This window comes from Virgibacillus sp. MSJ-26 (assembly GCF_018918075.1).
Taxonomy (GTDB): Bacteria; Bacillota; Bacilli; order Bacillales; family Amphibacillaceae; genus MSJ-26.
Window position 1 is genome coordinate 1 of record NZ_JAHLPW010000008.1, and the last position, 115343, is coordinate 115343.

Here is a 115343-nt window from a genome sequence, read left to right on the forward strand (position 1 = left end):
CCCATCATTTTAAATGAGTAAGATCCCTCAGAGACGATGAGGTTGATAGGTCCGAGGTAGAAGCGTGGTGACACGTGAAGCTGACGGATACTAATTGATCGAGGACTTAACTAACTTTTATCTATGTGATGTCATTGACCTCTACTCTTATCTAGTTTTCAAGGTATAAATTAATAAGAAATAACTTTTTCATAAAATGACTTGCAATCCTGTAGAAATATAGATATAATAGTCATTGGTCTTGAAATTAGGTCTGGTAGCAATAGCGAAGAGGTCACACCTGTTCCCATACCGAACACAGAAGTTAAGCTCTTCAGCGCTGATGGTAGTTGAGACTTTGTCTCTGCAAGAGTAGGACGCCGCCAGACATATTATTTAATTTAACATTATCTAATAATTTTCACATCGCGGGGTGGAGCAGTCTGGTAGCTCGTCGGGCTCATAACCCGGAGGCCGTAGGTTCAAATCCTGCCCCCGCAACCAAAATTATTCAATTTACTACGTTGAATTAACTACTAGTTAATTGAATATCAGTCGTACTGTAAAGTGCAACCAAATATGGTCTGGTAGTTCAGTTGGTTAGAATGCCTGCCTGTCACGCAGGAGGTCGCGGGTTCGAGTCCCGTCCAGACCGCCACTAAATTTTAAATACATACAACACATGGTTTCTTTTGAAATCATGTGTTTTTTTAATGGCTTAGGAAATTATAACATTAAAACTTCTGTGGATAACTTCATACTGAAGTTGACCATGTCTAGACATTGACCGACCTCGCTTGGCGAGGTGCAGTCTATACGTTGCTAAACGAGCATTTTGTAATTCAGGGTTGAGTAAATTAATAGAAAGTATCAAGCTCCAAACAAAGCTAAAAGTGATCTTATTTAAAATCGGCAGTTATTTTTCAATTGAATTCTATTTTTGCTATGATTAACTTAGCATGTATGAGGCGTGGTGATATATCATGGACGAGTTTTCCTTTATTAACTCAATTAAACCGTCAACTTATCGTCAATCAAGTATGATTAAAGGAATTGGTGACGATGCGGCGGTCATTAGAGAAAGTGCAGAGGATATTGTAACCGCAGTTGATGTATTTGTGGAAAACGTGCATTTTTCCCGTGAAACGATGAATCCCTTTCATATAGGTTATCGAGCACTTGCAGCTAACTTGAGTGATATGGCGGCCATGGGGGCTACGCCAACTTATTATCTTGTGGGTGCTGTAGTTCCGAAGAACTGGTCGTCAGGTGAATTACATGAAATATTTAAGGGTATGAGACATTTAGCCGATAAGTATGCTGTTGATTTAATTGGTGGCGATACTGTTTCCGGTTCTGAGCTAACATTTTCTATTACTGTTTTTGGAAAGGTACGAAAAGATAAAGCGCGTTATAGGAGTGCAGCACGTCCCGGAGATATTGTGTTTGTTACGGGTACTTTAGGTGACTCTCAAGCTGGCTTTCATATTTTAACAAACAATCAACAATCTGAAAGTAATTCCTATTTTATAAAGAAACACCGGATGCCAACACCGCAAATAGAATTTGCAAACGCGCTTGGTGGAATTAACCGGTTATCTTTGAATGATATTAGTGACGGACTAGCGAATGAAGCGAGAGAAATCGCTGAAGCTTCAAAAGTAACGATTAATCTCTTGGATGAGGCCATTCCAACAAGTTCTAATTTAAACCAGTTTTCTTTGTCTTTACAACATCAATGGAAGTATTTTGGTGGGGAAGATTTTGAATTGATGGGAACGGTGGCTGAAGGAGAATGGGCAAGAGTGGAAGAAACTGCGGAGAAGACTAATACACTTATTACAAAAGTAGGTAATGTAACATTAAACGAGCATGATAAACATGGAGAAGTATACTTGTTTCAGGGAGTTAAGAAACAAGTTTTAAAAAAAGAAGGGTATACACACTTAAAGTAGGTGAAGATATGAGTGAAACATATAAAATTGAAACGCATACGGAACTTGAAACAAACACATTAGCAAAACGATTAGCACTTCTTTTGAAAGCTGGTGATGTGATTACGCTTGAAGGAGACCTAGGTGCTGGTAAAACGACCTTTACTAAAGGACTTGCTCAAGGACTTGGTATCAAACGAACAGTAAGCAGTCCAACTTTTACCATTGTAAAGGAGTACTCAGGTGAGTTGCCGTTATATCATATGGACGTGTACCGCCTAGAAAACTCAGATGAGGATATCGGCTTTGATGAATATTTTCACGGAAATGGCATCACAGTGATTGAATGGGCACAGTTTATTGAAGAATACTTACCGAAAAATTTTTTAAATATTAATATAACCTATGTTGATGAACATACTCGTGCATTTGAGTTTATGTCAGTCGGCTCTCATTATGCAGACGTAATAAATGAATTGAAAAGATTATAATCTGAATCTCATTAAGGAGTTATTATATATGTACAGTTTAACAATTGATACATCCAACCATGTGCTGGGTGTGGCTCTTATGAAGGGAAATAAAGTAATAGGAGAATTTGTTACTAATCTCGCTAAAAATCATTCGGTCAGACTGATGCCGGCAGTTGATCAGCTTATGAAAGAAGTTGATGCCTCTCCTGAGCAGTTAGATAAAATTATCGTCGCAAAAGGTCCTGGCTCATATACAGGCGTTCGTATTGGTCTAACAACAGCGAAAACACTTGCTTGGGCACTGGATATACCTGTTGTTGGTGTCTCAAGTTTAAAAGCTCTAGCTTATCAAGGTCGTTTTTATAATTCAGTGATCTGCCCGTTTTTTGATGCTCGGCGTGGGCTAGTTTATACAGGCCTTTACGAGTGGCAAACAAATGAGATGGTGGCAGTTCATAAAGAACAGAATATTTTAATGTATGATTGGCTTACTGAACTTAGCAAGCGAGAACAAGAAGTTTTGTTTTTAAGCCCTGATATTGAAGGGTTTAGCGACGCCATTCAAGAAAAATTAGGTGATCTGGCAATTATCCCTGAAGATATGTTTCATATTGCGAAGCCCTCTGATTTAGCCCTTGCAGGTAGTCACCAAGAATCAGAATCAACACACCATTTAACACCTAACTACTTGCGTTTAGCCGAGGCAGAGGCCAACTGGATTAAAACCCAAGGGGATTCGAAGTAAATGGCTGAGCTAACAATTCGAAAAATGGAAGTCGATGATATTAAAGACGTCATGAAAGTTGACGAAGTTTCCTTTTCTAAACCATGGACAGAAGATATATTTCATTTAGAAATTGAAAAGAATGACCAGGCTCATTATTTTATTATGAAGTTGGAAAATAAGATCATTGGCTATGTAGGCATGTGGGTTGTCATTGATGATGCCCAGATTACAAATATTGCCGTGATGCCAGAATTTCGTGGTCATAAGTTCGGGGAAAAATTATTTGGTTTTGCTTGTCAACAAGCAATTCACATGGGTGTTAAACGTTTATCATTGGAAGTCCGTGCATCAAATATTGTCGCACAAAAGATGTACCGGAAATTTGGCCTAGTACCTGGAGGCGTTCGGAAAAATTATTATACAGATAATCGCGAAGATGCGATTGTAATGTGGGTGAATTTATAATGAGTAGAGATATTTATATTTTAGGAATTGAAACAAGCTGTGATGAGACCGCTGTCGCTATTGTAAAAAATGGGCGGAACATTGTATCAAATACAGTCGCTTCGCAAATAGAAAGCCACAAGCGTTTTGGCGGGGTCGTACCTGAAATTGCATCACGTCATCATGTCGAGCAAATGACAATTGTGTTAGAAGAGGCTTTTAATGAAGCAAATGTTTCTTGGAACGATATTAATGCGATTGCCGTGACGGAAGGGCCAGGTCTCGTAGGAGCACTTCTAGTTGGGGTGAATGCTGCGAAGGCGCTCGCTTTTGCAAAACAAAAATCACTTGTAGGTGTCCATCATATTGCAGGACATATTTACGCGAATCGCTTGGAAAAAGAATTTGAGTTTCCTTTGCTCGCTCTCATCGTCTCTGGAGGACATACAGAGCTCGTTTTGATGAAAGAGCATGGTCATTATGAGTTAATTGGTGAAACGAGGGATGATGCAGCTGGAGAAGCTTTTGATAAGGTTGCACGCATGTTGGATCTACCTTATCCAGGTGGGCCTCAGATTGACCGGTTAGCTGCCGAAGGAGAAGAAACGATTGATTTCCCCAGAGCATGGCTTGAAGAAGGAAGTTATGATTTCAGTTTCAGTGGATTGAAATCAGCAGTTATCAACAAAATACACAACGCCAAGCAACGTGGGGAAGACTTGAAAAAAGCAGACATTGCCGCAAGCTTTCAGGCAAGTGTCATTGACGTGTTAACGAAAAAAACAAGTCGAGCAGCCAAAGAGTATGAAGTGAGGCAAGTAATTGTAGCTGGTGGTGTGGCTGCGAATAAAGGATTGCGATCTGCTTTAGAAAGTGAATTTGCGGACTTAAATATCCCTCTTCTCATCCCGCCATTAAGTTTATGCACAGATAATGCGGCAATGATTGCAGCTGCTGGAACGATAGCTTATGAACAGGGAAGACGATCCGGTCTAGATTTAAATGCCAATCCGTCCTTGATATTAAAATAAAAGTGTTATCTACAGGTATTATACACAGCAATGTGCATAACCCTGTTGAAAGGTATAAAACTAAGGTTAATCTTGTGGATATAAAATGTGAGTATCTTAATCTAAAGTTGTGGATAATGTGCATAACTTTGTTGATATCCCCGTATTACCACCCTTTTCAACAAAAAAGACTGTGGATAAGTACGGAAGCGAGAGGGACCGTCTAACGACGTATGAACTGGACTGAGCCGGAGGAGATAAAGGAAACACGGCGAACGGAGTGAGTCGATGTTGACTTATCGCACGGAGGTGAAGGAAGTTCACTAGTCGTTGGTCACTCGAGCTAGACGCCCCAAAAGCGCAAGCGACCGTTTAGCAACGTATAAGCTGGAATTCCAACGATTGAGATAAAGGAGACACGAAGAGCGCAGCGATTCGATGTCGACTTATCGTAATGAGGTGGGATGAAGCTTACTAGTTGCTGGTCGCTGTAGCTAGACGCCTCAAAAGCGCAAGCGACCGTTTAGCAACGCTAAAAAACTGCACTCTCGACGTTATCCGTCGTGGAGTGCAGTCCATTCCTCGAGTAATTGCTCAATTTTTTGTTTAATATCACTGGTTTTCTTCGTGTATTCAAGAGCGACCTCATGATCTTCGTAAACTTCTGGTTTGGCCATTTCTTCTTCAAGCTTGGCCTGCTCTAATTCCAATTCCTCAATCTCTTCTTCAAGTTGATTGATTCTACGTTCTATTTTTCTTCTTTCACTTTGCAGTCGTTTTTCTTGTTCAAAACTCAACCGACCTTCATCCACAGTTTCAATAATTTCACTTGTTTCCTGCAGACTTCGAATTTCCTCTTCTTCTTTCTTTTTATCGATATAGTAATCATAATCCCCTAAGTAAACAGTAAATTCGTCGCGCTCCATTTCAACAACATGATCCGCAATACTGTTGATAAAATAACGGTCGTGAGATACGAAAATGATCGTTCCTGGAAAATCTGCCAAAGCGGCTTCAAGGACTTCTTTGCTGTCGATATCAAGATGGTTTGTAGGCTCGTCAAGGATTAACAAATTTGAATTTTGCATTTTCAGTTTTGCCAGAGCCAGTCTTGCTTTTTCTCCACCGCTGAGTGAACTAACATGTTTAAGGACATCTTCTCCAGAAAATAGAAAGTTTCCAAGGACAGTACGGATATCTGCCTCGTTTATTTGTGGATAACCATCCCATAATTCATCTAAAACAGTTTTTTGTGAATTTAAATCAGCTTGTTCTTGATCATAATAGCCAATTTGTACATTAGTACCTTTTTGGATCACACCACTGGAAGCATCTAACCTCCCAAGAATAACTTTGAGTAATGTTGTTTTCCCAACTCCATTCGGACCAATTAACGCCATCCGGTCTCCGCGATTGATGTGCAGATTCAGACCATGGAATAGCTTGTCCGTATCATCTTTATATTGAAAGCTTAAATCCTCCAACTTGAGAACATCATTGCCGCTTCTGCGATTGATATCAAAGCTAAATGAAACGGAGCCTTCGCTTCCAAGCGGTTTTTCAATACGCTCCATTTTTTCTAATTTACGCCGCCTGCTCTGCGCACGTTTTGTTGTGGAGGCTCGGACTAGATTTCGTTGGATAAAGTCTTCCATTTTATTGATTTCAACTTGTTGCTTTTCATATTCTTTTAATTCCTTCTCATAATCTTGCGCTCTTTGTTCAAGAAATTTAGTATAACTACCATGATACTTTTTCATTTTATGGCGTGAAATTTCATAAACAATCGACACCGTTTTGTCTAAAAAGTAACGATCATGTGACACGATGACAATAGCACCGGGATAGCTAGCAAGATAGCCTTCAAGCCAGCTTAACGTGTCGATGTCGAGATGGTTTGTCGGCTCATCAAGAATGAGTAAATCGGGTTTCTTTAATAATAATTTACCTAAGGCGAGACGCGTTTTTTGCCCACCACTTAATGTATTGATATGTGTATCATAATCGAAACTATCAAAACTGAGGCCTGACAGTACTGACTTGATGTCTGCTTCGTAGGTATATCCACCATTTCTTTCAAAAGCCTGTTGTTTCCGGTCATATTCTTCAAGCAGCTGCGTGTATTCTGAAGAAGAGAGCGAGCTTGCTTCTCCCATTTTTTCTTCTAGATGTCTTAATTCTTTTTCTTGTTTTAATAAGTGGTGAAAGCAGGTCATCATCTCATTCCAGATGGTTTCATCTGAGTCAAGGTCAGTATGTTGTGATAAATAACCGGTATTGACACCTTTAGGTCTGATGATTTCGCCTGTGTCATGCGACAACTCACCAGCCATGATTTTAAGCAAAGTTGATTTTCCTGAACCATTCCGACCTACAATCGCAATCCGGTCTTTGCTTTTCACTTCTAATTTTATATTGCTCAAAATATCTTCAGCCCCGTAGGCCTTAGATAATCCATTGAGTTGCATGATAATCATCGTTCAGTTCACTCCAATAAGTTAAAAAACGTCATAGTATCAGTGTATACTTTCTAGTGAATCGAGGCAACTCAGGTAATGAATTGTGAAGTTAATCACGACATTTTACCTTTTTTCTGGTAATATAGTAGTAAGAATACATATTGGAGATGAGCAAATGTCGAACTTTACTCACTTTAATGAACAAGGGCGAGCGCGCATGGTAGATATTAGCGCCAAGAAAGATACAGAGCGTGTTGCTTTAGCAAGAACAAGTATCCTTGTGAACCAAGAAATATATGAAAAAATCGCTTCCAAAGAAATTGAAAAAGGCGATGTACTCGCAGTGGCCCAAGTGGCGGGCATTATGGCGGCAAAAAATACATCTGACTGGATACCTATGTGTCATCCACTTCAGTTAAAAGGTGTCGACATCAACTTTGAATGGCAGGTTGAAGATGACATTTATGAGCTAATCATCTATGCTTCTGTTAAAACAAAAGGTAGTACTGGCGTAGAAATGGAAGCGTTAACGGCAGCCAGCGCTACGGCCCTCACCGTATATGATATGTGCAAAGCTATCGATAAAGGCATGACCATCGGGCAAACTTACTTAATCGAGAAGAAAGGCGGTAAATCAGGAGATTATCACCGTCAAAAAGGAGAGAACAACTAGTGGAACCAAACAAAATTCCTCAGGCAACAGCCAAACGACTGCCATTATATTATCGTTTTTTAAATAATTTACAACATCAAGGAAAATCGCGCGTGTCTTCAAAAGAATTAAGCGAAGCGGTAAAAGTTGATTCAGCGACCATTCGCAGAGACTTTTCATACTTTGGTGCTTTAGGTAAAAAAGGATATGGCTATAATGTTGAGTATTTATTAGGTTTTTTTAGAAAAACGTTAGACCATGATGAATTAACGGATGTCGCGCTCATTGGTGTAGGCAATCTTGGGACAGCCTTTTTAAATTATAATTTTACGAAAAATAATAATACAAGAATCAAGATGGCGTTTGATGTGGATCAAGAGAAGGTCGGAACGGAAATTGCCGGAATACCGATCTATAATATTGATGAGATTGAGGAGAAATTAGGCGACACGAAAGTTGCTATTCTTACCATTCCAGGAGCTGAGACTGATAACGTAACGAATCGATTGGTCGAGCAAGGGATTACAGGTATTTTAAACTTCACCCCAGCACGAATCAGCGTACCGGACTATGTTCGTGTGCATCACATCGATTTAGCAGTTGAACTTCAAGCACTTGTATACTTTTTAAAACATTATCCATTGGTTGAGCAGAAATAATATATACTTTATAAATACATCCTAATATTGAAATCTCAAGGCCACTCTTTGATGGAGTGGCCTTATTTGTCTGAGGAGAAGGAGTCTTTATCGTCCCTGGAAATTAGAGTATCCGCTAATCCAGGAAGTGTGCTGCGTTTCTCCTTCCTAGAAAGTGGGTTGTCCAAAAAACCAGGTAGTGTATTGCGGTTATCCTCCCAGGAAATTAGAGTATCCGCTAATCCAGGTAGCCTGCCGCGTTTCTCGTCCCCGGAAAGTAGCCTGTTCTTAAATCCAGGTAGTATGTCGTGCTTCTCCTCCCTGGAAAGTAAAACCCCCTCTAATCCAGGTAGTGAATTTGCATTACCCTCCCAGAAAAAATAGTTTACACTCGATTCTAGGAACGATAAATGAGCATGATACGACTAGCTTCATGGATTGTTATTTTACCAATTGTACGATATGCTAGAATAGTTCGATACTCGAAATACATAGGGAGTTTGATGATAGATATGAGTAGAATACACTCAAAATGGCTAGTTGTGATATCTGTTCTATTTGGAACGTTTACGGTTATATTAAACAATAGTATGCTCAACCCGACACTTCCATACTTTATGGAAACATTTGACGCCGATGCGGTGGCGGTGAGTTGGTTGTTGACCATTTTCATGGTATCGATGGGGATGACCATGCCGGTGACAGGGTATTTAGGTGATCACTTTGGTAAGAAAAAGATTTATATGATTGGGCTTGCTGTATTTATTGTCGGTTCGGTATCGGGAGCTCTTTCATCGACACTCCCGTTAATCATCACATCACGCGCGATTCAGGGAATTGCTGGTGGTTTAATGATGCCGATAGCGATGGCGCTCATCTTTAATTCATTTCCGAAAAATGAACGTGGACTAGCCATGGGGCTCTACGGTATCGCTGCCATGGTCGCTCCGGCAATTGGCCCGACAGTTGGTGGCGTTGTCATTGAATTTTTTACGTGGCCATTTTTATTTTTATTTAATATACCATTTGCTTTAGCAGGGATTTTCTTTTGTGGTAAATTCTTGAAACCGACTGAAAAGGATACAGAGTTGAAATTTGATTTAGTTGGTTTTATTTTAATCACGATTGGAGTAGGTTCGATTCTTTATGCCCTCGGTCGTGGCTCAACGGTAGCTTTACTCCTATCTCCACTAAGTTTGTCACTGCTTGTTTTAGGAGTTGTTTTCATCGTTCTATTTGTAAAATATGAAAACAGGCAAGTGTCGCCACTACTTGATTTATCCATTTTTAAAATACCGACATATTCCGTGTCAATCATGGTGACAGCTACAGCGTCGATTGGGCTATTCTCGGGTATCTTCTTGCTACCTTTACTATTGCAAAATGTGTACGGATTTAGTGAGATAGAAACGGGTTTATTATTTTTGCCAGCGGCTTTAGTGAGCGGGGTATTTATGACGTTAGGTGGAAAACTTTTAGACAAAAAAGGCCCTAAATATGTCATACCAGTAGGTTTAGTCATTCTTGGGGGTTTCACGTTAGCTCTCGGATTTAATACGTTATCAACGTCATTTTGGACAATCCTAATTTTGAATTGTATCCGCAGTGCGGGTCTTGGAATGGGGAATATGCCTGCAACGACGACGGGGATGAATGCTATTCCTGATAAAGTAGTCACGCAAGGATCAGCGATGAATAACGTGATCAGGCAAATTTTTGCCTCGTTCGGTATCGTCTTTTTCTCCATTTATTATGAGGTGCGTAAAGCACAAGTGTTCACTCAAATTAACGACATGCAAGAAGCGACATTACAAGCTATAAATGAAGCTTTTATGGTAGCGGGTGTGTTTATCTTGCTCGTTGTTCCAGTGTCATTCATCATGAAGGGGACTGAAGAATTAAAAAGACGAAAAAAATCTGTATAAATATTAAACAAAAAAGTAACCCGTTAATTATAACTAGTTCAGTTTATAATTGTCCGTTACCGGAAAAAACGTTGAGGCGGTATGACTTTTTCTTTGTAGTATGAAAAGTCTTGAAAGGATGTAGCCAATTGTTTCTAAAGTAGGAGGCTGTTCTTATAGACAACCTCCTATTATTATTGAGAAATATACATTTAGTTATTAGTCTAAGTAGTAGCTTGATTTTCTTTTATTTTTAAATGTAATGTTGACGCATCCATTTGTTCAGCTTGAGGCAAGCGTCGTAGATCAGGATGAACTAACCAAACAAGCGCAATAAATATAAAACCCAGTGAAGTACTTGTGAAAATAATTCTACTATCAATCAATGTTGCTAAGGCGCCACCTGCTAAAGAACCAATGGGCATGGCAATTATGCTTACACTGTACATAACTGAGTTCAAGCGGCCGAGCAGTCTGTTTGGTATAACGGATTGATGGACAGCCGCAAACAATACATTGACTGCGCCGATTGGGATCCATGCGATGCCTAATAATAGAGGTGTTATAGCAGGGAGTGATAACCAACCCGATAGGAACAATGATACAGCCCCCAACACAAAACACAACCCAGCTAACCTTCCAACACGAAATTTACCAAGAACAGATCCCGAAAGAGCACCTATCAAAGCACCAGCAGACACCGAAGTTAATAGAAAGCCATACATTTTAACACCACCCAACTCATCTGCATAGACGGGTAAAATTGCCATAAGAATTCCGTTAGCGAAATTAAGAACAATTGGTCCTGTCAAAAACACCCACAGTAATGAATGAAAAACAACTAAGATACCTTCAGTTAGATCTTGTTTATAGGAAGAAAATTTTTGTTTTAAGCTGCTTTGTTTACCTTGTTCTTTCAAAGTTTTCTGAGGTATCGTGACAAATGAAAATAAAATCATTGCAATTGCAAATGTTGCTGAATTGACAAGGTAAATGACAATCGCACCGAATAAAGCAACTATAATACCTGATACAGCGTTAAATATAGTGTCTACACCTTGATAAGCAAATGAAAATAAAGAATTGCCCTTCACAAGTTCCGATTGTTTAAGAATTAACGGCAACGCTTTTGTTTGGGTTGGGTAGGCGAATTGTTGAATACAGGCGACACATGGAATAAGTACTAAAATTAATGTGACACTGAGAAAATTGAACACATAAGCTAGAGGTATAATTAGAATTAACACAGCCTGCAGCCATTGCGTTGTGATCAGTACCTTTTTTATTCTCCATTTATCCACAAATGGTCCTGTTAAAAACTGAAACGCTCCGGGTAGTAAAATTAAAAAACCCGCTAATCCAGTATAAAATGGATTACCACCTAATTCATGCACAAGCCACATTGATGCAACATAGTATAAACTGTCGCCAATATTCGCAACAATTCTTCCGAGGAATAACAATAAAAAATTGTCCTTTTTCAGTAGTTTTAACACTGTACCCACTCCTTGTTAAATAATTTTACCGGTTAAAATTATTTAACCACTGTGTAAAAAAGAAAAAGAAGTGACTACTTTTCTTCTTTTTTAATATTTTCTTCCATCATAAGTTCATCTATTTCGAAAGCCATTGTAGAAACGAGATAGTAATTGGCATCGGGATTATTTTTTGTTTTCCTGGAGATTTCTCGAAGTTCATCCATTAAGGTGAAATATTTTTTAATCCATTTTTGGAAATCTTCTTCCGTCAATTCTAATTGCCATATTGATCCGACAAAATTCCAATCAGATGGATCCTCACTAGCTGTCTGCCATTCAAATGACTTTTCAGGAGCGGAAAGAATAGCGCTTTTTGTACTTTCATTCATTTGTATGAGCATCTGACGTGCCGATTCGCTAACATCACTAAGATAGGGCAAGAGATCCGCAGACGGTGTAAATCCCCTGGCTACTGACTGGTAAAACTTCTGAATAACCCCACCTTTTTCCTCTTTTCGGACAAGTTCAATCAAATGGTTTTTTTCCAATTCTTTTAAATGATAATGAATGTTAGCGCGAGACATTTTTATCTTATCAGACAGCATTTTTCCCGTAAGTGGCCTTTCTATCAGCCGCATAAGAATTTCGGCCCTTATAGGGTCACTGATTGCTTTTAATTGACTGTAATCTGTTAGAGTTTTCATTTCTTTCATTGATTCGTCACCTCAAATTGTTTTACCGGTTAAATTTTATTAACTGTATAGTAACATGTTTTTTTCTCCCTTGCAAATACCTTCATAATTAAATGTCTACCTAAACAAATCTTCTTCAGCGGTAGATTCTGGAGAATTACAGATTGCCTAAAATAGACATTAGGCGATAATGGGAAACCTGATTATTAAAAGGAACTAATCCCCAATCCCCTTCGACTTTCAAGAAGTGCAACTTTCAGAGTGTGAATCTTAAATATCTCATGCATTATTAAGTTCACTAAGCATTATTTTTACAATAAAAATAGAGCATCAAATTGACATGCAATTCAATGCTCTAATTTCGTATAGGCTACTCTTTTTTATCCTTCTTTTTAAAAAACATTCTAATAAAACGAATACCGACACCGAAATCAAGGGCAGCAATAGCAGCTAAAGCAAGTGTTGCTGCATTCCAAATAGTCTCGTCCGCCGATTTGATAGCGAGGTTTGTAAAAAGGATACCCATGGCTATATAGATAATAGCCATTAGACCTGGAGATGTTTTCTGCATTGATTAACCTCCATTTATAATTAACTGTAAGTTTTCGAATTGTTCCTGCATCTTTTTAATGTCTTCCGGATCTGTATTGAACTGAACCAAGACTGTAATCGAGTTCATAGCCGCATGGACGATGATTGGGGTTAAAATACTCTTTGTTTTGACATAAAGAAACGCAAACACGAGTCCCATCGACGCGTAAATTAATATATGCTCAGGTTCCTGATGAATAATCCCGAAAATAAATGCAGATAAAATCGCTGCGATAAAGAAATTCATCCGTTTATAAAGTGAACCGAAAATAATTTTTCGAAAAATGATTTCTTCTAAAATAGGCGCGATAATCGCTGGGATGATCACAAAAAGCGGGACTAACCGAGCGATTTCCATAATACCTTGTGTGTTTTCAGATCCTGGAACGGTTTTGAATAAATTTAATTCGATGGTGACAGCGATGGATTGAGCAAAAAACGCCATAAACACACCGATGATTGACCAGATAATAATTTGTCCAGCTTTTGAATGATCACGTGTATCAGCTAGTTCCATATCGGGTTTCATTAAAAGTAAAGTTATTACTAAGGCCAGAGCGAAACTGGCTACCGTCATATACACATTCGTTTGTATATTAGTGATTGAAAACGCCACAACGATAATGGGTACAGAAATTTGCATAATAATATATGTAATGATGACCCACCAATATCTTTTTGTCAAAATTCACGACTCCTTTATTGAGACTTTCTATTTATATTTTCCTATATAATATCCACTCGGGAATATTTAAATATATTATGCATTTTATCATATTTCATGCCTGCATAATAACAGAAGGATATGTAGTTCAGTTAAAAATAAATTTTCTAAATACATTACTTGCATTTTTTTAAGAAATTATTTATTATATTAAGTGGTGTTAGCACTCAAAGCAATCGAGTGCTAAAATGCAAAAAATAATTGGATAAAGAATTAAGGAGGTTGTCTACATGATTAAACCATTAGGGGATCGTGTTGTAATCGAACTTGTAGAGCAAGAAGAAAAGACAGCAAGTGGTATTGTTCTTCCTGACTCGGCACAAGAAAAACCACAAGAAGGTAAAGTCGTTGCCGTGGGTACTGGCCGAGTAACTGATAGCGGTGAAAAACTTGCTTTGGAAGTGAAAGAAGAAGACCGCGTTATTTATTCAAAATTTGCTGGAACAGAAGTTAACTATGAAGGTAAAGAATACTTAATTCTTCGCGAAGATGACATTTTAGCTGTTATTGGCTAAAACTTACACAGATATTAATGAATTAAACTTAAGGAGGGCTTTATTCTATGGCTAAAGATATTAAATTTAGTGAAGACGCACGCGGCGCAATGCTTCGTGGTGTTGAAACTCTCGCAGATGCTGTAAAAGTAACACTTGGACCTAAAGGTCGTAATGTGGTTTTAGATAAACAATTCGGTTCACCATTAATTACAAATGATGGTGTGACTATCGCTAAAGAAATCGAACTCGAAGATCGTTTTGAAAATATGGGAGCACAGCTTGTATCTGAAGTGGCTTCTCAAACGAATGATGTTGCTGGTGATGGTACAACAACAGCTACAGTTCTAGCTCAAGCTATGATTAGTGAAGGCTTGAAAAACGTTACTTCTGGTGCAAACCCAGTTGGTGTGCGTCGCGGAATTGAACAAGCTGTTTCAACAGCAGTAGACGGCCTAAAAACAATTTCTAACTCAATTGAAAGCAAAGAATCTATTGCACAAGTTGCGTCTATTTCTTCAGGTGATGATGAAGTAGGAAACCTAATCGCAGAAGCAATGGAACGCGTTGGTAACGATGGCGTTATCACAGTTGAAGAATCAAAAGGATTCAACACTGAATTAGAAGTTGTTGAAGGAATGCAGTTTGATCGCGGTTACACTTCACCTCACATGGTGACAGACCAAGAGAAAATGGAAGCAGTTCTTGAAGATCCATACATTCTAATTACAGATAAGAAAATCGGTAACATCCAAGAAGTACTACCTGTACTTGAAGAAGTTGTTCAACAAGGTAAACCACTTCTTATGATTGCTGAAGATGTTGAAGGGGAAGCTCTTGCAACATTAGTTCTTAACAAGCTTCGCGGTACATTCAACGTTGTAGCTGTTAAAGCACCTGGATTCGGTGACCGTCGTAAAGCTATGTTAGAAGATATCGGTGTTCTAACAGGCGGAGAAGTTGTTACTGAAGATTTAGGCCTTGAGCTTAAAAACACAACAGTTGAGCAATTAGGTCGCGCAGCTAAAGTAATTGTTACAAAAGACCACACAACAATCGTTGAAGGTAGCGGAAATCCAGAAACAATTTCTTCACGCGTATCACAAATCCGTGCACAATCTGAAGAAACAACATCTGATTTCGATAAAGAAAAACTACAAGAGCGCCTAGCTAAACTAGCCGGTGGCGTAGCTGTCATCAAAGTAGGTGCAGCAACTGAAACAGAACTTAAAGAGAAGAAACTACGTATTGAAGATGCTTTAAACTCAACACGTGCAGCTGTTGAAGAAGGTATCGTTTCTGGTGGAGGTACAGCACTTATTAACATTTACAATAAAGTAGCTGAACTTAAACTAGAAGGCGACGAAGAAACAGGAGCTAACATCGTTCTTCGCGCACTAGAAGAGCCTGTACGTCGTATTGCAGAAAACGCTGGCCTTGAAGGTTCTATCGTTGTTGAACGTCTCAAAGGCGAAGACCAAGGTGTCGGCTTTGACGCAGCAACTGGCAAATGGGTAAACATGATTGAAGCAGGAATCGTTGACCCAACCAAAGTAACCCGTTCAGCATTACAAAACGCAGCATCTGTTGCAGCAATGTTCCTAACAACAGAAGCAGTCGTAGCCGACAAACCGGACGAAAACGGTGGCGGCGGAATGCCTGATATGGGCGGCATGGGCGGCGGAATGCCGGGCATGATGTAAGCCTAAGTAAATAAAGATTGGTATGACGGGGTTTGCCAGAGGGCAGACCTCGTTTTTTGATGAAAAGGTAACAAAAAGGTAACATTTATTTTATAAAGATAAATTTTCAAGTAAATCATTGTTCATTTTTGACAAATTCTCGATAGATTTAACCTTCATTTTTTCTGTTACATGGGTGTATACTTTTAATGTCGTATCAGGATCTTCATGTCCCACTCGCTGCATAATTGTTGGTAAATCAATTCCAGATTCTGTCATCATTGAAATATGAGAATGTCTAAATGAATGAGGAGTCAGTTTTTTCTTTATATCAGTATATTTCATTATCCTTCTCATTCTGTCACCTAGATTCTTAACTGCATATGGATATCCATTTGATCGTTGAAATAAAAAGTCCTCATCATGAAAATCCTCAATCATCGTCCGATATTTTAATTTATGTTGATCATTTTTTTGAATTAACTTTCTTAACATAGCCATAATTTTTTTATCCATATCGATTATACGTATTTTATTCGTTTTAGTTGGTCCAAGGGTATATTGTTTCATATTATTGTTTTCGTTATACAACGTTTTACTCACTCTAATTGTATTGTTTTTAAAATCAAGATCTGACTTCTTTAATGCCGTTAGTTCCCCAGGACGCATACCAGAAAAAGCAAGGGTATAGAACCTTTCCTTATCTAGATCTAATCCAATTTTTAGTACGGAATCTAAAAAGGTTAATAATTCATCTTTTTCAAAGTAGGTTTCTTCTATAGTTGTTTCTTCAAGTTGTTTTACAGTAACAGCTTTTTTAGGGATAAAGGCATCTTCTCTTGGATTTTCCGCAATCAATTTATTTTTCATAGCATATTTAAAAATCATATTTGCACAAGTGTTTACTCCACTGATTGTGTTATAGGCATAACCATCTTTATCTAACTCAATTAACATGCTTTGATACATATGATGGGTAATTTCTGTTACCAATAAATACTGAAAATGCCTATTTAGAATTTTAATTTCTTTTTCGCGTATTCTTATACTTCCTTTTTTTACACCTGTGGCAGCATATATATCTAACCACTTTTTACTCAATTGTCCAAATGTTATTTTTTCACTTAATAAATCGGGATACATTTGTTGGTTTAATTTGTTTATTGCTTTTTCTAATCGATCTTTTGCCTCCTTTTGGGTTTTAGCTCTTCTTTTGATTAATTTTCTTTTTCCTGTCCTAGGATCTCTAGGTGCATCTCCAAAACATTCCCACGCATAGCCTGACTTTGATTTTACCTTTCTGCAATGCATTTTTATGCCTCCCATTTAGTCATAACTGACATAAGATTCTGCTGCATGAATTAGTTCGTTTTTATACATGTCAAACCTCTTTGCAGCAAATTCAAATTCCACATTAAAGACTCGTACTACATCATGAATAGTCACCTCCTTTAATTGTTCTAACATAAAAGTAGGTATACAAAAATGGTATGCAAAATATTCTGCTTTTACTTCCTGATAATATATGAAAGAGTTAAATAAGTCATTTTGATTGCCTTGATCAAAACAATAATGCTTCATTTCATGTCCAAAATCTTGCCATTGTTGTTGTTCAGTTAACTGTTGGTTGATAAACAAATTATATTTACCATTACGTTCAGCAATAGCACTAGAAAAATCCCAAAAAACAATTTTAATACCTAACTTTTCAGTAATATGCTGCATGTTTAATTGTTGCGGACTTTTAATTAATAACGATTCAAAAAAATTCTTTACATAATATGCTGTTTCTTGCATTCATTCACCACCAATAAATAAACTTGTTCTTATATTAAATAATATAACAGAACACATGTTCGATAAACAGGTAAAAATATGGGTGTACAACTTAATGTACACCTAATGAATGTTTTAATCAGATTCCTCAAACGACTGGATCATCTTACGTAACATACGAAGCTTTAATTCTTTATCTTCAGGTTCATTTTTATACCACACATTCATTTCTGATAAAAGTTCTCTTAACTCTTCATCAATATCATCTTCTGTTTCACTGTTTCTATTACTTGTTCTTCCAAGTAAATAATCAGTAGAGACATCATATAGTTCAGCCAATTTTAAAATCATTTCTGGGTCAGGGGAACGAGTACCATTTTCATACCCTGAAAGAGTATTACTTCTTACGCCTATTTTATCAGCGACAAACTTTTGTAGATATCCTTTTTCTTCTCGAAGTTCTTTTAACTTTTTGGATATTAGCTTATCTCCCATAGACGTTCCCCCCCCTCTTTATATTATCTAGTATATCGCATTTCATGATTTTTTAGTTAAAAAATCGCGAAAAGTGATAAAAAACATTTACAATCGCGTTATGAGATGTTAAAGTGGATTTATAATTCACAAATTGCGATTTTAAAGAGGTGAGTAAATGAATGAAAATATTAAGATTAACAAGAACTTAAAGCAATTACGTGAAGATAAGGGGGTGATGCAAAAAATGATAGCAGAAGAATTAGGAATTAGTGCGAATTATTATTCGCAAATTGAGAACGGTCACAGGACATTGCGAATCGAACATCTATTACAATTAAGAGATATTTTTAATGTTAGTTTAGAAAAAATTATTGATTAATAAGATAAAGGTGGGATGTAGAATGTTAAATATTGAAATCAATGAAGAATTCAGTAAAGAACTAGTAAATGATGTGGTAGAGCAGTTGGTGCCTATTCTTTTACAGGAATTAAAACAAAATGAATTACCGCATTTATTAACTAGAAAGCAGTTTATGGAATTAGTAAATATTGGGGAAAGTAAATGTAATGAACTTTTTCACAGAAAAGATTTTCCAGTAAATAGAGAATTGGGCCATCCACGTGTTCCAACTAAAGAATTCTTTAAATGGTTGTCTGCAACAAATCAAAACGCAAATGAAATAAATAGGAAGTTTCCATACCAACTCGTTTAACAACCAACTCCTTTAATAGGTGAATTTTAAATAACACAGGAGGTAGGGAAATGAGCAATATAAAATGGATTAAGTTAAGTACAACCATGTTTGATGACGAAAAAATAAAATTAATTGAACAACTACCGGAAGCCGATACGATTTTAATTATCTGGATTAAACTACTCTCACAAGCCGGAAAAACGAATTCAAATGGATATATTTACTTAAATGAGAATGTCCCTTATTCAGAAGAAATGCTTTCTACCATTTTTGGTAGGTCACTAAATACCGTGAGATTAGCTTTAAATACACTAAAAGATTTCGGAATGATATTTATTGATGATGCTTCATTTATTAGAATCACAAATTGGGAGAAACATCAAAATGTGGAAGGGATGGACCGTGTAAGAAGATTAGCAGCAGAAAGAAACAAACGTTACCGTGAAAGGAAAAAAGAGAAACAATTAACAGAAGCAAAAACAAAAGACGTTAGCGTGACGTCACGTGACGGAACAGAAGAAGAATTAGATTTAGAAAAAGAAGAAGATACAGATGGAGATAAAGACAAAGAACAAGAAAGAAAAGTGGCTGAGATCACTCAGTTTTGGGATGAAAATGGATTTGGTATCAATAATATTCATGCTAAAAAGCAGTTGTTGTTGTGGTTGGATGATTCTTCTTTTAAAGAACCTAGTAAGGTCATCTTAAAAGCATTAAATATTGCTTGTGAAAATGATGCTAGAAGATTGAAGTATATAGAAGGAATTCTTAAAAATTGGGAAAATGAATCTTTATTAACCGTCGAAGAAATAGAAAGTAAGAATCAGAATCCGAAAAAACAACCCAAAGAACAATTAGAATATAATCCAAAGAGAGATAGATTTTAGGAGGTGTTATACGTGGAATTAATTAGTTCTATACTTGATACAAAATTTCCAATAAAAAAATATGACGAAAAAGAATGTGAAAAATGTGATCATATATATACATTGTATGAAACTCCTAGAGGTATTATAGGAGCATGCAAGCACTGTATAGACCAGCAACTAATAAATGAATTGAATGTAACGACGAAGGAAGAAAGAGAAAAAAGAAAGGAAAGAAAATTCATTGCTGCATTTGAACGTGTTACTGAAGATTTACAAGAAGCAACAATTGAATCTTATGAACCTATAGAAAAGTCACAAATAAAAGCCAAAAAAATAGCGACAGAATACGTAGCGTCTTTTGATGGTATTCACTCACTTATTTTTAGTGGTAATTGTGGATTGGGTAAAAGTCACTTGTCCTTTGCTATCACAAAAGCATTGCGCCAAAAAGGCTATAAAACACTCTATATTAAAGTTACGGATTTATTTGATCATATTAAAAATACTTACAAACCAGATTCGAAAATCAATGATCTGCAAATTTTTAAGATGATTAATGGCTTAGATTTATTAGTGCTGGATGATATTGGCTCTGAATATGTGAAAGCAAACGAATATGGACATGAGAGTTGGGCATCTGATGTGTTGTACAAAATATTTGATATGAGACTCAATAAATCTATCATCTGTTCAACAAACTATTCAGAATCAATGCTTACAGAAAAATACGGAAATAATGGTCAGCGAATTATTGATAGAATGATGGATCTTTCTACCGCAATTAGGATTGAAGGAGAAAGTTACCGAAGAAAGGAGCGATTTTAAATGTTTCGAGGAACGAAAAGCGTTATGGTATTTGATCCAAAAGATAGTCAAGAAGAAACGGAGCGTAAGTGGCTCGAATGGAATCACCATAAGCATAAGAGTCCGAAAACTGAAAAACACGTTCCAACAGTCAAAGAAATAAGAGAAAAGCTAATAAAATAAGAACGCCATAATAAAAAGTATGGTAAGTAGCTTAAATATAATATACAAGGAGGAATATAATGTTTCATTTACTTGAACAAAGACATGTATATGAGTTTTTAGGTAAAGAAAATGATCCACTTTATCATGAGATACTCTCTTTACAAGTTAATCAATCTGTAGGTGTTCAGGGAATAACGATATCAAGAACTGCATTTGAAATGTACGAAATTGAATCAAAGACATTCCATGAAGGTTTTACTTCTTCACAATCTATTTATAATCGAGTGAGTGCAATGTTAAATACCACGTCACCTATAGGAAAGGAATGATAGTAAATGAGTCTGACAGCTACAATTGAAGGTTACTATACCAAAGAAGAGTTAAAGGAAATATTAAAAGATGAACAGCAATTTTATATAGAATATGCGGAAGAAAACTGGTTGAATCGCTTTTTTAAAATAAAAGCCATGTCTCATAAGACACAGGTTCCAAGCATTACTTCTGTTATTACAGATGTACCAGGTGGAACAAATTCTAATCATAGCAAAACAGAACAATATGCGTTAAAATCTGTAGAAGCATGTGAGTGGCTAGAAACACTATATGCTGCAATGGAAGCATTAAATCCTGCTGAGAAGAAACTAGTTAAATTAAAATATATGCAAAAGCGAAATGATGGCTCTAGGTATAGTGATGAAGTTATTTATCCGCAATTGTATATCGGTAGAACAAGGTATTATGAATTGAAAAAAGATGCACTAGAAATGCTGGGTAGAAATCTATATGGCATGTTTAATGAGAGAGTGGGTTTATAATGATGAGTTTAGTTCATGCTGCAAAGAAAACAGTATTAGTCATGTTTTGGCTAATACTGTTTCTTCTATTGTTGGTATTTTGTGCAGTTATAATTTTGGCGGCACTTCAATGGTTTATGCATACCGACTTTTATTTAAACATAGTTGGTTCTGTTGTGTTTTGGAAATGGTCGTTAGGGATTCCAATTATTGTTATTGTACTTTTATTTTGCGCAAGCGTTAAATGAGAGGGATTTCAGTAGGCTATTGTACATTTATCCCTTATCAGATATAGTTTATTTAGAAACTTGATGTTGAGGTTTATGGTATTCGACAAACGGGCCAGATTGTGGAGCAGGATACTTGATAAAGTAAAGTATTATATTTGACCGTGTACTATAGTACACGGTTTATAATTGTTCTAGGGGTGACTTATGTGATTTATCGCATCAGTGAGTTTGCAGATAAATGCGGAGTTAATAAAGAAACAATTAGGTTTTACGAACGAAAAAAATTATTACAGGAACCTTCCCGAACGGAAGCTGGTTATCGGATATATTCAGACGATGACGTTAAGCGTGTAGGATTTATTAAACGAATTCAAGAGCTTGGTTTCTCTTTGAGTGAAATTTATAAATTACTTGGGGTTGTAGATAAAGATGAAGCTCGTTGCCAAAATATGTTTGAATTTGTTTCTAAAAAACAAGAGGAAGTTCAAAAGAAAATAGAGGATTTAAAACGAATTGAAACAATGTTAGATGACCTAAAACAACGTTGTCCAGATGAAAAACAATTACATTCGTGTCCAATAATAGAAACATTAATCTGAGATTACGAAAGGAGTTTTTTTATGAAGAAATATAAGGCAAACATTCAAGGAATGACTTGTAAGGGTTGTGAAAGGCACGTAGTATCAGCACTTGAAAATATAGGTGCTAAAAATATTGAAGTTAGTTTTCGTCGTGGTGAAGCAATATTTGAATTGTCAGACGGTGTTGGGGTTGAAAATGCAAAAATAGCGATTGATGAAACAAATTATCAACCTGGAGAAATTAAAAAAATACCATCAGAAGAAAATGTGGTTTTGTATAATGAAGAAGGTTATGACCTTCTTATTATTGGCTCTGGTAGTGCTGCTTTTTCTGCTGCTATTAAGTCGACTGAATATGGTGCAAAAGTTGGAATGATTGAACGTGAAATAGTTGGTGGGACTTGTGTAAATATTGGTTGCGTTCCATCAAAGACACTACTAAGGGCAGGGGAAATTAATCATTCAGCAAAGGAAAATCTGTTCACAGGCTTACAAACATCTGCTGGGGAAGTTAACTTAGCCTCTTTGGTAAATCAAAAGGATGATTTAGTTAACGAACTTCGAAAACAAAAATATATAGATTTAATAGATGAATATGACATCGATTTAATAAAGGGTGAAGCTAAGTTTGTTGATGAAAATATAGTTGAAGTAAATGGAGAGAAATTTTCAGCAAACCGCTTTTTAATTGCAACGGGTGCTTCTCCGTCACTACCGCCAATTTCAGGACTTGAAGTAGTAGATTATCTTACAAGTACAACACTACTTGAATTAAAAAAGGTGCCAAAGCAATTAACGATTATCGGTTCAGGATATATCGGAATGGAGCTTGGGCAACTGTTTCATAATTTAGGTTCAGAGGTTACGCTTATGCAAAGAAGTGAGCGACTTTTAAAAAAGTATGACCCAGAGATTTCAGAAACAGTAGAAAAAGTCTTAATTGAACAAGGTATAAACATTGTAAAAGGGGTAACTTTTGAGCGTGTAGAACAAGTTGGAGAACTAAAAAAGGTCCATATAGCAGTAGATGGTAAGAAAAAAGTGGTGGATTCAGAGCATTTACTTGTTGCAACAGGAAGTAAACCAAATACGGATTCGTTAAACTTAAGTGCCGCAGGGGTTGAAGTTGGAAAAGGAAAAGAAATTCTAATAAATGATTACGCTAGAACAAGTAATGAAAAGGTTTATGCAGCAGGAGATGTAACATTAGGACCGCAATTTGTGTATGTCGCAGCTTATGAAGGTGGAATTGTTGCTGATAATGCGATTGGTGGTTTAAATAAAAAAATAGATTTATCGGTTGTTCCTGGCGTGACATTTACAAATCCATCGATTGCTACAGTTGGTTTAACAGAGGAACAAGCAAAAGAAAAAGGATACGAAGTGAAAACATCTGTATTACCGTTAGATGCCGTTCCAAGAGCAATTGTAAACCGTGAAACAACAGGTGTATTCAAGCTTGTTGCAGACGCAAAGACATTAAAAGTACTTGGGGTACATATCGTATCTGAAAATGCAGGAGATGGAATTTATGCAGCGACATTAGCGGTTAAGTTTGGCTTAACTGTAGACGATTTAAAAGATACCCTTGCACCATATTTGACAATGGCAGAAGGTTTAAAATTAGCTGCACTTACTTTTGATAAAGATGTATCGAAGTTATCTTGTTGTGCAGGGTGAAATTCCAATTTAATAAGTGTCTTATGTGAAGGAATACACTTCAACAAAAGGGCGCGATTGTGGCATAATGGTATTTCAGAATTGGAACAGTTTGCTTAATAATATATGAAATGGAAAAGGGGTTTATGATGAAGAGTTATAAGGATGAATTGAATGATGACGACATGAATTTCTTTGAGAGAATGATTACTGTTCCAAGCTGGGGTGCACGAAGATCTTATTATAAAATACTTAAAGATCGGGAATCAGAACAATTTATACGTTTCATAGAGATTTACAAAACCGTACGTCCTCTGCTTCTCGACAGATTATCAAAAAGAGAATTGTTTATATTGGATGAGTTTTACGGTTTGATAAAAGCATCAACTCCTATTAATCAATTAGTTTCCACCTTATGCATATCCAGAAATCGTGTTAACCAAGTTCGTAACAATGCTGAAAGGAAAATTAGAAGAGTATTCTATGAAGAAAAACGAAAGAAGCTCCATCAAATATGATAACGGCCCATTTGAAACTTTTTTCTTCTTAGTATGTAATTTATTGAGAAAAGAAGAGAAATTCTTCTCCCGACTATTGCTACAACAGATACTCTGCAGCCATACGAGGTGTACTGGAAAATTAAAAACCAAGGAAAGGTCTCAAAACAAAAAGACTGTGTTAGAGGTGAGCAAACGGATAAACTTAGTCACTATGAAGAGACTTCTTTTAGAGGAAATCATTATGTAGAGTGCTACATTGTTAAAAGTGGGATATGTGTAGCAAGACGAAGAATTGATGTTCCAATCAGAGTATAAGATATTAGATCAATCTTTATTTTAATTAAATCATTTAGTGAACTTTTCCCGTACTTTCTCCGAACAAACAACGGACAAATTTCCATAAAAACAGTGTTAAATTATTAGTATCAGGAAGTTTTGGACTTCCGACAATGAACTCTTTTCTTTCACGAGAAAAGGGTTTTTATTTTGTTCAAATTTAGGAGGTGATACATATGTCTAATCAACCACATCGGGAAAACCAGCAAGTTAAAACGTTAGAAGGGAGAGAGAAACAATCAATGGCTGCATCAAAGAAGTCTGCGCGTTCCAAAAAGAAAAAGTCTGCAAAACCAACTGGCTTTAAGGAGTTTGAAACATTGGCTAAGGAAATATTAGAAGCAAATGATGGTTCCTATTATGAATGGCTTCATAAGCAGCATCAGGAAATCATATTGAATTTTAATGTGCAATATCAAAAGCAAATTACAGATGTAGCAAAACAATCTGAATGATAGTTATTTCGAATGAAAGGAGTTGAATATGTATGCAAGATGCAATCCAGACAATCACAAATATTACAGACGGGATTAAACCGATAGCACCAGTTCTAGCCGGACTGGTGCTTGTAATTATTGGTTTGCTTTGGACGTTTGCAAGAGATCCTCAAAAGAAAGAGATGTATACAGGATGGATGGTTAACGTGGCTATTGGTTTTGCGATTGTTTATTTAGCGGCAAGTCTTGTTAGTTGGCTTGGTGGACGTGTTGTAGGATTTTAATTTTGTTTATGTATGGAGGTATTAAATACGATGAAAGAGTACAAATATTTTGTTGTTTACATTTACGCAGAAGGGTGGGGGAATATCGATGTTACATTAACAGAACCAGTTCAAACAATTGAAGATATTCGTTCGTTGGAACAAGCAATTACCGAAAACCAACAATTAGAACAAACAGTATGTGTTCAAAATTTTATTGCATTATAAAAGAAGTGGATAAAGTTTTTGGATAAGAAAAGAACAAAACAGCTAAAGTTGAAATGTGAGGTGACATAAGTTGTTAAAAAAGCCATGTAATAAGACAAATAAAGCCCCAAATGGAAGGATAACTGCTCCCTTTGAGGCATTTGAAAGTCGAATTCGTAAAGTCCTTTGTGAACTATCCAAACAAGATATTGTAATAGAGTTTAACCCAGAACAATTAAAGATGCTTTACAATAAAGTGTTATCAGTTGTTGAAACAAGTATTTTTGCAGAAATGGAACAAATCATGAATGCCATACAGAATAGCTTACAAGTTGTTATTGCGATGAAGGGTGGGAGTGAATCACTAAATTCTATGATAAGTCATAAAGAAAATTTTAAGAGAATTACCACTCACGTTGTTGCGAATTATCAATCACTCGGAGAACAGCGCATTAATATATTGATGACGCACAACCCAAAGTATCAAGATATGGAAGATGAGTTGTTTGGGAAGAAATTCATTACTGAATATGGCTTTGAGAAAGCATTCGATATTCATCAACAGATGATTCAAGCATTCCATAATCGTTATCATGAATTGTTATTTGAAGGGGTGGTATTAGATAAGGATAGCAAAATAGAAACGAGTGTGATTGAACCTGTTATTCAGCGATATGAAAAGGAAATACAAGTAGATGATGAATTTGAGTAATCAAAGCTTGTATAAAAAGTTAGTCTACCAAAATATCGAAAATGCATTAGATGACTTAAATGCAGAAGATAAAGGGCGTTATTATATTTGTAATTGTCCGGAATGTAATGAACATGAAGCATTTATCTACAAGAACAATACAAACTTTATTCAATGTAACAGGGAAAACTATTGTGGTGAAAGAATGTTGCTGCAATTTCATGAAAAGAAAAAGACACATCCAACTACAGAAAAAGTAGATGAGAGTTACCTCAACCTTTCAGAAGACCAAAAGCGAGCATTAGCTTGGTCGATGAGGTTTTTTCCTTTTGCCAAAAAAGCACTGAAAAGTGAAGCGATGGACAAGGGTTATCGGGGATTATCAAAAGAAAATGTGAGACAGCATGTCATCGATTTACAGAATAAAGAGGTAGTTCAGTATTTCTTTAAAAAAACAAGTAGCTTGTTAGGTAAGGACTATTCAAAGAGTAGTTGGATGTGTGAACGAAATATAATGATCCCATTGTACGGAGTAGATAACACAATTGATCGACTGTTATTGCGTTCTAGTATAAATCCAAGTACAGAGCCAAAAGAAATACAATTAATCTTAAATCCTTCTAAAGAAACGAGGGATTTTTTTGTGGATATTCCAAAGAATACAGAATCGGTAGTCTTTTGTGAATCATTATTAGATGCTCTTTCTTTTCGGGAAATTGATAAAAATTGTGGTTTTGTTGCTTTAACTGGAGCAGCGAAGACAAGGCAAGTGGATTCGTATATTAATAAAAACAAACATATCTTTAAAGATAAACAGTTATGCATTGCAATGGATGATGATAAAGCTGGACGAGAGGCAACACGAAAACTTACCAATATTTTAAAGAAGCAACAATTAGAAGAAGGCACTTCTATATTTCGTTATGACGCTGCTTGTAAAGATCCAAATGAGTTTTTACAGACGAATAGAAAGCAATTTAAAAATAGGTATAAGGAAAATATGAAACAATTAGAATCAGTCAAAGAAGCCGAGAGATGATTCGATTCATATATCAAATCATGGAAAGGAGGAGAACATGCACACGAGTGATAAAAAGTCGTTCACAGAACGTTTAAGTAACCCTAAAATGCTGAGCTTATTTATCATAAGCATGATAATCATAGGCTTTTTCTTTGCTAATTTTTTATTGCATTTTTTACAACAAGTATTATTTCTAGTAGATGATTTTGCTACAAACCCTCAAGAAGTAAACTTTTATAATTTTTCAGTTGATTGGCATCACTTTTTTATCTTTCAGAAAAAATGGATAGTATTTTACCTAGGATTTTATATTGTAATAGGAATTAGTATTGTAAAACTTCTTTACAAGATGAAAATGAATTATCAATCTATAAATAAAGGACAACATGGAACCAATGAATTTGAAAAGGTTAAAAATATGAAAAAGCAATATTTAGTAATACCTTCTAAAACAGAAGAATATGAAGGGAAGGGAGGAACAATTATTGCAGGACTCTATACTGGAAATAAATATCAGTTATTAATCGATGACGCTCCCGTCCATACGATGGTGATTGGGATTACGCGAAGTGGTAAAGGTGAAACATTTGTTGTACCAATGATTGATGTGCAAAGCAGGGCTAGTGACAAGCCATCTATGATTGTCAACGATCCTAAAGGAGAGCTAGCAGCTGCCTCATATAAGACATTAATAGAACGTGGATATGAAGTGCATGTCTTCAATCTGATTCAGCATGACATGAGTATGGGATTTAATCCATTACAGTTAGTTATTGATTCATGGAAGCAAGGTCGTTACAGTGAAGCACAAAAATATGCGAATAGTGTTGCTTATAGTTTATATAATGACCCGAACGCAAAAGATCCTTTCTGGTCAAATAGTGCAAAGTCATTAGTAACAGCTATCATTCTAGCATTAACAGAAGATATGGTGAATCAAGGAAAAGAAGAACGTGTGACAATGTATTCTGTTGCTAACTTTCTTTCGACAAAAGGAAGTGACAATGACGATGATGGCGACAATGCTTTAGATTTATTTTTCCAGGCAAGAGATGAAAATAATCCAGCAAGAATGATGTATGCAACATCGAACTTTGCAACAGGGAATACGAGAGGAAGTATTTTCAGTGTTGCGATGGATAAGTTACAAATATTCACCCTCGAACCGAATGCTAAGGTAACCGGGTATAATAGTTTGGATTTAACTAATATTGGTTTTGGAGATAAACCAATTGCTTTATTTATTGCCACACCTGATTCAGATAAATCAAATGACGTGTTGGCGAGTATGTTAATTAGTCAGCTATATAGAGTGAATTCTGAAAAAGCAACGAAAAGTAAAAGTGGAAAAATGAATAGAAATGTTCATTTCTTACTAGATGAGTTTGGTAATATGCCAACTATTGAGGGAATGGCTAGTATGGTGACAGTTGGTGCAGGGCGAGGGTTTCGCTACCACTTAATCATTCAAGCTTATTCTCAAGTGAAATCTATGTATGGAGAAGAATCAGATACGATCATTGGAAACTGTTCCAACCAAATCTATATTTTAACCGAAGATAAAAGTACTGCCGAGCACTACTCGAGTATGTTGGGGAACAGAACGATCACGGATGTGAGTCGAAATGGTTCCTTGCATTCATTTGATAAATCACATAGTGAATCAACTAAAGAGAGAGCGTTGCTTACTCCAGACGAATTGATGAGACTACAAGAAGGTCAATCTGTAGTAATTCGTGTGAATAAACGACAAGACGTCAAACGTAGAAAAATTGAACCAAAGCCTATATTTAATAAGAATCAAACGAAACAAAAGTTTAGATTTGAGTATTTAGCCGATGAATTTGATACTGATAAGTCTATTCTCTCTTTACCAATTGATTCTGATAAATACAATGACATGAATCTCAATGAAATGGTCTACACAGCAAAAACGCAAGATGACTTGTACTTACGTATGGCAGAACTCATGGAGAAAGATCAATTTATGAGATTGAAACGAAATGTAATGCAAGTGGAGGGAATCGCAAATAAAAAGGTATTACAAAAATGGATGAAAGAAATGGATCAATGGTCTTTCTTACATCTATTAAGTTATCTTGTTTATCGCCCGAACATAGAAACATTGCATCTAAAATTAATCGAACCACTTCACCAATATTTACCTGAAGAAACCCTGGAGAGTTGGGAAGAGGTTATTCATGAGAAAATAGAACAACAACTGGAGGAAAGAAAAAAACAAATAATAAGTGAACAAGCAGATGAAGAAGAAATAGATGAAGAGGATGCATTAATTCAAAAAGCAACAAAGGCAAATTAAAAAACGGAGGAGATTGTTATGTATGATGGAAAAGAAATATCGAGTAGATTGGAAAGTAATTGAAGAAATCGTTGTGTTATATCGCAGTCAAGGTGGGTGGACAAAGGAACTTAATTTAGTCAGTTGGAATGGGGATCAACCTAAATATGATGTCAGATGGTGGAATGATGATAAAACAAGACTAGGCAAAGGATTTACTTTTACCAGGGATGAATTAAAGGTGATGTATAATACTTTAACGACGATGCTTTAAAAAACAGAAAAATATTTCAACCTTAATCCATTATTGTTATACTGAAAATAATGAACAAGAATGGAGTTGATGGGAGAATATGAAAAGGAACGGATTAATTGGGATTATGCTACTGTCCCTGGTCTTGATTATAACTGCATGTGGCAGTAAAGCAGAGATTGGAATGAATGAAATTGATATGAAAGAATTAGAGAAAAAACTAGAGAATGAAGAATCCTTTCTATTAGTAACATTTGCAGCAAGCGAAGACGAGGTTGAAGAATCCGAGTTAGTAGAAGCGTTTGATCAAGCGTTTAATGAAAAAGAAAAGACGGCATTTTACGTGAATGTTGATGGAGAAAGCCAAGAAGCACTTGATCAATTAGGGGAAGAACACAGCCCTCCAGAGTATGACGGTGATACATGGGAGCCGAAAGATGATGGTCTTGTTTTGATTCAAGATGGCGGTGTGATGAAAAATCCAAGAGAAACATTACTTGGCCAATCATTAATTAAAGGAACAGCAAATGACGAAGAAGGTTATGAAGGAAGCTTCTTTGAGTATATGGATGATATTGATGCAGGGATTGATAGTGCGTTAGATTTTGCTGACCGAAATGATATTGAATTAACTTATTAATCTAAGTAATTAGTTAATGCATGGTACTATGGCTAATTGAAGTATATTAAACTAATTGTGATCTGAATAAAAATTTCATTATAATAATTTGAAGAATGTATAAAATATAAATATTTTTAATTCAATTAAAGTTTAGGAGAATTAAAGCATTAGATTAGATGATTTTTATTCATAACGAAAGTAGAAAGGAGATATATTAAATTTCTATTGTTGTAAATATTATACTAGTGATTGTTACCCTATACGTTGCTGTGACACAATACAGGGCTAGTCATGCTCCTTTGTTAAGTGTCATTAAAGTTAACCACAGATTATCAAGAAGTGATGATTTTGGAACTCATTTTAAAGTCACAGTTAAAAATATGGGAAATGGTTTATGTTTAGATACATTTCTTCTTATTAAAGAGATTCCAAAAGAAAAATCATTTAGGACAAAAAATAAATCTAAATTTCACCTATCAAAACCAACTAGAGAAATAGAATCAGGTGATAAGTGTGAATTTATTATTCATCAGGAAAGTATTGATATAAGGAATATGGACGTAAAATATATGGTAGTATACATGGACTATTTTGGAAGAAAGTATTTAGCAAGTGACGTGTTCAATGGGGTGCTAAAGGATAGCGATGGACGTGACAATAAACACTTAGAAAGATTTTCAAAAAAGGCCAAGTTTTTATTATTTTGGAGTCCGACAAAATGGAAGTATATCTATTGGAAAAGGAAAGCAATAAAACAAAGAAATACTGCTCTTGGTAAAGCTGAAAAAAGACAGAAAAATAATTCACTATTTGTAAATAGTTTTTTTGATCTCCTAAAAGATAAAAAACTCAAATAATATATTTATAGGATTTGATTTAGTATTTGTTAGTAAAAACAAGAGATTAAATTCTTCCAGAAAAGGGCCAAATTGTGGAATAAGTGAAGGCTATATAATCATTTAATTAATGTAAATCTATAAGGACTATAGTGGAGTGAAATCAGGGGAGGATGATATTTAGTGGAATTTGGGCAAAAGGAAGTTAAAAGGTCAATAAGAGATTTTGAGAAAAGTATTGAATTATTACAGTTTGCAGGATTTAAAGTTTATCCAACTCGAGTAAGGGAACTTATGGAATTAATATCCCAAAACAAAGTATTGAATTTTATTATTGGTCCATATTTGTCAATGAAAGTTAACTTTGAGGATATCGAAAATGCTCCCGGCGGTGACTGGTTTGATTTACAATTACCAGTAGATAAAGATATACAGATTGCCTATGCTTTACAGATAATGAAACGTTCATCTGAGGGTGAATTTACAATTGAAGAGTATGCTTTTCAGATATTTATTAAGAAAAAGCTCAACGATAACATTAGATTATGGAATGAACAGATTCTTTTTCCGTGTTTAGATGTTTTGGTCGATAAATTAAATGATTTAGTAGAAGATGAGGTTGAGGGTAAAGATCATGTAGAAGCAGCATCTTTGCAAGTTGTTAATTATGGAAGTATTTCCGCTAATCATGGAAATGTTGCACTTGGTAAAGATATATCACAGACAATAGAAGTTGAGGAGTTGTCCCAAGAACTTATCAAAAAGGCTTTAGAAAAAGGTTTTATTGATCAATCTCAAACTGAAGAAGTAAAAGCAACAACCGATAAGATTCTGAGTGAATTACAAGAAGTTAATCCTTCTCAAAGTAAACTCCAAGAGTTTGCTTCATATATTTATAGTATGGGCTCAAAAGGTTTGTTAAGTTTATCAACCAATGTAATAACTAACCCAAAGTGGGGAGAAGCTGTAACCGCTTTTTTGTTTAATTTGATATAAAGAAATTAATGGTGCACTTCCACTAACTGGTGCAGTTGTTGAATAGAAGCTGCGCCTTAAACGGGCCAGATTGTCGCATAAAATTATTTGGTAAATTTGATTGGGAGGGATATTTTTGAAGAAAATTATTTTATCACTTACTTTGTCTTTTTGCGCTTTACTTTTATTTGCTTGTCAATCTCAAGACAAGCAAATGACGATGTTAGATGATATTTCATCGATTTCTATTTTTGAATCTGATGGCTATGGTGGAATAAATGAAAACTTTGTTACAACAATCGATAAGGATACAATCATATCAAGATTTGAAGAGGCTTTTAAAGATGCAGAGGGCAGGAAACAGAAAGTTGATGTCGATACTGAAAAGCCTGATTATGATATTTTAATTCGTTACGAAAATGGGGAAACCCACGGATTACATCTTGTACTTGGGAATACAGGAGAAAAAAGCAGAGTAATGTATGTTGGTCACGAAAACAATGGTTTTGACATATCACCTGAAGGTACAAAGGGATTAAGGGGTGTCTTGAATAATCATTAAATGTGTACCGCAATTGGGCGCGATTGTCGCATAAAGAAAACGTTTATAGTGAAAATAGTAGATAGCTCCACAACACACTAATTTTTATTATAAAAGAAATGTAAAGAATCCATTTTTATGGGTTCTTTTTTTATGCTCAAAAAAAGGTGGTGAAGATAGAAAATGGATGATGAAAAACTAAAGAAACTTTATGCAGATCTAGCCGATATCCTCGATATATCTAGTGGTTGGCTGTATGATGATCTACTCCGAAATATCGGCTGGGGAATCATACAGATTTTAGTTTGGATTAATGATTGGATTGAAGGTGTGGCAACGCAAATCATTTCACTAGGTGGACTATATGACAATAGTGATATGAATGGGTTTATTGATATATTACAGCCACTTGCTATTGGGTTGTTTGTTGTATCAATAACTGTTTTAGGTTTTATGTTTATGCTCAACAAGGTAGAGAAAAGAAATGAAGTCGTTTTGAATATACTAATCGCGGTAAGTGTCATTGTTATTCTACCTAGTTTAATGGGGATGATGGAAGACTTGCTGCATGAAGGATTAGACGTAGTTGAGGTAGATGGAAACATCTCTGACAATGTGTTGAAAAGAAATATTGCAGACGTTAAATACTATGTAGACAGTGATTTCACTTATACAGATGGACAGAGTAAAGACACTGTAATGGGAGATGAGAATACTTTGCCACATCCTCCACATTTAATAGATAAGGATATCGGTACAAGTAATTTCACTTACGCTAATAAACTAACGAACCCTGATTTAATTGATGTCACGGAAAAACTTGATATTTATGAAGATGAGGGATGGTTTAGCTGGACAACAGAAGATTGGGTCAAAGACTTAACAAATGATCAAAAAGAGTTTTTGAAAAACAGACTGGTTCAGAATGGAGATGGTACTTCTCGAATTGGAGAGCTTAATAAAAATGCTGTTCCTGCAACAAATTTAGGGCAGCAAAGCTATTATCGTTACCACGTCAATTGGAAAATAGCTATAGCTATTCTGGCAGTAACGGCATTTGCCTTAATCATTACGACATTAAAGATTGGTCGTGCGATGTTTGATTTGGCCTTTCATCAAATCTATGCAATGTTCACGGCATCGACAGATATTACAGGTGGGCAACGACTGAAAAAAGTATTAACGGAAATAGTGAGTACTTTTGCAGTTATCTTTGTCATGATCGTACTTTTGAAATTGTTCATTATATATGCACAATGGGCAAATGATTTAGAAGAAGAAATTGGAATGGTTGGTGTGATTATCTTGCTTATTGCTGGTGCATGGGCATTGATTGATGCACCTGATATTGTTCAAAGAACGTTGGGCATTGATGCTGGACTTCGTTCAGGATGGCAAGCAATGATGGGAGCTTATGCTGGTACGAAGGTAGCTGGTGCTGGCGCATCCATGGCAGGTAAAGGAGCAGGAAAAGTTGTTAAGACAGGAGGAAAAGCAGCTGGAAGTGCAGGTGCTGGAGGCGTTGGTATGTACAAAGGAATGAGAGATGGCAAGCGAAACGGAAGCGTGAAACCTGTTCCGCCACGTAGTCCAAACAAAGGTACCTCCGAAGATAAGCAACAGTTTTCAACAAATACGATAAATAATCCAAACGCTTCAAGAGCTAATAATACTCCAGTAAATGGATCAAGTACTATTCCAACAAAACCTAGCTCACATGGCTCAAGCACTCCAACTGAGCCACATGTAAATACAAAGTCTATCAGCGCGAGTAATGCTACAAATAGTAGTGTTGGGAAAACATCGACTACTCCAAATCAGTCCACTCCCGTTGTGAACACAGGTAAGCAAGGGCATATTCACCCACAACGGAAACATACCCTTTTAGGCGGTAATCGAACTGCGCAGCGTGCTGGACACTTTCTATCACGAGCACATAATACGGGATATGATATCGGACAAAAAATGAACCAATTTAAAGGGAAAATACAGCAGGCTAAACAAGTGAAAATCGAAAAAAGGGGGCTGAGATCTGATGAAATACGAGATACCGAAAGAGATTAAATCCAAACCTAAAATTATGGGATTAGAAATGAGAGAGCTAGTCATTATTTTGATTAGCTCCCTTTTATTATTAACTGTTTTGCGTGAGTTAGTGCACAGTCTATTTATACTTTTTTATTTTGGTGTTGCTATTTTGGGCATGATTTATTCGTTTTTACCGAGTGGTAACAATCCTGGAAAACGAAACTATGAATCGATTGTATTGATGTTCAGACATAAAACAGGTGTTTATCATGCAATGGATAAAAACGAGATTGCTAATGAACAAATTCAGATGGAAAGGGGGACAAACCATCCTAATGAAACCCTTAAAATGGATCAAGACAAGCATGAAAAAGCCAGTTAACGTTTGGAAAGGTAAGTTCTCAAGAAAGCATACGAGGAAGAAAATTTCTATAAAAAAAATCAAACTGTTCCAGCAAATTAAACAAAAATTAGCAAAACGAAAAGCATTACAACAAGACATGAAAACACAAGGTAAAAAACCGAACATGCTAAAGCAAACGTCTCAAATTCTTCCTTTTATGCAGATTCATGATGATTATATTTTATTAAAAGATGGAGTAATGGATATATATCAAGTGCAAACTAAAAATATTCATGCATTAAATGATGTTGATCTCAATTACTTATTGTTAAATCGATCACAGTTTTTAAGAAGTTACTTCCGTTCGTTTAAGGAAGTCATCTTAAATTTTCCAACGAATACAGAGCTGCAACGTGCTTATTGGTTGAGAAAGAAACAACAGGCCACAAATACGTCGCGCATAAAATATATTGAACAAAAGTTATTTGAATTTGAATTTTTGGAGAGGGAGCGTTATAACCGGGAGTTTTTTATGTTCGTGTATGCAGGCGATAAAGAAGAATTAGTGGATAGAAAACATGATTGTAAGCAAGGCATGCAGAATTCTTTTCCACTACTAGAAATATCCAAAGATAAGAAAGAACAAGTACTATTTCTGTTAAATAATCAAAATACACAAATATGAAAGGTGAGATAGATGATTACCAGACAAAAACAAGACACGACTGATAAAGAAAAGAAACCAAAGCTAGATAAAGAATTCTTAACAACTATTCAACCGCAAGGAGGTATTCGTTTTAGAGATAAATATATTAAAAAAGGGGATGGATATGAAGCATGTATCCATGTTTGGGATTACCCGTCCAATGTTAATTTATTGTGGTTAGATAAAGTGATGTCGATGTATGATGCAACGGTTGTTGCAGATATTGCCACGATGGAACAGGATGAAACAATTAGTGCGATTAATAAAAGCATGGTAGAACATGATGTGCGTTTTCGTGGTGCAAAACAAGAATCAGATCGAATGGATGCACAAAGAAGTTATCAGGAAATGGAAGATCTGTATCAGCAAATATCCGAAATGGGAGAAGTGATTAAACTGCTGCATATTCGTTTGTTTGTTGCTTCTCCCACGATATGGGGGTTAGAGAGAAAGGTAGAAAAAGCGATTACTAGACTCAATTCTATTGGATTTAAAGGGCAAATATTTTTAAATGAAACCTATTATGAATGGCAATCCTTGTTTCTTCCTTATGAGCAACAAATTAAATTTCCTAATAAGCGAAGTGGAAAAGGAATGCCAGCAATTACGCTTGCATCTGGATTGCCGTACCATTTTTCCGAGTTAAATGACCGGACAGGAAGCTTTTTAGGAACCTCTTTTACAGGAGGGAACGTGTTGTTCGATTTGTTCCATAAAGATAAATTAAGGCGGTTTTACAATGCGGTCGTTGTAGGAAAGATGGGAGCTGGGAAATCCACTGCCTTGAAAAAATTACTCATGGATAATGAAGCAAGAGGAAATTATATTAGAGGATTTGACGTCACAGGAGAGTTTAAAACGTTAGTTCACGCATTAGGCGGTCAATCCATTAGTTTGGACGGAAGTGATGGCATCGTTAATCCACTGCAAATTTTCAGAGCAGATGATAAAAGTAATTATAAAGATGGACAAGAAAGCTTTGAACAATATGAAGCTCAATGTTTTATGCAACATATATCAAAGGTAGCTACTTTCTATGAATTTCTTGCAGGCAGCCCTTCTACGGAAGAAATTGAGGAATTTAAAAAGATTTTACGCATGTTTTATGACTCACTAGGTTATATGGAGAAATTAAAGTCCATAGGTGTCACCACATTAGAAAATAAGGAATATCCAATCTTTAGTGATCTACTTGATTACATTCGAGAGCAACTCTATGACAATAAAGAGAAACGAAATATCCGTCCGGAATTATCGACTTCTCGTGTAAACCGTCTCGAAAAAATTGAATTAGTCGTGGATAATGTCGTGCATAGTTATGCCACTTTATTTAATGGGCATACAACCATTCGCGATATAACAGACGAGCAAGTCATTTTCTTTTCCATTCGTAATCTAACGAAACTAGAAAGAAATGTATTTCAAGCACAGATGTATAATACATTAAATCTAATTTGGGATAATTTAATTCAGGTTGGTGCTAGACAGATGCAACACATGTATCAACATGAACATTTTAATGCAGATGATGCGGTAAGGTTTCTAATTATGATTGATGAAGCACATAGGCTAGTGAACGCAGAAAATATGTTAGCCGTATCTTTTCTAACAGACTTTGCAAGGGAAGCACGTAAATATTTTGGGGGGTTAATTTTAGCAAGTCAATCGATTCGTGATTTTGTCCCAGATAATCAAGATACAGCAACGGTCACAAAAATACGCACCTTATTTGAATTGACACAATATAAATTTGTTATGCAGCAAGATTCAAATACATTAGATGCACTGAGAACGATTTTTGAAGGTCAACTAACAGAAAGTGAATTAGAACATGTACCTCAATTGCAACAAGGAGATTGTGTATTAAGTATTTCAGGTGTTGGCAATATTATGTTATCGATTGAAGCAAGCAAAGAAGAGTTAGAGCTATTTAGGGGAGGATTATAAGTTATGCGGGAAGATAATTCGGATAAGCGAATGTTCTATAAGTATATTTTTCTCCTAGCCGTCACTTTATTAATAGGGCTGGTGTATTTATGGAAGTGGACGGCTGATAATCCGAAAGAACAAGCTCCAGAAGAAATGTTTCAACAGGAAGAAGAGGTAGAGAGTAGCAACAAGCCTAATGGATTAGATAAGGAAAAAATAGATCAAGTCTTAACAGAGGAAGAAAACGATAATGATGAAGTAAAAGAGGAAGAAACCCAACGAAAACATGATAATGAGGATGAGAGTTTAGGAAAATCTTATATCCAAAAACATGGTGAGAAAGAAATAGAACAAGCGAAAGAGCAAGCAAAAACAGTGCTTGCTCTTTATTTATTGCAAGTAACGGATTGGGAAAAGTGGGATGGCACTGTCACAGACAACTATTTAAAAAACGTTCAAAAAGAGATGAGTCATTCTACACAAGAAAGCGTCAAAAGAGAACTAGATAAGATTGAATTTTTTGCTTCTCAACCACAAGGAAATACCACAATAACATATGGTGCGTTTGCTAGTTGGTATGTAACAGTGAATGGAAAATCGACATCCAAACCAATGCAGTTGTATTATATCACTTTAGAAAAAGAAGGAGATACATGGGTTGTTAGTGATATGGTGACACCTGAACAACAACACATGGAAGGAGAAAGGAAAGAGAGAAAGTGAAAGATCTAAGGAACATCGCGAAACACTTTATAAGAAAAAAACTATTTGTTGGAACCATTAGTTTTATAGTAGCAAACATTATTCCAGTTTTTATTTTCCTTATCCTTTCTACGTTGTTATTAGCCATGATTGGCGCATTGAGTGGTAGTGTAGACAATCAACAAAATAGACAGAAAGAGACTGGAGAAAATGGGATAGGTTATGTTTGTTCTCCGACGGGTGATATAAATCAAAAGGCTTGGGACAATTATTTTAAACATGAAGATAAGTCTGGCGTCTTTGCAGAATATGGGGATGATATCATTGAAATTGCAGAAGAAAAGGACATTGATCCAGTTCTTTTTGGAGCTATTGCTCTACATGAAACAGCTTATGGAACATCGAAAGGAGTTATTGATAAGAACAATCCTGGTGGATTAATGAATCCATCAACAAACATGCAATCATTACAACGATTTTCCACGTTAAGAGAAGGCTTAGAGGCAATGGCAGCAACCCTATATAACCGGATTATTGAAGATGGATTGGTAACAATAGAACAACTTGGAGAGATTTATGCTCCAGTTGGTGCGACAAATGATCCAAATAATTTGAACCAACATTGGATACCCACTATGAAAGAGTTAACGAAAAAACTAGGTGGATTAACAATGAACTGTGAAGCTAAAAGTCAAGTTGATGCTGACTTAATGGATGGCAAATCATGGATAGCATCTCACACTAAAACGATTACATCAGGATTTGGTTATCGTACTGGGTGTGGTAACTGCTCGTCAATGCATGCTGGTATAGATATTGCAAGTGCAGGTATAAAGGGAACACCAATTATCGCGTTTGCAGATGGAGAAGTAACCATCAGTGAAGCAAATGGAACTACATTTAATTCTACATTAAAAAACATGGGCAATGGTTATGGATGGTATGTAGAAATAAATCATGGTAATGGTATTAAGACCCGTTATGCCCATATGAAGAAAAAAGGCATTTCAGTTGGGAAAAAAGTAAAGGCGGGTGAAGTCATTGGACAGGTAGGGTCTACAGGTGCATCAACAAATCCTCATCTACATTTTGAGATTTTAATAGATGATAAAAAAGTAGATCCATTGCCATATGTGAAGCAATTTTTAGTAGGTGAATCGTCATAAAGGAAGGAGATAAATCGCATGAAAAGTAAGCTAATTCATGGCAGGGAAAATAAATTTTATATCGGGATCATCATAACACTTTGCATTTTTTTAGGTGTTTTTTTTACGTCTAAGTATTGGATGTATGATGATAGTGCCATTGCCCAAACGGAATATGACAAGTCTATTAACGGTTTAAGTGAGACGACATTGACCTTGAGAGGTTGGGAGTATAACCCAACGAATCATCTCATGGAAGTGACAATTGAACGAGAGCATACTGGGACAGATGCGGTTGAACCAACTTTTACATTTGAAGCGAAAAGTAAGGAAACAAAGGATATATATCCCTCAAAGAAAGTATATGAATCTGACGATATCATGGTCATCCATATTGAAAATGTACCAAGTAGTTATCGTGTTATTGGCTTATTTATAACGGAACATCGGGACAGCAAAATATTGAAACAGGAGTACAAAGAACAGTTCAAAGATGACAATAATGAAGTGGCAACTGATGCAGACAAGGTGGAACAATCGACTTTTCCAAAACCAGAGGAGGTTATCATTGTAGGTGATTATCGCAAAATTAAAGACAATAAGAATCTAGTGATTAAATCCGAAAAAGAGTATAAAAAAGAAAATATAATTGAAGAAATGAAACGAATCGAACAAGAAATTTCACTTATCACTGATGAAAGTATCCCATTCGAAAAAGAGTTAATAGATACATTAATGAAAGAAAAGGGCATTCTAAAAGAAGATATGAAATATGAAACGGAAGATGAGAAGGACCAAACTGAAAAGGAAATAGAACAAAAAGAAAATGCAATTGCAAGTGCTGAAGAAGAGATAGAACAATATAAAAATCAGGTCATAGAACTAAAAGAAAAGTATGAAAATCGTGAAGAAAAACTCGAAGTATTACTACACCCTGAATGTGAAATGGAAAAAGAAAAACCAGATAAAACAGACAAGAAGAAACAGAAAGAGAAAAAAGAGAAGCAGGAACAGAAGTAAAAGGAGACAAAAAAGAAAGAGAAAGCAGTTAAAAATAAAGAAAAATAATGATTTATGACCTATATAAAAGCTATATACGCACCTATATGATACCTATATATTTGAACGAAAAAATGGGCACTTCGGAAAACTAGGCACTGCCTAGTCACCCACGCCATGTGGGTACACTTTCTCCTTATCCTGTTCAACAATCCCTATTCCTTTGAAGGGGGATTTTCCTATTCATTAAAATCTTCATGAAAAGAGGTGTTCTGATGGAAATAAAAATCCGTGATGTAGATGTTCGAGCAATCAAAGTGCTAGATGAAGAAGCAAAAAAGCAAAAAGTATCTAGGAATACTTTATTGAAACGAATCGTAGAAGACAAGGTGACATTTGATGGCATAAAGGGTGCTGAAAAAGAATTAGATGTGACATTGAATCGAGTTGCTGATGGTATTGAAATGACCTATCAACGATTAAATCATTTGGAAAAACAAACATTAAAAATGTATTTATTGTTATGTGATGGATTAGGAATTGATCCTACAGATGCAGAAGGTATTTTGGAAAAGACATTTAATATGGAATCAAAGAAGGAGGAATGAAATTGAGTTTAGCGGAGAGTAAGAAACAAGGAAGCTATTTTATGTTACATCCTGAAATAAAAGAAAAGATTAAAGTGATAGCGAACGAAAATCATCTGTCACAAGCAAATGCAATCTCTCTAATGGTCGATGCTTATTTTGAAAGTCGGGATGAAGAACATGCTTTATTGAAACAAATGATTGATAGTTTATTAGATGAGAAGCTAGCCTTCATGAAAGAGAAAATGAATCGTATTCAAGTTGCCAGTAATGTGATTGACCGTGATACAAAAATCATATTGGAGTTCTTAAATCATTACTATCTTGTGAACAAATTCCAGAATTTAATTACAACTGAAGAGTACAAAACAAATGGTATGGAACAAGCAGAACAACTAATACAAAAGCGAATTCACAAACAGCGAAAAAAGAAATTAGATTATGAACGACAGAAGGAAATGAAACAACAACACAATACGGAAAGTCCGGAATAAATCATGAGTCCAGCGGTTGTATTACGAAGTAAATTTGTCACACCCGGGTCTACCGTATTCAATAATTACATTAACTATATGGATCGTGAAGACGCAAAAAGAAATGTGGAAATCAATTACGCATCAGACCATGAGAATGACTTTGATATGTTCTATCAGTTCATGGATTATATGGATGATGATACGAAACAAGGAGAATTATTTACAACAGATCAAGATTATTTGAATGACACAGAGAAGCAAAAAGTGAAAAAGAAATTTCAACTTGCGCAACAAAATGAATCACCTATGTGGCAAGATGTTATTTCTTTTGATAATGATTGGTTAGAGAAACAAGGGGTGTTTAATTCGGAAAATCATTCAGTTGACGAACCCAAAATGAGAAGCATTGTCCGAGAAACAATGCAAACAATGTTGGCAGCTGAAAGGATGCAGCAATCAGCAATTTGGACAGCATCCTTACATTATAATACTGATAACATTCATGTTCATATTGCAACAGTAGAACCCTATCCAACGAGAGAAATTATGAATGTGTTTGATAAAGAAACGAATACATGGCGTGAAGAGTATCGAGCAAAAAGAAAGCCAAAGACATTAGATAAAATGAAATCCAAAGTAGCGAATTGTATTTTAGATCGAGCCAATGAACGAAATAAAATAGATGAATTACTACGGGGAACAGTACGTTATAAAAAAGATAATCAGATTTCATTAGCTTCGTTTCGTAAAACAAATAAGCTGTTTAAAGAAGCTATTAATCGTTTGCCAGAAGATAGAAAACAATGGCGCTATGGTTACGAGTCTATTAATGAAGCGAGACCCTATATCGATGAAATAACAAACATATATTTAGAACAATTTCATGCAGAAGAGATGGAAGAATTAGTTACAAGTTTAGACAAGGAAGTAGAAGTCATGAAAGAAATGTACGGGGAGGAGAGTAATTACCATACCTATAAAGAAACCAAGATGGATGATTTAAGGAAGCGGATGGGGAATGCAATTCTAACTGAAATGCGTAGCGTAGATAAAGAAGAAAAAACTTCTTTGTTTAGACAAAAGATTGCAGCAAGACAGTTATACGCAACAGAAAAGGGCAATCAAGGAACATTATTTCAAAGTTATCATGGGAATAGAAGTAACCATTTGCATGTTTCCGTAATCCGTTTAAAGCAAGCGATGCGAAAAACCTTTCATGATTATAAGTTTGAGAGACATATGGATGAGTTTGATCAAATGATGGAGAAGGATTGATTTAGTGAAGTCTAACAATTCTTAGTTATGTTTGATATACTTTTAGTAAATTGAATAATTTATCTATAGAGCTATTTAGCGGCGTATTTAAAATATTAAAAGGAGTTATTTAATGACAAATGAAGAGAAGGAGAGATCTTTTTTAGATAATATTGAAAAGAAAGATCCTTTGCAAATTGTGGTTAGAGGACATTTATTTTTGGAAAATGAGTTAATACACTTGCTAGAAGCAACTTTCCCCCAAAAGGATTGTTTAGATCCTTCTGATTTGAGATTTCCTATGAAGGTAAAATTAGTGGGAGCGCTTGGATTATTACCTAAAGAGTCAATATCTAGTTATTTGAAGTTTAATAGTTTAAGGAATAAATTTGCACACAGATTAGATATGGAAATAACAACGGAGGAGATTAAAAAGATTATAAACTCGTTATCAAAACAACAGTTCTATATTTTTGAGAAGAGAAATAAAGATACCAATATAGAAGAAGATCATATTGAATATTTACGGGATATAATATCTATTATGTTTGTTGAGTTAAAAAGTGCTGTTGAGAATATAAAGAAAAAAGGCTATCTAATTACAGACGAAAAAATGGGCAGAAGATTAAAAGGTATCTTAGTGAATTATAACTTAGAAATGAATGACAAAATGAAACAAATATATGGTGTTGAAGCACACGAACCTGAAGATTTTAAAAGAATAAAAAGAATTAAACAAGAATTAGAAGAAAGTGATTAGATAACCTTAAAAAGAGGGGGTTAAATCTTGGCTAATAAAAAGGAGTATATTGACTTAGACAAATTAATTGAGAGAACTGAACCTTTATTACATGCATCCTATAGGTATCATTTGGAAAGGCTGAAATACAATTCTAATGAACAGTATATTGATAGTAGTCTGATAGAAACTGCAGAGTACAACGTAAAAGAAATTCGTTCTTTGCTAGGTGGGGTGCCAGAATTATTAATATTAGGAAGAGATGAAGATAAACCTTTCTACGATACTTATGTCGATTCCATGATAAACGAATTAATATTTTCTATTAAAAAATCTTACGATACAATGGTACAAGTAATGCTTTATAGACGTATAGAATATTTTAGCAGATATTATGAAGATCAAAAATTAGCAGACTTGTTGGTTGATACTTATAAAAAGGAATTTTGGAGCCATTTAGAAATGGCTTATATCAGACTGGCTTCAACATGGGATAGAATCGGCCGTCTACTAGATTTTGTTTACTTCAATATTAGGCAATATGATAAAGATGGTTACTTATCAACTATTCAAAAAATAAATGTTAATTTAATTCCGATGAGTGTTCAATTAAGGGAATCAAATGCTTGGAAGAAGGTTTGGGATTACTCTAAAAGTGAAAGTGTGAATGGTTTAAAGTGGCTATTAAGTAGAAGAAACTTAATTGTACATCAGATTAGCCTGCAAGAAATTGAATACTTTGACGTTGAAGATACCGAGTTTTATAACTCTGAACATAATCACATTTTAGAAAATACGGTTAAAAAGAAGTTGAAACCAATGTCCCCAAACGAAGAGGTAACACATTTAAAAAAGCATATAGAAATAACATTAGAATTATTTGAGGATATAAAGGAACTGTGTAATTTAGGGACAGAGTTAATACCCAAGTTAAATAATTCTACAAGATAAGTGTAAATCTACACTAGTGATAATACAAAATTGGGGATCAATCTTTTAAGAAAAAAATATTTTAAGAGCACAGAGATTTTTAATTCTGTGCTTTTTTATATGCAATTTTAAAACAAAAAGAAAGGAAAGGGATGATTGAAATGGATATTAATCAAAAAAGTATTTTAGATTATTTTAATATGAATAGTCAACAGGAGTTAATAGATTTTATGAAAGAGCATCCCAATAATCAGGATGTTCTTCTACTGAAAGAATTGATTGCTCGTCTGGAAAATGACGGAGGTGATTCTTTTGAGTAATTTATATGAGTACTTTAATTGTTCTTCCAAAGAGGAATTATACCAAAAGGTGAAGGATGACGAGGCTTCCGTTAGAAGTCTTGTAGATTTTATTGATTATTCAAAAGGAAGTATTGAAAATAAACATAAGGGGATTGCTTCGCCTCAAGATTTTATAGATTTTGTATCTCATAATAAAATGCCGGAAAAGGATGAAATTGTATCTGTTTTTTGTTCAACTAAAAATGAACCTTTACATGTAAGTCGTTTTGATATGAACAATGCATCCAATTTCAAAAGTACTTTAAAAGAAAGTTTAAATGCTGGTGCTGTTTCTATGTTTTATGTATCAAATAAAGCAAACAGCAGGGATGTTGATATGGAAATAAAGAATTATTTTAAAACATTTGATATCCAAGTTATTGATGGTTTTCAATATGACGAGATGGATAAAACCATTACATCGAATAAAGAATCCATTGCTTATCCAATAGAAAATAACATCCCAATGAATAATGTGGCAGAAAAAGATATGGATAACATGTACCATGAAAATGATAACGTAACTACTTATGGAAATTTTGACGAATTTACTTCTTATTTTGCCAGACAAGAGATTACAGGATTGGATGTTGTAAAAGATAACTTAACAGTCAAAAAGAGTTTAAAAGCAGGTTATCAGTATGATTGGCAAGAGTCATTTGGGGTCATTACTTGTGATGAAGATGGAAGAGTGATATCTGTAAATGAACTATTTAAAGGATCACCAAACGCTAGCATCGTGGACAAAAAAGTTTTTGCTAAAGAGATATTGTCAAAGGACGATATTGCAAAGGTTGCTGTTTTTCATAATCATCCTTCAGGAAATCCCGAACCAAGTATTGAGGACATGAAAGTCACGAAAGGTTTAAAAACGCTATCTGAAAAGGTAGATATACAACTGCTAGATCATTTTGTTATTGGAAAAAAGAATGTGTATTCCTTTGCCAAAGAAATGCCTGAATATGTGAGTGACAATCGAGATTATAAACAGGCCATTCGAGCACAGGCAAAAAAGAAAAATAAACAACGTGAATTTGATTTTGAACTATAGCAATTGAGAAAAAAGATTATGCTATAGTATTTTTTGATTGAAAATAAAGGAGAAGAAAGAAAATGGGACATGTATTAATACTTGCAGAAAAACCAAGTCAAGCAAAAGCGTATGCAGACTCTTTTCAACATACTAACAAAAAAGAAGGATACATCGAAGTAACTGATCATCGTTTCTTTGATGATAGGGCATTTATTACCTGGGGATATGGCCATTTAGTAGAATTAGTTTCCCCGGAACAATATAACGCAGCATGGAAACAATGGAGGTTAGAACAGCTCCCTATGTTTCCAGAGCATTTTCAATTTCAGGTAAGTAAAGATAAGAAAAAGCAGTTTAACATTGCGAAAAAACTTTTAAATGATGCATGTGAAATTATTGTTGCAACGGATTGTGATCGAGAGGGAGAAAACATTGCACGAAGTATCATTTCTCTTGCTGGCGCAGCGGATAAATCGACTAAACGATTATGGATTAACTCATTGGAAGTGGATGAGATTCAAAAAGGTTTTCAAAAATTGAGAGAAGGAAAAAATTATCTGTCTTTATATAAAGAAGCTCAAACGAGACAGTTTAGTGATTGGTTAGTTGGTATGAACGCATCCAGATTATATACATTGCTCCTGCAAAAACGAGGGATGAAAGGAGTATTTAGTGTTGGAAGAGTTCAAACTGCAACTCTTTATTTACTATACAAACGTCAACAGGAAATAGAAGAATTTGTTTCTCGCCCTTACTTCACGTTTCAAGGAGAAGCGACAATCAATAATGAATCCTTTGATGTGAAACATAAACAACGTTTTGAGACAAAAGAAGAAGCCCAAAATATATTACAAGAAAAAGGTATTGTGTCTAGAGTAAATGATGGGCTTGTCCAAGCATTAACAAAGGAATTGAAAAAGGAGAAATCACCAAAGTTACATTCGTTGTCATCGTTGCAGAGCACAGCGAATAAGAAATGGAAATACAGCCCATCAGAAGTATTAAAAGTTGCACAGGGTTTGTACGAAAAGAAGGTTTTGTCTTATCCAAGAACAGATAGCCATTATGTTACGGACAGTGAATTTAACTATATTAAAGATAATCTTACAAACTATCAAAAGTGTTTGAATGTGAATATGGAAATGGCTTATCCAGAAGCCCGCAAACGATATGTAGACAATTCCAAGGTGATCGAATTATCTAGAGTATAATATACGTATGTAGTTAAAGTATCTCAAGAATATAGATGCTTATTTTTTTAACTTAAAACACTAAATATCTATATGAGAATTTTAAAGTCTTTAAGGTATTTAGAGATAAGGGGTGTAGTATGGCAAAAGTGATTAAATTTAAAAATGAGGACTCTGATGATATTTATCTTTTAACTTCCAATAATGGTAAACCTTTTCTTTATCCTAATAAATATCTGAAGTTCTTAAAGACTATAAATATGGCAAATAACACAATTAAGTCTTATGCTTATAGATTAAAATTATATTGGGATTTCATAGAATTATTTCAAATAGATTTTAAGAATATCTCAATGGAAAATTTATTGAAGTATATAGGATGGCTGCAAGGAAAATCTACTATTAACAAAACAATGAGGCAACCTAAGACTGTAAATTATAACGTTATGGCAATTTTTGGTTTTTACAATTACTTAGAAAGATTCCATTCAGATATACTCGAAAGCCAGTTGGACTTTTATTCTAATTCAAACAAGAAGCATTCCTATAAATCCTTTCTTGAACATACAAAGACCAGTGTTAAATATAAGTTAAATGCTATAAAACTGAAAGAAACAAAAAGACCATATAAAAAATTATCTGAAGAGCAATTAAACCAAATATTCCAATCCAAATTAAATATAAGAAATATGCTATTAGTAAGTGTCCTTTATGAATCTGGTATAAGAATTTCGGAGGCATTAAACATTAAACTTGAGGATATCGACCTCTCTGATAAAAAAGTAGTGATAACTAAATCTAAAACATCCTCAGGCGAAAACAGATTAGTTTTTCTATCCGCAGACACAATCAATTTATTGCAAGATTATATATATGAAGTACATGAAAAAAACAACTTTGATAGTGATTATTTATTTTTAAAATTAAGTGGATCCTCCAAAGGTCAAGTTTGTGATTATGAAACTATAGATGCATTTTTTAGAGATTTATCCACAAAACTAAAATTCAAAGTTACTCCTCATATGTTTCGGCATACCTTGGCTACTGAACTTCACGAAAAAGGAGTTGAAATATCAATAATTAAAGCATTATTGGGTCATAAGGACGTTCAAACAACCATGAACATGTATATCCATCCTTCAGAAAAATCTATAAGAGATGAATACAACAAGGTAATGTTACATAGAGAGAGGAGTTATATAAGATGAATCCTGAAACTGTCAGAATACAAAATATTATTGAAGATTTTTTTGATCATAATTTATGTTTTAAACCGGATGTTTGGAATAGCGATAACTTGAAGGTAGCAAAAGAATCCAGCAGACCAGTGAATAAGTACAGAAATACACTTGACTTTACTATATGTAAAAATAATTATATAAAGAATGAGATTAAATATTATTTCGGAAAAAACCTGAAAGATAGTTTATATTCTGTTATTACTATATTCGAAGGAAAAGGACATCACTTAAGACGAATGCTTAGATTTATGGATACAAGATATCCCTATATAAAAACGGTGTTGGACATTCCTAAAGAAGAATTAATGTTAAAATATACAAACTACTTAATTGATGCTGGTATAAAAGTTAAAAGAATTAACAAGAAAACAAACAGTATGCATGTGACAGCAGTAGTTTCATTAATGAGTATATTTTATGATTATATATATGACGTCTTTGATCAGACACCTGAGTATGAAAAAGATATCTGGGATGGAAAGAAATTACCTATAGAATTGAACTATACTAATACAGGTACAAAAAAAATAAAATTTACAAAAGTAAATCAAGTACACAAAGAGTTAGTGAAAAAATATCTATATACTCGAATTGTAGAATTGAAAAACTTAAGTTTTTCAATTGGAATCCGATACGTTCGCGAAATTACCTTATTTGTGAATTTCTTAAATAATAACTATCCAAAGTTACAATTAAAAGATATTGACCGTAAACATTTAGTAAGTTATTTACAATATATAAAGAACAAAAAAATATTAAACAAGAAAACTCGTGAGAAAATAACGGCTACCAATGTTTATGTAAGTAGCAATCTAACAATAGTAAGAAAATTCCTGACAGACTTGAAAATTTTCAACTGGAAAGATGCACCAATTGAGCATATCGAAGCTTTATTTCTACCAAATGATAATCCCCGTCGAACTAAAAGTCAGAGCTACGACAATCCCAAGTATATTCCAGACTATATATGGGACCAAGTCGTTGAAAATATTCATTTAATTGGTGATAGGTATATACCCATTATCTTAATTATGGAAGGTACAGGGTTTAGAGGGACTGACGTATTAGGATTAAAGATTAATTGTTTAGAAAAAGATAATAAAGGTGATTATTGGTTAGTTGGTGATCAAAGGAAAGTAAACTATAAAGATCATAAAGTTCCGATCTCGGTAGAATTAGCTAAAGTTGTTATAGCTCAACAAGAAATCTGTAAGCAAAAATCAACTTCTGAAAATAATCCAGATAACTATCTTTTTGTTTCTTACCGAGGTCCACGAAAAGGTAAACCACAAACTACGGCAACTCTTTCTACTGTTTTAAATAACTTTGCTAAAAAAGTGAATATAAGGGATGTCAATGGTGAAATCTATAGATTTAAAAATCATGCTTTTAGGCATAGGTATGGTGTAACACTAATTAACAATGGTATGAGTATCGTACACGTGCAAAGATTAATGGCTCATGCTTCACCTGAAATGACATTAGCTTATGCAAAGATACATGACCAAACCTTAAAGGATGCTTATTTTAAAGCGAAAAGTAAAGGTGGAGTCAGATTTGATATAGAAGGCGCTCTAGTCAAGTCTAATATTGATGAACAGGCTTTGGAAAATGATTTAGAACTAGAATGGGTTAGACATAATTATGATTCGATAAGAATGGATCATGGAATGTGTATTAAGAGTACAAAAATGAAATGTGATTATGCGGAAAAGGTCATAGAACCCCCATGTATTGCAAATAATTGTAGAAGTTTTCATGTAGATAGTTCTTTTGGTGATTACTACAAATCCCAAATAACTGCTTTAGAAAACGATATACAAATTTACGAGAAAAATGGACATGTCCGATCGTTAGAGTTTGCTAATAAAAAAATTGAAAGCTATAGAAAGGTTTTAAATGAAATTACTGAACATGAAAATGTAAGTGGTATACCTAAAGAAAGACGTGAATACGTGGGAGAGGAAAGAGTAAAGAGTGGCCAATAAAAAACCAAATACATCTAAAATTATTGCTTTAGCTAAGCAAAAATCTTATGATACAGAAAAAAAAGTGTTCGATACTATTAAAAATATGATTAGAGAGAAAAAAGTAATCAATTACAATACGGTGTCGAAAGAAAGTAAAATCTCCAAGTCCTTCCTATATAAAAATGATGGGATTCGAAAAAAAATAGATATGCTTAGAAACGAGCAATCCAAATTAAAAAGTGTAGTCAATCATAAACCAAATACATCGGATAAATCCAAAGATATCATAATTGAGTCTTTAAAATTTAAAATTGAACAGTTAGAAAAAGAAAACAAAGACTTAAAAGAAGCTCTAGCAAGTAAGTATAACGACTTCTATAAAAATTTGTGATTGTTGTAGTGAGCTTTTTTGTCTATTTTCATCTCAACTTTGAAGTTAAAGTATTCTCAGTTTAATTATTACCAAAAAGTCATCCGTCACCCAAAATTGAGATGCTTTCAAAATAAAAACCAGAAAAAATAACTATTTTGAGAGTAATATATCTTATTATTATTGGAGTGTTCGGGTATTTCCTTTCATTTTATGATGCAAAGATGGAACATAAAAAGCCTAATTCCTGTTTTTGTAACGTATTGAGATCCCAGCTGCCTATTACAACCATACCTATATTTTCATTATTCGCATGTTCAATAATTGTAGGACTAGGATAGCAACGTAATATTTTTACCCCATAAACTATATTTTTTCTTTTGTTTTTTATCAACAGGAGCAAGTTTTTTACGTCGAGAATATTCCAACTCTGCTTTTCCTTGTAAATGAAGAATTTCATTTTTAGCCTTTTCAAAATCAGTAACATAAATTACAGAATTTTTATATTCTGGAATTAGAGATGCAATCTTTATTGCTTCATCAATTAATCACAAAGAGTTCCCTGATTCGTCTACAGTCAATAATATTTTTAATACATTTCTTTTCTCATTGTCTTTTTCACGATATTTGCTTACGACTTTATCTAATACACTCACAGCAGAATCATCCCAAATATATGTATTTGAAAAATTAATTGTTATTTCTTTGTATTCAACGCTAAGATCAAACGACTTTAAAAAGTCCTCAATTTGGGATTGAAATAAACATTCTTGGCAAAATGATGTGCTTTAGAATTAATTCAATCCCTTGTCATGAAAATTTTCGAACATATCTAATCATACTCATTTTCATTGACACATCTTTTTTAAAAGCGTAATATAAAACCAAGACACATCAAAATAATTCGATGGGAGGAAAACAGCATGAAAACACAAATCGATATATGTGCGAATAACCTACTTAATTATCAAGAAAAATTTAAAGCTCTTTCTGATGAATATAGACTATATATTTTAAATATACTATCAAAAAATGGAGAAACATGTGTCTGTGATCTTAGCGAGCTATTAGAGTTAAGTCAATCAAGATTATCTTACCACCTTAAAATATTATTAGATGCAGATTTTATTTCAGTCGAAAAAGAAGGGAAGTGGAATTACTATTCTGCGAATCCAAAAGAAATAAAAGAGATTTTATCAGAAGATCTTTATTTTAAATTATATCCTATTGATAAATAATTTTTATTTAATACATCAATTTTTTTGATGTGAAAGAAGGGAATTATATCAAATGATTGAGTTCTTAAAAAACTTTATTCTGCTTTTTTTGGAATTAACAGCTCTATTTATCATAATTAGTTTTATTGTTAGTTTATTACAGCAAGTTGTTACAGAAGAAAAAATAAAAGGAATTTTACAAAAAGGTAATAAAGCAACAGGGTATATTTCAGGAACATTATTGGGTGCACTTACTCCTTTTTGTTCTTGTTCGACAATACCTATATTGGCTGGTTTATTAAGCTCTGGCGCCCCTTTTGGACCATCTATCTCTTTTCTAATATCTTCACCATTATTAAATCCTGTTATTGTTATTCTTTTGTGGAAACTGTTGGGCTTTAAGTTAACCGCCTTCTACGTTATTGCAATGTTTATATTCGCAGTACTGGCTGGTGTAACTTTTAATGCTTTAAAATTAGAAAAGCATCTAAGAAATGTAAGAATACGTAGTTCACAAAATGGAGTAGGACAGAAAGAATCGAAGTGGATCATTGCATTAAAAGATGCTTGGAATTTTTTCTATCCAGTATTACCTTATTTGGTTATAGGGGTACTCATCGGAGCAATCATTCATGATTTTATCCCAGCGGAATTTATTACATCCATTGCCGGAGATGAACATCCATTTGCAATTCCTATTGCCGCTATAGTAGGAATACCAATGTATATTCGGGTTGAAACGATGATTCCAATATCAGAAGCATTGGTAAGTAAAGGAATGAGTATGGGGGCTGTCATTGCACTTATCATTGGAGGTGCAGGAGCAAGTCTTCCTGAAGTTCTATTGTTAAATAAACTCTTTAAACCACGCTTACTGATGGCGTTTATTATTGCAATTCTTCTTGGTGCTACTGTTACAGGTTATATTCTTTACTTCATTTTTTAAGGAGGTGTGATCTATGAAGAAAAAATCAATATTTAAAAAAATATTCTCTTCAAATAAAGATTGTTGTTCTGTTGAATTTGAGGAGGTTGAAGAAAACAATGAAAAGGAACAAAATAAAGACAAAACGACCAAAAACGAATCTTTAAGTTGCTCGTCTAAAGCAGAATAAAAACTAATTCCATTCTATTGAAGAGCAACTCTAATATACCGTCTAATATTTTAGACGGTATATATGTTTTTACTAATCTATATGTAAATAAATTTAGTAACGTATACTTCACTTCACAACTAGGAGGGAATCATATGATCTATAATAACGATAACATTAATAATCTGCCAGTTGCTATTATAGGTGGTGGACCAGTCGGTTTATCTGCAGCATCCCATTTAGTAAGTAGAAATCAACCATTTATATTATTTGAGTCTGGTGAACAGGTAGGAACAAGCTTTTTAGATTACGGTCATGTTCGCTTGTTTTCCCCTTGGGAATATAACATAGATCCTGCCTCAAAAAAACTTTTAATCGAAAATGGATGGAACGAGCCTGTTCCTAAAAGGTTACCATATGCTAGCGATATTTTTTATGAGTATATAAAGCCACTTTCAGAGCATCCTGATTTAAAACCACACATTCATTTAAAAAGCGAAGTTATTGCTATTGGGAGAAATAATAAAGACAAAAGGAAGTCAACAAATAGAAATAAGACACCATTTATTCTTCATGTGAAATCTTCCGGAAAAAGAGAATCCTTTCTTGCAAAAGCAGTAATAGATGCATCTGGTACATGGCAACAACAAAACCCGATAGGAGCAGGTGGAATTTATGCACGAGGTGAAAAAGAATCCTCAAAACATATATTTTATGGGATTCCTGACGTTTTAAATAAACATGAAGAACGTTACATTGGGAAAAAAACGATGGTTGTAGGAAGTGGTCATTCTGCTGTAAATACATTGATAAACTTAAGTAAACTAAAAAGAAAAAATCCAAATACAACGATTGTATGGGTGTTGCGAAAAAAAGAAGTTTCTGAAACATTTAGTACTCCGAAAGATAAAATATTAGGTAGATACAAATTAGAAGAAAAAATAGAACAGCTAGTAAGTAAAGGATATATAGAGGTTCATACACCTTTTTATATAAATGAAGTTCGACAAAAAAACAACAAAGTAAACGTACTTGGAAAGTTAGGTAAAGAAGAGCAAATCATTACAAATGTAGATGAAATTATATCCACTACAGGATCTCGACCTAATTTCAAATTTTTAAGGGAAATTCGTTTTGACAGGGATCCAGCAATAGAGTGTGCACCGAAATTAGTTGATATTATTAATCCAAAAAAAGGAATTGTACCTCCGCATGGAGAAGAAAGACTTCGACAGCCAGAAGAAGGCTTTTATATAATAGGAGCTAAAAGTTTTGGAAGAGCTTCAACGTTTTTTTTAACAACTGGTTACGAACAAGCACGTTCAGTTGTATCATACTTATCAGAGGATATTACTTCATCTCATCAAACAAAAATAACATTGCCATCATTTTGGTACGAAAATATATAGATAAGCATGCAATGTTTAATAACAAAAAATCCGAGGGCATTTTATCCCTCGGATTTTTACTTATTATTTTCAGCAAACTCTTTAATACGTTCCTCAATTTTATCTCTTACCCTCTGAAAAACACCCCACTTTTCTTCTTCTGTGCCTTCTGCTTTCGCAGGGTCATCGAATCCCCAATGCCATCTTGTAACATGTGGTGGTGTCGTTGGACAACTATCTTGAGCATCCCCACATAACGTAATTACAAGGTCTGCATTGTTTAAAACATCTCGATCAATGAGATCAGATGTTTGTGTTGAAATATCCACATCCACTTCCTTCATTGCTTTTACAGCATTAGGGTTTAGTCCATGCGCTTCAATCCCTGCTGAATATACATCGTACTCATTGCTTAAGTGCTTCTTCCCAAATCCTTCTGCCATTTGACTTCTACAAGAATTGCCAGTGCATAAAAAGTAAAGTATTTTTTTCGACATAATCATTCTCCTTTTAAAATATAGTAAGTGTTAAATAAAGACCTAATAATGTAATAAGTAGGATTGGTATTGTTATAACGATTCCCGTCTTAAAATAAGTTCCCCATGAAATTTTTATTCCCTTTTGAGATAAGACATGGAGCCATACTAAAGTGGCGAGTGAACCGATTGGTGTTATTTTTGGTCCTAAATCAGATCCAACCACATTAGCATAAATAAGTGCTTCCCGCATTACACCGGATGTATCAGTTTCGGCAATAGCCAAGGCATCAATCATAACCGTTGGCATATTGTTCATAATGGATGATAAGAAAGCAGCGATAAAACCCATTGATATTGTAGCGATGAATAAGCCTTGTTCTGCTGTCGCTTGAATAACGGTAGCCAATGCATCTGTAAGTCCTGCATTTCCGAGTCCATATACCACCACATACATTCCGATTGAGAAAAATACGATAGCCCATGGTGCACCTTTAATAACTGTTTTTGTATCCACTGCTTTACTATTTCTTGCCATAAGGATAAAGAATATCGCTATAACACCTGCAACAATAGAAACAGGAAGATTAATGAACTCACTTACAAAGTAACCAACAACCAATAATCCAAGAACATACCATGATACACGAAACATTTTGTGATCCCTTATGGCATCTTTAGGTTCACTTAATTTAGATACATCATACGATCTTGGAATACTTTTTCGAAAGTAAATTAATAATACAGTGATCGTTGCACCCAGAGAAAAGAAATTTGGAATAACCATTCTAGATGCATACTCCACAAAACCGATACCGAAGAAATCGGCTGAAACGATATTAACTAAGTTACTTACAACAAATGGTAAGGATGTTGTGTCTGCAATAAATCCACTAGCCATAATAAATGGAAAGATCATTTTTTCATTGAAATTTAAATTACGGACCATTGCGAGTACAATTGGTGTAAGTATTAATGCCGCACCATCATTTGCAAATAAGGCAGCTACGATTGCACCTAAAATACTTATATAGACAAACATTTTTATTCCATTGCCTTTTGCTATTCTAGCCATATGAAGTGCAGCCCATTCAAATAATCCTATTTCATCGAGTATTAAGGAAATAAGAATGATAGCAACAAATGCGAGTGTTGCGTTCCAAACAATTTCTGTTACTGCAATTACATCACTAAATCCAACTACTCCTACTATTAAGGCGAGAATAGCTCCACCAATTGCAGACCATCCAATCGACAACCCTTTAGGTTGCCAAATAACTAAAATGAGTGTTACTAAAAAAATAAAAATAGCCCAAAAAAGCAAAATAAAGCTCCTCTCTATTTCATCATCGATTAATCACAAAGGACTCTTCTTCCTTCAACCACGAATGATTGAATATTTTCTTTCTTTGAAGGTAGCATGCTAGTCAAATGAAGAACTAATGTATATAATTCATGCTCTTTATTTAAAGAATAGAAAATCCATTTTCCTCTTCTTTCTTCCAAAATGACTTCCACCTGTCTTAATCTCCTTAAATGCTGACTGATGGATGGCTGACTCATTTGAAGAAGCTCAACCAATTCACAAACACAAAAAGAATCAATCGTCAAATAGGAAATGATTTTTAATCTTGTTTCTTCGCCAATTGCTTTTAAAATTTTCTCCGCATTCGAATAAGTTAACATGAAATTCACCACCTTTTACATAACTAAATGTTAATATCAATAAATGTGACAAATTGATTAATGCCATCAAAATTAATTGACAAAAACAATCTACAGGAATAGTATATAATCAAACACTTATATAAGCAACTGTTTATGTGAGTTTTTTAAAAAATAAAGGGAGTGCTTATTACAATGAAAAAAATTGAGATTTTTGATCCTGCGATGTGTTGTTCCACTGGTGTCTGTGGACCAAGTGTAGATCCCGAGTTAATACGTATGGCCGCTGTAACGGAAAACTTAAAAGCCAAAGGATATGATATCACGAGATATAATTTAGCAAATGAACCACATGCTTTTGCTGAATCTACTGTTATTAGTCAACTATTAAATGAAAAAGGTCCAGATGTTCTTCCAGTCACAGTTGTAGATGGGGAAATTAAAAAAGTAAAAGAGTTCTTAACAAATGAAGAATTACAGGAGTTAACAGGATTAACTAAAGAAACACTTGCTGCAAAGCCCCGAATTCAATTATAAAAAAGAAAGAGGGAATAAATAATGAATACACTTTTCCATCCGAATAAATTAGAGTTAACACCATTTTTATTTTTTACTGGTAAAGGAGGAGTAGGAAAAACTTCTACAGCCTGTGCTACTGCTGTATCTTTGGCAGAAGAAGGAAAGAAGGTATTGCTTGTTAGCACAGATCCAGCATCAAATTTACAAGATGTGTTTGATGTAGAATTAACGAATAAACCAACGCCTACTCCTAATATGCAAAATCTTTATGTTGCTAACATTGATCCAGAAATATCTGCAAAGGAATATAAAGATAATGTGGTCGGACCATATCGTGATAAGCTTCCTGAAGCTGTTATTAATCAAATGGAGGAACAACTTTCAGGTGCTTGTACGGTAGAAATATCTGCTTTTGATGAGTTTTCTTCTCTATTAACAGACGAAGGGATTAGTCAAACTTACGATCATGTTATTTTTGATACCGCACCGACTGGACATACGCTTCGACTATTGCAATTGCCAACTGCTTGGAGTGGCTTTTTAGATGAAAATACTCATGGAGCGTCTTGCTTAGGGCCTTTAGCAGGTCTAGAAGAAAAAAAAGAAATGTACAGTGCGGCTGTTCAATCGCTTTCAGATCCTAAACAGACAACGTTAATGTTAGTTACACGTCCTGAGGTTTCTCCATTATTAGAGGTAACAAAAGCCTCAAAAGAACTTGGTGAAATTGGTATTAATAATCAAACATTACTTGTTAATGGTGTAATGAAAAATTATGTCAAAGAAGACGAAACATCTACTGCGTTTTATCAACGTCAACAACAAGCTCTTACATCAATGCCAGACGAATTAAAAAACATTCCAACTTATGAAATTCAGTTGGCACCATTTAATATCGCAGGAATTGAAAATATGCGACGTCTTTTTGATGAAACGTTCTCGAATGATAATGAAAAAGAATCGTTTATCGATATAGAGACACCTCATTTACAAAAATTAATAGATGATGTCCAAGAGAGTAAACAGCGAATTATTTTTACAATGGGGAAAGGAGGCGTGGGAAAAACTACTGTGGCAGCAGCCATCGCCATAGGATTGTCTGAAAGAGGAGAGAAAGTTCATTTAACGACAACAGATCCAGCTGCCCATATCGATGAAGTGCTGAATCATCAAACTGGAAATATCACCGTTAGTCGGATTGATCCTAAAGTGGAAGTAGAAAAGTATCAACAAGAGGTTATCGAAGCATCAAAACATGAATTAGATAAAGAAGGAATCGCTTATTTAGAAGAAGATCTTCGTTCACCTTGTACAGAGGAAATTGCAGTGTTTCGTGCATTCGCTAGTATCGTAGAAAAGGCAAATGACGAAATTATTGTAATTGATACAGCACCGACAGGGCATACACTCTTATTATTAGATTCTACTCAGGCTTATCATAAAGAAATGGAAAGATCTACAGGGGAAGTACCTTTATCGGTTCAACAACTACTGCCTCGATTAAGGAACCCAAGAGAAACAACAGTTGTTATTGTGACATTGGCTGAAGCAACACCAGTACATGAAGCGAGCCGTTTGCAAGATGATTTAAATCGAGCAAATATAACCCCTAAATGGTGGGTAATTAATCAAAGCTTATATGCTACTCATACAATTGATCCCATCTTACATGGGCGGTCAGTATCAGAAATAGAGTGGATAAAGGAAGTAGAGAAACACTCAAAAAACAATTATGTGATTATCCCTTGGAAAATTAAAAACCCTGTTGGATATGAAGCGATAAAAGAATTAACAGTAGATAAAGAGGCGATTTATTAATGGTTATAACCGAAAGAGCAAAGCCATATATTGAAAAAATGATGAAGGACAATGGTGAAACAAATCTGCGTTTCACTTTTGAGGGATTAGGGTGTTGTGGTCCAAATTTTGGAGTAACTTTATCAGAAAAGCAAGAAGATGATAAAGTTGAAATCATCAACGGAATAAATGTAAGTGTCGATAAAAGAGTAGTGGATGCTACTGAGAATATTACATTGGATTTTGAGGGAACAGAAGTAGATGGAGGGCTTATCTTTAAAAATAACAATAGTTGTTCGTAATGTAATTATAACGGGTTATCCTGATATAGGTTAACCCGTTTTTTTATTGAATTTTTTCATCTGTTACAACTTTAAATGTAGATACATACTTGGAACAACTATATTGTTATAAAGTTGCTCATAATGCCCACACGTTTTTTGTTTTATAACTTCTTCTTATAACGATTGAATTTCAGTAAGCTTTTTTCGTAACTTTCTTCTTTTGATTTGCATTCTTGTATTCTTGTAGAATTATATGTTTTGATCCTCTTTATGCAATACATTAAACACATATATTCGATGAATTGGATATTATTAAATAAGAAAAATTATTAATATACTCTTGATTTGAAGAACACTATGCCCTTGTACCAACGAAACAAACGGCTAATATAGGGTCCTTGAATGAAAAGGAAAGAAACATTTACCAAGAAGTAGTGGCAACCACCTTGGCTATGTTTGCACCTGATTACGAATATGAAGAAACAAAAGTAGAGATTGATGTAAAAGGGATTAACTTTGAAGCAACTGGAAAAGTGGAGAAACAAATAGGCTGGAAATCACTATTTAAGAATCGACAGACTAAGAAAAAAGAAACGGTCTTACCATTAATGGAAAAAGGCCAAGCGTGCCAGGTAGATGTGGAAATAGCAGAAGGAAAGACAAAGCCACCTAAGTATTATACCGAGGGACAACTTATTAACGTGATGAAACACGCTGGAAAAGAAGTAAATGACGAAGCATTGCAGCATACATTAAAAGAAAGTGAAGGAATTGGAACAGAAGCAACAAGAGCAAGCATCATAGAAACATTAAAACGCCAAATGTATATTGAGGTCAGAAAGAATCAAGTGACTGTATTGGATAAAGGAAAGATACTTTGTCAGGCTGTAGAAGGAACGTTACTTGCTAGCCCAGAGATGACAGCGAAATGGGAAACCTATTTAAAGAAAATCGGAAAGAATGAAGGATCGCAAGAATTATTTTTGGATAGAATTAAGCAGATGATCCAGTCTCTTATGGAAGATGCACCAGCGAAAATTGGCCATATGCAGCAAGTGTTGCAACAAGTAGAGGAACAGTCTAATTTTGGTAAATGCCCATCTTGTAAAAATGGCATGATCCAAGATAAGGCGAAGTTTTATGGGTGTACGAATTATCAGGGCGGATGTACATTTACCTTACCAAAGAAAGTCCTTGGTAAAACAATTAGTCAATCTAACATAAAGAAGTTATTGAACGGGGAAAGGACAAATCTCATTAAGGGATTTAAAAGTAAGAAAGGGAAAAAGTTTGATGCCTTTTTGCGGTATGATGCAGAAGGTCAAAAAGTAAAATTTGAATTTCAGAAGAAGGTGACGACCAATGCATGATTTGGGCTATATAAAAGAAATAAAAACTGATAGTGTTATTTTCATTGTTGATGCTGGAGAGGTAGAAATTGAAGTTGATCTGATGACAAAAGATGCAATCGAGGCGATTTTTCAGGAAGATGACGAAGCGTTGATTCCGTTGGATGTGGAACGTGAAAAGGTGATTCTAGATAGTTAGAAACCAATTGTTGTAATAAAATGGAAGTACAAACTGAGTTCCCTAGTAGGAGCTCTTTTTTTATTTTGTAGAAAGGATGGATGAAATATGAGGATGAATGAAAAAGAAACAAATAAAGCGGAAATCACTTATGTAAAAGATACGAATTGTTTAATGATGACAAAAAATAATGAGCTTGTGAGAGTAAAATTTTATAATCATATAACCGAGGTACCACAAACGAAAGAAGAGCAGCATTTTATAAAAGTTTTAGGAAAAGACGCGGAAACAATGATGAAAGAGGATCATTTCAATAAGGCGACATTGGACTTGCAAGCATTTGGAGAAAAAAACAAGTACTAAGTAACGATAAAGAAAAGTCTTCACTAGATAAAAATAATAGTAACGAATTAGAAATGTAGGCTTCCCAATGATGGGAGGCCTTTTATTTATGGTATTTGAAAACCCCTGGCTATGCCGGGGGTTCCAAAGAGCTTCCAGCGTGGGGTAAAAAAAGCCTCTCTTCATGGTAAGATAAGGTTGGTTTCCCGACCACCAGATCTCGTCATAGAAGGAGGCATGTCCAATGAAGGACAAGAATAGTTTAGCACATACACAGTGGAGATGTAAGTATCATCTCGTTTTTGCCCCAAAATACAGAAGGCAAATTATATATGGAAAATACAAACGAAGTATAGGAGAAATAATAAGAGAACTATGCGAAAGAAAAAATGTTGAAATACATGAAGCAAATGCATGCAAGGACCATATTCATATGTTAGTCAGTATCCCACCAAAGTTGAGCGTGTCTCAATTTATGGGATACCTAAAAGGAAAAAGTAGTTTAATGATTTTTGACCGGCACGCTAATTTAAAGTATCGATATGGTAATCGCAAATTTTGGTGTCGAGGTTACTTTGTAGATACAGTGGGAAGAAATAAAAATCAAATTCAAGAATATATAAGAAATCAGCTTAGAGAAGACTATATGAGTGATCAGTTAACGTTATTTGAAGAATATGACCCTTTTACTGGGAGGAAAAATAAAAAGAAATAAGAGATTCTTTTAGAATCAGCGAGTGAGTGTGGTGCAAGAGGGAGGACCATTCGGTGGGCCTTTAAGGCCAAGGCCGGTAAAAGAGGCTTTTAGCCGCAGAGCAAACCACCAGTTCACACTGGTGGTTTTGATTTTATTTTGAGGAGGATAGTTTCATGAAGAAAAAAACATTTGAACAAAAACGTGAAGAAATTAAAAAGTTAACAGAAACAATGAATGAATCTATCGCATCATATTTTGAAACACCTGAACAAATGGCAGAACATCTGGAATTTATGATGCAGTTTTATCACTATTCATTACGTAATACAGCACTTATTCAAAATCAGTTTAGTGGTGCACAAGCTGTTGGAAGTTATAAGTTTTGGAAAGAGAAAGGCTTTCAAGTGCAAAAGGGTGAGAAAGCAATCCGAATTTTAGTTCCAAATAAGACAAAGCCTAAATTTAAGGGAGACGATGGGAAGTGGAAAGGTATCAAATATGCCACCACTCAAGAAAAAGAGCGTATAAAGGCAGGAGAATTGGAGAAGAAGGATGGAAAAATGTATTTTGGTAAAGGAAGTGTGTTTGATATTTCTCAAACAAATGCTAAAGCGAGTGACTTACCTGAAATTTTCCCGAACAAATGGATGGAAGGGAATGTAGCAAACTATCAAGCTATGCTAAAAGCTATGAAAGAAGTTGGAGACAATTTTGATGTAACAATTGGTGAGCCAATAGAGGAATTAGGATCCGCAAAAGGTGCTTTTTACTATGGTATGGGAAATCGACAGAATCATATTGGATTGAACCCTCGTAATGGCGAGTTACAAAACGTGAAAACATTGCTGCACGAATTGGCACATGCGAAATTACACAGCTCGGCAGAAAATCGTATGAATCTTTCATCAGAAGAAAAGGAATTCCAAGCAGAAATGACAGCCTATGCCGTAGCCTCTTATTTTGATATTGATACAAGTGATTATTCTCTAGGTTATCTAGCGAATTGGACACAAGGAAAAGAGCTGCAAGATAAAGCAAAGTTGTTAGAGGAAGTTCGTGCTACATCGATCGAGTTTATCGAAATAATGGAACCTGAGTTGATGAAGGAGCAAGCAAAAAGTTTGGGAAACGGAAAAAATTTATTCTTGCAAGCTATTCAAGATAGAAAAGATACATCAGAACTCATAGAAGTTAATCAAGAAGCAATGGATTATATCATTGATCATATGGAAGAAGAACATACAAAAGGCTTGTATTATCGTGAGGATGGCGATGTAGTTATTGGAGTAGACAATTCAACGAACGAAGCTTGGACGGAAGAATTTGATCACGTTGTAAAGTGTAAGGCATGGTTAAAAGGCTATGACTTGGATATTGAGAAACCACAAATGTTTATAGAAAAGTCGGAGGCCCCAGAGCTACAAAATAATACGATGATGGAATTTGCAGAAGGTAATGAACTGCTAGGGAAATTAGAAGAGAAATATCAGGGAAAAAGTCAGGTTTACGAAACGAAATACAGTGCCATGTTTCCGGAAATAAGAGATTCGGACTTGGAAGTAGTCGATGCAGGAAAATTAAAAGTAGGTGAAGATAAATACTTAAATGCTTATCATCAATTGAAAGATGTTGGAAATCTAACTAAAAAACAGCAAGCAGTTCTTGATGATAATGTCTATAACTCATATTTGTTAAAAGAAGATGTGAAATTGGAAGAGCGTAAGAAAACAGATAAAAATAAGGATATTCAAGAAGTGGGCATGGAAATGATGTAAAAGTATATTATTTTGCTATAATTGGAGTGAATAGAATAAAAAAGCTCTGATATAAACGTAGACCAATGATGAGGGATTTTTGATCTTTCAATTAAATCAAAAACATATTAAATATAATGAGATAATTTAATAAATTATGTGGTGTTTATTAGATAATGGAGGGAATACACTTGAATACAAAGATAAATGAAGCAATTAAACACGTATTACAACAGTTTGGAGACAAGTATTTCATTGGAGATATTGTCAACAAAAATAAGGTCATTCAAGACTTAGATGGTTATGATGCACCATTGCTTGAAGCATTCGTTACAAATGAAACTATTAAAAACAACTTTACAATTGACATTGCAGGAAACATCGTCATGCAGACAAATAAGTTGATTGAACTATTTGAAGCAGACGAGTACTGGCAGGATTCATATACAAAGTACTCCAAGAAGATTGGATTAACGGCAGGTGGAAAATTCATCGATGAATCAACAGATGTCGTACTAGACTTCCCTTACAAAGACACCGTGTTAAAGGCAAGCATGAGTAAAGAAGACACGGACAAAGATGATTTACGTCCAGATGAACCTTTTTTAAATGAAGTCATTGCTAAGGAAGAAATAGATACCTTGTTAGATAAGAAGATTTTAGTCAATGCGGAAAAGTATGATGAAAATGGCGTACATAAGATTAATAGCTTTAGTGAAGATGATAACTTAATCATGAAGGGAAATAACTTACTAGCTTTACATACATTGAAAGAGAAATATGCTGGAAAAGTTAAAATGATTTACATAGATCCACCTTATAATACAGGTAATGATAGCTTTAACTATAATGACAAATTTAACCGTTCCACTTGGTTAACATTTATGAAAAATAGGTTAGAAGTTGCAGAAGATCTTTTAAGCAAAGATGGTGCCATTTTTGTTCAATGTGATGATATGGAACAATCTTATTTGAAAATTTTAATGGATAACGTCTTTGGAGGAAACAACTTTAAAAACATGATAACAATTGAGGCTAAAATTGCAGGGGTCAGTGGAAGTCATCAAGGAAGATCTCTCCAAAATAACTGCGAATATATTCTTATGTACTCTAAAGATGAAGAAGAATTTTACCTGAAGTCCACACCCCAGAAGGAACAAGAACTAATGCAGTATATAGATAGACTCAAAGGTGAAGGGATAAGTTGGAAGTATGTACAAGTTTTAACTCATCTGGGGGAGCGAAAATATCTAGGAGAAATAAAAGATGGTTCAGGAAATTCAATAAAGATGTATGAGCATCGAGAGTCAACTACTATGAATATAAATGAATTAGCGAAAAAGAAATACAATGGTGACTTAAGAAAAGCCTATTATGATAATATTGGTAAAATTTTTGATACAACAAACGCTCAATCATCAATTCGAAAAAGAGTCATGGAAGCAATGGAAACGGACGCAGATATTACGAGTATTGAGTATGTGCCGACAACCGGAAGAAACAAGGGTAAAGTAACGTCTCTATACTACAAAGGACCTAAAAGAAGGCTATTTACCTGGTTAAGTGATATAACGTATAGAAATTCAGATGGTGACATTGTTCGAAAAGAAAATGCTGGCAATCTATGGGATGATTTACAGTATAATAATATTAATAAAGAGGGAGAAGTCTCTTTTACAAATGGCAAGAAACCAGAGATGTTAATTAAACGAATCATTGAACTTTGCACAGAAGAAAATGACTTAATTTTAGATTTTTTCATGGGCTCTGCAACCACACAAGCAGTAGCTCACAAAATGAATCGGTGTTACATCGGAATTGAACAGATGGATTACATAAATACAGTGTCAGTACCACGTCTACAAAAAGTAATTGAGGGTGAACAGGGTGGAATTTCGAAAGACGTTGAATGGCAAGGTGGCGGAAGTTTTGTCTATCTAGAATTAATGGAAAAAAATAGAGGTTTCTTAATATCCATTCAACATGCAAAAACACAAACTGAATTACATGAAGTATTGGAATTCATGTTAAAAGAAGCCGAGATTGACTTCCGTGTCGATTTAGAAGCAGTGAAAGACACATTACACGAACTTTCACTTGATGATCAAAAGAGAACTCTCCTTAAAATCATCGACAAGAACCAACTCTACTATAACTATTCTGAAATCGATGATGAAAATGTTCGTGACTTAATCAATGACAGTGATTACTCCTTTAACAAAAACTTTTACGAAGGTGGTGAATAATTGTGGCTAAAAAGAAAAAACAATTGCCCTTACCGCTTTATGAAGAACTAAGACGGCTAAATGAAAGTTTATTTAATGAACAACTTGATTGGGTGACACCTACATACATTTCAAAAAACATGGTTCACACGTTTAGATATTATCAAGATGCCGCTTTGCGTTTCTTTCATTATTCACAAACAGACGCTTCATTTCGTTTTAGGAACGTGAATCACGTGCTATTTAATATGGCAACGGGTAGTGGAAAGACAGATCTGATGGCAGGACTTATATTGTATCTCTACCAAGAACATGGCTATCAAAACTTTTTATTCCTAGTCAATACAAATGGTGTATTAAGTAAGACAATCGACAACTTAACCAACCAAGGCTCTGAGAAGTACCTATATACTCCAAATATTGAAATTGGCGGGGAACGAATTGAAATTAGACAAGTGGAGACGTTTCCAAAGACTCAAAGTAAAAACACCATTTACTTAAAACTAGCAACTGTACAACGTGTTGCCGCAGACATTTACACACAAAAGGAAAACTCCATGGGAGAAAAAGATTACGCTAGGGATAAAACGGCCATCTTAGGAGACGAAGCCCATCACTATTCTGCTGCCACCAAGTCAGAGAAAGAAACAGAACAGTCATGGGAGAAAGCAATTTCTACGATCTTGAATGCAAATGAAGACAACCGTTTACTAGAGTTCACGGCTACAATTGATTTAGAGAACAAAAATGTGTATGAAAAGTACAAAGACAAAGTATTGTATCGCTATGCTTTGGATCGCTTCATTGAGAACAAGTACTCTAAAAATGTAAAACGAATTCAATCAAGTAACACAGATGTCGACAATATGCTGAATGTCATTCTATTAAGTGAATACCGTAGAAGGTACGCTCTAGAAGTACATGACGTGTACATAAAACCAGTCATCATGTTCAAGTCACAACGAGTGGATGCATCGAACGATGCACATGAACAATTCAATGACCTAGTAGACACATTAACCACTGAATCATTACAAGCCTTTTTAGAAAGACAATCACAAATTACGTCTGAAGACGATAGTGAAACATTATCTCTTGCACATGACTATTATCGTAATCACGATGATCTTGGAGCTGTTGTGAGAGATATTAAACGTGAAATGAGTCCTAATCGTATCATTAACGCAAATGATACGAGTCAATCAGGTATTTTAGAAAAAGGACACTACGAAGCTTTAAACAGTTTGGAAAGCCCATCGAACTTATACCGTGTGATTTTTGCAGTGGCTAGACTTACAGAAGGGTGGGACGTGTTAAACCTCTTTGACATTGTACGTTTAAGTGATGACCCTAAAGTAAAAGGAACAAAAGCAACTACAATGTCAGAGGCACAGTTAATTGGACGAGGCGCAAGGTACTACCCTTTCCTCCTTGAGGACGAGCGATCTTTCACACGCCGATTTGAGGATGACGGGAAAGATAGTCTAATCATGGAGACGATTCACTACCACACAATTAACGAACCACAGTACTTGAAGAACTTAGTGAATGCACTAGATGAAATGAATTTGCCTACTGGTGAAGACAAAAAAAATCCACCACGCGACGTAAAAGTGAAACCATCCTTCAAACGAACAGATGTGTGGAAGCACGGGAAAATCTACTACAATGAAACAGTTGAAGTAGAGAAGGACTATTATGATTCTCTAGAAAAATATGGCGTGAACACGACAGAAGATGTAAAAATACCATATATCTCTACCTTAAAAGAATTGTCCTACAAAGATACGGAAGTGCATGAAGATCTTTCGAATACGTATGACGTAGCATTAACATTTGATCGACGCTACTTAGTAAAAATTATGAATCGATTGTCATTTTATCATTTTTCTAACTTGAAAAAATATATTCCATTGCTAAAGTCGAGGAAAGAATTTTTAGGTGAACAATGGTTAAATGTCTTTAATCGAACGATTTACGTAACGATTCCATTGACAATGGATAGTAGTGTACTTACTCCAGTAGAGAAATTAAACATACTAGAACGATATTTCATAGACGTGTCTAAACAAATTAAAGCTGGGTTCAGTAAGGAGCGTGGAACTGGTAAGTTCATTGGTTACCCTATCAAGGAGTACATTGCGAATTACCGCAAACGTGTACCGAAGTATGACACGGGTAAGTATATGCAGAATGAACCGCAGGATGTACAACGTTACGAGTTAAAGGAAGATTACTTTGTGTATGACTCAGCAATCATTAACAACACAGAAAAACAGTTAATTGATCGTATTGCGGAACGAGTGGAAGAACTAGAGGAAGTGTACAGTGATGTCTATTTAATTCGCATGGATGAAAACATGCACCGAGAGTCAGCAAAGAACAACAAACTAAAACTACATCAATTTGGAACGAATCACGATGAAGTGAATCTAGCTGGTTTCCAACCAGACTTCATTTTGTACTTGCAGGATACAGACTATTTCATTCAGATTTTCATTGAACCTAAAGGTAGAAATATTGAAGAGGAGCAATGGAAAGAAGACTTACTTATGTACATTAACAATCATGAAGCAGAAATAATGTTTGAAGATGAAACGGATGATGTGAGGATTAAAGGTGTGAAGTTTTATACGATGAATGATGGAAGAGGTGCGATTAGGCAGATTGGTGAAATTGCGCTTGGTAGAGCGTTTAAAGGATTGAGCATAAAATAAAAAAAGTTATTGATTAATTTTCTATACCAATCAAGATAGTTACATTGATTTGATATGTGACTATCTTGATATTTTATAATATGGTATGAATTTAAATTTTATATTAATGAGTTATGAGGTAAATAGAATTAATTAGGAGCGTGAGTTTTGAACAAACTAGATTATTTGTATAGAACCAGTCAAGGACAGTACATGCAATTTATAGAGCGATTTAATCAAATATTAAAGCTAGATATACCAATGGAGCCTAAAAGTAAAAAGGGCATCAATGAAAAAGATAAACAACTTTTTCAATATCATGTTTATAATCAAATGGTAGAATCAAATAGACGTGCTTTCCGTAGTCCAGTTATTATGAAAATTGATTTTTACTCAACAATTAATAATCCACCACACATTCATACTTTGACGAAAAACTACTTAGATTTACTTTCTACGCCTCTCGAACAGAAAAAAATAAAACGTAAAAATCTATTATTTAAGGATGACCGACAAGTGGAAGTTCTGATAGTTAATCACCATATAGAAGAAAGATACAATAAACCATCGATTCAAATTGAAATAATGCGCTATTCTAACTTTATAAAGGATTTAAAGCTGATTAATCAAATACAACGGAATGATTTTAACTGTGATGCTGAAAATTCAAATTTTGATATGGATGAATTACTAGAAAAGCATAACGATAAAGTATTTACAAATTGGGAACAGAGCTTAGAAACGTATTATGACATGAAGGATTTTTATAAACAGCATGTAGAAGAAAGTAATCATAGAAATTTTGAAGATATACATTTATATCATGCGCAGAGAAGTTTTTTAACAGAAATAGAGTTTAATATTATTAATTTAGTTGATTTCTATTTTAATGAATCTATAGAGTTGCCAAGGGGATTTGATGATTTTGAATTTGATCATCGAAAACATTGGTTTTCGCTTGGGGGGAAAAGTGGGTTTAGTGGCATTAATATTCAAGACTTGCCAACTGCGAAGGGTGAAACAAAAGTATTTAAAAATGAAATTGATAATATTCTACAAAATTTTTCTAAAAACTTCTCATTTATGTCCCCGCTATTAATTAACTTATCTTTACTTATACTTTATATTCCACCTAAAAATATAGATATTGATTTAGACAATTTGGCTAGGAGAATTGTACCTCAAATTAATAAAAGACTACAACCAGCAGGAAAGTATTTTTTTAGGGATTATGAGGAACAAGGTAATAGGGCAAATACTGTTACAGAATATCAAGTTATAAGAATTCCGCGGCAAGAAAATGATTCAAAGGAAGGCGCTGTAAGAATAATGTTATACCCCAAGTCTCCATTTAAAAATATATGGGATGATGCTCAATCTCTAATATTTGATTGGTATGATATGTTAGACTAATAAAGGTATTCTTACTATAAAAATGACCTGTTGATAAACATTGAAAGAGCATAATAATACCATAGGTTAATTTTGTTTTGTACTTTAAAGGATTTATGTAGATTAGATATAACTAAAAAAAGTAACAAAAAAGTAACAGAAATAAACAATAATACAATATCACACACAATTACCTTTATCAAGAGGCACTCAAAACCATTGATTCAACAGCATTTCACAATTAAGCAAAACACAAAAAAACGGCTCACAACACGCCGGGCATGATGTGATCCAAAAACTAAATAATGAAATGTTGATATGACGGGGTTTGCCAGAGGGCAAATCCCATTTTTTTAGGAGATGTCACAAAAAAGTAACATGAATAAGCAATCGTGAAAAGTGAGACGCAATAAAATGAAGAAAAGTTCAAAGTAATCAATGGATATAACAATCCAACGCAAATGAGCATATTCTTGTAGAAATTCAATTGTTTCGAATTACATGATACCTGTTTTATTAGACGTTGCTTGGAACAGGATTGAGCGTAATGTTTTTCTAGAATATAATATGGATAGGCTACACTAAGTTGGACAGAAAAAATAAGGGGTAGTAAACTTAAACTATTAATTTAAGGGAGCGTGCTGGTATGACACATCAGCGTCGAACTTTTACACCCGAATTTAAACTGCAATTAATGAAGCTTTATGAAAATGGAAAATCTCGTGCTGATATTGCCAGAGAGTATGATATCACGCCTTCTGCGTTAGATCGCTGGATTAAAAATCATAAGGAAACTGGTTCATTCGCCTCCAAAGATAATCGTTCCGAAGAGGAAAACGAATTGGCCCGATTGCGTAAGGAAAACCAGCGTTTAATGATGGAAAATGATATTTTAAAGCAAGCAGCGCTGATCATGGGACGAAAATAGATGTGATTCGAAATAACGCTCACAAATATTCGGTATCAGCAATGTGTGACGTCCTTAATATTCCAAGAAGCACGTATTACTACCATGCCAATTTGGATAACAAATGTACTCTTAAAAGGGAAGATGAAGAGATTTCCAAAGAGATTGCCCGGATTTTTAAAGAAAGCCGAAACAATTATGGTACGCGAAAAATCAAGAAAGAGCTGAGTAAATTACCACAACCAAAACATGTATCACGTCGCCGGATTGGCCGTTTGATGAAAGAACTGAAACTTGTATCAACCTATACGGTAGCACAGTACAAGCCTTATAAATCATCAACGTGTAATGAAGCGTTGATCAAAAATGAATTACAGCGTCAGTTTGAGCAGGACAAGCCGTTGGCTGTCGTTGTGAGTGATTTAACATACGTCCGTGTCGGAACCAAGTGGCATTATGTATGCTTATTTGTCGACCTTTTTAATCGGGAAATCATCGGGCGCAGTGCTGGCGCGAATAAGGATGCAAAGCTTGTCTATCAGGCGTTATCGAACATTAAAGCTAATTTGAACGACGTTCAAATGTTCCATACAGATCGCGGAAAAGAATTTGATAATGGCCTTATTTCAGAAGCACTTGAAACATTTGGCATCCAGAGATCACTGAGCATGAAGGGATGTCCTTATGATAACGCCGTAGCTGAAGCAATGTTTAAGGTATTCAAAACAGAATTCGCTAACAGGGCTCATTTCACTTCTTTGGAACAGCTCACTCTTGAACTGGATGATTATGTTCATTGGTTTAATCATATTCGAATTCACGGAACACTAGGCTATTTAACCCCAGTGGAATTTAAGCAACAGCCCTTATAATTTTTGTCCAGTTTAGTGTTGACATTCCAATCTTTAAAAAGTTCTTTACCAGCAGCACGAAAACAGCCAGCAAGAAGGTTATTGCAGTGTATGTTATATTTCGTGCAATTGCTGTTTTTATGCTAATCAATCAGATACCTATGCAAAGATGGGGGGATGCTTTTCTTCTTGCACTGACGCTTTCTTTATTTGCTATCCCACAACTTGTGGAACACGTGTTTAAAATTGAAGTTCCCAACTTATTAGAATTGATTATCATATCATTTATTTTTAGTTCGACTATTCTGGGAGAATTAAGCGATTTTTACGGTTATTTCAAGTTTTGGGATACAGTTCTTCATACACTCAATGGCTTTCTAGCTGCAGGTGTTGGTTTCTCACTTGTCTATCTGTTAAATAAAAATGCCAAGGGTTTGAATTTGACCCCGTTGTTTCTTGCAATAGTCACTTTCTGTTTTTCTATGACTGTTGGCGTAATGTGGGAGTTTATTGAATACTCAGCAGACCGCTGGATGGACCTGGATATGCAGAAAGACCGAATTGTTCAAGAAATTAATAGTGTAAGTATTGGTGCGGAAAAAAATGTTGTTTATCATATTGAGAATATTGAACGCACCGTTATTGAAAGTAAAGACGAGTCGGGAAATAGTATTGAAACAGTGATTGATGACGGATATCTTGATATTGGAATTCATGATACAATGAAGGATTTATTTGTCAACCTGCTTGGTGCTATTGTCTTTAGTGTGTTCGGCTATCTATACGCTCAGCACGATCAGAAAAGGTATAGGTTTGTTCAGAACTTTATACCTAAAAAAAAGGAGTGAACTAGGTCAAGTAGTATAGGTTGTATTGCCGTTTACTTGTTGATGTTTTATTATCAATATCATTTGGTTATTGTACTAGGTCATCAGAATACTATCCAAAATTTGATTTTTTGAAGTCGTCCTTATGGCAAATTAAAGTGCTATTGGAAGTGTCAGACGAAGCATTAATGGTTATTAAATTAAAAAAGCGGTCTCTTGATAATGTTTCTGGTGTCATGAATCCATGTGTTTTTTGAATAAGTGTTCAACTATCGTGTTGATATCGCTGAATAAAAAAAGGTATATACGTAAAATATAATATCGGATCTTATAAAATAACATACACAATATGAGGAGTTAAATACCGTATAAAAAAATATCAAATAATCATTACAAATAAAACTTAAAACGCACACTTGACAGTCGTAGTAATGTGACATACAATGTAAATTATAGGTGAGGGAGCTATCCCTTACCTTAAAAAATAACATTATATACGACAGTCGTAATATTTTGATGAACAAAGACAGGTGATAAGAATATGGGTGGAAAATTATCAAGCGATATTTTACGTGGACATACGGATACAATAGTTTTAGCGAGCTTACTGGATCGTGACCGATATGGGTTTGAAATTTATAATCGCGTTCTTAACAAGACAGATAATTTATATGAGTTAAAAGAAACGACTCTTTATTCCAGTTATAAACGATTAGAAAAAGATGGTTTTATTCAATCGTATTGGGGTGATGAAACACAAGGTGGTCGTAGAAAGTATTATCGTATCACCGAACTTGGACGAGAACTGTATCAACAAAAGCTTAAAGATTATGAGTTTACAAAGAAAATTTTAGAACGATTATTTATGGAGGAATGATTATGGAACTGAAAGAATTTATTGATCATGCATTTGAAAAATATGAAGAATCACCAGAATTGATTGATTTTAAGGAAGAATTATTAACAAATCTACAAGACCGTTTAAAAAGCTTGGAAGCAACTGGTTTAAAACGAACGGAGGCTTTAAAGGAAATTAGAACAGAGTTTGCAGATATTAATAAGATTGCAGATGAAATGAGTTTGGATAAAAAGAAAGAAGTTTTTGAAATTCAATATATGTCATTTCGACATTTTGTTACTAGACCACGAGCCGCCATATACACATTATTAGGAGTTATTGCTCTATTTGGATTGATTGTTTCAGGGTTAAGCTATCTTACATCAGGAAAAATTGAAGCTTTAACAGGTGTATTGATGGTTTTTCTAGCTTTGCCTTCAGCAGGATTTGTTTATATGGGGTTAACGCAAGAAACGGCAACACGTCATCCAATGCGTCCATTACGTGCATTAATATATGCGATTGCGGTATTCGTTTTCTTATTCGGTGCTTTACTTGTGCCGATTTTAGTATTCGGTGAAGCTAGATCATTAGAAGCTGCGCTTGCCACTTTAATCCCTTTCGCTTTACCAAGTATTGGTGTGATTGCATTCTTAATGATTACGGAAGCTGACTATCGTAAAGCATGGGTACTAAAAGAAGCTGAGAAACAAATTGAATGGGCAAAAGGCTTTGAGGATTCAGGTAATGCACAAACATTCGGAATAATGACAGCGGCGGTTTGGATTTTAGCGATTGGGTTATTTGTTCTATTATTGATTTTAAAACTGTGGCTCTACAGCTGGATTCCATTAGTAGTAGCACTCGCTGTCATGATGTTTTTACTTGCACATTATATAAAGAAAAGTAACTAAAGAAAGGGGGATTCAAGTATTATGACTAATGCAATTAGTGTTGAGAATTTAAGTATGACTTATGATAATAAAGGGGAGAAAAATATTGCCGTTGACAATATTAGTTTTACAGTCGACCAAGGTGAAATTTTTAGTTTTCTTGGACCAAGCGGAGCAGGCAAGACCACGACACAACGGATACTTACAACCTTGTTACCAATTGAGAATGGAGAGGTTAGTATAGCTGGATATAATGTTTTAACTGATGCCAAAAAGGTTCGGGCGAATATAGGCTATGTTAGCCAACTTGGTGGTGCTGATCCAAATGCGACAGTACGTGAAAATCTAGAATTAACAGGAAAGTTATATGGTCTTTCAAAGAAGTTAACAGTGCAAAGAATTGATAAATTGAGTAAGTTGCTTGATTTCCATGAATTGCTATCGCGCTTTGTTCGTACATTGTCCGGTGGGCAAAAACGTCGGGTGGAGATTGCTCAAGGAATTTTACATGAACCTGAGGTGTTATTTCTTGATGAGCCGACAACAGGGCTTGATCCACAAAATAGAGCTAATCTATGGCGACATATTAAAAAACTACGAGACAATGGCATGACTATTTTCCTTACTACTCATTATTTAGAAGAAGCTGATGCTTTAAGCAACCGTTTAGTTATTCTCGATCAGGGCAAAATTGTAGCCGAAGGAACACCAACGGAATTAAAGAAAAAGGTTTCGGGTGAAGCTATTTCTCTTGAACTGAAATATTTGCAAGATGTTGAAAAAATAAATGTGTTCTTTAATCAAATAGGGATTGATAATGTTATAGAAACAGACATGAAATTCACCATTTACACGTCTAAAGGTGAAGAATTGATCGGGAGAATTTTTAAATATTCAAAAGAGAATCATGTTGAATTAGTCAATCTATCATTATCCATGCCATCTTTAAATGATGTATTCCTATCCTTAACTGGTAAAGAATTACGCGATGGTGGAAAGAGAGGTGAACAATAATGCAGATAGTAAGAGAAATAAATATATTCTTTGTTCGTAAATTAAAAGAGTCTATTCGTCAAATGGCTTGGGTAATCTCAGGGTTGATGACACCGTTTTTGTATATTTTATTATTCAGTCCATTGTTGAAAAAAATAACACGGCCCGCCATGAGTACAGCTGAGGTTTTAGATATGTTTGTTCCAGGAATATTAGTTCTATTAGCATTTGGTTCTGGAATGGGGGCGGGATGGTTAATGGTTTTTGATTTAAATAATGGCATTATAGAACGTTTACGTGTCACCCCCGCAAGTCGGTTTGCTATGTTAATGGGTGGAGTGTTAAAAGATGTCGTAGCGTTTATTGTTCCAGCAATTATTGTTTTAGTCATCTCAAGTCTATTTGGATATGAAATTCATTTTGTGGGAATTTTGTTACAGTTACTATTACTTTCGATTCTTACGATGATGGTTTCGGCATGGTCTGGAAGCATAGGTTTGTTGTTGCAAGATGTAGGTGGTGTTGCTGCTGTAGTAACCTCGTTACAACTGCCGTTAACTTTACTTGCTGGTATTTTATTACCGATATCATTTGGACCAAAATGGTTACAGGTACTCGCTCATTTCAATCCACTTTATTATGGTGTAGAAGCTTCTAAAGAATTAGCAGCTGGATCGATAGTGAACCAGTCTGTTTTCATAGGTTTTCTAGTCATAGTGATTATTACAATAATCACACTAGCATGGTCAACTCGCGTTTACAACAAAGCTGTTGCATAATAACTAAAAGAATAAAATGTTGAACGATGTTTTTAATCATTGCTATTTTAAAATGGTGTTTCCTTTATAAAGAATAGCGGCAAAACAGTCGAAGTTTTGCCGCTTTCTTTTATTCACATTCTGTTGTACTCTCTTCTTCGTCTGGGCTCGCCCGATAAACTTTTAACGCCATGATAACTGCAAAAATAGCGATGATGAAGGCGATGAAATAAACAAGTTCAACACCAGCTACCATTGCTTGATTAATGGTGGCTGGATCTTCTGGATTATTAGACTTATTTAAAAAGTGAAGCTGTCTCGTATTCATAATACTAATAAATACTGAAACTCCAATGGCGCCAGCTACAGGTTGTAAAGTAGTCATCACAGCTGTGCCGTGTGGATATAATGCTTTTGGAAGTTGATTTAATCCATTCGTTTGTGCCGGCATCATGATTGCAGAAACACTAAGCATTAACAAAATATATCCTACAATGATTACCCATACTGATGTGTCTACAGTTAATCTGCTCATCATAAACATCGTCCCACTTAAAACAATCGTTGCAGGAATCATTAGAACGCGCGGACCAAATTTATCAAATAGATGCCCCATAAATGGCGACATCGCTCCATTCAAGATACTACCAGGTAATAGAATCAATCCGGCAGTTGCAGCAGTTAATGCTAACGGACCTTGCATAAAGATTGGTAATATAAGCTCAGAAGCAAACATGGCCATAATGATAATTAAAAACATAAAGATAGCATGTGTATACATTGGGTATTTGAATACTCTTAAATTCATCACTGGTTCCTCTAACTTAAATTGTCTTATCGAGAATAAAACAATACTGATTACTCCGATGATGATGGTTAGGTACACGCTCGGACTTAAGAAGCCTTCTTTACTTTCTCCAGCAGAGCTAAAACCATAAATAATTGTTCCAAATCCAACGGAAGAGAACAATATAGATGGAAAATCTATTTTTGGTTTTGTGACTTCACCGACATTAACTAAAAATTTATAGGCAAACATAATGGAAAATAGAGCAAAAGGAATGACAGTAATAAATAGATAACGCCACCCTAAATATTCAACAATAACCCCGGATAAAGTTGGACCAATAGCAGGGGCAAACATAAAAACTAATCCAACGATCCCCATGATTTTTCCACGCTTCAGTGGTGGATAAAGTAATAAGAAAACATTAAATATGATGGGCATCAATAACCCTGTTCCAACAGCTTGTGTTAAACGTCCAACTAATAATATTGTAAAATTCGGTGCCATGGCACTAATTGTTGTTCCGATTGTGAAAAAAGTCATCACACCGATAAATAATTGTCTTGTTGTAAACCATTGTACTAATAATGCGGATATCGGGATAACTATCCCCATAACGAGCATGAAACCTGTAGCCATCCATTGTACGGTTGGTAATGTAATATTAAATTCTTGCATTAATGTTGTTAAAGCAATATTTAGTAATGTTTCATTTAATACAGCAAAAAAAGCCCCAATGATTAGTGAAATCATAATTGGTAGCGTTTTGACATTAGGGTCATCCGCTAAGTATTCGTACTTTTTGCTATTGTCCATAATAACACCTCTTTATTTTATTGATTAAACGTAGGGGTATAAATTCCAACAAGATATAAAATGAAAAAACCTCCTATCCAATTCTGAACAGGAGGCATCATACATTAATCAATAGATAAAAAGGACGTAAAACAGAGCAGTCACAATTATAGTATCTATGATGAATTACATGCTAATCCTATTTAGAAAAGGTTCGTTATAAAAGGTTGATTTTAAAATAAAAAGTATAAATGTAATTGAAAATTACTCCATACCTATTATGTTTAAAAGAATCATTTGTATTCTATAACGGAATTTTTTCAAAAAATAGGATTATAAAATCATGTAATTCAATCACCTTTCTTAATTTAATGAGTTAATTCTACACACGGAAGTAAATTCTGTCAAGACGCACTTCTCTTATTTATTATATCAGGAATAATTCTGGCACAAATAATCCAAATTGGTTACCTTCTATATCTTGTATAGGAAAAATGGGATAAGAGATTACCGAGAAAAGTCCTTGCATTTTCCTAAAAAGACGTTATAATAGCTATTGTAAAATAAATGACATTAGATAAAAGGAGAATTATTAAAAAATGACACATGCAATGAGACTTCGATTCCCAACTTTGAACCAGTAATTGAATACGGTTAAAGGCTCTGTTTGTGGAAACAGAGTAAACGGGATAAGTCTGTCCTTTTTTAATATTTCTCATAACATATTGGGAAAAGTGATATACCTCAAGAAGATTGTTTTCTGCTATATTTTTATAGCGGGCAATTTTGAGGTAAATAAATATGATATGATTAGAAAGGCGGATGATTCTGCCTTTCTTTATTTTTGTTTGTATTACTTACCTAGCAATGGTGAGTTTATTTGTTGATATTTCTTAACATATTACTACTAAATCTAAGGATAAGGTCTATTTTAATTCCTTTACTCTTTTATCACAGGCAGATGCCTGTGATTTTTTTATTATAGAAAGGAAGAGTAACATGACGAATAAAGAAAAAAGTGCTAAAAAATTACGTGAAACGATAGATTTATTTCGATGTCCAATATGCCAAAGTCCCATAAAGGTGTTTGATTTAAAGAGCTTAATTTGTCCGAACAATCACACGTTTGATATCGCAAAGCAAGGATATATAAACATGATGACACGTCCTACTAACAGTCTATATGACAAGAAGTTATTCGAAGCTAGGCAACAGATTATTACTGGAAGTAACTTATATACCTTGTTGCACGACAGGGTTTCGAAAATAATAAAGGAGCATTTAGATTCAACAAATGATTCCATTGTCATTCTCGATGCTGGATGTGGTGAAGGCTCTCATTTACAAAAGGTTACGGAAACAGTGGGTAATGTTGCTACTACGAGAATGGGATTAGATGTTTCCAAAGAAGGCGTTATTATGGCAGCTAAAAATTATAAAGATACGATTTGGCTTGTAGGTGATCTAGCAAATACACCAATTGGAGATGGTTCATGCCAGGTTATTTTGAATATCTTTTCGCCTGCAAATTATATGGAGTTTAAAAGAGTCTTGGCTCCAAATGGTCTTGTAGTGAAAGTGGTACCTCGGGCGAACTACCTAAAAGAATTACGAGAAGTTTTTATTCCTGAGACATCTAACGGAATGTATAGTAATGATGAAACTGTCTCTCTATTTAAGAAACACTTTCATTCAGTAAGCCATTATCAGCTTTGCTACTCCAAAACATTAAACCAGGAGGACTTAATACATTTAGCTGAAATGTCCCCGCTCGCTTGGAATGCTAAAAAAGAACAAATCGATGCATTTATCCATCAAGACGCAACGGAAATAACGGTTGACTTGGATATTTTAGTTGGAAGCTATGATGCGGAAGGGGGTAGAGCGTAATGGAAAATGTATGTGTAGAGTTGGAATATATAGAACTTTCATTTTTAGATAGAATGGTGTTATCGATTCCTAGGCTCGCAATCCATCAGTTCGATCGTATTGGAATCGTGGGAAAGAATGGGGCAGGTAAGAGTTCGCTTTTAAAACTTATTGCAGGTAACTTAACACCAGATAAGGGGAATGTGAAGCGCCTGATTGATTTTGCTTATTTTGATCAATTAGATTCGGTAGATGCTACAGATGCTGATTACGCGTTAATGAGTAAGCTATCTATCCCAAAAACAGCTATCCAAAACTTTAGTGGAGGAGAGCAGACAAGATTGAAGCTCGCGAGCTTGTTTTCCAATTACCATGAAGGGTTGTTAATAGACGAACCAACGACTCATCTTGATGAAGAGGGTAAACAATTTTTACTAGATGAGCTTGAGTATTATTACGGCGCACTCGTACTTGTCAGTCATGATCGGTATGTATTGGATCAGTTAGTGACTAAAATTTGGGAAATAGAAGATGGACAAATAACGGAGTATACGGGAAATTATACAGATTATGTGGAGCAAAAGGAACTTGCAAAACGACAGCAGCAGGAACAGTATGAAAAGTATTTAAAAGAGAAGTCACGATTGAAGCTAGCTGCAGAAGAAAAGATGAAAAAAGCTGACAACATAATTAATTCTTCTGCAAAGTCGAAAAAGAAGACGAAAGAAAAACCGAATCGTATGTTTGAGACCAAATCTAAAGGTACAAGTCAAAAGGCTATGCAACGTGCAGCAAAAGCACTTGAGCAAAGAGTGGAACAATTAGAAGCAGTTGAAGCACCACAATCAGAAAATATAATTCGTTTCAATAAACCTAAATCACTTCAACTGCACAATAAGTTTCCAATTATGGCAAATAGACTAACTCTTGCAGCGGGTGATAAACTACTACTTGATGGAGCTGACTTTCAATTTCCTTTAGGACGAACGATTGCCATAACTGGAGAAAATGGGTCAGGTAAAACGACCTTACTTCATCATATCTTACAAGGCGGTGAAGGGCTTACAATATCTCCTAAAGCTGTATTTGGTGTGTACGAACAGATGGATTATCAGTTTACTGAGGATGAATCGGTTCTTGGATTTATGAAAGATAGGAGTGACTATGAAGAAGGGAAGATACGGGCGGTTCTTCATTCAATGGATTTTACAAGAAATGATTTGAACAAGAGTGTCCGTGATTTAAGTGGTGGAGAAGCAATTCGACTTGTACTTTGTCAGCTTTTTCTCGGAAGATTTAATATATTGATTTTAGATGAACCAACTAATTTTTTGGATGTTTTCAGTATTGAAGCATTAGAACAATTGCTGGAAGGATATGAAGGAACTGTACTACTTGTGTCACATGATAAGACTTTTATTGAAAGGGTGGCGGATTACGTGTATGTGCTAGAAGATTTTAAAGTAAAGTTTAAGAGCAAATAGTATTCAGGAAGCAGGAATGATCCTGCTTCCTGAATTATACTTAAGGTATCTATAAAATGAATCAATGTTTTAGAAACTGCAAAAATCTAAATTTCTTGGAACCATTGAAAACATAGAAAGGTTGTTATATATGGAGAAAGGGTATACATCAATTACACTAAAAGAGCGACCAGATTTAAAAGCGGAAATAAACGTATTGTATAACATTGGTTGGATAAACTTTATGCGAGAAGACCTAGTAGCGGTAAAATATTGGAACAAATTACTTTCATATTTTCCTGAATTTCAATATGTATTATTGAATGAAAAAACGAATCAATAGCTTGTGGTAATGCCATACCCTTTTATTGGGATGGTGATAAAGCTAGTTTGCCAGAAGGATGGGATAAGGTTTTTGAAAAAGGAATATTAGATTTCCAAAACAATATTCAACCTAATTCTCTGTCAGCCTTATCCATTGTCATTCATCCAGAGTTTAGAGGAAAAGGTTTGAGTGAGCGGATGGTTAACGAAATGAAAAGTTTAGCTATTAAAAGCAAATTTAAAAATATGGTAGCTCCAGTTCGTCCTTCATTAAAAAGCATGTATCCACTTATTCCGATAGAAGAATATATAAAGTGGAAAAGTATAGCTGGTACTCCTTTTGATCCTTGGATTAGAATTCATATAAAGGCAGGTGCTTCTATCATAAAAGTGGCAGAAAAATCTATGGTCATCCCAGCTTCAATTAAAGAGTGGGAAGAGTGGACAGGAATGAAGTTACTGTCTTCTGGAAGTTATGTTATTAATGAGGGATTAGTGCCATTAGAAGTAGATATGTCAGCCAATAAAGGTGTTTATATTGAACCTAATGTGTGGATGAGACATTATGTAGATTAATAACCATTTATTATTAAGTGATAATTTGGTCATTGAATAAAGATTATTGAAGAAAAGATCTGGCAAAAGTATTGTGTTATTGTAATAAAATAGATTTAAAAAAATAAAATGAATGACTTGATTGATTAAAAGAAGATACTCTTAGTCTTTCAAGTGTATGAAACCGTAAATGTTCGCGATGTAATATTACTCCAAAAAAATAGAGAGGGGCTTAGCAGTGAAACAAAATAAATATGATGATCCAAATTTCTTTTCCGCTTATGAACAAATGCCGCGATCAGTTAAAGGGCTAGATGGTGCCGGAGAATGGCATATTTTAAAAGAACTAATACCAGCTCTTGAGGGTAAAAACGTACTTGATCTAGGTTGCGGTTTCGGTTGGCATTGTCGCTATGCTCGTGAACAGCATGCTAGATCCGTAACGGGCGTAGATATATCTAATAAAATGATTCAGAGAGCTCGTGAAATGACAAATGATTCATTAATATCATATATAAAAGCCCCCATTGAAGACATCGATTTTTCTAATTCCGAGTTTGATGTAGTCATCAGTTCACTGGCTTTTCACTATATTCAATCATTTAAGTCAAGCTGCAAAAAAGTTTATGATAGTTTAATCCCTGGGGGTTCTTTTGTTTTCTCCGTTGAACATCCTATTTTTACTTCCCGAAGTGAACAAGATTGGTATTACGATAACCAAGGCAATCGACAACATTGGCCTGTTGATAACTATCAGTCAGAAGGGATTCGTCAAACTACATTTTTGAATAACCATGTTACAAAATACCATCGTACAATTTCAACATACTTGAATGATTTAATCAACGCCGGTTTTATAATTAGAGCAGTTAAGGAATCAGTTCCATCTAATGAGATGTTAAAAAGTATTCCCGGAATGGAAGATGAGAAACGAAGACCTATGTTTTTAATGATCTCAGCTCAAAAAGAGTGAGAACTCACTTTTTTACGGAAGTATGTAGACGGACCCTGCTATGGGTGAAATGTCGGATAAAGTGAAAATAGGGGGAAGTTAAATGCGTAAAGAAAATGAGGTGAGGAACCTTCTAAAAAATATAGTTATAAATGATAATAACATCAGATTATCAGTTCTTGAGGGATCTAGAACGAATAAAAACATACCGAAAGATGATTTTCAAGATTATGATATCTCGTTTTTTGTGACAGATATGGAATCTTATAAAAAAGACGATAGTTGGCTTGGAACATTCGGTGATCTAATTTTCATCCAAAAACCTGAAGATATGGATTTATACTCGTCAGAGTTAGGAAATTGGTTTAGTTATATCATGTATTTTAATGATGGCATTAAGATTGATTTAACTTTAATACCTCTAATGGAACTTGATGATTATTTATCTAATTCAGATGGTTTAGTGGAAATATTGATTGATAAGGATAATCGAATCAATGAAAAAATTGTTCCAAGTGACAAGAAATATTGGATTAAAAAACCATCTGAGCGAGAGTTTGATGATTGCTGTAATGAGTTTTGGAATGTATCAGCCTATGTAGCCAAAGGCTTACTTAGAAAAGAACTTCTATTCGCATTGGATCATTTCAATCAAGTTCTTCGTCCTGAACTTTTACGAATGATATCATGGAATGTTGGTATAAGAGAGGGATTTAATTTTAGTGTAGGTAAGAGCTACAAATTTATGGATAATTATCTTACTGAAGCTGAGTTAGAAAAACTGATTAACACCTATTCGCAATCTGGTTATATAGAGTCCTGGGAATCCTATGAGTTATGTTGTGAATTATTTAGAGCCTACTCCAAGGAAGTTGCATCTTCATTAGGTTATAAATACCCTGAGTACGGTGAAAAAATGACGAATTTCATTCAAAATATTTATTTTAAACTAAGTGAAAAGTAGCCTTGCTCAATAAAAACTTAGTATAATGGACGATGTTGTAGGATAAGGTTCGCACTATTTCTTGGTTTGATGGGCCAGGTTATCGAATTTATTATACCCATAATGGCTTTTGCCTTCAGTAATTGTAGACTAAAATAATAACTATAAAAGAGCAACGCTGAATCTGCGTTGCTCTACATAGATTATCAATAGAATGATTTTTATTGTTTATTTTTTCCGTACTGGAAGCCAAACTTCACTATAGGCGTAATCTTTTTTATTTTTATCCATTTTAGTAAAAGAAAAAGTAGGGGCATTGATTACTTCATAATCAGAAGAAGGAAGCCATTCTGAATAGGTTTTTGCCATTGTATCCTGCAACGTAGATGGAAATGGCCCTTCATTCGGAAAAATTGCCCAAGTATAGGCTTTAACAGGCACTACGTCTAATAGATCGCTCACTTGATTTTTAGTCGTTAATACACCTATCAGGTGAGTTAAACCTCCTTCTTCTTTTAAGAAATTAGTGTCAGCATCATAAGAAGCATTAACAATTTCATAAGGCTCTATATTTTGAAGAGAATGCATTTCTTCTCCTTGTTCATTTGTTATGCTTTCTGCAAGCTTTTCAATCTCCTGATTAACACCTTCAAATTGCATGGGAACACGCTTGCTTACCCCGACTAAATTAAATGCTGGTTTGTCTTCAATTCTAAATTCCATACTGGTTCCTCCTTTAACAGTTATGATGAATGAAAGTTTGGGGTACGATTTGCTTATGCCTTTTTTTATTACATCTGAGGGTAAAAAGCCACTCCAATTTTTGAATGCCCTAGTAAAGCCGTCTACTGACTGATAGCCATATTTAAAGGCAACATCTGTTACTGACTCCCCATTCAATAAATTCTTATTAGCTTCTGACAATTTTCTGTTCCTTATATATTCACTTAGCGTCAGCCCTGAAAGGTAAAAAAATATCTTTCTAAAGTGATAGTCGGAAACCCCGGCATATTCAGAAATCCTTTCAAGAGACAGTTCATCAGTTAAACGATGTTCTATATATTCCATCACCTGATTTAATTCCTTTAGCAAAATATCCCTCCTTCATGAGTACATCATAGCAAAGCAAAATGAAAGATACTCGACATTTTCAATATAAAATATATCGAATTGTTAATTCTATTCAAAAATGTAACTACGGCTAAAATATTTCTCAATGTTCAAGAGACGTACGCTGTCTGGGATATGATCACCACTCAATTTTGAATATCGGGTCATTTACTCACGAAATTATATTTATATATGAAAATTGGACGGTACAACGTAAATTCCTGGATGAGTGTCAGTGTTATATTGTAGCTCTCAAAATAAAAATTATTTATTATAAAACTATTATCTTTTACCGTTAATGAAATCACTTTTTATTTTTCATTGACCGAATTGGTCAGTTTTGTTATATTATAAATGTGACCGATATGGTCATGTTTGAGTTAGTAGAAAGGAGATCATAACGATTTATTCAGTATTCAACAATTTAAAATCAGACAAACAAGAAGTAATTATTAATGCAGCAATAAAAGAATTTGTCCAAAGTGGGTTTGAAAAAGCGTCAACAAATGACATTGTAAAAAGAGCTAACATTTCTAAGGGTTCACTGTTTAACTATTTTAATAATAAGAAAGATCTTTACACCTATTTAATTAAGCATAGTATTCAAATTATCGAGGAGATGTATGAACAAATTGATTTAAGTGAAACCGACCTATTTAAAAGAATTGAAAAAATAGGGATACAGAAATTGCATATACAGCAAAGATTCCCTCGTGTATTTGACTTTTTGGCCTCTACCATCCAAGAGGAATCAGATGAAGTGAAAGAAATTATTAAACAAAAGGTAGATCCTATTTATGAACAAGGGTTAGAAAAAATGTACGATTGTATTGATTATTCCAAGTTTCGTAAGGATATTGATATCGAAAAAGCGATTGAAATCTTAAATTGGACGATGTTCGGATTTGGCGAGAAGGGTCTTAAACAAATAAATTCTTTTGAAAATCTTAGCGAATTTGGAGAGCAATATCTTGAAGAATGGAATCGTTACGCTGAAATATTAAAGTATAGTTTTTATAAGTAAGGAAAATGGCGATTTTCACAAGGAGGGCTTCACTATTATGAAGAAAATTGTGAAGGTACAAGGTTTACAAAAAATGTTCGGCAAGTTTCAAGCATTACGTAATGTAACGTTTACGGTGGATGCGGGAGAAGTGGTTGGTTTTATTGGTCCCAATGGCGCTGGTAAATCAACGACTATTCGCACCTTATTAGGCATTATTAAGCGAGATGCCGGTACTGCAGAAATATTCGATAAGGACGTTTGGAAAGACAGCCTTGAAATTCATAAACGAATATCTTACGTCCCTGGAGATGTCGCGTTATGGGGGAGCTTAACAGGCGGTGAAATCATTGACCTGTTCATGAAATTACATGGTGGCGGAGATAAGCAAAAGCGTGATTATTTAATCAACCGTTTTGAACTTGATCCGAAGAAAAAAGCCAAAGGATATTCGAAAGGAAATCGTCAAAAGGTTGGGTTGATTGCTGCATTATCTATTGATTCAGATTTATATATTTTTGACGAACCAACTTCTGGTCTAGATCCTTTAATGGAAGCAATATTCCAAGAAGAGGTTGAGAAGATTAAAGACGCGGGTAAATCTATTTTATTATCCTCCCATATTTTAAGCGAAGTGGAGCGTTTGGCAGATAAGGTTGTCATCATTCGTCAAGGTGAAATTGTGGAAACTGGAACCCTTGATGAATTACGACACTTGACTCGTTCTACCGTCAATTTAGAAACGGAAGGCGATGTAACTCACATGGCTAGTGTAAATGGCGTGCTTGATTTTGAACAAAAAGATAATCAAGCAACATTTTCTGCAGATAATCAACATCTTAGTGATATTTTAAGCGAAGCAAGTAAATTAGGTGTTAAGAAATTTGAATCCGCACCTCCGACTCTTGAAGATTTGTTCATGCGTCACTATGAAGGTTAAGCGCTTGAAAGGAGGATGAATGATGAAGGAAAAATTTGCTCGTTGGGATACACTGTTCCAGTTGTATCTAAAACGTGATTGGAAAAAAATAATGATATGGGTTTTGGGGCTTGGTCTGTTTTCATCAGGCTTTATTCCCGCATTCAAAGAGATAGCGAAAGGGCAAGGGTTACTCGGGATGTTCGAAACGTTACAAAACCCCGCTATGATTTCTATGGTCGGTCCAACGTCAGTAGAAGTAGCATCAGATTATACTTTAGGAGCAATGTACGCCCATGAAATGTTGTTGTTTTGCGGTCTGTTTGCGATGATTATATCTATTTTACATGTTATCGGTCATACTCGAAAAGAAGAGGATCTTGGACTTACCGAATTAGTGCGCTCCTTTCAAGTAGGGCGCCAAGCAAACTCTTTTGCTGCAATAGCAGAGGTAGTTTTTATCAATGTCATATTGGCACTTTTTATTGCTGGGGTTATGGTTAGTTTTAGTGTGGATACGATATCTATTCAAGGTTCCTTCCTATTTGGATCATCTGTCGGAATGGCTGGGATTATTGGAGCTGGGATTGGTCTTGTGATGGCACAAATTATGCCTACTTCATCGTCTGCAACAGGGTCAGCACTTGGAGTTGTAGGACTTCTTTATATTGTTCGAGCTGGAACAGATGTGTCAAATGTAGACTTATCTATGATTAATCCTATGGGTTGGACATATTTAACATATCCCTTTACGGATAATAACTGGATTCCACTTATTATTGCCTTGATTTTCAGTGTGATTGTGGTGATTATTGCTTTTATTCTTGAAGGGAATCGTGATATGGGAGCTGGCTATCTTCCCCAAAGAGAAGGAAGAGCAAATGCAAAGAAGTCTTTATTATCAGTCCGTGGTTTATTAGTCAAAATTAATAAAGGCACAATCATTAGTTGGATGATTGCTTTCATTATTATGGGAGCGGCTTATGGTTCGATTTATGGTGATATGCAGACTTTTTTAGAAAGTAACGAAATGATGAAGGAAATGTTTTCTCATTCGGGTGTTTCTATTGAAAAATCATTCACTAGCACAATTATGATGGTCATGATTGTCTTAGTTAGTATTTTACCAATTGTTATTGTTAATAAATTATTTTCAGAAGAAAGTCGTTTACATTTAAGTCAGATTTATGCGACAAAGGTAACTCGCAGTAACTTATACTGGACCAGTATAAGTTTAGCGATTTTCGTAGGTGTAGTAGGAATTTTATTAGCGGCAGGTAGTCTCGGTGCTACAGCGATTACTACTATGGAAGATAGCGGAGAGATGGAAATAGGGGATTTTATTGCAGCTGGATATAACTTCTTACCATCTGTATTATTCTTTGTTGGTCTTGCGGCTCTAGCTCTCGGCTGGGCACCAAAACTAGGTAAAGTGGTGTACGTTTATTTGATATACTCCTTCATGCTAAACTACTTTGGTGGTATATTAGATTTACCGGAATGGTTTTCCAAAACTGCTATTCAAAGTTGGATTCCACAAATGCCAACGGAGGATTTTGATGTTCCAATTTTCATTACCATCACTGTAATAAGCATTGTTTTAATGGTAATAGGTTTCCTTGGTTATAAGAGACGGGATATGATAGAAGGGGTTTAATAAGGATATATTTTAGAAGTTTTTTAGATTAAGAGGTTTGTCCAGTGGCAAATCTCTTTTTCTTATGTCACATGAATAAGAAAGTAATAGCAATGAAACTGCTGGTCTACTAAAAGGTTGACGAATAAAATCATAGCAGTATAAAAAACATATGTGTATTATTGATTTATACACATAAGTGCTATATGGGAACGGAGTGAATCAAAATGGAAATGGTTGATAATATTATTCAACGTATAAAAGAAGAGTTAGATGGACTGCCAGGTGTGGTAGGAATCGTGTTAGGAGGATCTAGGGCTAGAGGAACTCATCGTCCTGATTCTGATATAGATATTGGAGTTTACTATGATGAATCAAAAGGATTTAATACTAAAGATATCGAAAAATCAGCATTAAATCTTAATGACGAAAAAAAAGAGCATTTAATCACTGCCTTAGGTGAATGGGGGACATGGATAAATGGTGGTGGCTGGTTAGTTGTTAATGGTTACCATGTAGATCTTATTTTCCGTGATATCAAAAGAGTCAGTGAAGTTATTGATGACTGCCTGTCAGGTGTTGTATCCATTCATTATCAAACTGGACACCCACATGGCTACTTGAATGCCATGTATATAGGTGAATTAGCTATTTGTCATATTTTATCTGATCCCGAAGGCATATTGGCTGAATTGAAACAAAAAACGAAACCTTATCCTGGGAAACTTAAGAAAGCGATAATTCAATATTTCTCTTTTGAAGCATCATTCTCTCTTATGTTTATGGAAGCCAATACGGATAAAGATGATATTTCATATGTAATGGGTCATTGCTTTCGAACAATTTCTTGTTTAAATCAGGTTATCTTTGCGAAAAATGAAGTGTACTGTATCAATGAAAAGAAGGCGGTATCCATGATTGAGGATTTTCCGATAAAACCGAAGCTCTATAAAAAAAGAATAGATGAAATTGTAACCCTTCTTTCAATGGATATTGACAAGGTGAACCAAGCTGTAAAAAATTTAAAGAAATTAATTTCTGAAACAGAAGTCTTATAAATTCATATTGCTTGTACACTATAGCTATCCTATGTATAATGTATCGTCCAATATAAACAAGGAGTTGTTCTAATGACAGAATGGATAAGTATTGCGCATGCAAACGAACATAATTTAGTGTGAAATCAGGTATTATGCTCAGAGTATCATTTTAAACCAATGTTTTCTTATCTGGTGGATATACCATTTGTGGAATCTATTCGAAGAAGACGTCTCACGCTTGCAGCAATAGAATTAAATATAATGATAGAATTATTGATATGGCATTGGAATGAACACGGCATAAGAGAACAGTTTGAAACGGAGTAGGTTTTTTAGAACTCCCAAAGTGTTTAATTAAAAAAGTAACAAAAAAGTAACAAAAATAAACAATAATACAAAACCACGCGTAATTATCCTTGGTTGGAAACGCTCAAAATCATTGATTTAATAACCTTTCACAATTAGTTAAAGCACGAAAAAGTGGCTTACAACACGCCGGGCATGATGTAAGTAAGCCCAAGAACTGAATAATAATAGCTTGATATGACGGGGTTTTCCTAAGGGGAAACCTCGTTTTTTGTGTTAAAGTAACATGAATAACGAAATGAGACACAATAACACGAAATAGATTTAATGATAACGTGATTATTAAGTTGGTTTTAATAACAAAGCTACGAAATTGAAAATATGAAATTTCTAAATGCGCTTAGTAATCAAGAGAGCATTATATGAATTAAATATGCATACTTTCTCGATAAATAACGGGTATAATGTAAATGTATTAAAAAACTGGGAGGCGCTGAATATGATGCATGGAATGCATGGAATGTATGGATATGGATCAATTTGGATGATTGTTTTTTGGGTTATTCTAATAGGATTTGGTATTTATTTAGTAAAGAGATTCATTAATGGAGATAAAAATAGTGTAAACAAAAATAACAAGAATACCCCTTTACAAACACTTCAAGAACGATTGGCCAGAGGGGAAATTGATGTGGAAGAATATGAACATTTGAAATCGATTATTAAGCGGGATAAAGACTAAGTTGAAACAACTTTGGTGATGCTTGAACATAAGGGAGAAAATGTAGTGTGAAAAGTGATAAGGAACGTAGAAAGAGAGCTATTAAAGGGGAAGCGATAACACATTTTCATCATTTCTATTATGTGATAAATGCTGATTGTATTAGGAAAGAAATATCGATTGATATAGGTGTTCGCTTTATACTGGCGTATGTAAGGAGAAACAATGTTTAACAAAATTTCATTTAAAATAGGTTTATTATTTTTTGTATTTATATTAATAATTGAATCCTTTTTATTTTTTATTTTATATATTAATTTGGCAAATAATCGGATTGACGAGGTAATGGATAGCTTGCTTGCGCGTGGTAACACACACCGTGATGTACTAGAAGATCACTTTGATCAATCGACACTTGAACATGTAGTGATCATGGAATCTGAGTCAGAGTTTTCTGTTGTTATTACAGATGAAAACGGAAAGATTGTTGTTTCGTCCGATCCTACAGAAAAATCTATGATGGATGTTGTGAACCATTCCGACGAGAAAACGGACGTACCTATAGAAGGAAAAGTAGTTGAAGACCGTTGGAATGAAAAACAGTATATTGCAACCGACAGTCCAATTACAGTGAATAATAAGCATCAAGGGCACGTATTCATGTTTGCCGATACAGACTATGTGAAACAAACAGTCAATCAGCTAAACAATCAGTTTTGGATTACAGGCTTGATAACTGTTGTTTTAACAATTATAACTATATTTGTATTATCTCGATTTATTGCTCATCCATTAATAAAAATGAAGAAAGCAACGGAACAATTAAGCAAAGGGAAACATCATGTGGCACTACATACCACACGAAAAGATGAGTTGGGAGAATTGGCGAATTCAATTACAAAGCTTGCGGAAGATTTAAAAACATCAAAAACAGAAAGAAATGAGTTTTTAGCAAGTATCGCTCATGAATTGCGTACCCCATTAACTTATATAAAAGGTTATGCCGATATTATCAATCGAAATGATACGACGAAAGAAGAAAAAGAAGAATACATCGCAATTATCCGGGAAGAAACTGAGGAACTAACGATGTTAATCAAACATTTATTTGAGCTAGCAAAGATGGACGAACATAGTTTTTTGATACATCCTAAATGGCTGAATTTATGTGATTTTCTCCATAATATAATAGAACGAATACAACCTGTTTTAGCGGATAAAAAAGTAACGATTCATATTAGTTGTCCAAAAAGTTTGATGGTCTATATTGATCCGGAAAGATTTCAACAAGTATTTATGAATATATTTGATAATGCACAGAAGTATTCAGATGAAGGATCGACAGTTAATGTGCTGGTTTCCAAAACGGATGAACACACTGTTATTAATATAGTCGATCAAGGGGAGGGTATCCCCGAAAAGGACCTACCATATATATTTGATCGATTGTATCGGGTGGAAAAATCTCGATCAAGACAAAGTGGAGGTGCTGGATTGGGTTTATCAATAACAAAAGAGATTGTAGAGGCACATAGTGGCAGTATTGAAATTGATAGTCAACGGAACAAAGGGACGAATGTCATAATTAAGTTGTTAAGAGGTGAACATACCGATGAAAAAGGTGCTGATTGTTGAGGACGAAAAGCGGATGGCTGATTTAATTGCATTATATTTACGTCCGCATGATTATACATGTGAAAAAGTATTTAATGCCAAAGAAGCATTGGATTATATAGAAAATGTAGTATTCGACATTATTTTACTTGATATTATGATGCCTGAAATAAGCGGATGGGAATTATGTGAAAAAATCAGGCGATTTTCGGACATTCCAATAATTATGATTACGGCACGCGATCAGCAGGAGGATATTGTAAAGGGTCTGAAAATCGGTGCGGATGACTATCTTACAAAACCATTTGATGAAGATGAACTGCTTGCAAGAATTGAGGCTATCTTACGGAGGCAGGCACCAAAAGCCTACTTGGAAATAAATGATCTGATTTGGGATAAAAATCAATTCAATTTAACATTTAAAAATAAACCTATCCCTTTAACACCAAAAGAATTTTTGATGCTTGGGCATTTTATTCAAAATCCAAATCAAGTGTTTGCAAGAGAGCAATTAATTGAATTGCTTTGGGATTTTGATTCAGAAACAGAAGGCAGAACGGTTGATTCTCACATCCGAAATATGCGCGATAAAATTCGTAATGCAGGATTCCCAATTGATGATTACCTTCAAACAGTATGGGGGGTAGGATACAAGTGGATAGCTGGGTAAGAATGTTATCTATTTTGTAACTTGTCCTTCATATTTTCTGCACACCTTTACTTTAATGTAAACACTAGGAAATATCTATATGAATAGAGGGTGTTGTTAATGAAAAGAGTGGTTTTGATCATGACAGGGTTAATTGTTTTGTTATTTACAAGTGCATGTGGCAATATGAGCCCATTTGATAATGATGGGCAAATCCCAAGTGATCATATGGATCCATCAGAAGAAGATAATGATTTTTCCGGCCATGGTATGGGAATGACGGGTCATGACCATGATATGCCATTGCAGTCTTCTACAGGGGAGAATGAACTGAACATTCCACCAATGTTAGAAAGTGATAAAGAAACTGAAGATGAAGTGTACTATACCATTGACGCACAGCAAGGACAAACAGAAATATTTGATGGAATTCAAACAAAAACTTTAGGTTATAATTCATCTTTTTTAGGCCCAGTTGTCAAACTTAAAAAAGATCAAACGGCACATATAAAGTTAAAAAACAGCTTAGAAGAGGAAACGACTTTTCACTGGCATGGACTTATTATTGATGGAGAAGCAGACGGTGGACCGCATACCGTCATTGAACCAGGAGAGGAAAAAGAAATTACGTTTAACGTACAACAGGATAGGGCAACACTATGGTTTCATCCTCACCCGGAGGGAAAGACTGCGAAACAAGTTTTTGGTGGGCTTGCTGGTTTGTTGTACATTGAAGATGGTTTAAAAGATACTTATGAATATGGAGAAAATGATTTTCCTTTAATTATACAAGATCGGACCTTCAATGACCAAAAACAACTGGATTATGAAGCCGTTAAAGATCCTGACGGTACTATGGGAGAAACATTACTTATAAATGGTACTTTAAATCCTCGCTTAACCGTTGATAAGGAAAAAGTACGTTTAAGATTATTAAATGGGTCAAATATGAGAAATTATACAATTAAGTTAAGCAACAACCAATCTTTTAAACAGATTGCATCAGATGGTGGATTATTAAACGAATCAGTGGAATTAAAAGAAATACAATTGACGCCATCAGAAAGGGCGGAAATTGTCGTTGACTTTTCTAAATTTGAAACGGAAGAAAACGATGTAGAATTGGTAATGGATGATGGGAATGATGAAACGGTATTATTGCCATTTCAAATCAATGAAAAAGATAATAATGGTGATAATAAAATGGAGCCTCGAGAAAATCCTGTAACGATAAATGATCAAGTAATGAATAAACAAGTAAGCAAGGAAATCACATTAAAAGGTATGGGACGTCACGTCACAATTAATGGTAAGAAGTTTGATAAGGATCGCATCGATTTAACGCAAAAACAAGGTGAAACAGAAGTATGGGAAGTTTATAACGAGCCTGACATGATGGGTGGTATGATTCATCCATTCCATATTCACGGGACACAATTTAAAGTTATCTCTATTAACGGAGAAAAGCCACCAAAGAATTTACAAGGGTATAAGGATACTCTTTCTCTAGACCCCGGGGATAAGGCCAAAATTGCAGTAAAGTTTAAAGAAAAAGGCACGTATATGTATCATTGTCATATTTTAGAACATGAGGACAACGGTATGATGGGCCAGATAAAAGTAGAGTAAATATTTAAGTGAAGAAAAGTTTCTCGTATGAATCGATCCTACGTTACCACAGGCATTGGAATACTTTTGTGGGACCTCCCTACAATGCCCAAATATTTGAGTTATGTGGTACCTATTGGAATTGCAAGATTAGCATTATATATAAGTCCCGAAAGTTTTTTACCTATTGCTGATGATGGTTCATACCGAAGAAAATTTAATAATGACCAAGGCAATCTTAGCTTGGAAGGGTTACAACAAAAAGGTTGTTAACGAAGCCAATAATATAAAAAATAATATTAACAAAGCAGTTGATATGAAATTTCCTTCTAATATGCCAGTATTATTCTTCACAACGCAAGAAGATCAGGTAACAGAGGATGGCAAAAACAATGTGACTTTTTATGAAACACAACTTACTAATTATTCTGCCAGTAAAATTGTTACTTTACAGGGGCATCATTATCTTCATTGGACTCGTTATAAGGAAATGAGTAAAGAAGTTAATGAATTCATAGAATCATTAGCTGGGGATTGATAATGTAAATGGGTGTAAACCTTCTTCAATTAATGGGCGTAGTAATCGAATAAAATCAGCGCCCAATTTGCTATTGTCGGGCCAGATTGTGTAACAACATATAAAAAGTTGCCTACCTTAATCAAATGGAGGATTAAGGGGGCAACTTTTATTAATCAAACTATTACTTTTTTACAGCATGGATGTAATGAATTGTTTCAAATGCTTTTAAATAATCCGAACGATCGCTGAAGAATTTACTATTTATAACATCCGGTGATAAATATTCGTAAATAAGTAATCCGGCATCTTCTAACAATTTTTCTATTTCATCATAAGTAAAACATGATTTCATTGGTTCGCCACTAGCTGATGCCATTTGCACCATATTTTGAACACGGTTAGACACCCCTTTTTCTTCAAATAGTTTATCATCTGCATAATCAAAAACGATGGAACTTCCCAATGGAATCTCTGCAAATAATTCTTTAATTAAATTAGAAATTTCCTCTTTTGTTAAGTAATATGAAACACCTAAAAGACTGTAAAAAGTTTTTTTGTTCGGTTGAAAATTCTCATCAATAAGATTTTGCAGGATACTATCTTTGTCTTTGGTGAAATCCATTGGAACAAAGTGAAGATTATCCGGAATTTGATAATTAGATTTGTATAGCCTATTCCTTTTAAAGTCTTGTGTAGATGGATAATCAACTTCAAATATTTCCAACTCAGTATCTAACTCTGAGTTCCGAAAGCAAAATGTATCCAATCCAGCTCCTAAAATGACGTATTGTTCAGCTCCTAGTACTATCTCATGGAACAATACTTTTTCACAATAGGCAGCACGCGCTAATGGAGTTGGTGAGAGTTGGACTTGTGTAATCCATTTTAATATTTCATCGGGTTGGTCTTGGAATTTTATACCAATTTCGTGATTAAAAAAATGAATTCCTTGAATCATGTTTTTACGAATATCTTCAAATTCCTTTTGGGTAATTAAATCTTTTGCAATATAATCATCAAAAATCTTTGGTGTGTCATATTTACTGTGGTATGCTCGACCAAAAGCTGATATTAAGGAAGTTAAACTTGATTCGTTTTTCTCCATACATCGATCCTCCCATATAACAAAAATAAGATTCCCCTGGCCAGGAGAATCTTATTATACACAAAAGAATGATAACAGTAAATTATAGCATAAAAAAATATTTTGTCAATAAAATGGATTTGTTTTTTGATGTTATCGTTAAAAAAGTAAAAAATACAATAAAATAAACGGAGCGCGATTGCAGAAAAAAGGAATGTTACTATAAATTTGATACTTGTATCAGGCTTTATTGTCTTTATAATAGTTATACTTTCAGTCATTAAGATAGAAACAAGTAAGGTTACAGTACCGAAAAACAATTTTTAAAAAAAGGATAGACGAAATCGAAAGCGAAACGAAAATTCAGTGCGTGTATTAATTATATTATTTAGTCCCATACTCATAGGATGTGGTAAGGCTGATATGCAAGGCATGTAACAGATACAGCGGAAAACGGATTAACACTTGCTAGGGAATTCACTCCTGATAAATATGAAAAAATCAAGGGTATTTCTCCGCGAAATTGTATAATAAGGATTGGATGTGAAAGGGAAAAAGGAACTAGGTTTAATTACTTTAAGATACGAAGATATGGATAAAATAAACAAAGGTGATGAAGTCGATGTCTGGATTGGCGGAGATATAAGGGAGTCTTATCCACCCCGAGCTGATGCGAAAAAAGTGCCAAAGAAGAAATGAACTTTATAATACGAACGGGCGCATATCAGGAATAAAGAAGTGTGCCCACCATTGCTTTTTAATACTTAATTTGTTGAATTAGCAAAGTTTTTTCTAATGATAAAAATAGTGGCTTAACGTCTTTTGTAATTTTTTCTTTTAAGTGAACGATTATTCCAGCTAGTCGTATTATATATAGGTCATTATTATTTGGAGTAGATTTCATGGATGATAAGGATTTAATTCAAAAGGCGAAAAAAGGAGATACATTAGCTCTTTCAGAATTGCTACAACAGAATTATTCGTTTCTAATTAACTATTTAATGAAAGTTACACTTCATCCACAAATCGCAGAAGATTTAACACAAGAGACGATGATGAAGAGTATTGAAAAAATCCAGCTGTATAATGGTAAATCCAAGTTTTCCTCTTGGCTCATCACGATTGCAACGAACCTATTCATCGATCAACAGCGTAGAAAGAAGCGGGAAAAAAACTGGCTAGAGCAAGAACAAGCACTCAGAAAAATGAAATGGAATGCAGCCAATATGTACGAAGAATGGACAGATGTACTTGATGTACTTGCCCGAATGAATGAAGAAATACGTATGTCGATTGTGTTGAAACATTATTATGGGTACACCTATGAGGAAATTGGAAAAATGATGGGAGTTGCTGAAGGAACAGTAAAATCCCGAGTTTCAAATGGTTTAAAAAGGATACGAAAGGAGTTGGAGAAGCATGAAGAATCGTGAGTTTGAAAATAACCATTCTATGTTGAATGAAGAAAGTGAATGGGCGGTGAAGGAACTCAGAGATGGTTTGGAAAAACTGGATGAATGGCATCCAGTCACTACTCCGAACTTGCAGTGGTTTCAACAGCAGGTGGCATCAGAGAAAAAAAGAATTCAAAAAATGCAATGGAAAGCTCTCTTCTCGTTTATCTTTGTTGCAGTATTGGTGCTTTCGGTGGTGATTGCTGTTGTTTATCATCAGCCAATTCTCTTTCTATACTTTCAGCTAGCGGGGATTATCTTGCTGCCCTTTGTACTTAACAGAACGAGAAAGAAGGTCAGTAATGAATGAATTCAAATGAACTAAGCAGCATGCCGATTTGGCTATACGTCGTAATTGCATTTATTCTGATTTGCCAAGGTTCGTGGATGTTTTGGGATGCGCGCAAGAGAGGATACAATGCTTGGCTATGGGGCTTATTGGGGCTTATCCAATTTCCGATATATCTTATAATCTACCTCATTTTTGTAAGGAAAATATTTAAAAGAAAGGTTTCAGGATCAAATTCCTGAGACCTTTTATTTTCTTGCGGGTGAACGATTAGGCGAACGTAATCGTATTAAGGGTGAATAAACAATTTGGAGGAGAAAAAAATGAATGTACCGTTAAATGAAATTCCTTGGGGAGCGATTGCGCCAATTGCTGTCTTACAATTAATTCTTATGATTACTGCATTAGTTTCTTGTATTAGAGAAGAAAAAACGAACGGACCAAAATGGTTGTGGATCCTTTTTATTCTCTTTATCGGCTTAATAGGACCAGTACTTTATTTCGTTTTTGGAAGGAGAAATAATTAATGGAGTTATTAAAGGCAAGCGATTTAGTAAAAAGATTCGGAAATACGAATGCTGTTAATAGAATCAATTTTTATATTGAAGAAGGCAGATGTGTTTCATTACTTGGACCAAATGGAGCAGGTAAAACAACAACATTAAAAATGCTATCCGGACTGCTTGCACCGACTTCAGGTAGTATTGATTTTAAAGGGGAAAAAGCAAGGGATTTAAGGCCGTTTATTGGGTATTTACCTCAATATCCTGCTTTCTATAATTGGATGAGCGGAAAGGAGTTTCTTGTTTTCGCAGGACAATTAGCAAAACTGAATCGTAAAGAAGCAGAAAAAAGAAGTGAAGAATTACTTGAACGAGTGGGCCTAACGAATGCGAAGAAAAGAAAAATAGGGGGGTATTCTGGTGGAATGAAGCAGCGCCTCGGATTGGCACAGGCACTAATTCATCGTCCGAAATTACTTATTTTAGATGAGCCTGTTTCAGCACTCGATCCACTTGGGAGACGGGAAGTGTTGGACATGATGAGAGAGATTAAAGAAGAAACAACAATTCTCTTTTCAACCCATGTCCTTCACGATGCAGAAGAAATCAGTGACGACATTCTTATCATGCATAACGGGGAAATTGTGATATCAGGTAGCCTAGGAAATGTAATGGAAAAGTATCGGCAACCTATTTTACAAATTGAATTCGAATCACAGGCTGCCGATTGGCTAAAGAGCATAGCAAGTTATAGCTTTATATCTGAAGTAAACACCCAAGGTAATAAAGCCAGTATCGTATTAACAGATATGGTAAATGGGAAGCAGACATTATTAAAAGATATCGTGGATAAAAAAATTCCGGTTCGTAAGTTCGAGATTTCTCAAACAACATTAGAAGATTTATTTATGAAGGTGGTGAAGGCATGACACAATGGACTGTTCTTTATCGAAAAGAAATGTTGGAAATGATACGGAATTATAAAGTGCTATGGATTCCAATCGTCTTTGTTTTGCTGGGCGTCATGGAGCCGGTCAGTGCCTATTATATGCCGGAAATACTGGACACACTTGGCGGTCTTCCTGAAGGCACTATCCTGGAAATGCCTACTCCAACTGGGACAGAAGTATTAATGAAGGTTCTATCTAATTATGGGATGCTTGGTGTACTTATTCTTGTTTTGGGTGCAATGGGTGTCGTTTCCGCAGAAAGACAGAGTGGCGTAGCAGGTATGGTCATGATGAAACCAGTTCCTTATTCCTCGTATATAATATCGAAATGGGCTGGGTTAGTTACAATTACACTCATCTCGTTGTTTATCGGATATGTAGCTTCTTGGTATTATACAAGTTTACTCATTGAAACAGTCGCTTTTGAGCACATTTTTCAAAGTGTAGTGATCTACAGCATATGGTTAGTTTTTGTTGTTACTTTGACGCTTTTTTTTAGTACGATAATGAAAGGAAATAGCAGTGTCGCTTTTGTTACAATTTTTGTGGTCTTTGCTATTTCGACGGTTACATCCATTCTAGGAAAGTATATGGAATGGAGTCCGGCTACGATGACTGAGCACGCAGGACAGGTCTTGTTGTCAGGAGAACTAGATTCTAGTTTCTTGCTAGCCTTTATTACAACTATTGCTATTATTATTGTCGTTCTCATCTCATCCATAAATATCTTTAAGCACAAAGAGCTATTGGAATAAAAAGGTAACAAAAAAACGGTCATGATGTGAAATATATTATTAAAGCTTGATTTAACAGGGGTTGTACCATGCAATCCTTGTTTTTTTAATTAAAACCTAACATTTCCTCTTTAAATTGTTTTAGCTTGTTATTTTTTCTAGAATGTCGCTATGAAGCTGAGATACGCTGTTGATTGATTTTACTTTCATATTATTCGTGACGCGAGTATAAACTTTTAATGTTGTGTTTGATCTATGTGACCGACACTTTCCATAATGTTGGTAATTCTGCTCCTGATTCTGTCATCATACTAATGTGTGTATGTCTAAAACTATGTGGAGTAAGATTATTTGAATGATACGGAGAAACATAAAATGAAGTTGCAGCAACAAAAATAATTGATGTCAATAGGGGTCAAGAAATGTTAAAGTTTGAGTATAAGATATACACAAATTATATGCTACTGTTCTACAATCGGGCTCTCTAGTTGAAGGTGCCTATAATAATGATTTGTGTTTTATTTTGTATGAATTGGGAGGAATATCAAATGGAAGCGAAAGAATTTCAAAAGTGGATTGCTGACTATTATAAATCAAGAGGTTGGGCTGATTTAGATATTTTTGTACGTATTGGCTTCCTGTCAGAAGAGACAGGAGAAGTCGCTAGAGCAATTAGAGCACTTGAAATAGGACGAGATCGTCCAGATGAACAAGCCGGTTCATTCACTGAAAATAAGAGTAATTTAACAGAGGAACTAGGAGATGTCTTAGGTAATGTAGTTGTCATTGCGAATAAATACGATATCGATCTGGAAGAAATCTTCCTAGAACATAAACGTAAACTGTCAAACAGATATCTTTAGATTGATAAAAAAAGAACAAAGGTGTGACTGAAATGGAAATTAACAATCTTGCTGTATTTTGTGGATCAAGTACGGGAATAAACAGCGTTTATATAGAGCATGCAGAAAAATTCGGCAAAGAGTTAGCTAACAACAATAAGACTTTAATTTATGGCGGTGCACAAGTCGGATGTATGGGTGCATTAGCTGACGCTTCTCTACACAGTGGAGGTAGTGTCATAGGGGTGATTCCCCAAAAACTAAAAGCTGTAGAAATTGCTCATGACCAATTAACGGATTTGCATGTAGTTAATACAATGCATGAGCGTAAATCAAAAATGGCAGAATTAGCGGATGGATTTGTTGCTTTGCCTGGAGGTTCAGGGACGCTTGAGGAATGGTTTGAAGTATTTACCTGGTCACAACTTGGTTATCATGCAAAACCCTGCGGATTGTTAAACGTTAATAATTTTTTTGATCCGTTAATCAATATGTTAGATCATACAATTGAACAAGGCTTTATGAATAAAAATTATCGAGAAATGATAATTGTATCCTCAGATCCCAAAGAATTATTAGAAAAAATGGATCGTTATACTCCGAGCTATGCTGTGAAATGGACTTAAATAATATGAGTTCTCTAGCAGCGCTTTTTATTGATGTAGTGGACTAAAAACTAAATTTTGTTCACCAATCGGACCATATTGTTGAACAGTTCTGGTTATTTTTAGAAGGGATTTTTATTTAATGCTTATTTTTATAACTATGATTATATTAGGTCTTTTGGTTGGTTTTATTGGTGCAGGAGGCGCTGGTTTTGTTATTGCTATTTTAACTACCGTTTTCGGTGTTCCAGTTCATACAGCGTTTGGAACATCGCTTTCGGCTATGGTTTTTACCTCCATATCGGGGGCATATAGTCATTTTAGAGAAAATAATCTCGTTTTACGAGTTGGTCTCACCACAGGATTATTTGGCGCTATTGGTGCTTTCGTTGGCTCATTGATTGCCGATCTGATTCCTGGAGATATATTAAAATGGTTAACAGCAGGAATGATGTTTTTCTCTGCTGTATTATTATGGTTTCGATTATTCACGGGTTTTGGAAAGGTTTGGGCAAATATCGGTGGTAAAGGGATACAATCTGGTATTCGTTTTTGGATTGCCGCATGTGGTGTGGGATTTGTGACTGGCGGATTATCCGGTTTGTTAGGTATTGGCGCTTCACCTTTTATTCAAATTGGTTTATTGGTCTTTTTTGGTTTATCTGTGCAACAGGCGGCAGGTACTACCATGCTCGTTATATTGCCAGTAGCCTTTGTTGGAGGGATTGGATATTACACGGCAGGGAACTGGGATATTCTGCTATTTACAGAGGTGGCAGCTGGAATGATCATTGGTTCCTATATAGGTGCTAAATTCACAGCACGTTTGCATCCGATGATTTTGAAAACAGCGTTGATCACTGTTCCTATTGTTGCGGCGATAGTATTAATTGTTTGAACAGGTAATATCGGTTTTGAAGAATAGGAGCGGAATTCTCTAACTAGGATTAGCGAAGATCATGCAGCAGCGAGCCAAGATGAAATGAAAGAAATCATGAAGGACTAATATGATTACTATAATACAGCCTTTCTTTATACCTTTATAAGGTAGTGAATTATCTATTTTATTAATTAAAAAATTATCATTGAATATTCGTAACAAGAAAATTTTTATAAATGACGTCAATCTTATTGCAAAAGAACTTATATGGCCTGAGGATAATCGTGATGCATAAGCACTAACCAATGCTTTATGTGTTGGCTTGAAATAACCGAAACGGCAAAAGTACAATTCGTAACCTTCTAATTGATAGAATTGGTGTTTTGTAATATTTTCAAGAAAAATCATGAGTATTATTTTGGAGAGTTGTTTTGACTTGCGCGGAGTTGTTTTTTCGTTGTTTCAAATATAGTTTATTTGAATTCATTGCGCTGAATTGAATCAATCATTAAAAAGGAGAATGATGATATATGTCAATATGGGAGAAAATGAAAAGTGGAAAATTATATTTCTGCACGGACGAAAATGTTATGAAAGAGCAGATGCAATGTTTAGACATATTATATGATTTTAACAATACAAGACCCTCAGAATTAGAAAAGAGACAGGCTATTTTACATAAACTGTTTGCCAAAGTTGGTACGAATGTTTATATCGAACCGCCTCTTCATGCCAACTGGGGACGAAATACACATATGGGAAATAGTGTTTACGCCAATTTTAATTTAACATTAGTCGATGACACTGATATTCAAATCGGCGATAACGTTATGATAGGTCCGAACGTGACGATTGCTACTGGTACACATCCGATTCATCCGGAATTGCGCAGAAAAGTTGTCCAATTCAATCTACCAGTCATCATTGAGGATAATGTCTGGGTCGGTGCTGGTGCCGTTATTTTACCTGGTGTGCGTGTTGGGAAAAATACTGTCATCGGAGCTGGAAGTGTTGTTACCAAAGATATGCCCGCCAATGTTGTCGCTGTTGGCAACCCTTGCAGAGTCATGAGAGAAATCAACGACCATGACATGACGCATTACTATAAGGACATGAAAATTGAGGAAGAGGACTTATTGTAAGGCTCCCCTACGTAAACTGACAAACGACTACGGAATTCTTAAATGACTTATCAATCGTAGCCTGTTGTTTTGAATAGCTCATAAAATAGTAACAAAAAAGTATCATGAATAAACAAAACAATGCTATCACAACACGTTGGGGATGATGTAAACCTAAGTAAATAATGATTGATATGACGGGGTTTGCTGATGAGTAGACCTCGTTTTTTGATGTAAATGCTAACTCTTAAAAAATTTAACACCTCGCCGTGCTATCTTCCAAGTGAGCTAACATTAAGAAAAGGTTTATCTCACACTTTCATAGGCATTAAAAGTAAAAATGTTTAATAAGTCTTCACATCAGGGAAATAATTAATTGAAAGGTCATTAAAAAATGAATATAAATAAGAAGTGAAAATTGAACAAGGAGCATAAATAAAATGACTAATATAAAATCCATGTTATTGAATGACGGAAGTAGTTTGCCGGCAATTGCTTTTGGAACAGTAAATGTTAAAGGGGCTCCTGGCCTTTATGATGTATTAAACGCCATTGAATCGGGATATCGATTGATTGATACATCAACGAACTATAATAATGAAGGAATGGTTGGAGAAGCGCTGAGACGAACCTCAGTCCCTCGGGAAAAATTAATGATTAGCTCTAAACTACCGGGTGCTGCTCACTCCTATGATGACGCGATTCAAATGATTCAGGAGTCATTGTATCGGATAGGTATTGACTATTTTGATAAATATCTAATTCATTGGCCGCTGCCTAAACAAGACAAATACGATGAGGCGTGGCAAGCTTTAGTGGACGCACAGAAGTTTGGCTTAATTAAAACAATCGGTGTATCTAACTTTTTACCAGAACATCTTGACCGAATCATTGAAAAAACAGGTGTCACCCCTGCTACTAATCAAATCGAACGTCATCCCTATTTTAATAATAAAAAACTCGTAGAAGAGAATAAGAAACGAGGCATTGTAACCGAAGCATGGAGTCCTTTAGGCCGTGAATTAAACGATGTGCTTGAAAATGATACGATTATGTCACTTGCAAAGAAATATAATAAAAAGCCAGCACAAATTATTGGGCGTTGGAATATGCAAAATGATGTATTACTTGTTGTGAAGGCATCCTCTCCCCAACACCAAAAAGAAAATTTAAATTTGTTCGATTTTGAACTAAACAATGAAGATATGAAGCAAATCGATAGTTTGGATAAAGGGGAACCTGGAAGGGTCGAAGGACAACATCCGAATGAATATGAAGAGTTTGACTAGGAATAAAAAATGATTCATATACCAAAAGTAACTTGATATTGTAGAAATCATAAGAAGCAGGAGGATAAGCAGTGAAACAAGTACCAAAAACTAAAATAAAACTAACAGAGACAAAGGAATTAATCCATCAAGGGTATAATCTTTTAAGACAACTTCGCGAGGATGTTGATGCTCCAGTAGTAAAAGCTGAATTTTTAACCGAAGATATTACTGCTATCTATGGAGAAGAGGCAGCCCGTAAATTTTACAAACCGGAAAACTTTACACGTGAAGGAGCCATGCCGAAGCCAGTCTTAAAAACTTTATTCGGCGAAGATGGAGTTCAAACCTTAGATGGTAAGGAACACCATCATCGGAAGAACTATTTCATGGATTTAATGACCCCAGACAGGATGGAAGATTATCGTAAAATATTGGACAGAAATCTAACGACAGAATTAGATAAGCAACATGGTGAATTTGAGTTATTTGATCTAGCAAATAGAGTTCTATTTAACTCTATCTGTGAATGGTCTGGAATTAATGTAGACAAATACGACTTGAAAACACTGGACAAACTTGCCCATAACCAAATCTCCATGATTAGTGGTGCGGTGACTTCTCCAACAGATCACATAAAAGGGATAACTGATCGAAATAATTCGGAAAAGTGGGCTCAAGATCTCATTAAAGAAGCACGTGAACATCCAGTAGCTGAGGAAGAAAATCGGGCTTTATATACTTTCGCCAATGCGACAGATCTTGATGGGGAATTGTTGCCAATCGACGTAGCGGCCGTTGAATTGTTAAACATCATTCGACCAACTGTTGCTTTAACGGTTTGGATGGTTTTGATGGGGCACGCGCTTTTTGCTGAACAGGATGTTTATGATAAGTTAAAAGCTGATTTTGACAACTTGCAAGATCCCTTCATTCAAGAAATGCGTCGTTACTATCCGTTTTTCCCAATGCTACCAGCAATTGCCGTGAATGATGTAGAAATTAACGGGTATCAGATTCCAAAAGGTAGTTGGGTTGTATTAGATTTATATGGTACAAATCACGACGAGCGTACCATCGCTTCCCCAGAGCAATTTGATATCGAGCGATATATCGGTAAAGCAAAAGACATATCATATGAAGAAGAATACGATATGATTGCGCAAGGAGGCGGGAAATTCAGGGAAATGCACCGCTGTGCCGGAGAATGGATTACGCTTCATAGCATGCGTGTTTTTTCTGATCACTTGGTTAATAAATATGAATTTACTGTACCAAAGCAAGATTGGACGATACCCATGGATCAATTCCCGACTTACCCAAACAGTAAAGCGTTGTTATTTAAAGATTAAATTAAACAATGTAGATGACCCATTTAATGATTTTGGGGATCCAATTCATCCTCCCTGGAATTCCACATAATCCATTTTTCAGGGAGGTAAAAAGTGCACCCTATCTGAAATCCTATTCGGTATTGCTTCACAGGGCAAGTTTTTAAAAAAGGTCTTGGTATAATTATTTCTGCTAATCCTCACTATATTTTTGAGGTATTTCTTTTTATTTAGTCGCAGCAGTTCTATTCAAGTTAAACCACGTTCTTCGATGTAAGATAAAAAGTATATTTAAATAGGCTGGAACAGGATCATCTAAATTAAAAACATACTGAAAACTTTGGCTTAGATTGTTTTAGTTCTACCGATAATTATTATAGCTGAATGTCTAGAAATTTATATAGCTGATGTGCTACTTTTAATTTATTTAAGTAGTAGTTTTACCTCCAAGATAGATTTATTCTTGATTGATTTTGCGAAAGTTAGATTTTATTGTTATGTTTAATAATACGATATGTGTCATAGACCTTATAAACGAATGTTACAAATTTTATTTGAAAGGGGTTATGAAAACATGAAACGTTTATTAGTTTTGGTTGCTGTTTTTCTTTTGTTTTTAGCAGCATGTGGTGGAAATAATGAAAAAAATGTAAGTGATGACAGTGTTGAGAGTGATAATGATGATACTGTAAGTCCGGGTGATATTATAGAGATTGACGCTAGTGCAAATGAAGACAGAGATCATGTTTATGTGGAAGAAGAAATTATTGATGATGACGATGTTTCCCTTACGTTAAATGAAATAAAATATGATCCTGATTCAGAGGAATATAAACTAGATTTTGATATTATAAATAAATTGGATGAAAAAGTAAATATTAATGGAAAAGATTATTATTTTGATGGTGATTCTATTGATGACAGAGGTTATTTTAGAAATATGATTGATAGCGGAGATTCCCGTCATACACAAATGCTTATATTAAATCATGAAGATAAATATGATGAGGATTTGCAGGAGTTAGGAGACAGTTTGGAATTTTCGATTGAAATATCTGTCGATGATGATTTATTAAATCGTTATGATGTGAAAATTAATATATCTTAATATGTTGCGAAAGCAGTATTTTGCATGAATGAGTTAATCAATATGGAAAAGTAGATTCATGAGCTAGAACAAAATTAAACGCTAAATAATGGTCCTTATAGTTAGACTTATCGTGTTTTTACAGCCTTACATAATTGCAAATTAATCCACAATAAATTGCACACTGATTCCTTGTGAGTAAGTAGGATCAGTGTGCTTGTATTTTTAAAAATTCTCCTTTAATTAGAGAATCATCTTATCTTACATAATCGGTGCCCGGGCACTACTTTGCAATGCCTGTTGCAAGTCGGCGATTTCTTTTCGTATTTGTGTATATCCAGTTATTTCTGGAATATACCTTGTATTTGGTGCATGTCTTTGTTCGCTTGCCTTGGCCAAGATTTCAAAAACTAAAAGCAATTGTGCAAGGTCTTCATCTTTAAGAACAGGGCGTTGTTTACGTCTTGAGGAAGATTCCAATAAATAGCCAAGTTGTTCAATCGAAAAAATGACCGGCCAGATAAATTCCAATGCCTTTTTGTCTTTTGGAATTTCACCTAGAGCTGTCGTATAAACAACTCGGAGATTTGATAAATTGGAGTGCATTTTACGCATTTCCTTGCTACCCTCAAAATCTTGTTCAGCGGTTTCCTCAGAGAATAACAGCACAAGGAATTGAATTTCTGTACGAATGGTTTTGGCAATCAAATGGGGAAGGCGGCTAGAGGCTGATCGCCTGCTAGTAAGGAGTACCCCGATTAACCCGATTGCGCAACCAATAAAAATGTCGGTTATCCTAGCTGTAGCAAAGTAACTGACGTTGTGAATTTGTGTTGTATTTTCCGCCATAAAAATAGCATTCGGCGTGATAAAGAAAACAGCTAACGCATAATTTCGAACAATAAATGCCTCAGTTAAAAAAGTTAATGTTAAGATAATCAACACAATAAAAATTCCATCCGGATGCGTTGATAACAAGGCGCTAGCAATAAGAACCCCAATAATGGTACCAAATGTCCGCTGAATCGCACGATGAAAGGTCGTCATAATCGTCGTTCCCAACATGACTGCCGCACAGGATAAGGGGATCCAATACGATCGATCAAAGTTAAAGCTAAAGGCAATTAACGCAGCAATCATCAGAATGAATCCGTAGCGAAGCGCATAAATAAACACAATGGAATTCCTATGTAAACAGTCACTTAAAACATCCTTCAAAGGACGCTTTTTAACTGCAATGTCCCTATCCATCATGGAGGGAGATTTGTTAACAACAGCTACTGCTTTCCGTATATTTGTCACTAAACGTCCCATTAATTCATCGGTTGGATCAATTTCCTGTAGAGTTAATAAATCGTTGTCCCCAATTGATTCCGTGACTTTTCTTAATGAGTCACCTAATTCTGCAGGGAGCTTCTTATCTGCATCTGTATAAAATTCCAGTACCTCAGAGAAAATAATATTCGCTCGTTCATATAACAAATAGAGTTGTTTGTAGACAGGAGATTTTTGTCTCGGGATATACCCTGCCAATAGCGTATCTTCTGCATTTCGGATGGTCAGTAATGTTTGCTGTCTGGAGGAAGCAAAATTTGAAGTACCGACTGTATCTAATAGCGTGGCTAACTGACGATAAACTTGTTTCATGGCCGTTATTTCCGGTCCATGAAAGTTAACAAGGCTTCCTGCCATAGCCACAAGCCATGACAAGGCTCCACCAACCAATACTAAACCAGCACGAATGGGTGCAAGCGATGGATCCACCGGCATGGCGGTTGTCATTGAAAAGGTAAGCACGAAAAATACTGCTGCCGGACCAGGGATTTTCAAAGCCCCGAAAATAAATGTTACTATCGCGCCAATTAAACCAAGCATCAATGCTATTCCGTATGGGTGTGGTGTAAGTAATGTACCCAACCCAACCGATAAAGCAATCCCAATCATGATAAAAAAGAGTTTTTTTGCACGTTGTGCGTACGGCTCATTAAACATATAAAGAAACGTAAACGCACCAATTCCCATTAATAACCCTTCTTGCAGGTGACCAACCAGTAGTCCGATGAATGGCGGTGTAGCCATGCATATTCCAGCTTGAATGGCTTTCCACCATGGAAATGGATTTTTTTTAATGATAAACGCTTGTTTAATAACGGAAAATAGGTTGAAGGATTCAGCGGATGATGCAGGTACCGAACTTCTTTGTTGTTTTGTCATAAGGTTGAATCCCTCCTAGTTGTAAAAATAAATAGGCCCCGATTCGATAAGTCAGTCTCTCCTATTATACGCATTAACTACATAAAAACTAAATATTTATGTTTTTATTTTAGCACCTATTCCCTCGAAAGTTTTCCCCGTCTTCATTAGAGGTGGAGGGTCTGATCCCAACTCATCCATAACAATATTAATTATAAATAGTTATGTGCAATGATTTTTAGTACTAGTATGTGTAAATCTGTGTTTAATAAATATGACTCTAAGTAGAATATTCTTTTAAAAAATTCCTTGACTTGAAATGCATTTCATAAATTAGAGTAAAATAAAGAACTTAATTTCAACTCAAGGAGGCAAAAACTTATGAAGAGAAATACTTCCATCCAACATGACGAAAATATAATTTCCTCTATTACAGGATTAATGGAAAGCTTCAACGGAACGTATAATGTACACTTTGGTGATTTGTTATTAACAAATAAAAGATTATATTTAGTTGGCAAAAAGCCAATAAATATTGAAGAGTCTTTGTGGTTTGATGGAGAGGAAAGGAATATTATACAATCTACATTAATTGTCGGTGAGCATTACATTAAAATAAAGTGGGAATCCAGTGGGAATCTTGTAAATTTCATTAATGCTTATCGACATCTAAATGTGTGATTACCCCCGATTTCAAGAGATAGGAGCACTCGTATGACAAATATTAATGATATTGCTAAATTAGCAGGTGTTTCAGTTTCGACTGTTTCTAGAGTACTCAACAATTATAAATATGTTTCTGACGAAAAAAGAGAGTCTGTTTTAAAAGTAATAGAAGAAGTGAATTATACACCGAACAAGAATGCAATTGATTTAATTAGAGGAGAAACAAAAACAGTAGGGGTCATACTCCCATATAATAACAATCCAGCATTCGATCAAATGTTAAATGGTATTCTTAATATGGCTTCAGAGAATGATTATTCTGTAACTGTACTCCCTTCAAAGTATAGTAAAGAAAAAGAGTTAAATTATTTGCAAAGGTTAAAAAGCAAATTATTTGATGGTATCATTTTAGCCTCAAGAGCAAATGATTGGGAGACTATCATTCCTTATAGTAATTATGGATCAATTGTATCTTGTGAATACACGTATAATAATGAAATTGGTTGTTCTTATAGTGATAGGTATTCTTCTTACCTAGATACCTTTCAATTATTAAAAAAACGTGGACATTGTGCGGTTGCTTTTACAACTGCCCGATTGGAAAGTAAAAGTACAAAACAAACGATTGAAGCTTATAATGAAGTTTTTGGTGAGCCTCCATCGGATTATCATATTTCTGATTGTCGATGTTTAAATGACGGAAGTGAAGCGGCGAAAAAACTCTTGCGGTTACCAAAAAGACCAACTGCTATCTATGCAAATGGAGATGAAGTAGCTGGTGGAATTTACTTATATGCAAAGTCTCAACAATTTAATATTCCGAATGATTTAGCTATCATTGGTCAAGAAAATCAACCTTCTGGTAGTGTTTTGGGAATAACTACCGTTGACCACCAACTAACAAAAGTTGGCAAGGAAGCCTTTAAGCTTGTTTTAAATAGATCTCAAGAAAAAGTAAAAGTACCTTATTTTATTATTGAGAGAGATTCTGTATAACTAATAAAAGTATTTTACTTTTAAGTAAGAGGACTTGTTTTGGAAAGAATTGCTATTAGAAAAAAGCTAAAGTTGAGCCAGATGAATCGATTATCGGTGCAGCAACTGATCAAAAAAACTTCAGTAGTAAACGAATTGAGTTTTTTTGTTTAGCCTCATGTTGATTGGGATATGCTCTTTGTGTTAGTTTTAAAATGCTCTTAGGAACTCCAGGTCAATGGGATGGTGTCATACCCGTAATTGTTAGGTATTTCAACAAATAAAGCTGGCTAGTTTGACAATCTCGTTATACTAGTTTTATGTTTATTCTTTTTATTAATCTCATGTAACAAAAAGCCACTTATGATCTAGACGTAAAAAAAGTGGCTTTTATGCTGTGTAATGTTAAATATTCTATCAACAACATCTCTCACTTCTTCAGTTTTCACCTCACACAAAAGTAATTTCAGCTTGTCCTAATCTAGAGTATTTGACAGTATATGTCCCTTTTTCCACAGGAAGTGGTGGTATAAATGTACCTGAGGAGATGACCATATCTTTTTCGAGAGTTTTCCCTTTCTTGGCGAGTTTCTTTGCTAACCATGCTATGGATGAAACGGGATTTTCTAAAACAGCAGAAGACAAACCCTCGCTAATTTTTTCTCCATTATGAGCAAGTTCCATGTTTATATTTGCCATTTTTTCAAAAGACAATGGATCTATTTCATCAGCTACAACGACTAATCCTGTTGCCGTATTGTCAGAAAGTAAATCAGCTAAGGAGAAGTTGGGAAACCAATCAATGTAGCGCGCATCTGGTACTTCAATCCCGGGTGCTATTTTACTTTTGTTTAAAATTTCCTCTTCGTCAGCCTCTGGTGTCAGGTTTTCGGTCAAAATAAATATAATTTCAGGTTCAATCATGGGAGAAAATAAAGATTCTAGTGGAATGGAATCCCCGCTATTTATGACGTGTGAGGCTAGTAACGTTCCATAAGCTGGTTCATGAGTTGATGCAATAGCTTGGGTTTCAGCACTTGTCATGCTGATTTTATACCCGGCCACTTTATCATTTTCTAGTTTACATTTTCGCTTAATGAATTCCTCTTGTATGGAATAGGCCGTCTCTTCACTTAAAGTATGAGTGTGACGAATAAATTCAATAGGTTGCTTTGTATCGTGAGATTTTAATAGTTTTTGCGTAATTTCATTGACTGCATTAGCCATAATGTTCACTCCTTACAATATGTTTAGAAAGATTTGAAAAGTTACGATTATTGCTATTGTAGCAAACACAGAAAAATTTATGAAGACAAGCAACGCTGTTTTTAACATGATTAATTTCATTATTGAAAGAAAAAAATTAACCAAATTGTTCGAACATATTGCATATTACGTTAAAATTTGATATGATTCTTCGTATTACAAAACTCGACAAATATTGCACAAATTTGACAGAATTTTGTAACAATAACAGAAAGGTTGATGACATTGAAAACAAAACTATCATTTTCATCTCATGTTGCCATAGGAGTCATGTTGTTTGCACTGTTTTTTGGGGCCGGGAACCTTATTTTTCCGGCAGAATTAGGACAAGAGTCTGGTACAAATCTTCTACCAGCGATTATTGGCTTTTTAATTACAGGAACTGGTTTACCGCTGCTCGGAGTGCTGGCCATTGCTTATTCAGGTAGTGAAAATTTGCAAGATCTTGCCAGTCGAGTCAATCCTGTTTATGCAATATTTTTTACATCATTACTATATTTAACAATTGGGCCGTTCTTTGCAGCACCAAGAACAGCAACCGTCGCATACGAAGTAGGATTTCAGTCTTTTATTGGGGAAGGGAACCAACAAATTGGATTGTTCATTTTTAGTTTAATCTTTTTTGCTATTACACTTTTAATTTCCCTAAAACCTGCAAAACTAGTTGATAATGTAGGGAAAATATTAGCGCCGGGGATTGTAATTTTGCTCGCTATTTTGCTCGCGATGGTGGTAGTTAAGCCAATGGGATCTATTGAAGCACCACTTGAAGCATATGCGAGCGGTTCGTTTGTAACAGGTTTCCTTGAAGGATATAACACGATGGATGCCCTTGCCTCTCTCGTATTTGCGATGATTGTGATTCAAGCCATTCGTTCCATGGGGGTAACGTCCAAACAAGAAATATTACGCTCAACAGCAAAGTCGGGAACGGTCGCCGTTATATTACTTTCAGTCATCTATGTAGGAATTGCGTATTTAGGGGCGACAAGTACGCAAGTGTTTGGTATTTTTGAAAATGGAGGTCCCGTACTGAGCAGTGCTTCTTCCTATTATTTCGGGGCATTTGGAACAGTGCTACTCGCGATTGTCATTACACTCGCTTGCCTAACAACGGCAATCGGTCTTGTCACTGGATGTGCAGAATATTTCCAAACGTTACTACCGAAAGTCAGTTATGAAAAGTTTGTCGTGTTTTTTGCAACACTTACATTTGTTATTGCCAACTTCGGTTTAACAAACATTATTAAGTATGCAGAACCAGTATTAATGTTCCTATATCCATTGGCGATTGTGCTTATGTTGCTAACGTTTTTATCACCACTCTTTCACCATGCACGATCCGTTTATATTTCGACAACGATTGTCACATTTATGATTAGTATCGTTGATGGATTTAAAACGTTAAGCCAAACGTTAGAGATAGACTATTTTGGTTGGTTGAAACCCATTCTTGCATATTATGACTCCGCTTTGCCGTTGTATAACGAAGGACTTGGCTGGTTGTTACCAGCGTTGATAGTAATTGCAATTTCAGGTACGATTGCACGGGTTTATAAACCTGTTACAGCGCATGCTTGGGGGAAATAGGGCGTATTTCTTTTATGAAATTTAAACTATGACTTGAGATTATTTGGTATTAAGAAAAAAGCCAGTCCTTAACTAAAATAGGACTTGGCTTTTTAATAGTATTACTTTTTAACCCCTAATTAAATTTAAAACAAGGCTAACAATAGCAATCAAAATAACCGCTCCAATTAAAGCAGGGAGGATGTAAAAATCAGCCACTTCGGGTCCCCAGCTGCCGAGCAACCTCGAACCGATTGCACTACCGATAATCCCTGCAATAATATTTCCAATAATGCCTCCGGGTACATCTCGACCAACGATTAAACTCGCAAGCCAACCGATGATACCTCCGATAATTAAACTCCAAATTAATCCCATCATTTACACCTTCCTATTATATTAAAATTTTTAAGATTTATTTAGCAACTTCGTATACATTTTTCCCATTTGTAAAAAGTATAAACAAATAGTGGGGAGACCTCACTCGCGCAGGTTCCGTTCTCGGTCGCGCGGTAAGTTCTCCCACTCGCGCAGGTTCCGCTCACGGTCGCGCGAGGTGTGCTCCCACTCGCGCAGGTTCCGCTCACAGTCGCGCGGGGTGTGTTTCCACTCGCGCAGGTTCCGCTCACGGTCGCGCGGTATGTGCTTCCACTCGCGCAGGTTCCGCTCACGATCGCGCGTGGTGTGCTTCCAGTCGCGCAGGTTCCGCTCACGGTCGCGCGGTAAGTGCTTCCGCTCGCGCAGGTTCCGCTCACGGTCGCGCGGTATGTGCTCCCACTCGCGCAGGTTTCGCTCACGGTCGCGCGGTAAGTGCTCCCACTCGCGCAGGTTCCGCTCACAGTCGCGCGGTATGTGCTCCCGCTCGCGCAGGGTCGCCATCCACTTGCATGATAAGCACATCCAGCATTCCGACATATCATTTAACAGCTTTTATGCTGATCTATATGTTACTATTGCCATAGAATACAATCTTTAAAGATAGGAGATTTTCTAATGCGTGTAAACGAAATTATGACAAAAGATGTTATTACAGTAACAGAAAATGATACGGTCGAAAAATGCGCAAATTTACTTAACAGAAATGACTTAAGCGGGTTACCTGTTGTAGACGGTGATAATTATGTGAAAGGAATTATCACGGAAGGAGATCTCATCAAGCATAATACGAAAGTAGAAGTTCCTGCGTTCCTAGAAATTCTCGGAGGAATTATTTATCTAGACGATCCCAACAAGTACTTTGAAAATGTAAGGAAATCAATGGGACACTTTGTGGGTACCGTTATGACACAAGATGTCATCTCAGTTAGTCCCGATCAGGAAATAGAAGCGACAGCAAAATTAATCGCACGTAAAAAAATAAAAAGACTCCCGGTCGTCGACGAAGATGGAAAACTTCTAGGGATTGTCTCACGAAAAGATATCATGAATCATTTGTTTGCGAGTGATGATTAAATAAAAATGCAGCTCTCCTTGTGGGATGAGCGCATTTTACACTTACTCTATTAGCGAAAGTGACTTTTTTACATGCTGTTTGTCTGAGAATCTGATTGGTTCGATACCATATTCAAGTAAAGCTTCAGTATATTCCTCAGACAACTTTTTTTCATTATCATTAATAAGGGCGACCATTTTTAAATTTTCATTGTATTTATTCTTTCTTTGTTCGTGAGTGTCTTG

123 protein-coding genes, 2 tRNA genes, 2 rRNA genes and 3 pseudogenes (1 of these 130 running past the window's edge) are annotated in these 115343 nt (G+C 35.1%); 111 read left to right on the top strand and 19 right to left on the bottom strand.

Going from position 1 to position 115343, the window contains the following annotated elements:
- The 9 genes from KQI49_RS08890 to tsaD all read left to right on the top strand — a co-directional run.
- Positions 1-114, top strand: a 23S ribosomal RNA gene (locus tag KQI49_RS08890); the annotation flags it as partial.
- Between the two features lie 138 nt (positions 115-252).
- Positions 253-368 (top strand): 5S ribosomal RNA (rrf, locus tag KQI49_RS08895).
- A gap of 38 nt (positions 369-406) precedes the next feature.
- Positions 407-483: transfer RNA gene (locus tag KQI49_RS08900), tRNA-Met, on the top strand.
- Positions 484-560: 77 nt separating this feature from the next.
- Positions 561-637 (top strand) — tRNA-Asp (locus KQI49_RS08905).
- A 325-nt stretch (positions 638-962) separates the two neighbouring features.
- Positions 963-1934, top strand: coding sequence for a thiamine-phosphate kinase (gene thiL / locus KQI49_RS08910; protein WP_216488140.1), 972 nt, complete (start codon positions 963-965; stop codon positions 1932-1934).
- Between the two features lie 8 nt (positions 1935-1942).
- The gene (gene tsaE, locus KQI49_RS08915; protein WP_216488141.1) at positions 1943-2404 is read left to right on the top strand and encodes a tRNA (adenosine(37)-N6)-threonylcarbamoyltransferase complex ATPase subunit type 1 TsaE; all 462 of its coding nucleotides are present in this window, start codon (positions 1943-1945) and stop codon (positions 2402-2404) included.
- Positions 2405-2432: 28 nt separating this feature from the next.
- Positions 2433-3131 (top strand): tRNA (adenosine(37)-N6)-threonylcarbamoyltransferase complex dimerization subunit type 1 TsaB, encoded by a 699-nt coding sequence (tsaB, locus tag KQI49_RS08920; RefSeq protein ID WP_216488142.1) that lies wholly within the window; start codon positions 2433-2435, stop codon positions 3129-3131.
- The gene (gene rimI / locus KQI49_RS08925; RefSeq protein ID WP_216488143.1) at positions 3132-3578 is read left to right on the top strand and encodes a ribosomal protein S18-alanine N-acetyltransferase; all 447 of its coding nucleotides are present in this window, start codon (positions 3132-3134) and stop codon (positions 3576-3578) included. It abuts the gene before it with no gap.
- Complete coding sequence (gene tsaD / locus KQI49_RS08930) at positions 3578-4588, top strand: tRNA (adenosine(37)-N6)-threonylcarbamoyltransferase complex transferase subunit TsaD (RefSeq protein ID WP_216488144.1); 1011 nt, start codon at positions 3578-3580, stop codon at positions 4586-4588. The genes rimI and tsaD overlap by 1 nt, the downstream gene beginning before the upstream one ends.
- Positions 4589-5121: 533 nt before the next feature.
- Here the strand turns inward: tsaD and KQI49_RS08935 are convergent.
- Positions 5122-7044: an ABC-F family ATP-binding cassette domain-containing protein gene (locus KQI49_RS08935; protein ID WP_216488145.1), complete on the bottom strand. Its 1923-nt coding sequence runs from the start codon at positions 7042-7044 to the stop codon at positions 5122-5124.
- Between the two features lie 157 nt (positions 7045-7201).
- Here KQI49_RS08935 and moaC point away from each other — a divergent pair, with 157 nt between their 5' ends.
- From moaC to KQI49_RS08950, 3 genes are all read left to right on the top strand, one after another.
- Positions 7202-7699, top strand: a complete 498-nt coding sequence (gene moaC, locus KQI49_RS08940) for a cyclic pyranopterin monophosphate synthase MoaC (protein ID WP_216488146.1) — start codon at positions 7202-7204, stop codon at positions 7697-7699.
- A complete protein-coding gene (locus KQI49_RS08945) occupies positions 7699-8337 on the top strand; it encodes a redox-sensing transcriptional repressor Rex (RefSeq protein ID WP_216488147.1) in 639 nt (212 codons plus the stop codon). Before moaC ends, KQI49_RS08945 begins: the two co-directional genes overlap by 1 nt.
- A gap of 491 nt (positions 8338-8828) precedes the next feature.
- Entirely contained in the window at positions 8829-10241 is a 1413-nt protein-coding gene (locus KQI49_RS08950; protein WP_216488148.1) for an MDR family MFS transporter, read from the top strand.
- A 203-nt stretch (positions 10242-10444) separates the two neighbouring features.
- Here KQI49_RS08950 and KQI49_RS08955 read toward each other — a convergent pair whose 3' ends face one another.
- The 4 genes from KQI49_RS08955 to KQI49_RS08970 all read right to left on the bottom strand — a co-directional run bounded on the left by KQI49_RS08955 (position 10445) and on the right by KQI49_RS08970 (position 13666).
- Positions 10445-11716: an MFS transporter gene (locus KQI49_RS08955; RefSeq protein ID WP_216488149.1), complete on the bottom strand. Its 1272-nt coding sequence runs from the start codon at positions 11714-11716 to the stop codon at positions 10445-10447.
- 74 nt (positions 11717-11790) lie between these two features.
- Entirely contained in the window at positions 11791-12411 is a 621-nt protein-coding gene (locus tag KQI49_RS08960) for an ArsR/SmtB family transcription factor (RefSeq protein ID WP_216488150.1), read from the bottom strand.
- 349 nt (positions 12412-12760) lie between these two features.
- Positions 12761-12961 carry a DUF4305 domain-containing protein gene (locus tag KQI49_RS08965; RefSeq protein WP_216488151.1) on the bottom strand — a complete coding sequence of 67 codons (201 nt, stop codon included), beginning with the start codon at positions 12959-12961 and terminating at the stop codon, positions 12761-12763.
- A 3-nt stretch (positions 12962-12964) separates the two neighbouring features.
- Entirely contained in the window at positions 12965-13666 is a 702-nt protein-coding gene (locus KQI49_RS08970; protein WP_216488152.1) for a CPBP family intramembrane glutamic endopeptidase, read from the bottom strand.
- Positions 13667-13935: 269 nt separating this feature from the next.
- On the opposite strand from KQI49_RS08970, the gene groES reads away from it, so the two are divergent.
- Both groES and groL read left to right on the top strand, forming a co-directional pair.
- Positions 13936-14220, top strand: a complete 285-nt coding sequence (groES, locus tag KQI49_RS08975) for a co-chaperone GroES (protein ID WP_216488153.1) — start codon at positions 13936-13938, stop codon at positions 14218-14220.
- 47 nt (positions 14221-14267) lie between these two features.
- Positions 14268-15902: a chaperonin GroEL gene (gene groL / locus KQI49_RS08980; protein WP_216488154.1), complete on the top strand. Its 1635-nt coding sequence runs from the start codon at positions 14268-14270 to the stop codon at positions 15900-15902.
- 90 nt (positions 15903-15992) lie between these two features.
- Here the strand turns inward: groL and KQI49_RS08985 are convergent, their stop codons facing one another.
- The 3 genes from KQI49_RS08985 to KQI49_RS08995 all read right to left on the bottom strand — a co-directional run bounded on the left by KQI49_RS08985 (position 15993) and on the right by KQI49_RS08995 (position 18152).
- Positions 15993-17192 carry a tyrosine-type recombinase/integrase gene (locus KQI49_RS08985; RefSeq protein WP_216488155.1) on the bottom strand — a complete coding sequence of 400 codons (1200 nt, stop codon included), beginning with the start codon at positions 17190-17192 and terminating at the stop codon, positions 15993-15995.
- 15 nt (positions 17193-17207) lie between these two features.
- Positions 17208-17678: an ImmA/IrrE family metallo-endopeptidase gene (locus KQI49_RS08990; protein ID WP_216488156.1), complete on the bottom strand. Its 471-nt coding sequence runs from the start codon at positions 17676-17678 to the stop codon at positions 17208-17210.
- Between the two features lie 114 nt (positions 17679-17792).
- Positions 17793-18152 carry a helix-turn-helix domain-containing protein gene (locus KQI49_RS08995; protein ID WP_216488157.1) on the bottom strand — a complete coding sequence of 120 codons (360 nt, stop codon included), beginning with the start codon at positions 18150-18152 and terminating at the stop codon, positions 17793-17795.
- Between the two features lie 157 nt (positions 18153-18309).
- Here KQI49_RS08995 and KQI49_RS09000 point away from each other — a divergent pair, with 157 nt between their 5' ends.
- The 44 genes from KQI49_RS09000 (at position 18310) to KQI49_RS09215 (ending at position 54615) form a co-directional block, all read left to right on the top strand.
- On the top strand, positions 18310-18513 hold the full coding sequence (locus KQI49_RS09000) for a helix-turn-helix domain-containing protein (RefSeq protein ID WP_216488158.1): 204 nt from the start codon (positions 18310-18312) through the stop codon (positions 18511-18513).
- 22 nt (positions 18514-18535) lie between these two features.
- Positions 18536-18847 (top strand): hypothetical protein, encoded by a 312-nt coding sequence (locus KQI49_RS09005; RefSeq protein WP_216488159.1) that lies wholly within the window; start codon positions 18536-18538, stop codon positions 18845-18847.
- Between the two features lie 50 nt (positions 18848-18897).
- Positions 18898-19716, top strand: coding sequence for a phage replisome organizer N-terminal domain-containing protein (locus tag KQI49_RS09010; RefSeq protein ID WP_216488160.1), 819 nt, complete (start codon positions 18898-18900; stop codon positions 19714-19716).
- A gap of 12 nt (positions 19717-19728) precedes the next feature.
- Positions 19729-20523 (top strand): ATP-binding protein, encoded by a 795-nt coding sequence (locus KQI49_RS09015; RefSeq protein ID WP_216488161.1) that lies wholly within the window; start codon positions 19729-19731, stop codon positions 20521-20523.
- On the top strand, positions 20524-20685 hold the full coding sequence (locus tag KQI49_RS09020; RefSeq protein ID WP_216488162.1) for a hypothetical protein: 162 nt from the start codon (positions 20524-20526) through the stop codon (positions 20683-20685).
- Between the two features lie 59 nt (positions 20686-20744).
- Positions 20745-20996, top strand: coding sequence for a hypothetical protein (locus KQI49_RS09025; protein ID WP_216488163.1), 252 nt, complete (start codon positions 20745-20747; stop codon positions 20994-20996).
- Between the two features lie 6 nt (positions 20997-21002).
- Positions 21003-21482, top strand: a complete 480-nt coding sequence (locus KQI49_RS09030; protein ID WP_216488164.1) for an ArpU family phage packaging/lysis transcriptional regulator — start codon at positions 21003-21005, stop codon at positions 21480-21482.
- Positions 21483-21897: 415 nt separating this feature from the next.
- The gene (gene merR, locus KQI49_RS09035) at positions 21898-22290 is read left to right on the top strand and encodes a mercury resistance transcriptional regulator MerR (RefSeq protein ID WP_216488165.1); all 393 of its coding nucleotides are present in this window, start codon (positions 21898-21900) and stop codon (positions 22288-22290) included.
- Positions 22291-22311: 21 nt separating this feature from the next.
- Positions 22312-23952 (top strand): mercury(II) reductase, encoded by a 1641-nt coding sequence (gene merA, locus KQI49_RS09040; protein ID WP_216488166.1) that lies wholly within the window; start codon positions 22312-22314, stop codon positions 23950-23952.
- Between the two features lie 128 nt (positions 23953-24080).
- On the top strand, positions 24081-24449 hold the full coding sequence (locus KQI49_RS09045; RefSeq protein WP_216488167.1) for a hypothetical protein: 369 nt from the start codon (positions 24081-24083) through the stop codon (positions 24447-24449).
- A 60-nt stretch (positions 24450-24509) separates the two neighbouring features.
- Positions 24510-24746: a nucleotide-binding domain-containing protein gene (locus KQI49_RS09050; RefSeq protein WP_483887804.1), complete on the top strand. Its 237-nt coding sequence runs from the start codon at positions 24510-24512 to the stop codon at positions 24744-24746.
- A gap of 197 nt (positions 24747-24943) precedes the next feature.
- Positions 24944-25222: a hypothetical protein gene (locus KQI49_RS09055; protein WP_216488168.1), complete on the top strand. Its 279-nt coding sequence runs from the start codon at positions 24944-24946 to the stop codon at positions 25220-25222.
- Positions 25223-25254: 32 nt separating this feature from the next.
- Positions 25255-25488 carry a pilin gene (locus tag KQI49_RS09060; protein WP_216488169.1) on the top strand — a complete coding sequence of 78 codons (234 nt, stop codon included), beginning with the start codon at positions 25255-25257 and terminating at the stop codon, positions 25486-25488.
- Positions 25489-25518: 30 nt separating this feature from the next.
- On the top strand, positions 25519-25695 hold the full coding sequence (locus tag KQI49_RS09065; RefSeq protein WP_216488170.1) for a hypothetical protein: 177 nt from the start codon (positions 25519-25521) through the stop codon (positions 25693-25695).
- 70 nt (positions 25696-25765) lie between these two features.
- A complete protein-coding gene (locus KQI49_RS09070) occupies positions 25766-26386 on the top strand; it encodes a hypothetical protein (RefSeq protein ID WP_216488171.1) in 621 nt (206 codons plus the stop codon).
- A complete protein-coding gene (locus KQI49_RS09075; RefSeq protein WP_253286747.1) occupies positions 26370-27404 on the top strand; it encodes a toprim domain-containing protein in 1035 nt (344 codons plus the stop codon). The genes KQI49_RS09070 and KQI49_RS09075 overlap by 17 nt, the downstream gene beginning before the upstream one ends.
- A gap of 37 nt (positions 27405-27441) precedes the next feature.
- A complete protein-coding gene (locus KQI49_RS09080) occupies positions 27442-29706 on the top strand; it encodes a VirD4-like conjugal transfer protein, CD1115 family (RefSeq protein WP_216488172.1) in 2265 nt (754 codons plus the stop codon).
- A gap of 22 nt (positions 29707-29728) precedes the next feature.
- Positions 29729-29959: a YdbC family protein gene (locus KQI49_RS09085; protein ID WP_216488173.1), complete on the top strand. Its 231-nt coding sequence runs from the start codon at positions 29729-29731 to the stop codon at positions 29957-29959.
- A gap of 79 nt (positions 29960-30038) precedes the next feature.
- Positions 30039-30578, top strand: a complete 540-nt coding sequence (locus KQI49_RS09090) for a hypothetical protein (protein ID WP_216488174.1) — start codon at positions 30039-30041, stop codon at positions 30576-30578.
- Positions 30579-30859: 281 nt separating this feature from the next.
- On the top strand, positions 30860-31417 hold the full coding sequence (locus tag KQI49_RS09095; RefSeq protein WP_216488175.1) for a hypothetical protein: 558 nt from the start codon (positions 30860-30862) through the stop codon (positions 31415-31417).
- Positions 31418-31579: 162 nt separating this feature from the next.
- Complete coding sequence (locus KQI49_RS09100) at positions 31580-32392, top strand: hypothetical protein (RefSeq protein ID WP_216488176.1); 813 nt, start codon at positions 31580-31582, stop codon at positions 32390-32392.
- Positions 32393-32507: 115 nt separating this feature from the next.
- Positions 32508-32933, top strand: coding sequence for a YhfM domain-containing protein (locus KQI49_RS09105; RefSeq protein ID WP_216488177.1), 426 nt, complete (start codon positions 32508-32510; stop codon positions 32931-32933).
- A 162-nt stretch (positions 32934-33095) separates the two neighbouring features.
- On the top strand, positions 33096-34976 hold the full coding sequence (locus KQI49_RS09110) for a pLS20_p028 family conjugation system transmembrane protein (RefSeq protein ID WP_216488178.1): 1881 nt from the start codon (positions 33096-33098) through the stop codon (positions 34974-34976).
- Positions 34948-35322: a DUF5592 family protein gene (locus KQI49_RS09115; RefSeq protein ID WP_216488179.1), complete on the top strand. Its 375-nt coding sequence runs from the start codon at positions 34948-34950 to the stop codon at positions 35320-35322. The genes KQI49_RS09110 and KQI49_RS09115 overlap by 29 nt, the downstream gene beginning before the upstream one ends.
- Positions 35276-35968 carry a hypothetical protein gene (locus tag KQI49_RS09120; RefSeq protein WP_253286748.1) on the top strand — a complete coding sequence of 231 codons (693 nt, stop codon included), beginning with the start codon at positions 35276-35278 and terminating at the stop codon, positions 35966-35968. The genes KQI49_RS09115 and KQI49_RS09120 overlap by 47 nt, the downstream gene beginning before the upstream one ends.
- A gap of 12 nt (positions 35969-35980) precedes the next feature.
- Positions 35981-37936 (top strand): VirB4 family type IV secretion system protein, encoded by a 1956-nt coding sequence (locus KQI49_RS09125; protein WP_216488180.1) that lies wholly within the window; start codon positions 35981-35983, stop codon positions 37934-37936.
- Between the two features lie 3 nt (positions 37937-37939).
- A complete protein-coding gene (locus tag KQI49_RS09130; RefSeq protein WP_216488181.1) occupies positions 37940-38641 on the top strand; it encodes a hypothetical protein in 702 nt (233 codons plus the stop codon).
- Positions 38638-39786, top strand: a complete 1149-nt coding sequence (locus KQI49_RS09135; RefSeq protein ID WP_216488182.1) for a peptidoglycan DD-metalloendopeptidase family protein — start codon at positions 38638-38640, stop codon at positions 39784-39786. The genes KQI49_RS09130 and KQI49_RS09135 overlap by 4 nt, the downstream gene beginning before the upstream one ends.
- An 18-nt stretch (positions 39787-39804) precedes the next feature.
- Positions 39805-40785 carry a hypothetical protein gene (locus tag KQI49_RS09140; RefSeq protein WP_216488183.1) on the top strand — a complete coding sequence of 327 codons (981 nt, stop codon included), beginning with the start codon at positions 39805-39807 and terminating at the stop codon, positions 40783-40785.
- Between the two features lie 254 nt (positions 40786-41039).
- Positions 41040-41372 carry a hypothetical protein gene (locus KQI49_RS09145; RefSeq protein ID WP_216488184.1) on the top strand — a complete coding sequence of 111 codons (333 nt, stop codon included), beginning with the start codon at positions 41040-41042 and terminating at the stop codon, positions 41370-41372.
- Positions 41369-41845 carry a hypothetical protein gene (locus tag KQI49_RS09150; protein WP_371817542.1) on the top strand — a complete coding sequence of 159 codons (477 nt, stop codon included), beginning with the start codon at positions 41369-41371 and terminating at the stop codon, positions 41843-41845. The genes KQI49_RS09145 and KQI49_RS09150 overlap by 4 nt, the downstream gene beginning before the upstream one ends.
- Before the next feature lie 3 nt (positions 41846-41848).
- Positions 41849-43102, top strand: coding sequence for a MobP2 family relaxase (gene mobP2 / locus KQI49_RS09155; protein ID WP_216488187.1), 1254 nt, complete (start codon positions 41849-41851; stop codon positions 43100-43102).
- Positions 43103-43214: 112 nt separating this feature from the next.
- On the top strand, positions 43215-43841 hold the full coding sequence (locus tag KQI49_RS09160; protein ID WP_216488190.1) for a hypothetical protein: 627 nt from the start codon (positions 43215-43217) through the stop codon (positions 43839-43841).
- Positions 43842-43868: 27 nt separating this feature from the next.
- Complete coding sequence (locus KQI49_RS09165; RefSeq protein WP_216488192.1) at positions 43869-44771, top strand: hypothetical protein; 903 nt, start codon at positions 43869-43871, stop codon at positions 44769-44771.
- Positions 44772-44911: 140 nt separating this feature from the next.
- Positions 44912-45070, top strand: coding sequence for a hypothetical protein (locus KQI49_RS09170; RefSeq protein WP_216488194.1), 159 nt, complete (start codon positions 44912-44914; stop codon positions 45068-45070).
- Positions 45063-46142: a JAB domain-containing protein gene (locus KQI49_RS09175; RefSeq protein ID WP_216488196.1), complete on the top strand. Its 1080-nt coding sequence runs from the start codon at positions 45063-45065 to the stop codon at positions 46140-46142. Before KQI49_RS09170 ends, KQI49_RS09175 begins: the two co-directional genes overlap by 8 nt.
- A 62-nt stretch (positions 46143-46204) precedes the next feature.
- Complete coding sequence (locus KQI49_RS09180) at positions 46205-47335, top strand: DNA topoisomerase (protein WP_216488198.1); 1131 nt, start codon at positions 46205-46207, stop codon at positions 47333-47335.
- Positions 47336-47454: 119 nt separating this feature from the next.
- The gene (locus KQI49_RS09185) at positions 47455-48522 is read left to right on the top strand and encodes a tyrosine-type recombinase/integrase (protein WP_216488200.1); all 1068 of its coding nucleotides are present in this window, start codon (positions 47455-47457) and stop codon (positions 48520-48522) included.
- Complete coding sequence (locus KQI49_RS09190; RefSeq protein WP_216488202.1) at positions 48519-50543, top strand: tyrosine-type recombinase/integrase; 2025 nt, start codon at positions 48519-48521, stop codon at positions 50541-50543. Before KQI49_RS09185 ends, KQI49_RS09190 begins: the two co-directional genes overlap by 4 nt.
- Positions 50533-50916 carry a DUF6262 family protein gene (locus KQI49_RS09195; RefSeq protein WP_216488204.1) on the top strand — a complete coding sequence of 128 codons (384 nt, stop codon included), beginning with the start codon at positions 50533-50535 and terminating at the stop codon, positions 50914-50916. The genes KQI49_RS09190 and KQI49_RS09195 overlap by 11 nt, the downstream gene beginning before the upstream one ends.
- A 902-nt stretch (positions 50917-51818) precedes the next feature.
- On the top strand, positions 51819-52133 hold the full coding sequence (locus tag KQI49_RS09200) for an ArsR/SmtB family transcription factor (protein WP_216488212.1): 315 nt from the start codon (positions 51819-51821) through the stop codon (positions 52131-52133).
- A gap of 52 nt (positions 52134-52185) precedes the next feature.
- Entirely contained in the window at positions 52186-53058 is an 873-nt protein-coding gene (locus KQI49_RS09205; protein WP_216488214.1) for a permease, read from the top strand.
- 13 nt (positions 53059-53071) lie between these two features.
- A complete protein-coding gene (locus KQI49_RS09210; RefSeq protein WP_216488216.1) occupies positions 53072-53227 on the top strand; it encodes a hypothetical protein in 156 nt (51 codons plus the stop codon).
- Positions 53228-53361: 134 nt separating this feature from the next.
- Positions 53362-54615: an NAD(P)-binding domain-containing protein gene (locus KQI49_RS09215; RefSeq protein WP_216488218.1), complete on the top strand. Its 1254-nt coding sequence runs from the start codon at positions 53362-53364 to the stop codon at positions 54613-54615.
- A 56-nt stretch (positions 54616-54671) separates the two neighbouring features.
- Here KQI49_RS09215 and arsC read toward each other — a convergent pair whose 3' ends face one another.
- Genes arsC through KQI49_RS09230 form a run of 3 tightly spaced genes read right to left on the bottom strand, consistent with a single transcriptional unit; the run spans position 54672 to position 56756 of the window.
- Complete coding sequence (gene arsC, locus KQI49_RS09220; protein WP_216488220.1) at positions 54672-55091, bottom strand: arsenate reductase (thioredoxin); 420 nt, start codon at positions 55089-55091, stop codon at positions 54672-54674.
- Between the two features lie 13 nt (positions 55092-55104).
- Positions 55105-56394, bottom strand: a complete 1290-nt coding sequence (locus KQI49_RS09225; RefSeq protein WP_253286749.1) for an arsenic transporter — start codon at positions 56392-56394, stop codon at positions 55105-55107.
- A 29-nt stretch (positions 56395-56423) separates the two neighbouring features.
- A complete protein-coding gene (locus KQI49_RS09230; RefSeq protein ID WP_216488222.1) occupies positions 56424-56756 on the bottom strand; it encodes an ArsR/SmtB family transcription factor in 333 nt (110 codons plus the stop codon).
- A 174-nt stretch (positions 56757-56930) separates the two neighbouring features.
- Here KQI49_RS09230 and arsD point away from each other — a divergent pair, with 174 nt between their 5' ends.
- The 18 genes and pseudogenes from arsD (at position 56931) to KQI49_RS09315 (ending at position 76056) form a co-directional block, all read left to right on the top strand.
- Positions 56931-57272 carry an arsenite efflux transporter metallochaperone ArsD gene (arsD, locus tag KQI49_RS09235; RefSeq protein WP_216488232.1) on the top strand — a complete coding sequence of 114 codons (342 nt, stop codon included), beginning with the start codon at positions 56931-56933 and terminating at the stop codon, positions 57270-57272.
- Between the two features lie 21 nt (positions 57273-57293).
- Positions 57294-59072: an arsenical pump-driving ATPase gene (gene arsA / locus KQI49_RS09240; protein ID WP_216488233.1), complete on the top strand. Its 1779-nt coding sequence runs from the start codon at positions 57294-57296 to the stop codon at positions 59070-59072.
- Entirely contained in the window at positions 59072-59353 is a 282-nt protein-coding gene (locus tag KQI49_RS09245) for an iron-sulfur cluster assembly accessory protein (RefSeq protein ID WP_216488235.1), read from the top strand. Before arsA ends, KQI49_RS09245 begins: the two co-directional genes overlap by 1 nt.
- Before the next feature lie 341 nt (positions 59354-59694).
- Positions 59695-60309, top strand: a pseudogene (locus tag KQI49_RS18755) (DNA topoisomerase); the annotation flags it as partial.
- Positions 60310-60450: 141 nt separating this feature from the next.
- Complete coding sequence (locus KQI49_RS18760; protein WP_256439002.1) at positions 60451-60705, top strand: topoisomerase C-terminal repeat-containing protein; 255 nt, start codon at positions 60451-60453, stop codon at positions 60703-60705.
- On the top strand, positions 60698-60883 hold the full coding sequence (locus KQI49_RS09255; RefSeq protein WP_216488237.1) for a hypothetical protein: 186 nt from the start codon (positions 60698-60700) through the stop codon (positions 60881-60883). The genes KQI49_RS18760 and KQI49_RS09255 overlap by 8 nt, the downstream gene beginning before the upstream one ends.
- Before the next feature lie 87 nt (positions 60884-60970).
- Positions 60971-61225 carry a hypothetical protein gene (locus tag KQI49_RS09260; RefSeq protein ID WP_216488239.1) on the top strand — a complete coding sequence of 85 codons (255 nt, stop codon included), beginning with the start codon at positions 60971-60973 and terminating at the stop codon, positions 61223-61225.
- Between the two features lie 223 nt (positions 61226-61448).
- On the top strand, positions 61449-61919 hold the full coding sequence (gene tnpA, locus KQI49_RS09265) for an IS200/IS605 family transposase (protein WP_216488241.1): 471 nt from the start codon (positions 61449-61451) through the stop codon (positions 61917-61919).
- Positions 61920-62074: 155 nt separating this feature from the next.
- Complete coding sequence (locus KQI49_RS09270; protein ID WP_216488243.1) at positions 62075-63676, top strand: LPD25 domain-containing protein; 1602 nt, start codon at positions 62075-62077, stop codon at positions 63674-63676.
- A 170-nt stretch (positions 63677-63846) separates the two neighbouring features.
- Complete coding sequence (locus tag KQI49_RS09275; protein WP_216488246.1) at positions 63847-65901, top strand: site-specific DNA-methyltransferase; 2055 nt, start codon at positions 63847-63849, stop codon at positions 65899-65901.
- Positions 65902-65903: 2 nt separating this feature from the next.
- Entirely contained in the window at positions 65904-68597 is a 2694-nt protein-coding gene (locus KQI49_RS09280; protein WP_371817543.1) for a DEAD/DEAH box helicase family protein, read from the top strand.
- Positions 68598-68744: 147 nt separating this feature from the next.
- A complete protein-coding gene (locus KQI49_RS09285) occupies positions 68745-69989 on the top strand; it encodes a hypothetical protein (protein ID WP_216488248.1) in 1245 nt (414 codons plus the stop codon).
- A gap of 625 nt (positions 69990-70614) precedes the next feature.
- A protein-coding gene (locus tag KQI49_RS09290) for an IS3 family transposase (RefSeq protein WP_371817544.1) occupies positions 70615-71747 on the top strand; the annotation gives its coding sequence in 2 pieces (ribosomal slippage) (positions 70615-70861 and positions 70861-71747; 1134 coding nt in all).
- 86 nt (positions 71748-71833) lie between these two features.
- Positions 71834-72574 (top strand): DUF2238 domain-containing protein, encoded by a 741-nt coding sequence (locus KQI49_RS09295; protein WP_371817545.1) that lies wholly within the window; start codon positions 71834-71836, stop codon positions 72572-72574.
- Positions 72575-73094: 520 nt separating this feature from the next.
- Positions 73095-73430 (top strand): PadR family transcriptional regulator, encoded by a 336-nt coding sequence (locus KQI49_RS09300; protein WP_216488252.1) that lies wholly within the window; start codon positions 73095-73097, stop codon positions 73428-73430.
- Positions 73431-73432: 2 nt separating this feature from the next.
- Positions 73433-74305 carry a hypothetical protein gene (locus tag KQI49_RS09305; protein ID WP_216488255.1) on the top strand — a complete coding sequence of 291 codons (873 nt, stop codon included), beginning with the start codon at positions 73433-73435 and terminating at the stop codon, positions 74303-74305.
- 21 nt (positions 74306-74326) lie between these two features.
- The gene (locus KQI49_RS09310; protein ID WP_216488257.1) at positions 74327-75298 is read left to right on the top strand and encodes an ATP-binding cassette domain-containing protein; all 972 of its coding nucleotides are present in this window, start codon (positions 74327-74329) and stop codon (positions 75296-75298) included.
- Complete coding sequence (locus tag KQI49_RS09315; protein WP_216488259.1) at positions 75298-76056, top strand: ABC transporter permease; 759 nt, start codon at positions 75298-75300, stop codon at positions 76054-76056. The genes KQI49_RS09310 and KQI49_RS09315 overlap by 1 nt, the downstream gene beginning before the upstream one ends.
- A gap of 109 nt (positions 76057-76165) precedes the next feature.
- Here the strand turns inward: KQI49_RS09315 and KQI49_RS09320 are convergent, their stop codons facing one another.
- On the bottom strand, positions 76166-77638 hold the full coding sequence (locus KQI49_RS09320) for an MDR family MFS transporter (protein ID WP_216488261.1): 1473 nt from the start codon (positions 77636-77638) through the stop codon (positions 76166-76168).
- A gap of 578 nt (positions 77639-78216) precedes the next feature.
- On the opposite strand from KQI49_RS09320, the gene KQI49_RS18900 reads away from it, so the two are divergent.
- The 7 genes from KQI49_RS18900 (at position 78217) to ant(6) (ending at position 83744) form a co-directional block, all read left to right on the top strand.
- On the top strand, positions 78217-78261 hold the full coding sequence (locus KQI49_RS18900; protein ID WP_142301762.1) for an erythromycin resistance leader peptide: 45 nt from the start codon (positions 78217-78219) through the stop codon (positions 78259-78261).
- A gap of 355 nt (positions 78262-78616) precedes the next feature.
- Positions 78617-79507 carry a putative RNA methyltransferase gene (locus KQI49_RS09330; protein WP_216488264.1) on the top strand — a complete coding sequence of 297 codons (891 nt, stop codon included), beginning with the start codon at positions 78617-78619 and terminating at the stop codon, positions 79505-79507.
- A complete protein-coding gene (locus tag KQI49_RS09335; protein ID WP_216488266.1) occupies positions 79507-80970 on the top strand; it encodes an Msr family ABC-F type ribosomal protection protein in 1464 nt (487 codons plus the stop codon). Before KQI49_RS09330 ends, KQI49_RS09335 begins: the two co-directional genes overlap by 1 nt.
- Before the next feature lie 130 nt (positions 80971-81100).
- Complete coding sequence (locus tag KQI49_RS09340) at positions 81101-81292, top strand: hypothetical protein (RefSeq protein ID WP_216488268.1); 192 nt, start codon at positions 81101-81103, stop codon at positions 81290-81292.
- A 47-nt stretch (positions 81293-81339) separates the two neighbouring features.
- Complete coding sequence (locus KQI49_RS09345) at positions 81340-81849, top strand: GNAT family N-acetyltransferase (RefSeq protein WP_216488270.1); 510 nt, start codon at positions 81340-81342, stop codon at positions 81847-81849.
- Positions 81850-82066: 217 nt separating this feature from the next.
- Complete coding sequence (locus KQI49_RS09350; protein WP_216488272.1) at positions 82067-82801, top strand: class I SAM-dependent methyltransferase; 735 nt, start codon at positions 82067-82069, stop codon at positions 82799-82801.
- A gap of 82 nt (positions 82802-82883) precedes the next feature.
- Positions 82884-83744, top strand: coding sequence for an aminoglycoside 6-adenylyltransferase (ant(6), locus tag KQI49_RS09355; RefSeq protein ID WP_216488274.1), 861 nt, complete (start codon positions 82884-82886; stop codon positions 83742-83744).
- Between the two features lie 207 nt (positions 83745-83951).
- Here ant(6) and KQI49_RS09360 read toward each other — a convergent pair whose 3' ends face one another.
- Positions 83952-84815: an AraC family transcriptional regulator gene (locus tag KQI49_RS09360; RefSeq protein WP_216488276.1), complete on the bottom strand. Its 864-nt coding sequence runs from the start codon at positions 84813-84815 to the stop codon at positions 83952-83954.
- Between the two features lie 469 nt (positions 84816-85284).
- Here KQI49_RS09360 and KQI49_RS18765 point away from each other — a divergent pair.
- The 11 genes and pseudogenes from KQI49_RS18765 to KQI49_RS09410 form a co-directional block, all read left to right on the top strand.
- Positions 85285-85401 (top strand): annotated as a pseudogene (locus KQI49_RS18765) (TetR/AcrR family transcriptional regulator); the annotation flags it as partial.
- A 51-nt stretch (positions 85402-85452) separates the two neighbouring features.
- Complete coding sequence (locus KQI49_RS18575; protein WP_253286751.1) at positions 85453-85857, top strand: hypothetical protein; 405 nt, start codon at positions 85453-85455, stop codon at positions 85855-85857.
- Positions 85858-85894: 37 nt separating this feature from the next.
- On the top strand, positions 85895-86776 hold the full coding sequence (locus KQI49_RS09370) for an ABC transporter ATP-binding protein (protein ID WP_216488277.1): 882 nt from the start codon (positions 85895-85897) through the stop codon (positions 86774-86776).
- Between the two features lie 22 nt (positions 86777-86798).
- Positions 86799-88412, top strand: a complete 1614-nt coding sequence (locus KQI49_RS09375) for an ABC transporter permease (protein WP_216488279.1) — start codon at positions 86799-86801, stop codon at positions 88410-88412.
- A 206-nt stretch (positions 88413-88618) separates the two neighbouring features.
- Positions 88619-89449 (top strand): nucleotidyltransferase domain-containing protein, encoded by an 831-nt coding sequence (locus KQI49_RS09380; RefSeq protein ID WP_216488281.1) that lies wholly within the window; start codon positions 88619-88621, stop codon positions 89447-89449.
- Between the two features lie 135 nt (positions 89450-89584).
- Positions 89585-89686 (top strand): annotated as a pseudogene (locus tag KQI49_RS09385) (AraC family transcriptional regulator); the annotation flags it as partial.
- 550 nt (positions 89687-90236) lie between these two features.
- Positions 90237-90479, top strand: a complete 243-nt coding sequence (locus tag KQI49_RS09390; protein ID WP_253286752.1) for an SHOCT domain-containing protein — start codon at positions 90237-90239, stop codon at positions 90477-90479.
- Between the two features lie 204 nt (positions 90480-90683).
- Entirely contained in the window at positions 90684-92093 is a 1410-nt protein-coding gene (locus KQI49_RS09395; protein ID WP_216488283.1) for a sensor histidine kinase, read from the top strand.
- Positions 92071-92742, top strand: coding sequence for a response regulator transcription factor (locus tag KQI49_RS09400; protein ID WP_216488285.1), 672 nt, complete (start codon positions 92071-92073; stop codon positions 92740-92742). The genes KQI49_RS09395 and KQI49_RS09400 overlap by 23 nt, the downstream gene beginning before the upstream one ends.
- 99 nt (positions 92743-92841) lie before the next feature.
- On the top strand, positions 92842-94350 hold the full coding sequence (locus KQI49_RS09405) for a multicopper oxidase family protein (RefSeq protein WP_216488287.1): 1509 nt from the start codon (positions 92842-92844) through the stop codon (positions 94348-94350).
- A 202-nt stretch (positions 94351-94552) separates the two neighbouring features.
- The gene (locus tag KQI49_RS09410; protein WP_216488289.1) at positions 94553-94867 is read left to right on the top strand and encodes a hypothetical protein; all 315 of its coding nucleotides are present in this window, start codon (positions 94553-94555) and stop codon (positions 94865-94867) included.
- A 163-nt stretch (positions 94868-95030) separates the two neighbouring features.
- On the opposite strand, the gene KQI49_RS09415 is transcribed toward KQI49_RS09410, so the two are convergent.
- On the bottom strand, positions 95031-95954 hold the full coding sequence (locus tag KQI49_RS09415; protein WP_216488291.1) for a class I SAM-dependent methyltransferase: 924 nt from the start codon (positions 95952-95954) through the stop codon (positions 95031-95033).
- A gap of 522 nt (positions 95955-96476) precedes the next feature.
- Between KQI49_RS09415 and KQI49_RS09420 the strand changes: the two genes are divergently transcribed.
- The 13 genes from KQI49_RS09420 to KQI49_RS09480 all read left to right on the top strand — a co-directional run bounded on the left by KQI49_RS09420 (position 96477) and on the right by KQI49_RS09480 (position 107018).
- Positions 96477-96632: a DUF3221 domain-containing protein gene (locus KQI49_RS09420; RefSeq protein ID WP_216488293.1), complete on the top strand. Its 156-nt coding sequence runs from the start codon at positions 96477-96479 to the stop codon at positions 96630-96632.
- Positions 96633-96835: 203 nt separating this feature from the next.
- Positions 96836-97366: an RNA polymerase sigma factor SigY gene (gene sigY, locus KQI49_RS09425; RefSeq protein WP_216488295.1), complete on the top strand. Its 531-nt coding sequence runs from the start codon at positions 96836-96838 to the stop codon at positions 97364-97366.
- Entirely contained in the window at positions 97353-97697 is a 345-nt protein-coding gene (locus tag KQI49_RS09430) for a YxlC family protein (RefSeq protein WP_216488297.1), read from the top strand. Before sigY ends, KQI49_RS09430 begins: the two co-directional genes overlap by 14 nt.
- Before the next feature lie 302 nt (positions 97698-97999).
- The gene (locus KQI49_RS09435; protein ID WP_216488299.1) at positions 98000-98203 is read left to right on the top strand and encodes a PLD nuclease N-terminal domain-containing protein; all 204 of its coding nucleotides are present in this window, start codon (positions 98000-98002) and stop codon (positions 98201-98203) included.
- Entirely contained in the window at positions 98203-99108 is a 906-nt protein-coding gene (locus KQI49_RS09440) for an ABC transporter ATP-binding protein (protein ID WP_216488301.1), read from the top strand. The genes KQI49_RS09435 and KQI49_RS09440 overlap by 1 nt, the downstream gene beginning before the upstream one ends.
- The gene (locus KQI49_RS09445; RefSeq protein WP_216488303.1) at positions 99105-99884 is read left to right on the top strand and encodes an ABC transporter permease; all 780 of its coding nucleotides are present in this window, start codon (positions 99105-99107) and stop codon (positions 99882-99884) included. Before KQI49_RS09440 ends, KQI49_RS09445 begins: the two co-directional genes overlap by 4 nt.
- Positions 99885-100411: 527 nt before the next feature.
- Complete coding sequence (locus KQI49_RS09450; RefSeq protein ID WP_216488305.1) at positions 100412-100726, top strand: MazG nucleotide pyrophosphohydrolase domain-containing protein; 315 nt, start codon at positions 100412-100414, stop codon at positions 100724-100726.
- Positions 100727-100758: 32 nt separating this feature from the next.
- Positions 100759-101331, top strand: coding sequence for an LOG family protein (locus tag KQI49_RS09455; protein ID WP_216488307.1), 573 nt, complete (start codon positions 100759-100761; stop codon positions 101329-101331).
- 121 nt (positions 101332-101452) lie between these two features.
- The gene (locus KQI49_RS09460) at positions 101453-102208 is read left to right on the top strand and encodes a sulfite exporter TauE/SafE family protein (RefSeq protein ID WP_216488309.1); all 756 of its coding nucleotides are present in this window, start codon (positions 101453-101455) and stop codon (positions 102206-102208) included.
- Positions 102209-102720: 512 nt separating this feature from the next.
- On the top strand, positions 102721-103332 hold the full coding sequence (locus KQI49_RS09465; protein WP_216488311.1) for a sugar O-acetyltransferase: 612 nt from the start codon (positions 102721-102723) through the stop codon (positions 103330-103332).
- A gap of 419 nt (positions 103333-103751) precedes the next feature.
- The gene (locus KQI49_RS09470; RefSeq protein ID WP_216488313.1) at positions 103752-104600 is read left to right on the top strand and encodes an aldo/keto reductase; all 849 of its coding nucleotides are present in this window, start codon (positions 103752-103754) and stop codon (positions 104598-104600) included.
- Between the two features lie 71 nt (positions 104601-104671).
- Positions 104672-105931: a cytochrome P450 gene (locus KQI49_RS18905; RefSeq protein WP_216488315.1), complete on the top strand. Its 1260-nt coding sequence runs from the start codon at positions 104672-104674 to the stop codon at positions 105929-105931.
- A gap of 553 nt (positions 105932-106484) precedes the next feature.
- Positions 106485-107018: a hypothetical protein gene (locus tag KQI49_RS09480; protein ID WP_216488317.1), complete on the top strand. Its 534-nt coding sequence runs from the start codon at positions 106485-106487 to the stop codon at positions 107016-107018.
- Between the two features lie 240 nt (positions 107019-107258).
- Here KQI49_RS09480 and KQI49_RS09485 read toward each other — a convergent pair whose 3' ends face one another.
- A complete protein-coding gene (locus KQI49_RS09485; protein WP_216488320.1) occupies positions 107259-109211 on the bottom strand; it encodes an FUSC family protein in 1953 nt (650 codons plus the stop codon).
- Positions 109212-109571: 360 nt separating this feature from the next.
- Here KQI49_RS09485 and KQI49_RS09490 point away from each other — a divergent pair, with 360 nt between their 5' ends.
- The gene (locus KQI49_RS09490) at positions 109572-109871 is read left to right on the top strand and encodes a hypothetical protein (protein ID WP_216488322.1); all 300 of its coding nucleotides are present in this window, start codon (positions 109572-109574) and stop codon (positions 109869-109871) included.
- A gap of 33 nt (positions 109872-109904) precedes the next feature.
- The gene (locus tag KQI49_RS09495) at positions 109905-110852 is read left to right on the top strand and encodes a LacI family DNA-binding transcriptional regulator (protein ID WP_216488324.1); all 948 of its coding nucleotides are present in this window, start codon (positions 109905-109907) and stop codon (positions 110850-110852) included.
- A gap of 429 nt (positions 110853-111281) precedes the next feature.
- Here the strand turns inward: KQI49_RS09495 and KQI49_RS09500 are convergent, their stop codons facing one another.
- A complete protein-coding gene (locus tag KQI49_RS09500) occupies positions 111282-112058 on the bottom strand; it encodes a 2-keto-4-pentenoate hydratase (protein WP_216488327.1) in 777 nt (258 codons plus the stop codon).
- A gap of 264 nt (positions 112059-112322) precedes the next feature.
- On the opposite strand from KQI49_RS09500, the gene brnQ reads away from it, so the two are divergent.
- Entirely contained in the window at positions 112323-113687 is a 1365-nt protein-coding gene (brnQ, locus tag KQI49_RS09505) for a branched-chain amino acid transport system II carrier protein (protein ID WP_216488328.1), read from the top strand.
- A 108-nt stretch (positions 113688-113795) separates the two neighbouring features.
- Here the strand turns inward: brnQ and KQI49_RS09510 are convergent, their stop codons facing one another.
- Both KQI49_RS09510 and KQI49_RS09515 read right to left on the bottom strand, forming a co-directional pair.
- On the bottom strand, positions 113796-114044 hold the full coding sequence (locus KQI49_RS09510) for a GlsB/YeaQ/YmgE family stress response membrane protein (protein WP_216488330.1): 249 nt from the start codon (positions 114042-114044) through the stop codon (positions 113796-113798).
- Positions 114045-114146: 102 nt separating this feature from the next.
- A complete protein-coding gene (locus KQI49_RS09515) occupies positions 114147-114581 on the bottom strand; it encodes a putative RNA-binding protein (RefSeq protein WP_216488332.1) in 435 nt (144 codons plus the stop codon).
- A gap of 78 nt (positions 114582-114659) precedes the next feature.
- Between KQI49_RS09515 and KQI49_RS09520 the strand changes: the two genes are divergently transcribed.
- Entirely contained in the window at positions 114660-115118 is a 459-nt protein-coding gene (locus KQI49_RS09520; RefSeq protein WP_216488334.1) for a CBS domain-containing protein, read from the top strand.
- A gap of 42 nt (positions 115119-115160) precedes the next feature.
- Here KQI49_RS09520 and KQI49_RS09525 read toward each other — a convergent pair whose 3' ends face one another.
- Positions 115161-115343, bottom strand: the 3' end of a protein-coding gene (locus KQI49_RS09525) for a DUF1829 domain-containing protein (RefSeq protein WP_216488336.1). 234 nt of this gene lie beyond the right edge of the window; only the last 183 of its 417 coding nucleotides appear in the window; the start codon falls outside the window, past its right edge — the gene reads right to left on this strand; it ends in the stop codon at positions 115161-115163.

What these genes read in the sequence shown, in the direction of transcription:
- thiL (WP_216488140.1), top strand. Translation starts at nt 963, where the DNA reads ATGGACGAGTTTTCCTTTATTAACTCAATTAAACCGTCAACTTATCGT.
- tsaE (WP_216488141.1), top strand. Translation starts at nt 1,943, where the DNA reads ATGAGTGAAACATATAAAATTGAAACGCATACGGAACTTGAAACAAAC.
- tsaB (WP_216488142.1), top strand. Translation starts at nt 2,433, where the DNA reads ATGTACAGTTTAACAATTGATACATCCAACCATGTGCTGGGTGTGGCT.
- rimI (WP_216488143.1), top strand. Translation starts at nt 3,132, where the DNA reads ATGGCTGAGCTAACAATTCGAAAAATGGAAGTCGATGATATTAAAGAC.
- tsaD (WP_216488144.1), top strand. Translation starts at nt 3,578, where the DNA reads ATGAGTAGAGATATTTATATTTTAGGAATTGAAACAAGCTGTGATGAG.
- KQI49_RS08935 (WP_216488145.1), bottom strand. Translation starts at nt 7,044, where the DNA reads ATGATTATCATGCAACTCAATGGATTATCTAAGGCCTACGGGGCTGAA.
- moaC (WP_216488146.1), top strand. Translation starts at nt 7,202, where the DNA reads ATGTCGAACTTTACTCACTTTAATGAACAAGGGCGAGCGCGCATGGTA.
- KQI49_RS08950 (WP_216488148.1), top strand. Translation starts at nt 8,829, where the DNA reads ATGAGTAGAATACACTCAAAATGGCTAGTTGTGATATCTGTTCTATTT.
- KQI49_RS08960 (WP_216488150.1), bottom strand. Translation starts at nt 12,411, where the DNA reads ATGAAAGAAATGAAAACTCTAACAGATTACAGTCAATTAAAAGCAATC.
- KQI49_RS08965 (WP_216488151.1), bottom strand. Translation starts at nt 12,961, where the DNA reads ATGCAGAAAACATCTCCAGGTCTAATGGCTATTATCTATATAGCCATG.
- groES (WP_216488153.1), top strand. Translation starts at nt 13,936, where the DNA reads ATGATTAAACCATTAGGGGATCGTGTTGTAATCGAACTTGTAGAGCAA.
- groL (WP_216488154.1), top strand. Translation starts at nt 14,268, where the DNA reads ATGGCTAAAGATATTAAATTTAGTGAAGACGCACGCGGCGCAATGCTT.
- KQI49_RS08985 (WP_216488155.1), bottom strand. Translation starts at nt 17,192, where the DNA reads ATGCATTGCAGAAAGGTAAAATCAAAGTCAGGCTATGCGTGGGAATGT.
- KQI49_RS08990 (WP_216488156.1), bottom strand. Translation starts at nt 17,678, where the DNA reads ATGCAAGAAACAGCATATTATGTAAAGAATTTTTTTGAATCGTTATTA.
- KQI49_RS08995 (WP_216488157.1), bottom strand. Translation starts at nt 18,152, where the DNA reads ATGGGAGATAAGCTAATATCCAAAAAGTTAAAAGAACTTCGAGAAGAA.
- KQI49_RS09000 (WP_216488158.1), top strand. Translation starts at nt 18,310, where the DNA reads ATGAATGAAAATATTAAGATTAACAAGAACTTAAAGCAATTACGTGAA.
- KQI49_RS09005 (WP_216488159.1), top strand. Translation starts at nt 18,536, where the DNA reads ATGTTAAATATTGAAATCAATGAAGAATTCAGTAAAGAACTAGTAAAT.
- KQI49_RS09010 (WP_216488160.1), top strand. Translation starts at nt 18,898, where the DNA reads ATGAGCAATATAAAATGGATTAAGTTAAGTACAACCATGTTTGATGAC.
- KQI49_RS09020 (WP_216488162.1), top strand. Translation starts at nt 20,524, where the DNA reads ATGTTTCGAGGAACGAAAAGCGTTATGGTATTTGATCCAAAAGATAGT.
- KQI49_RS09025 (WP_216488163.1), top strand. Translation starts at nt 20,745, where the DNA reads ATGTTTCATTTACTTGAACAAAGACATGTATATGAGTTTTTAGGTAAA.
- KQI49_RS09030 (WP_216488164.1), top strand. Translation starts at nt 21,003, where the DNA reads ATGAGTCTGACAGCTACAATTGAAGGTTACTATACCAAAGAAGAGTTA.
- merA (WP_216488166.1), top strand. Translation starts at nt 22,312, where the DNA reads ATGAAGAAATATAAGGCAAACATTCAAGGAATGACTTGTAAGGGTTGT.
- KQI49_RS09045 (WP_216488167.1), top strand. Translation starts at nt 24,081, where the DNA reads ATGAAGAGTTATAAGGATGAATTGAATGATGACGACATGAATTTCTTT.
- KQI49_RS09055 (WP_216488168.1), top strand. Translation starts at nt 24,944, where the DNA reads ATGTCTAATCAACCACATCGGGAAAACCAGCAAGTTAAAACGTTAGAA.
- KQI49_RS09060 (WP_216488169.1), top strand. Translation starts at nt 25,255, where the DNA reads ATGCAAGATGCAATCCAGACAATCACAAATATTACAGACGGGATTAAA.
- KQI49_RS09065 (WP_216488170.1), top strand. Translation starts at nt 25,519, where the DNA reads ATGAAAGAGTACAAATATTTTGTTGTTTACATTTACGCAGAAGGGTGG.
- KQI49_RS09075 (WP_253286747.1), top strand. Translation starts at nt 26,370, where the DNA reads ATGATGAATTTGAGTAATCAAAGCTTGTATAAAAAGTTAGTCTACCAA.
- KQI49_RS09080 (WP_216488172.1), top strand. Translation starts at nt 27,442, where the DNA reads ATGCACACGAGTGATAAAAAGTCGTTCACAGAACGTTTAAGTAACCCT.
- KQI49_RS09085 (WP_216488173.1), top strand. Translation starts at nt 29,729, where the DNA reads ATGATGGAAAAGAAATATCGAGTAGATTGGAAAGTAATTGAAGAAATC.
- KQI49_RS09090 (WP_216488174.1), top strand. Translation starts at nt 30,039, where the DNA reads ATGAAAAGGAACGGATTAATTGGGATTATGCTACTGTCCCTGGTCTTG.
- KQI49_RS09110 (WP_216488178.1), top strand. Translation starts at nt 33,096, where the DNA reads ATGGATGATGAAAAACTAAAGAAACTTTATGCAGATCTAGCCGATATC.
- KQI49_RS09115 (WP_216488179.1), top strand. Translation starts at nt 34,948, where the DNA reads ATGAAATACGAGATACCGAAAGAGATTAAATCCAAACCTAAAATTATG.
- KQI49_RS09120 (WP_253286748.1), top strand. Translation starts at nt 35,276, where the DNA reads ATGAAACCCTTAAAATGGATCAAGACAAGCATGAAAAAGCCAGTTAAC.
- KQI49_RS09125 (WP_216488180.1), top strand. Translation starts at nt 35,981, where the DNA reads ATGATTACCAGACAAAAACAAGACACGACTGATAAAGAAAAGAAACCA.
- KQI49_RS09130 (WP_216488181.1), top strand. Translation starts at nt 37,940, where the DNA reads ATGCGGGAAGATAATTCGGATAAGCGAATGTTCTATAAGTATATTTTT.
- KQI49_RS09140 (WP_216488183.1), top strand. Translation starts at nt 39,805, where the DNA reads ATGAAAAGTAAGCTAATTCATGGCAGGGAAAATAAATTTTATATCGGG.
- KQI49_RS09145 (WP_216488184.1), top strand. Translation starts at nt 41,040, where the DNA reads ATGGAAATAAAAATCCGTGATGTAGATGTTCGAGCAATCAAAGTGCTA.
- KQI49_RS09150 (WP_371817542.1), top strand. Translation starts at nt 41,369, where the DNA reads ATGAAATTGAGTTTAGCGGAGAGTAAGAAACAAGGAAGCTATTTTATG.
- mobP2 (WP_216488187.1), top strand. Translation starts at nt 41,849, where the DNA reads ATGAGTCCAGCGGTTGTATTACGAAGTAAATTTGTCACACCCGGGTCT.
- KQI49_RS09160 (WP_216488190.1), top strand. Translation starts at nt 43,215, where the DNA reads ATGACAAATGAAGAGAAGGAGAGATCTTTTTTAGATAATATTGAAAAG.
- KQI49_RS09170 (WP_216488194.1), top strand. Translation starts at nt 44,912, where the DNA reads ATGGATATTAATCAAAAAAGTATTTTAGATTATTTTAATATGAATAGT.
- KQI49_RS09180 (WP_216488198.1), top strand. Translation starts at nt 46,205, where the DNA reads ATGGGACATGTATTAATACTTGCAGAAAAACCAAGTCAAGCAAAAGCG.
- KQI49_RS09185 (WP_216488200.1), top strand. Translation starts at nt 47,455, where the DNA reads ATGGCAAAAGTGATTAAATTTAAAAATGAGGACTCTGATGATATTTAT.
- KQI49_RS09190 (WP_216488202.1), top strand. Translation starts at nt 48,519, where the DNA reads ATGAATCCTGAAACTGTCAGAATACAAAATATTATTGAAGATTTTTTT.
- KQI49_RS09200 (WP_216488212.1), top strand. Translation starts at nt 51,819, where the DNA reads ATGAAAACACAAATCGATATATGTGCGAATAACCTACTTAATTATCAA.
- KQI49_RS09205 (WP_216488214.1), top strand. Translation starts at nt 52,186, where the DNA reads ATGATTGAGTTCTTAAAAAACTTTATTCTGCTTTTTTTGGAATTAACA.
- KQI49_RS09210 (WP_216488216.1), top strand. Translation starts at nt 53,072, where the DNA reads ATGAAGAAAAAATCAATATTTAAAAAAATATTCTCTTCAAATAAAGAT.
- KQI49_RS09215 (WP_216488218.1), top strand. Translation starts at nt 53,362, where the DNA reads ATGATCTATAATAACGATAACATTAATAATCTGCCAGTTGCTATTATA.
- arsC (WP_216488220.1), bottom strand. Translation starts at nt 55,091, where the DNA reads ATGTCGAAAAAAATACTTTACTTTTTATGCACTGGCAATTCTTGTAGA.
- KQI49_RS09230 (WP_216488222.1), bottom strand. Translation starts at nt 56,756, where the DNA reads ATGTTAACTTATTCGAATGCGGAGAAAATTTTAAAAGCAATTGGCGAA.
- arsD (WP_216488232.1), top strand. Translation starts at nt 56,931, where the DNA reads ATGAAAAAAATTGAGATTTTTGATCCTGCGATGTGTTGTTCCACTGGT.
- arsA (WP_216488233.1), top strand. Translation starts at nt 57,294, where the DNA reads ATGAATACACTTTTCCATCCGAATAAATTAGAGTTAACACCATTTTTA.
- KQI49_RS09245 (WP_216488235.1), top strand. Translation starts at nt 59,072, where the DNA reads ATGGTTATAACCGAAAGAGCAAAGCCATATATTGAAAAAATGATGAAG.
- KQI49_RS18760 (WP_256439002.1), top strand. Translation starts at nt 60,451, where the DNA reads ATGATCCAAGATAAGGCGAAGTTTTATGGGTGTACGAATTATCAGGGC.
- KQI49_RS09255 (WP_216488237.1), top strand. Translation starts at nt 60,698, where the DNA reads ATGCATGATTTGGGCTATATAAAAGAAATAAAAACTGATAGTGTTATT.
- KQI49_RS09260 (WP_216488239.1), top strand. Translation starts at nt 60,971, where the DNA reads ATGAGGATGAATGAAAAAGAAACAAATAAAGCGGAAATCACTTATGTA.
- tnpA (WP_216488241.1), top strand. Translation starts at nt 61,449, where the DNA reads ATGAAGGACAAGAATAGTTTAGCACATACACAGTGGAGATGTAAGTAT.
- KQI49_RS09270 (WP_216488243.1), top strand. Translation starts at nt 62,075, where the DNA reads ATGAAGAAAAAAACATTTGAACAAAAACGTGAAGAAATTAAAAAGTTA.
- KQI49_RS09300 (WP_216488252.1), top strand. Translation starts at nt 73,095, where the DNA reads ATGGGTGGAAAATTATCAAGCGATATTTTACGTGGACATACGGATACA.
- KQI49_RS09305 (WP_216488255.1), top strand. Translation starts at nt 73,433, where the DNA reads ATGGAACTGAAAGAATTTATTGATCATGCATTTGAAAAATATGAAGAA.
- KQI49_RS09310 (WP_216488257.1), top strand. Translation starts at nt 74,327, where the DNA reads ATGACTAATGCAATTAGTGTTGAGAATTTAAGTATGACTTATGATAAT.
- KQI49_RS09315 (WP_216488259.1), top strand. Translation starts at nt 75,298, where the DNA reads ATGCAGATAGTAAGAGAAATAAATATATTCTTTGTTCGTAAATTAAAA.
- KQI49_RS09320 (WP_216488261.1), bottom strand. Translation starts at nt 77,638, where the DNA reads ATGGACAATAGCAAAAAGTACGAATACTTAGCGGATGACCCTAATGTC.
- KQI49_RS09330 (WP_216488264.1), top strand. Translation starts at nt 78,617, where the DNA reads ATGACGAATAAAGAAAAAAGTGCTAAAAAATTACGTGAAACGATAGAT.
- KQI49_RS09335 (WP_216488266.1), top strand. Translation starts at nt 79,507, where the DNA reads ATGGAAAATGTATGTGTAGAGTTGGAATATATAGAACTTTCATTTTTA.
- KQI49_RS09340 (WP_216488268.1), top strand. Translation starts at nt 81,101, where the DNA reads ATGGAGAAAGGGTATACATCAATTACACTAAAAGAGCGACCAGATTTA.
- KQI49_RS18575 (WP_253286751.1), top strand. Translation starts at nt 85,453, where the DNA reads ATGTATGAACAAATTGATTTAAGTGAAACCGACCTATTTAAAAGAATT.
- KQI49_RS09370 (WP_216488277.1), top strand. Translation starts at nt 85,895, where the DNA reads ATGAAGAAAATTGTGAAGGTACAAGGTTTACAAAAAATGTTCGGCAAG.
- KQI49_RS09375 (WP_216488279.1), top strand. Translation starts at nt 86,799, where the DNA reads ATGAAGGAAAAATTTGCTCGTTGGGATACACTGTTCCAGTTGTATCTA.
- KQI49_RS09380 (WP_216488281.1), top strand. Translation starts at nt 88,619, where the DNA reads ATGGAAATGGTTGATAATATTATTCAACGTATAAAAGAAGAGTTAGAT.
- KQI49_RS09390 (WP_253286752.1), top strand. Translation starts at nt 90,237, where the DNA reads ATGATGCATGGAATGCATGGAATGTATGGATATGGATCAATTTGGATG.
- KQI49_RS09395 (WP_216488283.1), top strand. Translation starts at nt 90,684, where the DNA reads ATGTTTAACAAAATTTCATTTAAAATAGGTTTATTATTTTTTGTATTT.
- KQI49_RS09400 (WP_216488285.1), top strand. Translation starts at nt 92,071, where the DNA reads ATGAAAAAGGTGCTGATTGTTGAGGACGAAAAGCGGATGGCTGATTTA.
- KQI49_RS09405 (WP_216488287.1), top strand. Translation starts at nt 92,842, where the DNA reads ATGAAAAGAGTGGTTTTGATCATGACAGGGTTAATTGTTTTGTTATTT.
- KQI49_RS09410 (WP_216488289.1), top strand. Translation starts at nt 94,553, where the DNA reads ATGACCAAGGCAATCTTAGCTTGGAAGGGTTACAACAAAAAGGTTGTT.
- KQI49_RS09415 (WP_216488291.1), bottom strand. Translation starts at nt 95,954, where the DNA reads ATGGAGAAAAACGAATCAAGTTTAACTTCCTTAATATCAGCTTTTGGT.
- sigY (WP_216488295.1), top strand. Translation starts at nt 96,836, where the DNA reads ATGGATGATAAGGATTTAATTCAAAAGGCGAAAAAAGGAGATACATTA.
- KQI49_RS09430 (WP_216488297.1), top strand. Translation starts at nt 97,353, where the DNA reads ATGAAGAATCGTGAGTTTGAAAATAACCATTCTATGTTGAATGAAGAA.
- KQI49_RS09435 (WP_216488299.1), top strand. Translation starts at nt 98,000, where the DNA reads ATGAATGTACCGTTAAATGAAATTCCTTGGGGAGCGATTGCGCCAATT.
- KQI49_RS09440 (WP_216488301.1), top strand. Translation starts at nt 98,203, where the DNA reads ATGGAGTTATTAAAGGCAAGCGATTTAGTAAAAAGATTCGGAAATACG.
- KQI49_RS09445 (WP_216488303.1), top strand. Translation starts at nt 99,105, where the DNA reads ATGACACAATGGACTGTTCTTTATCGAAAAGAAATGTTGGAAATGATA.
- KQI49_RS09450 (WP_216488305.1), top strand. Translation starts at nt 100,412, where the DNA reads ATGGAAGCGAAAGAATTTCAAAAGTGGATTGCTGACTATTATAAATCA.
- KQI49_RS09455 (WP_216488307.1), top strand. Translation starts at nt 100,759, where the DNA reads ATGGAAATTAACAATCTTGCTGTATTTTGTGGATCAAGTACGGGAATA.
- KQI49_RS09460 (WP_216488309.1), top strand. Translation starts at nt 101,453, where the DNA reads ATGCTTATTTTTATAACTATGATTATATTAGGTCTTTTGGTTGGTTTT.
- KQI49_RS09465 (WP_216488311.1), top strand. Translation starts at nt 102,721, where the DNA reads ATGTCAATATGGGAGAAAATGAAAAGTGGAAAATTATATTTCTGCACG.
- KQI49_RS09470 (WP_216488313.1), top strand. Translation starts at nt 103,752, where the DNA reads ATGACTAATATAAAATCCATGTTATTGAATGACGGAAGTAGTTTGCCG.
- KQI49_RS09480 (WP_216488317.1), top strand. Translation starts at nt 106,485, where the DNA reads ATGAAACGTTTATTAGTTTTGGTTGCTGTTTTTCTTTTGTTTTTAGCA.
- KQI49_RS09485 (WP_216488320.1), bottom strand. Translation starts at nt 109,211, where the DNA reads ATGACAAAACAACAAAGAAGTTCGGTACCTGCATCATCCGCTGAATCC.
- KQI49_RS09490 (WP_216488322.1), top strand. Translation starts at nt 109,572, where the DNA reads ATGAAGAGAAATACTTCCATCCAACATGACGAAAATATAATTTCCTCT.
- KQI49_RS09495 (WP_216488324.1), top strand. Translation starts at nt 109,905, where the DNA reads ATGACAAATATTAATGATATTGCTAAATTAGCAGGTGTTTCAGTTTCG.
- KQI49_RS09500 (WP_216488327.1), bottom strand. Translation starts at nt 112,058, where the DNA reads ATGGCTAATGCAGTCAATGAAATTACGCAAAAACTATTAAAATCTCAC.
- KQI49_RS09510 (WP_216488330.1), bottom strand. Translation starts at nt 114,044, where the DNA reads ATGGGATTAATTTGGAGTTTAATTATCGGAGGTATCATCGGTTGGCTT.
- KQI49_RS09515 (WP_216488332.1), bottom strand. Translation starts at nt 114,581, where the DNA reads ATGTCGGAATGCTGGATGTGCTTATCATGCAAGTGGATGGCGACCCTG.
- KQI49_RS09520 (WP_216488334.1), top strand. Translation starts at nt 114,660, where the DNA reads ATGCGTGTAAACGAAATTATGACAAAAGATGTTATTACAGTAACAGAA.